Raw genomic sequence first — 112599 nt, 5'->3', positions numbered from 1 at the left:
GACCCGCGCAAGGCTTGCCCCTCCGGCCTGCTCAGCGCCAATGGCGCCGACCCGCAGAGTCGCTTCGCGGTGTACCGCAACAACGTGCTCAGCTCATTGATCAACGCCCTGGCCGACAATTACCCGGTGGTGGCGCAACTGGTGGGCGAGGAATTTTTCCGAGGCATGGCTGGGGTCTACGTCCAGTCGGCGCCACCGCGAAGCCCGGTGATGAACGACTACGGGGATGATTTCGCCGGCTTCATCGAACGCTTCGAACCCGCCGCCTGCGTACCGTACCTGGCGGATGTCGCCCGACTGGAGCGACTGCACGTGCAGGCCTGGCATGCCGCCGACGCCGAGCCCATGGCCGCAGAACGGATCGTCGAGGTGCTGTCATCCGCCACACAGACAAAGCACCTGAAGATCGGTCTGCACCCGTCACTGCGGCTGCTGCACTCGCCCTTCGCCGTGGTGACGATCTGGGCCGCCCATCAGCACGAGACACCCGTGCCGTTCGAGGCGTTTTCTGCGCAAAACGCCTTGGTGCTGCGCAACGGCCTCGAGGTGCAAGTGTTCGCGATCAATCACGCGGCCCACGGGTTCATCACCGCCCTGCAACAGGGGCTGTCCCTGGCCGCTGCCATTGAAGCCTCAATCGACCTCGACCTGGAACCGACCCTGGCGGGGCTCATTCGTCACAGCGCTATCACTCACCTCCTAGCTGAACAGGTATCCCCATGAACGCCCTGATTGCCGGTTTCATTCAATGGCTGGAGAAAATCCCCCACAGCCTGATCGCCTTCATCGCGCGATTCTCGATTGCCGCGGTGTTCTGGAAATCTGGCCAGACCAAAATCGAAGGATTGGCCATCGACCTGGTCGACGGCACCTTCCAGGTCGGTCTGCCGCGGCTGGCGGACTCGACCATTCCCCTGTTCAAAAGCGAATACGCCCTGCCGCTGCTGTCGCCGGAACTGGCTGCGCACTTGGCGGCCTCTGCCGAGCATGTATTTCCGGTGCTGATCCTGCTTGGCCTGGCGACGCGCTTTTCAGCGCTGGCCTTGCTGGGCATGACCTTGACCATCCAACTGTTCGTCTACCCGGACGCCTACCCGACCCATGGTACCTGGGCGGCGGTATTGCTCTACCTGATGGCCCGTGGGCCTGGGGTGTTGTCGATCGATCACTTGATAGCCAAGCGTTACACCCACGGCTGAACACAGATCCTCTTACAGATCCCACAGGGGATCTGGACAGGTCGAAACATCCAAGCCACCCACAGGGGTTGTCCAACGGATGGACTATCGCTGCAGCCGATCCAACGCCTCGCCACTGCGCTTGAACCAGTCGATCAAATAGTCGGCCAGCACCTGGGTGCGCTTGGGCAGGCCGCCCTGGTAGGGATGCACCAGGTACATTGGCATGCGCCGGGTCTGGTAATCGCGCAGCAGCCAATGCAGGCGTCCGTCAGCCAACTCTTCATGCAGCAGATACGACGGCAGACGGGCGATTCCGGCACCGGCCAGGGCGGCTTTTTTCAGCAGGCTGTAGTGATTACTGGCGAACGGCCCCGACACTCGGACCCGCAGCAGTTCGTGTTGCTGGTGATACAGCCATTCTTCCCGCCCGCTGTAATGGCTATTGAGCAGGCAACGGTGTTCGGCCAGGGCCTGGGGCGTCTCGGGTTCGCCATAGTGTTCGAGGTAGGCCGGGCTGGCGCAGGTCATTTCGTGCCACGCCAGCAGTGGCCGGGCCACCAATCGCTCATCGATGGCGGCGTCGGAACGGATCGCCAGGTCGAAGCCATCGCGGCTCAGGTCACGGTAACCGTTGTTGAGCTCCAGCTCGATCTGCACGTTGGGATACGTACGAGCGAACTCCATCAGCAAGCCTTCGAAGAACGTTTCGCCCAACGAAACCGGCACCGTCATACGCACCGGCCCGGAAATATCGTCCTTCAACCGAGCCAATGCCTGACGGGCCCTTTCCACCTGCACCAGCAACGCCTGAGCCTGGGGCAGCAACGCCGCCCCTGCCGCCGTCAGGCTCAAGCGCCGCGTGGTGCGTTGCAGCAACACCACCGAAAACCGCTTCTCCAGCAGGCTGATGCGCTTGGACAACTGGCCCTTGCTGCACCCCAACTGCTGGGCCGCCAGGGTGAAACTGCCGGCCTCCATCAATACGGCAAACGCCGCCAGGTCATCCATTTCGCTCATTGGATTGTTTCCAATTGAAAACCAAAGGTTGCCTATTAGCATGATTATCCATGGAAAGAACCCCTCTAGACTGAAAACTCATTCAACCCATTGAGGAACAGCTCATGAAAATCCTGTTGATCGGCGCCAACGGCACCATCGGCTCGGCCATCGATAACGAACTGTCGCCGCGCCACGAAATCATTCGGATCGGCCGCCACAGCGGTGAACTGCAGGTCGATATCAGCGACAGCACCTCGATTCGCGCCCTGTTCGAGAAGACTGGCCGTTTTGATGCCCTGGTCTGCGCCGCTGGCAACGTCACCTTTGCGCCCCTGGCTGACATGACCGAAGACAGTTTTGCCCTGGGCTTGAAAGACAAGCTGATGGGCCAGGTCAACCTGCTGCTGATCGGTCGTGAATTCGCCAACGACGGTGCCTCCTTCACTTTCACCACCGGCGTACTCAGCCACGACCCGATCAAGAGCGGTGCTTCGGCGGCCCTGGTCAACGGCGCCCTGGACAGTTTCGTGCGCGCCGCGGCCATCGAGTTGCCCCGGGGGCTGCGGGTCAATTCGGTCAGCCCGAACGTGCTGGTGGAGGCCATGGACAAGTACGCACCTTACTTCCGGGGCTACAAGCCGGTGCCGGCCGTCGATGTTGCATTGGCCTACGCCAAGAGCGTCGAAGGCCTGCAGACCGGCCAGACCTATCACGTGGGTTGAGAAACGGACGCCCGCAGGCGCGCCTGATTTCATCAGGGCGCCGACGGCTCGAGCAATGTGGGTATCAATGAAGAGGCGACCTCACGCGGCACGCCTATCACGACCTCGGGACTTTCAATCACCCCTTTGATTGTCGCGGTACTGACCAACACACCATTGATGTACAAGCGCAGGGGCTTGTTCATTTCCTCTCGAGTAACCCTTGCCATGCGGCGCTGGGCGTCGGGGGCAAGCGCCACCTTCAACGTCACGTTTCTCAGGTCGATGCCATCCGCACGCTTGAGATTCAAATCGATTTCCGTGAAATCCGAAGCGGACGAAAAATGGATATCAGCCGCCATGCATTGCAACGCCGCGGTCATCCCCAAGGTTATGAACATGAATCGCTGTGTCTTTTTCATATGCCACCCCTAGGCCAGGAACCCGCGAAGCCTACTGCATCCGCCCCCTGCCCAGGCCATCGGTATGATTCGCAATGTAACCGCGAAGACCTTGCTGGCCCGCCAGGTTTGCCTGATGGCTTGTGCTGTAGAATCAGTCTGAGTAACGTGGCGGCACTTGTCTGGAGACCCAATGATGCGTGCCGCCCGTTCCCTGTTGCTTGTCGCCCTCCTCTCCATCTTCACCGGCTGCCAATTGCTCGAAGCCCCACGGCAGAGCGCGTCCCATGCGGGCCAGACTCGCATGCAGGGTGAGCTCACCGCAGCTGATGGCAAACTGGTGTTCCAGCCATGCCAGGAACAGCGCCGCTACATCGTCAACGACAGCGGCGGCACCAGCGTGCTGCAGCAGGCCGCCAGCCTGGCCGATGACCAGGGCAAACTGTTTGCCGATGTGCGCGGTCGCATCGTCTCCAGCGCAGCGGCCGGCACCGACAGTCAGTTGGACGTTGAACAGCTGTATCGCCTGGAACGCTCGGGAACGGCTTGCGAAGACATTGACTTCAAACGAGTGATCCTGCGCGCCGCAGGACACAGCCCGGAATGGACCCTCAAGGCCAGTGGCAAGGGCCTGGTGCTGGACCGCGAAGGCCAGCCGCCGCTGGCGGTGCCTTACGTCGAGGAGCAATTGGGCGATGGCCGCTTCAACCTGGGCACCGAGGCCAACGGCCAGAAAGTCGAACTCTGGGTCACACCTGCGCGTTGTGTCGACAGTGTCAGCAACAGCGTGCAACACATGAGCGCCGAGTTGCGGGTCAACGGCCAGGTCCAACGCGGCTGCGCCTACTTCGGCGGCGCGCGCGACGACTGACTGCGTGGCGTCACCGCAGCTTCACGTCGTCCAGAAGCGGAACGCGGAGCGTCCCTGGCGACATTCCCATGCGGAGCGTGGGAATGATCGATCCGCGGCAGCATACCGTCCCCGCTCCCTCGCCACGAAAGCGTCACAGCCGCTTTAAGTGAACAGCGTTATAGGGGAACCGGCGATTGCGGCTTATAATCGCCCGCTTCAAACGCCTTGGCGCAGTTGTGCGCCCCGCGAACCGGACCCCGCCATGTTACGAATCACCGAACTCAAGCTGCCGATCGACCACCCCGAAGAAGACCTGCGTCCTGCCATCGTGCAGCGCCTGGGCATCGCCAGCGATGACCTGCTCGACTTCACCCTGTTCAAGCGCAGCTACGACGCACGTAAGAAATCTTCCGAACTGTGCTTCATCTACACCATCGACCTGACGGTGCGCGATGAAGCCAGCCTGCTGCGCAAGTTCGCCGATGACCGTAACGTCAACGAAGCGCCGGATATCAGTTACAAAGTGGTAGGCCAGGCACCGGCCGACCTGAGCGAGCGACCGATCGTGGTCGGCTTCGGCCCGTGCGGGATCTTCGCCGCCCTGTTGCTGGCGCAGATGGGCTTCAAACCGATCATCCTCGAACGCGGCCCGGAAGTGCGCCAGCGCACCAAGGACACCTGGGGCCTGTGGCGCAAAAGCGTGCTCAACCCCGAATCCAACGTGCAGTTCGGTGAAGGCGGCGCCGGGACGTTTTCCGACGGCAAGCTCTACAGTCAGATCAAGGACCCGAAATTCCTTGGCCGCAAGGTCCTGCACGAATTCGTCAAGGCCGGGGCTCCGGAAGAAATCCTCTATGTCAGCAAGCCGCACATCGGCACGTTCCGCCTGACAGGCGTGGTGGAAACCATGCGCGAGCAGATTCGTGCCCTGGGCGGCGAAGTACGTTTCCAGCAGCGGGTCACGGATGTGCTGATCGAGGACGGCCAACTGGTCGGCGTCGAACTGGCCAGCGGCGAACAGATTCATTCCAAACATGTGATCCTTGCCCTGGGCCACAGCGCCCGGGACACCTTCCGCATGCTCCACAGCCGCGGCGTGTACATGGAAGCCAAGCCGTTCTCGGTGGGTTTCCGTATCGAACACCCGCAGTCGCTGATCGACAGCGCGCGCCTGGGCAAGTACGCCGGTCACCCGAAACTTGGCGCCGCCGACTACAAACTTGTGCACCACGCCAAGAATGGTCGTTCGGTGTACAGTTTCTGCATGTGCCCGGGCGGCACCGTGGTAGCCGCGACGTCCGAGCCGAACCGCGTCGTGACCAACGGCATGAGCCAGTATTCACGCAACGAGCGCAACGCCAACTCCGGCATCGTCGTCGGGATCACTCCGGAAGTGGATTATCCGGGTGGCCCGCTTGCCGGCATCGAGTTGCAGGAACGCCTGGAATCTCACGCCTTCGTCCTCGGCGGCAGTAACTATGAAGCCCCGGCGCAGTTGGTGGGCGACTTCATTGCCGGCAAACCGTCTACGGCACTGGGCAGCGTCGAACCTTCCTACAAACCAGGGGTATCCCTGGGCGACTTGGCCCTGGCCCTGCCGGACTTTGCCATCGAAGCCATCCGCGAGGCCCTGCCAGCGTTCGAGAAACAGATTCGCGGTTACTCGCTGCACGACGCCGTGCTGACCGGCATCGAAACCCGCACCTCGTCGCCACTGCGCATTACCCGCAACGAATCGCTGCAGAGCCTGAACGTCAAGGGCCTGTTCCCGGCCGGTGAAGGCGCCGGTTATGCCGGGGGGATCCTGTCGGCGGGGGTGGACGGGATCCGGATTGCCGAGGCCGTAGCGCGGGATATCCTCGGTCTCGAGGCCTGAGGGGACAATGCTGTTCACTCAAGAGCCACAGGCCCAAGTAAACAGCATTACCCGGTGGGAGCGAGCTTGCTCGCGATGGCGGACTGGCATTCAACACAGATGTTGACTGATCCACCGTTATCGCGAGCAAGCTCGCTCCCACAAGGGGTCTCAGGTTTTTCACGTTTCAGATATTCGCTCGCAACACGCTCTCCGGCAGCGCCACCCCTCGCTCCACACTCGCCGCCACGGCGTCTATCAGCCCACTCAACTCATAGCCTTGGGCCTTGAGCCACGCCGGATCGTAATAGGTCGTGGCATAGCGTTCGCCGCCGTCACACAGAATCGCCACGATCGACCCTGACTCCCCCGCCTCAACCATCTGCCTCGCGGCGATCAGCGCGCCGATCAGGTTGGTACCGCTGGATCCGCCGACCCGTCGCCCCAAGCGCTGGGCCAGGTAGTGCATGGCCGCCAGTGACAAGGCGTCCGGGACCTTGACCATTGCATCGATGACTTTGGGCAAAAACGACGCCTCGACCCGTGGCCGGCCAATGCCCTCGATGCGTGAGCCGCAATCCAGACGCAGGCTGGCATCGCCGCTGCAGTAATAATCGAAGAACACCGAACGCTCGGCGTCGGCACACAGCACGCGAGTGCCGTGCTGGCGATAACGGACGTAGCGCCCCAGGGTGGCGGTGGTGCCCCCGGTGCCGGGGCTTGAAATCAACCAGCTCGGCTCCGGGTGCCGCTCAAAGCGCATCTGCTGGAAGATCGACTCGGCAATGTTGTTATTGGCCCGCCAGTCCGTGGCGCGCTCGGCGTAGGTGAACTGGTCGATGAAGTGCCCATCATGCTCACGGGCCAGGCGCTCGGATTCGGCGTAGATCTGCGTAGGGTCGTCCACCAGATGGCTCTGGCCACCGTAGAAAGCGATCTGTGCGATTTTTTCCCGGGAAGTGGTCGCCGGCATCACCGCGATAAAGGGCAGGCCGAGCAGCCTTGCAAAGTACGCTTCCGAAATGGCTGTCGAGCCGCTGGAAGCCTCTATCACCGGCGCACCGGGCTTGAGCCAGCCGTTACACAACGCGTAAAGAAACAGCGAACGAGCCAGCCGATGCTTGAGACTGCCGGTGGGATGACTGGACTCATCCTTGAAATACAGCTCGATTCCCGGCAGGCCTGGCAGCGGCAGGGGAATCAGATGTGTATCGGCACTGCGCTGGAAGTCAGCCTCAATGATGCGAATCGCTTCGCGCGCCCACTGGCGGTGGTCGTTCATGGTGTCCTCTCACTGGCTCGGTTCGACGCGGGGAAACCTGGCGGTCATGCAGGCGCGACGTGGTCTCGGAAAAACCAGGCGCAAGCTTAGGAAAAAACCGACATCACGCACAGGTACAGCTAAGGTCCAATATGCGCCGCAACTGCCCGACTGTGCGGCGCACGCGTCGTAACGACATATAACAAAAAAGAATATAACTTTTGTTTTAACAACTAACAGTACGGGTTAGGGTGTGCCATCTTTTTGATTCGATAGGGAGAGCGATCATGCCTCTACGTAATTCCTTGACGCGTTTCTTCCAACTGGAAGCGGCCAGCGGCCTGCTGTTGATCGCCGCCGCCGTGTTGGCCCTGGCCATCAATAATTCGCCGCTCTCCTGGTTGTACAACGGCTTGCTGGACACGCCGGTAGTGGCCCAGGTCGGGGCGCTAAAGATCGCCAAACCGCTGTTGTTGTGGATCAACGACGGCCTGATGGCGATGTTCTTTCTGCTCATCGGCCTCGAAGTCAAACGTGAGGTACTCGATGGGCAACTGTCCAAACCCTCGCAAATCGTCCTGCCGGGTGCGGCGGCGATTGGCGGCATGGTCGTGCCGGCGCTGATCTACTGGTTCCTCAACCGCGACAACCCGGCCGCCCTCGCCGGCTGGGCGATTCCGACGGCCACCGACATCGCGTTCGCCCTCGGCGTGCTGGCCTTGCTGGGCAAGCGGGTGCCGGTGTCGCTCAAGCTGTTCCTGATGACCCTGGCGATCATCGACGACCTGGGCGCCATTATCATCATCGCGATCTTTTACTCCGGCGCCCTGTCCAGCCTGTCGCTCATACTGGCGGCAACCTGCATCGCCGCCCTGGTGGCGATGAACCGGATGGGCGTGGTCAAGCTCGGACCCTACATGGTTGTCGGCCTGATTCTGTGGGTCTGCGTGCTCAAGAGCGGTGTCCATGCCACCCTGGCCGGGGTGACCCTGGCGTTCTGCATCCCGCTGCGCACGAAAAACGCCGAGACTTCGCCGCTGCTAACCCTGGAACATGCCCTGCATCCCTGGGTGGCCTATGGCATCCTGCCGCTGTTCGCCTTCGCCAACGCCGGCTTGTCCCTGAGCGGCGTCACCGTCGAAAGCTTCACCCATCATGTGCCAATGGGTATCGCCATTGGCCTGTTGCTGGGCAAGACCGTCGGCGTCTTCGGCCTGACCTGGCTGGCGGTGAAAATCGGCATCGCCAGCCTGCCCCTTGGCGCTAACTGGGGCCAGGTATTGGGGGTGGCGATCCTGTGCGGTATCGGGTTCACCATGAGCCTGTTCGTTGGCTCCCTCGCGTTTGAGCCGGGTGTCAGCGACTATGCGGGCATGGACCGGATGGGGATTCTCACTGGTTCGATACTGGCGGCGTTGTTGGGTTATGCGGTGACGGCGGCGGCCAGTCGTAAGCGCGCTGCGTTGTCTTCCTGAAACGTTCCAACACGTCTTCAAGTCGTTTCGGGTCCTCAATATCCGGCCCTAACAGTAACAATTGATGGACAAGTAGAAGTATGGTTGGTGTGAATATCCGTTTCTGCGGTAACGGCTACTTAGGGTTCCGCCCTTACGGCGGGTCACTTTTGGAAGAGAGCGCCAAAAGTAACCAAAAACGCTTTGCCCCACCACTCGGTGCCTCGCCTAGGCTCGGCATGCCCGAACGCAGGCATTGCTCCGTGGGCCGCCGCGAAGGGCCATCCATGGCCCAGCGCGGCTACCTCGGCATCCATGCCGAGGTGCCCACTGCGCAATACCTGCGTTCGGCCAGCGTGGTTTAACGGGGCGCCCCAGATCAAAAGCCGAAGCGAGGCGGCCTTATAGCCGGCCTGGCTTAGAGTGAACGCGTTTCTTCTGTGGGAGCGGGCTTGCTCGCGAAGGCGGCATCACAGTCGATGATGATGTGGATGTACCGGCCTCTTTGCGACCAAGCTCGCCCCCACAGGAGGTCTGTGTTGAATATGAATTTTGTGTCCGCTGAAGATTGAATGTGGGAGCGAGCCTGCTCGCGATGGCGGTGGTTTAGTCACATGGATGCTGGCCTTGCTGGCCTCATCGCGAGCAAGCTCGCTCCCACAGGAGAAACACGTTCACCCAAAACCAGGTCGGCTACTAGGCCGCCTCGCGGTGGACGTTGATCTCAGCGCCCCATTAACCACGCTGGCCGAACGCAGGTATTGCGCAGTGGGCATCCCGGCATGGATGCCGGGATAGCCGCGCTGGGCCATGGATGGCCCTTCGCGGCGGCCCACGGAGCAATGCCGGAGAGAGGGCATGCCGAGCCTAGGCGAGGCACCGAGTGGTGGGGCAAGAGCGTTTTGGTTACTTTTGCGCTTTTCAAAAGTGACCCGCTGTAAGAGCGGAACCCTAAGTAGCCGTTACCCCAACAACGGATATACACACAACTCTGGAATCCCGCCCGTAAACCCGTAAATTAGTGCGATACGCGACTCGTACCATCCACAGTAGAAATACGAACCCGCTCACCCACACGGAACACCTCATTCTCCTGAACCTGCTGCACATAGGCACGCATGCTGCCATCGTCCTCACGAACAGTGATTTCCACGCCTTGGGTACGAGTCAGGCCTTCTTCAGTAGCGGAGCCAATCAGGCCACCGGCCACCGCGCCGATCACAGCGGCGACAATGCTGCCACGGCCACCACCGATGGCACTGCCGCCTACACCACCGACCACAGCACCGGCCGCACCGCCGATCGGGGTCTTGGTGCCTTCGATCTTGACCGGACGCAAGGCTTCGATCGTACCCATGCGAATCGTCTGCACGCGACGCGCTTCGTCACGGGAATAGGAGTCACCGGTCAGGCTCGACTGACAGCCAGTGAGCAACATCGCCATCGTGGAAAAGGAAGCAACCAGCAAAACAGACTTACGCATAGCATCAAACTCCAAAAGACAGGGATTCATTAAACTCCGCAGCTTGACGCCTGTCACGGCCTCGCCGGGATAAAATTGTTTTCATTCAGGTGGGATACAGGCGCACCCGAAAAATTCACCAAACAGTAGCGCCAATTTCCGAAACCTGCGTCATCAACCCGGGGATTTTCATGGATTATTTCATCATCGTCGCGGTCACCGTGGCCGGTTTGTACTTCCACTGGTGGCTGTACGTACGAATCAAACGCTGGATGGACCGCGACTTGGCGCTGTCCCTGGCGGGGCAGGATGAGCAGAAAAAGACCTACATGCTGCAACAATTGGCCCGCGCCCGGGAGCAAGGGGTCAAACGCCGGGACTTGCCGCAATGGCTTGAAACCGCTGCGGCATATTACCCCGACGCTAAGGCGCCAGACGCTCGCGCGTCCAGTTCGCCCCTTGCAGGCGATAGTTGAGGCGATCGTGCAGGCGGCTCGGACGCCCCTGCCAGAACTCGATGCGCTCGGGCAGCAAACGATAACCGCCCCAATGCTCCGGGCAATGCGGTTGGCTGTCGCTGAAACGTTGTTCGGTGGCCTTGAGCAGGTCGTCCAGCTCACCACGCCCTGCAATTACCCGGCTCTGGGGTGAAGCCCAGGCGCCGAGACGGCTGCCCAGCGGGCGAACCTGGTAATAGGCGTCCGACTCCTGCGCGGTGACCTTTACCACTTTGCCCTCGATGCGCACCTGGCGCTCCAGGGCCGGCCAGAAAAACGTCATGGCCGCAAATGGATTCGCGGCCAGTTGCTGCCCCTTGGCGCTGTCGTAGTTGGTGAAGAACGTGAACCCCAGGGCATCCAGGCCCTTGAGCAGCAGGATCCGGCAGTGCGGGCGCCCTTCTGCATCCACCGTCGCCAGGGTCATGGCGTTGGCCTCCACCGGCGCCTGCTCGGTTTTCACCGCGTCGGCGAACCATTGGTGGAACAGTGCAAACGGCTCGGCCGGGGCTTGTGCCTCGGTCAAGCCATCGCGGGTGTAGTCGCGGCGCATATCAGCCAGCGGTTGGGTCATGGCGCGTTCCTTGTGGTTAGCCCATCACTGCTTGGGGGTATCGGCAGCCGCGACTTTCTTGGTATCGGTGGCGGCTTTGGCCGGTTGGGTTTTCTTCGCCGGGGTAGTGGCCTTGGCAGGGGCTTTCTTCGCAGGCGCCTTGGCCACGGCTTTTTTGGCCGGTGCTTTTTTGCTGGTCGGGGTCACGGCTTTTTTCGCCGCAGGCGCTGGGGCCGGGGCCACGGGCTTCACGTCCTGGGCCGCCACCAGCGTCACGGGTGCGGGAGCCGGCATGTTGTATTTGCTCAGCAGCGCAACCATGGTGTTGGCCGGCGTGACCAGCAGTTCCACGCGACGGTTCAAGGCACGCCCTTCCACACTGTCGTTGGCCGCACGTGGCGCCACTGCGCCCATGCCGCGCAGCATCAGGCGATCACGTTGCAGGCCGCTGAGACGGAAAATCGCCGCAACGGACTGGGCACGCTCCTGGCTGAGCTTCAGGTTCGCAGGTGCGGCGCCCGAGGTATCGGCGTGGCCGAGGATCAGCACGGCGGTCTTGGGGTCGGCTTCAAGGATCTTCGCCACGCGGGTGAACGGCCCGAGGGTCACGGGCAGCAGCATGGCCGGACGGTCCGGGTTGAAGGAGCCGTCCACCGGCGCGGTGACCACCAGCACGTTGTCGCGGCGCTCGAGTTGGAGCTTGCTGTCCTGGATGGCTGTGCGCAGCTTCGGCTCGTAGTCGTCGAGCCAGGCCTGGGTGACTTTAGGATCGGGCATCGGCACCGCCTTGGCGGTCTCCTGATCCTTGCCGCCAAACGGCCACCACCACTTGCCGTTGCTTTCGGCTTCGGCCTTGGCAAGGGCCGGTGCCTTGGCTTCAGGTTTGTCCTGGGGTTTGACGTCATCTTTCTTCGCAACGTCGGCAGCATCATCGGAAGCGAACGGCCACCACCAGTGGGTGGCGCTCTCGGCCTTGGCTTGCGGTGCGACGGCAGCCGGTTTCAGAGGCGCCGCTGGCGCCGTGTCCTTGGCCGCCACCTTGTCGGAAGAGCCGAACGGCCACCAGCCGCTGCTGCCCTCGGCATCATTTTGTGGGGTTTGTGCGCAACCAGTGATAGCGAAGCACAGCGCCAGAGCGAGGGTTTTATTCGATGACATTGGATATCCACAAAATGATGTAAATGGAAAATAAAGGCCATGTTTTGGCCGCATAAACAGTCGCTTGGAATCTGAAAAGGCCACGAGGTTCCGGTGCCCGCCGCCTTCAATGGCGTTTATAGACAAGTGGCAAGGACCCTCGCAAGGTTCTGCGCGCGCGGGTCCATCAATACGTAAGGCCCGAGCGTGTTGGTCACGAAGCCAAAAGCCACATCATGCTCCGGGTCGGCGAACCCCATGGAGCCACCGGCCCCCGGATGACCGAACGCCCGTGGGCCAAGGCCATAGGTCGCATTCGGTACATCCGGCTGGTCGAGCATGCAACCCAGGCCGAAACGGGTCTGGGTCAACAAAGTCTTGTCCTCGCCGAAGCTGTGCTGGCGAGTCAGTTCGTCGAGCATTTCACCTTCCAGCAGGCTGCCATCCAGCAGCCCCCCATAGAACCCGGCCAGGCTGCGGGCGTTACCGTGGCCGTTGGCCGCCGGTTGCTGCATGCGCCGCCACTCCGGTTTGTTGGTACTGGTCATGATCGACGGCGGATTGGTGAAGGCCCGGGTGGTCATGGCCGTGGGCTCGCGCATCGTCACCTGCAGCAGGCGTTGGGCCGCGGCATCGCCGACGTTGCCTTTGCCACGGGCGATGTGGGCCACGCGATGAAACTCCTCGTCGGCCAGGCCAACGTGAAAATCCAGGCCCAACGGCTTGGCCACACGGGCCACGATGGACTCCCCCGGGCCACGCCCATCGGCCCTGCGCAACAGCTCGCCAACCAGCCAGCCGTAGGTGATCGCGGCATAACCATGACCCTCGCCCGGCGTCCACCAAGGTGTTTCGGCGGCCAGGGCATCGATCATGGCTTGCCAGTCATAAAGCGCTTCGGGCGGCAGCAATTCACGTAGCGCCGGCAACCCGGCCTGATGGCAGAGCAACTGGCGCAGGGTAATGGATTGCTTGCCGGCGGCGGCAAACTCGGGCCAATAGCGGGCGACCGGGGCATCCAGCTGCAACTTGCCTTCGGCCACCAGTTGCAGGGCGGTGACGGCGGTGAACGTTTTGGTGCAGGAAAACAGGTTGGCGATGGTGTCGCTGTGCCAGGTCTCATGGCCATCCTTGTCGGCGGTACCGGCCCACAGATCGATCACCGTGCGACCACCCACCTGAATGCACAACGCCGCGCCGCGCTCCTGGGGATTATCGAACAACGCCGCGAACGCTTCACGCACCGCCTCGAACTGAAGTTCATAATGGCCTTGAATCTGCACCCGCAACTCCTTTGAAACAAAGACTTTTTAGAGTGGCTGGTATTGTTTCAGCCATTGGGGGTTTTGGGAACCGCCATGGGACGGCTGGTTAACCTGAAACCGGCCCCTGTGGCGAGGGAGCTTGCTCCCGCTGGGTTGCGCAGCAACCCCAAAACCCGCCGTTGCGGTGTGCCAGATTGATCGCGACCAGCCTTCTTGGGGCTGCTACGCAGCCCAGCGGGAGCAAGCTCCCTCGCCACAACAGCGTCCATCACCAGAAGAACCCGCTTTGTCAGGAAATCTCCCGCCGAAACGGCGGCAGCGCGTTGAGGATCGCCTTGCCATAGCGCTGGGTGACCAGCCTGCGGTCGAGCAAGGTGATGGTGCCGCGGTCTTCTTCGGTGCGCAGCAACCGACCACACGCCTGGACCAGCTTCAGCGAAGCGTCCGGCACGGAGATTTCCATGAACGGGTTGCCGCCACGGGCTTCGATCCACTCGGCCAGTGCGGCTTCCACCGGGTCGTCGGGAACCGAGAACGGGATCTTGGCGATCACCACGTGCTCGCAATAGGCACCCGGCAAGTCCACGCCTTCGGCAAAACTCGCCAGGCCGAACAGCACGCTGGAATCCCCGCCATCGACCCGGGCCTTGTGCTTGTTCAGGGTTTCCTGCTTCGACAGGTTGCCCTGGATGAACACCTGTTTGCGCCAGTCACGGTCAAGGCCGTCGAACACGTCCTGCATCTGTTTGCGCGAGGAAAACAGCACCAGGGTGCCCCGTGAGCCTTCCACCAGTTCCGGCAGGTCGCGGATGATCGCCGCGGTGTGGGCGGCGGCATCCCGTGGGTCGGCCTTGAGGTCCGGCACCCGCAGCACGCCGGCATCGGCGTGGTGGAAGGGGCTCGGGACCACGGCGGTCACGGCTTTCTTCGGCAGGCCGGCGCGCATGCGGAAGCGGTCGAACGTGCCCAGGGCGGTCAGCGTGGCGGACGTCACCAGCGCGCCATAGGCCACGTTCCACAAGTTGCGCCGCAGCATTTCCGCCGCCAGGATCGGGCTGGCATTGACCTCGATGTCGAACAGCGAACCGCTTTCGGCCAGGGTCAGCCAGCGCGCCATTGGCGGGTTGTCTTCCGGGTCTTCAGCGGTGAAGGCCGTCCACAGTTCCCAGTTGCCTTGTGAGCGGGACAACAGGCTGCCAAACAGCGGGTACCACTCCTCGGCCTGGTTGCTGGCGATTCCGATGTTGACCTCGCCGTCCATGCCTTCCTTGAGCAGGTCGGTCAGGCGCGTGAACAGGTCGGTCAGGCGTGCGAAACCTTTCTTGAGCTCGATGCCCATTTCGCGCATGTGTTCAGGAATCACTCCGCCGACGAAGCGATGGCGTGGCCGCTCCCGGCCCTCGACGTCTTCGCCTGGCTTGAAATCGGCCACTTGCTCGCACGCGGTGAACATGAACTGCTGGTTCGTCTTGATTTCCCGCGCCAACTCCGGCACTTGCTCGATGAACTTGCCCAGGTCACCCGGCAACGGGTGCTGGGCCAGCAGCTTGGTGAGGTTCTTGGCGGTGGTTTCCAGCCAGTCGGCGGTGGAACGCAGCCGGGTGTAATGGGCGAAATGACCGATGGCCTTGTCCGGCAGGTGATGGCCTTCGTCGAACACGTAGATCGTGTCGCGCGGGTCCGGCAGCACCGCACCACCGCCCAGGGCCAGGTCGGCCAGCACCATGTCGTGGTTGGTGACGATGACATCGACCTTGCCCATACCTTCGCGGGCCTTGTAGAAAGCGCACTGGCCGAAGTTCGGGCAATGGCGGTTGGTGCACTGGCTATGGTCGGTCGTCAGGCGGGACCAGTCGGCGTCTTCCAGGGCGGTGGACCAACTGTCGCGGTCGCCGTCCCATTTATTGCCGGCCAGCTTCTCGATCATGCTGGTGAACAGCTTCTGGCTGGCCTCATCGACTTCGATCTTGAAGCCTTCTTCTTCGAACAACTGGGCCGTGGCGGTCTGCGCGTGGCCTTCCTGGAGCAACATGTCGAGCTTGGACAGGCACATGTAGCGCCCACGGCCCTTGGCCAGCGCGAACGTGAAGTTCAGCCCGCTGTTGCGCATCAGGTCGGGCAGGTCCTTGTAGACGATCTGCTCCTGCAGGGCGACGGTGGCCGTGGCGATCACCAGGCGTTTGCCGGCGGCCTTGGCAGTGGGAATCGCCGCTAGGCTGTAGGCCACGGTCTTGCCGGTACCGGTGCCGGCCTCCACCGCCACGACGGCGGGCTCGCCACTGCGCCGGCCTTCGTCGTCGGTGTCGATGTCACCCAGGACTTTTGCCACTTCGGCAATCATCAGGCGCTGGCCATATCGCGGCTTGAGGCTCTTGGCTTCGAGAAAACGCGAATAGGCGCCCTGGATCGTGGTTTTGAGTTCGGTGCTGATCATGAATGGTCGGGCGCAAAAAACGCTGGATAAATTTTCAGTGGTTCGGATCGGCGGCTATCATACCCCGCGAATGAATCCTGCGCAGAACGGAGTAACCCAATGACATCCTTTGCCCTCGTCTACACCCTGCATTTACTGGCGGCCCTGGTCTGGGTCGGCGGCATGTTTTTCGCCTGGATGATCCTGCGCCCGGCCGCAATGACGGCGCTTGAGGGCCCTGCCCGGCTCAAGTTGTGGGTAGAAGTGTTTCAGCGTTTTTTTGTCTGGGTCTGGGTGGCGGTGGTGCTTTTACCGATCAGCGGTGTAGGCCTGATCCATGTGCGCTTCGCCGGTTTCGAAACCGCGCCTCGGTATGTGCAGGTGATGATGGGATTGTATGTGGTGATGGCTGCGCTGTTCATCCGCATCCAGGGCCTGCAACTGCCGGCATTGCGTAGCGCCGTGACGGCGCAGGACTGGCCGGCCGGTGCGGCGGTGCTGGGGAAGATCCGGCGGTTGGTGGGGATCAATTTGTTGATCGGGTTGCTGGTGGTGGCGATTGGCGCGGCGCGGCCAATGTTCTGAACATCACATAAAACCCTGTGGGAGCGACCTTGCTCGCGATGACGGTGTATCAGCACTACTTCATCGACTGACACAACGCCATCGCGAGCAAGCTCGCTCCCACAGGTTCAGATCAGATTTTCTTCAGAACCGCTGCACCGTCACCGTCCCCGCCGCTCCGGCAGGCCCTGGCTGGCCATCGGCGCCAGGACGACCGCTTTTGCCGCCATCGGCGGTATAGACCAAGCACCCCTTGGCCTTGCCTCCCGCCCCGGGTTTGCCGCCGTGTCCCGCCGCGCCACCGGCCCCGCCGTCCACCGTCACCTTGATCTGCTCGGCAGGGTAGGCCAGGGGCAGCTCGAGGCGTACCTGCGCGCCAGCGGCTCCCGGCTGGCCATCGCTGCCATTGCTGCCGTCGGCCCCGCGACCGGCCGAACCCCAGGTGCAACCCGGCGCCTGGCCATTGGCACCGTCAAGACCGACGAAACCCGGCGCACCGGTTCCACCGCGGGCATCCACCGACAACAGCGGCGCATTCAAGGCATTGAAACGCAGGTTGAGATCGCGCCCCGACCGCGCGGCCTTGGTGTAGGTACCCGGTGCGCCGCGTGAAGTGATCTGGCTGCCCTCGGCCAGCTCAGCCCGGGCCACTTTCATTTCCAATGCCTGCTGCGCCGGCACGATGGCGATCCGTGCTTCACGCCCCAGGTGCAATTGGTCGATAGTCAGTTCAGTGACATTGGAAGGCACCAGCAGCGTGCCGTAGTCGGCCACGTCCAGTCGCTCGAGGACCAGAGTGCTGGTGGTGTTTGGCAGGCGCATCAACGAATGGCTTTCTACCTGGACCACCTGGGCCGAAGCCCACGGGCATACGAGTGCGGCGAGCAGACACAATTTACGCATGGGAAGCCTCTGGCGCGGTCGGGAGGGTTTGCAAATGGAAGATACCGAACAACAGCACTCTGAGGCGATCACGACCAGGCGCGGGGCGGCCACGGAAACTGGCCCGGAACAACAGCAGTTCCAGCAAATGGAGCACCAGTAAAAACGCGCCGGCGACATTGACCAGCAGATGCAGCGGATGGACGAACGGCACGACCAGATTGACCAGCACCACCAGCCAGAACAGCAGGGTCAGCAAGCGCCCCAGCCCCCAAAACACCTTCATACGCCCCCCTGATCGGGAATTATTCTTTGCGCGCACAGTAACGGCTTGCGCGCAGGATAAGCCAGAGGGCCAGGCAAATTTAATCTGACCCGAGCCCCGGATCGCCTTCCCGACGACCCGGCAGCCCTGGTCCGAGCTTCAACGCTGGATATGCAGCTCAACCCGACGGTTCTGTGCCCGCCCTTCGTCAGTCTCATTGTCAGCCACCGGCTCGCTTTCGCCCTTGCCTTCGCTGGTGAGTTTGTCGGGGGCCAGCCCCTGGGTCAGCAAATACTCCACGACGCTGCTGGCCCGACGTTCGGACAGCCCTTGGTTATAGGCATCAGTGCCGACACTGTCGGTGTGACCCACCACCCGGATGCTGGCGACATTGGCATGGCTGAGTTTGCCCATCAGCCCATCGAGTTGGCTTCGAGCGTCTGCCGTGAGGTCGGATTTGTCGAAATCGAACAGTACCTTGCCGGCGTCGTTGAGGGTGATGACCTCGCTCGCCGGCGCTTGCGGTTCGACCGGCGGGGCGCTGGCCGGGTATTGCGGCAGCGGGCAACCGTGATGCTCGACGGGGGTATTGGCCGGCGTATCGGGACAACGGTCGCGGCGGTCGAACACCCCGTCGTCGTCTTCATCGCCATCCTGGGCGTAGCAGATCAGACCACCGCCCAGCAATCCCAGTGCGGCGCCACCGGCGGCCCAGCCACTGCTTTCAATGGCCCCCAACCCGCCGCCAACCAAGCCGCCGATCAGGCTACAGATTGGCCAGGTGCGTTGATTGAGAGGTGCGCTGCCATCGCTGTGAGTGGCGCAACCGGACAACAGACTGCTCGCCAGCAGTACCGGTAAGGCGGCCCTGATTAGAACGTTCATGGTGAAGGCTCCTGTGTCACCGGCCCATACCGGTCACACAGGAGTAAAGACCCGCATCCGCAACTCTACAAGCCGCGATTCGCAAGGGTTTCAGCGGCTTATCTTGATTTCCGTGCGACGGTTCATCGCGCGGCCGTCGGCGGTCTTGTTATCGGCCACCGGCTGACTCTCACCGGCGCCGGACACCGAGACGAAACTGGCACGCGGTACGCCGTTTTCGACCAGGTATTGCACCACCGAGTTGGCCCGTTTCTCCGACAACCGTTGGTTATAGGCATCGCTGCCGACACTGTCCGTATGGCCGGTGACCCGCAGTTGCGCGGTGGACGTTTCCTGTTTCAGTCGGGTGGCGACCGTGCTCAGCACATCCTTGTCGGCTGGGGTCAGCGTGGCTTTGTTGAACTCAAAGTGCACGTCGCGGATCACGATGGTTTCTTCCTTGACCACTGGAGGCTCTTCAGCCATTGGCGGTGGTGCAGGTGGTGGGCAACCGTCGGCATCGACCTGCACACCCTTCGGTGTGCCCGGGCACTTGTCGCGGCTGTCCGGCACGCCATCGCCATCTTCGTCGCCGTCGCCGTGCACCCAGCAATAAGCTGCCGCCATGCCGCCAACGTACAGCGCGCCGCCGCCAGCCCAGGAAGTGCTTTCTATGGCGCCTAATCCCGCACCGATCGCACCGCCGACGGCCGCACAGGTCGGCCAGTCGGTTTTCTGCAAACCTGCGCAACCAGTCAACACACTGGTTAGCAGAACCAGGGGTAACGCTGTCCGAACTATGCTCATCGGGTTTCTCCTTGAGGGATCGGCTTGTCGCCGATTCAGGGGAGTAAAGACCCGTCTTCGAATCTGCGCCAGCCTGAGCAATCGCGGGTTTTCGCCCCGTGTTTACGAAGATTCCGCACGTCCAGGGACAAACCGCTCTAGGCCACGATGTCCGGGCAGGCTATCGTGATGGTTCTGACTGAGGAGCTTCGATGACTGTTGCCATTTCTGCGCGTACGCCCCAGCAAGCCCTGGCGGCCGTGCTTGACCGTTATGCCCCGCAAAAACTGCTGCTGATCGGTGCCAGCGGCTTTCCAGCGCTTGAAGCATTCCAGCAGGCCCATCCCGGCACCGAAGTGGTCCACGCCGGCCCCGGCGCGCTGCCGGCGGACGTGGCGGCGCGGCGTTTTGACCTGGCCCTGGCGCTCGATTGCCTGGAGCATTTGCCCAAGCGCGAAGGTCTGAACCTGTTGGGTGGCATCCGCAATCTCAATGCCAGTCGCATTGCCGTGCTGGCAGATCTCAACGCCTGCGGCTGGCAAGAGACGGACTTTTTTTCACTGGCCCTGCAAGCCAGCGAGCGATTCCAGCGCGAAGATCAGGTGCTGACCCTGTTTACCTACGATCTGCTTGAATACAAACAAGTCCCCGACTGGCTCAACTCGCGCTTTTGGGCCAACCCGGAAAATTTTGGAAAATATTGGTGGTAACCGTGAACACAAGCCCACACACGCCCATCTGCCCCTGCGGCAGTGGCAATCCACTGGACGCCTGCTGCGGCCATTACCACGACGGTCACCCGGCGCCCTGCGCCGAAGCCTTGATGCGCTCGCGCTATAGCGCCTATGTATTGGGCCTGGTGGATTATCTGGTCGCCACCACCCTGCCCGCCCAGCAGCCAGGCCTCGATCGCCAGTCGATCAGCGAGTGGAGCGCCAACAGCACCTGGTTGGGGCTGGAGGTGGAAAGCAGCGAAGTGCTAGGTGGTCAACCGGAACATGCCTTTGTCACGTTCACGACACGCTGGCACGACGGCCAGGGCGAGCATAGCCACCGTGAGCAATCCTCGTTCGTGCAGAACGACGGGCGCTGGTATTTCATCGATCCGACCGTGCCGGTCAAGACAGGACGCAACGACAGCTGTCCGTGTGGCAGCGGGCACAAATTCAAGAAGTGCTGCGCCGGCTACTTCAATCGCTGAATTTAGGAAACGTCCGACGCTCGTCCATCGGCCCATAGGGCTAGACTGGGGATAAACCAGAGGCACGGACATGACCCCTCCATCATTCTTGCTGCGCATCACCTGCCTGCTGCTGTTCGTTGGATTCGGCGGCTGTGCATCCTGGCGAGGTGAAGAAGCTCCGGAACCACAGGTACATCTGGTCAAAGTCGAGGTGGTGCGGGCCCGGCTGGTGGAACAGAGGTTCACGCTGCACTTTCGCGTCGACAACCCCGGCGACAGCGACCTCACCGTTCGCGGCCTGACCTACCGCATCCACCTGGGCGACCTGTTGCTGACCGAAGGCGAGCATGAGCACTGGTTCACCGTGCGTCCCAAGCACAGCGCCTACTTCAAGGTGCCGGTGCGCACCAACCTGTGGCCACAGGTGCGGGAAGTGGTGAAGCTGCTGGAGAAACCCCGGGAACAGATCCCCTATCGTCTGGAAGGTGAGCTGGAAACCGGATTATTCATCGCTCACTACGTGCACCTGGAACGTAATGGCGTGATAATCGCCGCCGATTTTATTGCGGAGTAACCCCGATGACCCAACAACCCCACGTCCATGGCCCTGATTGCAACCACGATCACGACCATCATCACGATCATGACCACGGCCATGTCCACGGTCCGAACTGCGGCCACGCCCACCAGGAACCGGTGCGCAACGCCCTGAAGGATGTCGGCCGCAACGACCCTTGCCCGTGCGGTAATGGCAAGAAATTCAAGAAGTGCCACGGGGCTTGAGGGTCCGGGCGAAAAGCTTTTTCGCCTGTTAGAGCGTCATCGCGAGCAAGCTCGCTCCCACAGAGTTTGCCATTAACCAATCCAGGGTGTGATGGCTTGGAAGCTTTTTGTGGCGAGGGAGCTTGCTCCCGCTTGAGTGCGAAGCGCTCATCGCTTTTTTGGGGCCGCTGCGCGCCCCAGCGGGAGCAAGCTCCCTCGCCACGGGACCGTGCCGCTTTCAACACCCTGTGGGAGCTTGCTCCGGGCGGCGATCCAACAATGAGGCCGGCACTGTCAACACCGATCTATCAGCCCGCCTGCAGAATCCGCTTCACACCGACCACCGTCGCATACTCACCATGCAAATTGCCCAAGGACATGGCATGCACCTCGGCAGCCGTACGGGCGTTGCCGAAGTAATCGCTCTTGTCGAAGGTAAAGCAGGCATCTTCGACCACCCACGTGTCGAATCCCAGGTTGCCGGCCGTACGCGCCGTGGACTCCACCGAGTTGTGCGTTGCCACCCCGACGATCACCAATTGCCTGATTCCGGCGTTGCGCAGGTCTTGTTCCAGGTGGGTGCCACTGAACGCATCCGGCACCTGCTTTTGCACCAACCGTTCCCCTGCCTGCGGCTCGAACCGTGGCTGGACTTCCACCCCCGACTGCCCCGGCCAGAACACCGAGTCCGGCGAGCGGGAGAGGTGGTGGACGTGAATCACCGGACGCGCCGTCCGTCGCCATAAAGCCAGTAGCTCCAGCATGCGCAGCTCTGCCTCGGGGTTGTTGCGAGGGCCGAGCCTGGGGTGAAGGATGCCTTTTTGTTGATCGATGAGAATCAGCGCCGCGTCGTTCTGTAGCTCCATGCCAGTTTCTCTTGCTTGGTCTTTGAATGTTCCACACTTGATCATCACCTTTTCCTATAGGCAAGCCTTCGAGCAAAGCGATGACCCGGCCCCGGAGTTTTATCGCCAAACCAACAAATAACCCTCGCCCCCGCTTGCGCGGCCCCCTCCTGCTCACTAACGTAGCGCCTTTATTGGTGCCACCCCCTCCCGCAGGAGCTTTGCCATGGCCTCGCCAGCCTCTATTTCCCTTATCCCCCGGCTCGGCGTTGCCGCCGCAATGGCCAGTGTGCTCGGTTTGAGCGGATGCCAGACCTGGAACGCCCAGGACACTGTCCCGCCGACTTCCGGTGTGCAACCGCTCAAGGGGCTGGCGCAGAACGTCTCGGTCCGGCGCAATGCCACCGGCATGCCGCTGATCGAAAGCAACAGCTTCCATGACGCCCTGTTCACCCTCGGCTACGTCCACGCCAGCGATCGCATCACCCAAATGGTCACCCTGCGCCTGCTGGCCCAAGGACGATTGGCAGAAATGTCCGGCGCCGAACGGCTGGACGTCGACCGCTACATGCGCGCCGTCAACCTGAAGAAAAACGCCGACGAGCTGTACAAGGCGTCTTCGCCAAGGCTCAAGCGTTTCTTCGAAGTCTATGCCCGCGGCGTCAACGCCTACCTGTTCCGCTACCGCGACAAGTTGCCGTCGGACCTGGCCGCCACTGGCTACAAACCCGAGTACTGGAAACCGGAAGACTCGGCGCTGATGTTCTGCCTGCTGAATTTCAGCCAGTCAGCCAACCTCCCGGAAGAAATCGCCAGCCTGGTGCTGGCCCAGACCGTCACCAACGACAAGCTCGCCTGGCTGAGCCCGTCCTATCCGGACGAGCAACTGCCCGTGGCCGAGGCCGACAAGCTCCAGGGCTTGCGACTCAATGGCCAGATCCCGGGCCTGAGCGAAATCAGCAAGGCCACCCAGCAATTGGCCGGGTTGAACCTGTTGGGTGCTGCGTCTTCAAGCAACTGGGCCATCGCGCCACAACGCAGCCGCAGCGGCAAGAGTCTGCTGGCCAGCGACAGCCACGGGCCGCTGGGCATGCCGGGGCTGTGGAGCCCGGTACAGATCCGTGCGCCCAAGTACCAGGCGGCCGGGGTTTCCGTGGCGGGCATCCCGATGATCCTGGCCGGGTTCAACGGCAAAGTGGCCTGGAGCATGACCAGCGTGCTGGGGGACAACCAGGACCTGTTCCTGGAAAAAATCCGCCGTCAGGGCAATGGCCTGTCCTACGAGGTCAACGGCAAATGGCAACCGGCGATCGTGCGCAACGAAACCTACTTCATCAAAGGCCAGCGGCCGATTCGTGAAGCGGTGTTCGAAACCCGCCACGGCCCGTTGCTCAACAGCGCCCAGGGCCCGGCCATGGCCAACGGCTTTGGCCTGGCCTTGCAGACGCCGAGCTTCAGCGACGACAAGACCCTGGATGCCTTCTTCGACCTGTCCCGGGCGCAGAACGTCGAGAAAGCCTCCGACGCCAGCCGGGAAATCCGCGCCATGGCGGTGAACCTGGTCTTTGCCGACGCCAGCCATGTCGGCTGGCAAGTCACCGGTCGCTACCCGAACCGCCGTGAAGGCGAGGGTCTGTTGCCGTCGCCGGGCTGGGACGGTCGCTACGATTGGGACGGTTACGCCGACCCGATGCTGCACCCCTACGATCAGGACCCGCCCCAGGGCTGGCTTGGCACGGCCAACCAACGGGTCATCCCCCATGGCTACGGCATGCAACTGTCCAACTCGTGGGCCGCACCGGAGCGTGGCGAACGCATGGCCGAACTGGCCGGCGCGGGCAAGCACGACACCCGCAGCCTGACCGCCATGCAATACGACCAGGGCACAACGTTCGCCGCCAAGCTCAAGCAAGTCTTCGAAGCACCGGGCATGACCCAGCCGCTCAAACAGGCGATCGAAGCCCTGCCGGTGGCTGACCGGGCCAAGGCCCGCGAGGCCTACACTCGCTTGATGGCATTCGATGGCCGGCTCAACCCGACCTCCGCCGACGCGGCGATCTATGAGCTGTTCCTGCAGGAAAGCATGAAGCAGATTTTCCTCGACGAACTGGGCCCGGACAGCAGCCCGGCGTGGAAGGCGCTGGTCGCCAACGGCCAATTGTCCTACTCGGCCCAGGCCGATCATCTGCTGGGACGTGAAGACAGCCCGTTCTGGGACGATGTACGCACCCCTCAGAAAGAAGACAAGGCCGTCATCCTCGCCCGCAGCCTGGTCGCCACCATCAACGCCGGTGACAGCCAGTTGGGCGGTGACCACAAGGCTTGGCAGTGGGGCCAGTTGCATCGCTACGCGTGGAAGAACAGCAACGGCCAGATCGTACGCGGCCCGCTACCGGCTGGTGGCGACGCCAGCACGCTCAACTCGGCGGCGTTCGCCTGGGGCCAGGATTTCACCACCACCCTGGCGCCGGCCATGCGCTTTATCGTTGACTTCGGCCAGCCTGAACCGTTGATGATCCAGGACGGCGCCGGCCAGTCTGGCAACCCGGTCAGCCCGAACTATGCCAATGGCATCGATCCGTGGATCAAGGGGCAGTACCAGAGCCTGCCGCTGCAGTCACAGAACTTCGATCGGGCGTATGGCAAGACGCGGTTGACCCTGGTGCCTGGCAAATAGACTGCCCTGTGGCGAGGGGATTTATCCCCGTTGGGCTGCGAAGCAGCCCTGAAACCAGGCAACTAGGTGTGTCAGGCAAATCGAGTTGGCTGCTTTGGGGCTGCTTCGCAGCCCAACGGGGATAAATCCCCTCGCCACATTTGTCCATTCAGCCACCTGATCCTGCGCCATCAAAACCCGATAGAACTTCCCCCCTCGCCTGCGCCTCTACCTGACAAGCCCATCGCTCCGGTGACCGCATGGATCTTGTCATTGCCCGCCCCGAAGGCTTGTACTGCCCGCCCGGGGATTTCTACATCGACCCGTGGCGGGCGGTGGAACGCTCGGTCATCACCCACGCCCACGGCGACCATGCCCGCAGTGGCAACCAACACTACCTGGCAGCGGCACCCGGCGAAGGCATCCTGCGATCACGCCTGGGCCAGGACATCAACCTGCAAACGCTGCCTTACGGCGAACGCCTGTCGCACCATGGCGTGACCTTGAGCTTTCACCCCGCCGGCCATGTGCTGGGCTCGGCCCAGGTGCGGCTGGAATATCAAGGCGAGGTCTGGGTGGCGTCGGGGGATTACAAAGTCGATCCTGACGGCACCTGCACCCCATTCGAGCCGGTGAAATGCCATACCTTCATCACGGAATCCACCTTCGGCCTGCCGATCTACCGCTGGCAGCCCCAGGCGCAGATTTTCGACGAGATCAACCAGTGGTGGCACGGGAACATCGCCGCCGGCCGGGCCAGCGTGTTGTTCTGCTATTCCTTCGGCAAGGCTCAGCGAATTCTCCACGGCATCGACGAAAGCCTCGGCCCGATCCTGGCCCATGGCGCGGTGGAACCGCTGAATCGGGTCTACCGCGAGGCCGGGGTCCATCTCCCGCCAACGATCTACGCCGGCGATGTCAAGAAGAACGACCCGATCATGGGCCAGGCGCTGGTCATCGCCCCGCCCTCTGCCGGAGGCAGCAGCTGGATGCGCCGCTTTGGCGACTACAGCGACGCCTTCGCCAGCGGCTGGATGCGCCTGCGCGGTACGCGTCGGCGGCGTGGCGTGGACCGGGGTTTTGTGCTGTCCGACCACGCCGACTGGCCCGGCCTGCTCTGGGCCATCGAACAGACCGGCGCCGAACGGGTGATGGTCACGCACGGTTCGGTAAGCGTGCTGGTGCGCCATCTCTGCGAGCAAGGCCTCGACGCCCAAGCGTTCAGCACCGAATACGGTGACGATGAAGAAGACCTCGCCATGGCCACCAACAGCGGGGAGGAGGCGCCATGAAAGCCTTCGCCGAGTTGTACGCCGAACTGGACGCCACCACCTCCAGCAATGCCAAGCTCGCCGCCATGCAGGACTATTTCAGCAAAGCCCCACCCCAGGACGCGGCGTGGGCCGTGTATTTCCTTTCCGGCGGGCGCCCACGGCAACTGGTGCCGGTAAAAATCCTGCGGGAGTTGGCGGTCCAGATATCCGGGTTGTCGCTCTGGCTGTTCGAAGAAAGTTATCAGGCCGTGGGCGACCTGGCCGAAACCATTTCGCTGGTATTACCCGAATCGCCCCACAGCTCCGACGAAGGCCTGGCGCTGTGGATCGAGGAGAAACTGCTGCCCTTGCGCGGTGAGTCGCCCGAGGTATTGGCGCAACGCTTACCGGCGTTGTGGGCGCAACTCGACCGGCCCAGCCTGATGCTCTGCATCAAGCTCATCACCGGCAGTTTCCGCGTCGGCGTATCCAAACTGCTGGTGACCCGGGCCCTGGCGGGCATGGCCGGGCTGGACAGCAAACGGGTGGCCCAGCGCCTGGTGGGCTACACCGACCTGTCCCATCGGCCGACGGCGGCCAGTTACCTCAAGCTGATCGCGGCCGAATCCGACGATGAACATGCCCAGCGCGGCGGCCAGCCTTATCCGTTTTTCCTGGCCCATGCGCTGTCTGCACCCGTGGAGCAATTCGACACGCTGCTGGGGCCCGCCAGCGACTGGCAGGTGGAATGGAAATGGGATGGGATCCGCGCCCAGGTGATCAAGCGCGACGGCCATTTGTGGGTCTGGTCGCGAGGCGAGGACTTGGTCACTGAGCGATTTCCGGAACTGCATTCACTGGCCCAGGCGCTGCCCGACGGCACGGTGATCGACGGTGAAATTGTGGTCTGGAAAGCCCCCCAGTCGGTTACCGAAGACGCCTTCGACCCGGACGCACCGTTGCAGCCTGCGGTGCAACCCTTCGCTCTGCTGCAACAGCGCATCGGTCGCAAGACCCTTGGCAAGAAAATCCTCGACGATGCCCCGGTGGTGGTGATGGCCTACGACCTGCTGGAATGGCAAGGCGAGGACTGGCGCAGCCGTCCCCAGGCCGAGCGCCGCGAACAGCTGGAGGCGCTGATCGCCCGTGTTCGCAGTCCGGTATTGTTGCCGTCGCCAACGGTCACCGGCCAAGACTGGTTCGACCTCGCCCGGCAACGCGAAAGCTCTCGCCGCCTCGGTGTCGAAGGCATGATGCTCAAGGCCCGCAACGCACTGTACGGCGTCGGCCGCACCAAGGACATGGGCGTGTGGTGGAAATGGAAGATCGACCCCTTCAGCGTCGACGCGGTGCTGATCTATGCCCAGCGCGGCCATGGCCGGCGCGCCAGCCTGTACAGCGACTACACCTTCGCCGTATGGGATAACCCGCCGGACAGTCGCGAGCGCACACTGGTGCCATTTGCCAAGGCTTATTCAGGGCTGACCGATGCGGAAATGCGCCAGGTCGACAACATCGTGCGCAAGACCACCGTGGAAAAGTTCGGCCCGGTGAGCAGCGTCACGCCCACCCTGGTGTTCGAACTGGGTTTCGAAGGCATCGCCCTGTCCAATCGCCACAAGAGTGGGATCGCGGTGCGCTTTCCACGGATGTTGCGTTGGCGCCAGGACAAAACCGTCGAAGAGGCAGATACCTTGGCAACGCTTCAGGACCTGCTGAAATAGCCCCCTCTGCATGTCCGGGGTCGTCAAGTTTGCACAAACACATGTGGCGAGGGAGCTTGCTCCCGCTGGGCTGCGAAGCGGCCCCCTGGTTCTGACTGACACACCGCAGGGGGCCGCTTCGCGCCCCAGCGGGAGCAAGCTCCCTCGCCACCGAAGAGCGCTCCATCCCGGTGCACTTTTTGATGTACGCTCATCCCCGCGCACCATCGCATTCCGTCACCCGTCGCCGAAGCTTTTAAAACACTTGTTCGGCACTCTGGTTCGGAAATTGCTACCTTTATGCCGTCATACCGTTCTCGCCTTCACCGGTAACAATACTTACGCGCCACAAGCGCTCATATTGGTTTTAGGGATTGAATAATGAAAAAAGCACTGCTGACCCTTTCTGCACTGGCGTTGTGCATGGCTGCTGGCGTCGCCACGGCCAAGGAATACAAGGAACTGCGTTTTGGTGTCGACCCTTCCTACGCCCCGTTTGAGTCCAAAGCCGCCGACGGCAGCCTGGTCGGTTTCGACATCGATCTGGGCAACGCGATCTGCGCAGAGCTGAAGGTCAAATGCAAATGGGTCGAAAGTGATTTCGACGGCATGATCCCGGGCCTCAAGGCTAATAAATTCGACGGCGTGATCTCCTCCATGACCGTTACCCCGGCCCGCGAAAAAGCCATCGACTTTTCCAGCGAGCTGTTCTCCGGCCCAACGGCCTATGTCTTCAAGAAAGGCTCGGGCCTGAGCGAAGACGTTGCCTCGCTCAAAGGCAAGACCGTCGGCTACGAGCAAGGCACCATCCAGGAAGCCTACGCCAAGGCCGTGCTGGACAAGGCCGGCGTCAAGACCCAGGCCTACCAGAACCAGGACCAGGTCTACGCCGACCTGACCTCGGGTCGCCTCGACGCGGCGATCCAGGACATGCTCCAGGCCGAGCTGGGCTTCCTGAAGTCGCCAAAAGGCGAAGGTTATGAAGTCAGCAAGCCAGTGGACAGCGAATTGCTGCCCTCCAAGACCGCGATTGGTATCAAGAAAGGTAACAGTGAGCTGAAGGCACTTTTGGATAAAGGTATCAAAGCGTTACACGACGACGGCAAATACGCCGAGATCCAGAAAAAACACTTTGGCGATCTGAATCTGTACAGCGGCAAATAATGCGCTGCGCCCATCCGGTCTCGGATGGGCGCTTTTCTCCTGCCAAAGGCTTTCTTCCATGTTCGAACAACTCCTACAAAATCTGGGGCTCTCCGCCTTCAGCCTGCAGGGCTTTGGCCCGCTGCTGATGCAAGGCACCTGGATGACCATCAAGCTATCGGCCCTGTCTTTGTTGTTGAGCGTCTTGCTCGGCCTGCTGGGCGCCAGTGCCAAGCTGTCCAGCGTCAAACTGCTGCGAATCCCTGCCCAGCTCTACACCACGCTGATCCGCGGCGTGCCGGACCTGGTGCTGATGCTGCTGATCTTCTACAGCCTGCAAACCTGGCTGACCTCGCTTACCGACTTCATGGAATGGGAATACATCGAGATCGACCCATTCGGCGCCGGGGTGATCACCCTGGGCTTCATCTATGGCGCGTACTTCACCGAAACCTTTCGCGGTGCGATCCTCTCGGTCCCCCGAGGCCAGGTCGAAGCCGCCACTGCGTATGGCCTCAAGCGTGGCCAGCGCTTTCGCTACGTGGTGTTTCCACAAATGATGCGCTTTGCCCTGCCGGGTATCGGCAACAACTGGATGGTGATGCTCAAGGCTACCGCGCTGGTGTCGATCATCGGCCTGGCCGACCTGGTCAAGGCGGCCCAGGATGCGGGCAAGAGCACCTACCAGTTGTTCTACTTCCTGGTGCTGGCGGCGCTGATTTATCTGCTGATCACCAGCGCGTCCAATTTCATCCTGCGCTGGCTTGAACGCCGCTACGCCGCTGGAGCCCGGGAGGCGGTGCGATGATCGAACTTCTGCAAGAGTACTGGCGGCCATTCCTTTACAGCGATGGTGTCAACGTCACGGGCCTGGCCATGACCCTGTGGCTGCTCAGCGCCTCGCTGCTGATCGGTTTCCTGGTATCGATCCCGCTGTCCATCGCCCGGGTTTCACCCAAGTTCTACGTCCGCTGGCCGGTGCAGTTCTACACCTACCTGTTCCGTGGCACACCGCTCTATATCCAACTGCTGATCTGCTATACCGGCATCTACAGCATCGCGGCGGTGCGCGCCCAGCCGCTGCTCGACAGTTTCTTTCGCGATGCGATGAACTGCACGATCCTGGCCTTCGCCTTGAACACCTGCGCCTACACCACGGAAATTTTCGCCGGGGCGATTCGCAGCATGAACCATGGCGAAGTCGAGGCGGCCAAGGCCTACGGCCTGACCGGTTGGAAGCTGTACACCTACGTGATCATGCCGTCGGCGCTGCGGCGCTCGCTGCCGTATTACAGCAACGAAGTCATCTTGATGCTGCACTCGACGACCGTGGCGTTCACCGCTACCGTTCCAGACGTGCTGAAAGTGGCCCGGGACGCCAACTCGGCGACGTTCCTGACGTTCCAGTCGTTCGGGATCGCCGCGTTGATCTACCTGACCGTCACCTTTGCACTGGTGGGCCTCTTCCGCCTCGCCGAACGCCGCTGGTTGGCCTTTCTCGGGCCGACTCACTAGGGCTTCCGTTCCAGGACACACACGCAAATGCGCCACCAGATCCATGACCTGCTGGCCCCGGTACCGGGGACCGCACGCAAGATCCACAGCTTCCACTTCGGCCCGGAAAAAGCCGTCGGCAAAATCTATATCCAGTCGTCCCTGCACGCCGATGAACTGCCGGGCATGCTGGTCGCCTGGCACCTCAAGCAGCGCCTGGCCGAACTCGAAGCGTCGGGCCACCTGCGCCACGAGATCGTGCTGGTGCCCGTCGCCAACCCCATCGGCCTCGAACAAGTGCTGATGGACGTGCCCCTGGGCCGCTACGAAACCGAGAGCGGGCAGAACTTCAACCGCCGCTTCGTCGACCTGAGCGAAGAGATCGGCAACGAAATCCAGGACCTGCTCACCGACGATCCGCAGCACAACCTGATGCTGATCCGCACCCGCCTGCGCGACGCCCTCGCCCGGCAGTCCCCAGGCACGCAATTGCAATCCCTGCGCCTGGCCCTGCAACGGCTGGCCTGCGACGCCGACATGGTGCTGGACCTGCATTGCGACTTCGAAGCCGTGGCCCACCTCTACACCACACCCGAAGCCTGGCCACAAGTCGAACCGCTGGCCCGCTACATCGGCGCCGAAGCCTGCCTGCTGGCGACCGATTCGGGCGGCCAGTCGTTCGATGAATGCTTCACCCTGCTCTGGTGGCAACTCAAAGAACGCTTCGGCGAACGCTTCGAGATTCCCCTGGGCAGTTTTTCGGTCACCGTGGAGTTGCGTGGCCAGGGTGACGTCAACCACGGGCTGGCGAGCCTGGACTGCCAGGCCTTGATCGAATACCTGATCCGTTTCGGCGCCATCGACGGCGAACCGATGCCCATGCCCGAGCTGCCCTACCCGGCCACGCCGCTGGCCGCTGTCGAGCCGGTGGCGACGCCCGTGGGTGGGTTGCTGGTCTACAGCGCCCTGCCCGGCGAATACCTGGAGGCAGGGCAGTTGATCGCGGAAGTCATCGATCCGGTCAACGACACCGTCACCCCCGTTCATTGCCGTAACGCCGGGCTGCTCTACGCCCGTTCGCTGCGCCGCATGGCCACGGCCGGCATGGTGATCGCCCATGTCGCCGGCACCGAAGCCTATCGCAGCGGCTACCTACTTTCGCCTTGAGGATGCATGCTCCATGTACAAACTGACCATCGAAGGCCTGCATAAAAGCTATGGCGAACATGAAGTGCTCAAGGGCGTTTCGCTCAAGGCCAAGACCGGCGACGTCATCAGCCTCATTGGCGCCAGCGGCTCAGGCAAAAGTACCTTTTTGCGCTGCATCAACTTCCTGGAACAACCCAACGACGGCGCCATGAGCCTGGACGGCCAGCCGATCCAGATGATCAAGGACCGCCACGGCATGCACGTGGCCGACGCCGACGAACTGCAACGTATCCGCACGCGCCTGGCCATGGTGTTCCAACACTTCAACCTGTGGAGCCACATGACCGTGCTGGAAAACATCACCATGGCGCCGCGCCGGGTGTTGGGCGTGAGCAAGCAGGAAGCCGACGACCGTGCGCGTCGTTATCTCGACAAGGTCGGCCTGCCGGCGCGGGTTGCCGAGCAGTACCCGGCTTTCCTCTCCGGCGGCCAGCAACAGCGCGTGGCCATTGCCCGTGCCCTGGCGATGGAACCGGAGGTGATGCTGTTCGACGAACCCACTTCGGCCTTGGACCCGGAGCTGGTGGGCGAAGTGCTGAAGGTGATCCAGGGCCTGGCCGAAGAGGGCCGGACCATGATCATGGTGACCCACGAAATGAGCTTCGCCCGCAAGGTCTCGAACCAGGTGCTGTTCCTGCACCAGGGCCTGGTGGAAGAAGAAGGCGCACCGGAAGACGTGCTGGGCAATCCCACCAGTGAACGGCTCAAGCAGTTCCTCAGTGGCAACCTGAAATAAAGCTCGGCACACCTGAATTGAGGGGCCAGGTACTGCTCTTGTGGCGAGGGGATTTATCTGTGGCGAGGGGATTTATCCCCGTTGGGCTGAAGCAGCCCCTCAGTTGATCGCCTCGGTGCGTCTGGCAAATTATTCTTGAGCTTTTTGGGGCTGCTTCGCAGCCCAGCGGGGATAAATCCCCTCGCCACAGGTTTTTTAAAACCTTTCACCTCCCACCGTGGTCACTGAAGAAGGACTTTCAGGGCGCACGCGGCAGGCATGGCGACATCCAATAATTTCGCGAAACAGTGGTTCGATGCCCGCGGCTGGAAGCCGTTCGTCTTTCAGAAGCAGGTCTGGGCCGCGGTCAAGCGGGGGGAGTCCGGGCTGCTGCATGCCAGTACCGGTGCCGGCAAAACCTATGCCGTGTGGTTAGCCGCCCTCAACCGTTTCGCTCGACCGGCACCGCCGCTGGATAAACCGCGCAAACGCAAACCGCCGGCCGAACCGCTGACCGTCCTGTGGATCACGCCGATGCGCGCATTGGCGGCCGACACCGGCAAAGCCCTCGAAGCGCCCCTGGCAGACCTGCAAGTGCCTTGGAGTGTCGGCCTGCGCACCGGCGATACCAGCGCCAACGAACGCGCCCGCCAGGGCCGGCGCCTGCCCACCGCGCTGATCACCACCCCCGAAAGCCTGACCCTGATCCTCGCCCGGGCCGATGCGCATACCGCCGTCTCGACCCTGCGCATGGTCGTGGTGGATGAATGGCACGAGTTGCTCGGCAACAAACGTGGCGTGCAATTGCAACTGGCCCTGGCGCGCTTGCGGCACTGGCATCCCGAACTCATCGTCTGGGGCGTGTCCGCGACCCTGGGCAACCAGGCCCACGCCGGACAGGTATTGATCCCGCAAGGCAACGGAATCAGCGTGCAGGGAGTCGATGGCAAGGCGCTGCGGGTCGACACACTGTTACCCCCGACCCTCGAACGTTTCCCCTGGGCCGGGCACATCGGCCTGAAAATGCTGCCCCGGGTCGTGGCCGAAATCGACGCCAGCAGCAGCTGCCTGGTCTTCACCAACACCCGGGCACAGTCGGAAATCTGGTATCAGGCGCTGCTTGAGACGCGGCCCGATTGGGCCGGGTTGATCGCCCTGCACCATAGCTCGCTGTCGCGTGACACCCGGGATTGGGTGGAACAGGCATTGAAGAACGGCCAGCTCAAAGCGGTGGTCTGCACGTCCAGCCTGGACCTGGGGGTGGACTTCCTGCCAGTGGAACGGGTGCTGCAGATTGGCTCGGCCAAGGGCGTAGCCCGGCTGATGCAACGGGCCGGGCGCTCCGGCCACGCACCGGGCCGGACCTCGCGGGTGACGCTGGTGCCGACCCACAGCCTGGAATTGATCGAGGCCGCCGCCGCGCAGGACGCCGTGGCCCAACGGCGCATCGAACCGCGCGAATCGCCCCGCAAGCCGCTGGATGTGCTGGTGCAGCACTTGGTGAGCATGGCCCTGGGTGGTGGCTTCGTTCCCGCCGAATTGTTCGAGGAAGTGCGAGGTGCCTGGGCCTACCGCGACCTCAACCCGGCCGAATGGGCCTGGGCCCTGGCGTTTGTGCGCCATGGCGGCCTGTCATTGACCGCCTACCCCGATTATCGACGCGTCGAACCGGACGAACACGGGATCTGGCGAGTGCCTGACGCACGCCTGGCCCGGCGTCACCGCATGAGCATCGGCACCATCGTCAGCGATGCCAGCCTGCAATTGAAGTTCTGGAGCAAAGGCGGGGGCGGCAAGACCCTGGGCAGCGTAGAGGAAGGCTTCATCGCCCGCCTGCGCCCCGGTGACGGTTTCCTGTTCGCCGGGCGTTTGCTGGAATTGGTCCGGGTCGAGGACATGACCGCCTACGTGCGACGCAGCCAGGCCAAGAAGGCCGCTGTGCCGCGCTGGAACGGCGGGCGCATGCCGCTCTCCAGCGAATTGGCCGCCGCCGTCGTGGCCCGTTTGAGCGAAGCCGCCTCGGGCCGCTTCGAGGGCCCAGAGATGCACGCCGTGCAGCCCCTGCTCTTGACTCAACAACGCTGGTCCGGTTTGCCCACGCAGAGCACATTGCTGGCCGAAGCTCTCAAGTCCCGGGAGGGCTGGCACCTGTTCCTCTACCCGTTTGCCGGTCGCCAGGTTCATCTGGGCCTGGCCAGCCTGCTGGCCTGGCGTGTCAGCCAGCAACAGCCACTGACGTTTTCCATTGCGGTCAACGATTACGGCCTGGAACTGCTCAGCGCCACGGCAGTGGATTGGTCGCAATACCTGACCCCCGGCCTGCTGAGCGTCGATCACCTGCTGACCGACGTACTTGCGAGCCTGAACGCCGGGGAATTGGCCCTGAGGCGTTTTCGCGAAATCGCCCGGATCGCCGGACTGGTCTTTGCCGGCTATCCCGGCGCACCGAAAAGCACCCGGCAAGTCCAGGCGTCCAGCGGATTGTTCTTCCAGGTGTTCAAGCAATACGACGCCGACAATCTCTTGCTGGCCCAGGCCGGGGAGGAAGTCTTGCGCGAAGAATTGGATATCCGTCGACTGGAGCAGACCTTGCAACGCCTCAATACCTTGAAGCTGGACCTGCACGTGATCAAGCGCCCCACCCCGCTCGGGTTTCCGCTGCTGGTGGAGCGATTCCGGGAAAGCATGAGTTCGGAAAAGCTCGCCGACCGCATCCGGCGGATGGTCAGCGAACTGGAAAAGACTGCCGATCGCGGTGACACCTGATGCCAGCGCCTTACCCCGTCAGCCTGGCCGGCGAAGAACTCTGGTTGCTCCCGGAAAAAGCCGTGTACTGGCCCGCCCAGGAAACCCTGATGGTGGCCGATGTTCATTTCGGCAAGGCCGCCGCCTATCGCAGCCTCGGGCAACCGGTGCCCCACGGCACCACCGCCAGCAACATCGCCGTGCTGGATGCGTTGCTGGCCAGCCTGCCATGCCGACAGTTGATTTTTCTCGGGGATTTTCTCCACGGTCCCGGCTCTCATGCGCCCGGCACCTTGAAGGCACTTTCCGATTGGCGTGTGCGACATCCGCACCTGGCCATGACGCTGATTCGTGGCAACCACGACAAACGCGCCGGTGACCCACCGCCAGCGCTGAACATTCGCGTCGTACCGGAGCCGTTGCTTCTGGGCCCTTTCGCCGTGCAACACGAGCCTGCCCCACATCCCAGCCGCCATGTGCTGGCCGGTCACGTGCACCCGGTCTACCACCTGAGCGGCAAGGGCCGGCAACGCCTTCGCCTGGCCTGCTTTCGGCTGGGCAGCGAGATCAGCCTGCTGCCGGCCTTCGGTGCGTTCACGGGCGGTTACCGGGTCGAGCAGGGCAGCGATTGCAGGATTTTTGTCATCGGCGATAACGAAATATGGCCTGTCAGTTGAAAGCTTCAAGCTTCAAGCCAAGGCTAGGTGTCTCAACTTGCAGCTTGCAGCTCGCAACTTGCAGCTGATGTCATGCCACAGGCGCAGGAGGCGGCTCATCCGGCAGCGTAGGCTCGCCGGGTTCGGTAGGTTGTTCGTTGGGGGTGTCGGGATCAGGCTGGCCAGGGATGCCGCCCGCCGCTTCGACAGGATGGGCCAGCAATGACCAGGCCATGACGCCGATCTGATTGGGCTCAAGCCTTGCCAGTTCGGCACTGATTCGCGGATCGATCTTCATAGAGCAACTCCTGAGCGAAGGCCCGCTGCGCTGACACACAAAAACGGGCAGTACACGCAATAGAGTGTCTGCCCGCCCAGGAATTCCAACAGCTCGTCAGATTCAGGTACGCGGCAGGGTCACACCGCGCTGGCCCTGGTATTTGCCGCCACGATCCTTGTAGGACACTTCGCACTCTTCATCGGATTCCAGGAACAGCATCTGCGCCACACCTTCGTTGGCGTAGATTTTCGCCGGCAAGGTCGTGGTGTTGGAGAACTCCAGGGTCACGTGACCTTCCCACTCGGGTTCCAGCGGCGTGACGTTGACGATGATGCCGCAACGGGCGTAGGTGCTCTTGCCCAGGCAGATGGTCAGCACGTTGCGCGGGATGCGGAAGTACTCGACGGTACGGGCCAGGGCGAAGGAGTTCGGCGGGATGATGCAAACGTCGCTTTTAACGTCGACGAAGCTCTTTTCGTCGAAGTTCTTCGGGTCGACGGTGGCCGAGTTGATATTGGTGAACACCTTGAATTCGTCGGCGCAGCGCACGTCGTAGCCGTAGCTGGAGACACCGAAGGAGATCAGCCGGTCGGCGCCTTCGCCACGCATCTGGCGTTCGACGAAGGGCTCGATCATGCCGTGCTCTTGCGCCATGCGGCGAATCCACTTGTCCGATTTGATGCTCATGGCGGTTTCCTGAAATAGCGAGGTGGAAAAAATACGTCCGGCATCTTACTGGGGCACGGGTCCGAGTTCAAAGCGCGGCACGCAAATCTCGCCGATCCGCCTTGATTTCCGGGTCCTGCCGGCCATCGCCCGCGCCGTCAGTCACCAAATAAGAGAAACCTTCGCAAAGACCATTGGCACATTCTGGAAAAAGGGTTAAGGTGGCGCCACTGTGCTGCTTGTGTCACTGAGAATCTCTACACGATATGTTGAATTTCGATCCAACCATCTACAAGAATTTTTCCTGCTCTTTGCACTCAGTCTCGGCCAGGGTTCTTCCTGAGTCGCAGTTATCTTTGTTCAAGGAGTTACACCATGTCTAATCGCCAAACCGGTACCGTTAAGTGGTTCAACGATGAAAAAGGCTTCGGCTTCATCACCCCACAATCCGGTGACGATCTGTTCGTTCACTTCAAAGCTATCCAATCCGACGGCTTCAAAAGCCTGAAAGAAGGCCAACAGGTTTCTTTCATCGCTACCCGCGGTCAGAAAGGCATGCAAGCTGAAGAAGTTCAAGTTATCTAACTTGTCCTTGCTTTAGTAAAAGGCCCCGCCCTCAAAAGCGGGGCTTTTTTGTGCCTGGGTGTTTTTCCCAGGGCACAAAAAAACTGTGGGAGCAAGCTCGCTCCCACAGGTGTGTGTGGGTGAGCCCGAATTACCAGGTCACGCCAAACCCTGCCGTGTACCGCGTCTTGCTCAAGTCACTGTCTTCAGTGCCCTCGATGACATCCTTCTCAGCCTTGAGGTTGAGCGACGCCCAATCGGTGACCTTGTAGCGCAGCCCCACCTCGGCGTCGTAGGCATAATCCGCCACGTCGGACAGCGGCTTGCCCACTTCGCCATTGGTGAAGAACTCGACGCGCTTGCCAATCAGGTAGCGGTTGTAGTCCCATTTCATGGCGACGGAATAGAAGTTGTCCTTACCGCCGTCGCGGTATTCATAGTCGGTGCGGTTCAACAGCGAACCCAGCGAGAACGCGCCCAGCTCGTCATCCCAGAACTGATAACCCGGACCGGTACCCACCACGCGCTGGCGCGCCAGGTCTTCGACTTTGTCACGCTTGTAGTTCAGGCGGCCTTGCCAGAACCATTTGTCCGTCAGGAACCGGTCGAGGGAATATTCCAGGCGCCAGTTATCGGCGGAAACCACATCGTCCTGGAACTCACGGTTGTATTCACCCTCGGCGGTGTGCCGCCATCTGCCGTGGCGAGCCGAGGTCTTGAAGTCGATGTCGTAATCGTCGGTATCGTTTTCCGCACGCTGGTAATCCAGCGCGGCATCGATGTTGCCTTTCCACACCAGGTCCTCGACCACCGGCTTGGGCTTGAGGATCTGCTGGATGCTGGCCAGATCAACGGTCTTGGGCGCATCACCGTTGGCCAAGGTGACCTTGCCATCCTCGGCGGCCTGCAGCGCCTTGGCTTTCTCGCCAGTGTAGGCATCCTGCTTGACCAGCAATTGCTGGTCGCTTTCGAGGGTTTTGACCTGTTTCCAGTCGATGGGAATCGCGCCAGCGTAATCAGTCTGGATCAGCAACTTGCCGCCATCGAAAACGGTGATTTTACCGGTCAGCTTGTCACCGTTCTTCAACCAGACGGTATCGGCAAGCAAGGGCATGGAGGCGCTGGTAACAGCTAGGCACAACAGGGTTCTAGACAACATAAGCGATAATGGGCTCAAGTTTTCAGTGAAAAGGCGGCATTATCCCCCAGGATGACACCTCAGCAAGGACTGACCCATGTAGGGCGGATGAGTTCATTTCTCAACCCGCCTCGTAGGAATTAATCTACAGACGGACACCTCATTCAGGAACCTTTACGTGACTGACACCCCAACGGACACCGAGAACGCCGCCCAGATCCGCCGCACGACCCTTTACCTGACCCTGGCACAAGTGCCGGCGGGCAAGGTCGTCACCTATGGCCAACTGGCTGAAATGGCCGGCCTGGGCCGCGCGGCGCGCTGGGTCGGGCGGACTCTCAGCCAGTTGCCGAACGACACGAAGCTGCCCTGGCATCGGGTATTGGGTGCCGGCGGTCGGATCAGCCTACCGGCGGGCAGCGCCTCAGGGGATGAACAGCGCGCACGCCTGCGCATGGAAGGCATCAGTGTCCTGAACAATCGTGTTGATATTCAGCGCCATGGCTGGCGCCCGGTAGAGCACAGCGGTTAGAGTGCGCGCTTTGTTTTCGCAATTTTTGAGGCAGACTCCAGCCCATGCCCCGTAAAACCTGGCGCGCCGCCCTCGCCGCCTATGCCAGTCCCTCGACGCTCGTGCTGTTGCTGCTTGGCTTCGCCGCCGGCTTGCCGTACATGCTAGTGTTTTCCACACTTTCGGTCTGGTTGCGCGAAGCCGGTGTGGCCCGCGAAACCATCGGCTACGCGAGCCTGATCGGCCTGGCGTATGCCTTTAAATGGGTCTGGTCGCCGCTGCTCGACCAATGGCGCCTGCCGTTGCTGGGTAAACTCGGGCGTCGGCGTTCATGGCTGGTGCTCTCCCAAGGCCTAGTAATCCTCGGCCTGATCGGCATGGGGTTCTGCGACCCACAGAAACACCTGTCATGGTTGATCGCCATCGCCGTCATCGTGGCCTTCGCCTCTGCAACGCAGGACATCGCCGTCGACGCCTATCGCCTGGAGATCGCCGACGACACCCGCCAGGCCGCCCTCGCCGCCAGCTACATGTCCGGCTACCGCATCGCGGCACTGCTGGCCACTGCTGGCGCGCTGTTTTTCGCCGAAGGGTTTGGCTCCACTGGCTTCAGCTACAAACACTCGGCCTGGGCCGGCACTTACCTGCTGTTCGGCGTATTGATGGTCCCGGCGTTGCTTACCTCGCTGTTCATGCGCGAACCGCCGGTGCCTCTGCGCACCCAACTGCAGGCCGGACGCTACTCGTTCGCCCATCAACTGGCGTCGGTGTTCGTACTGATCGTGCTGCTGGTGTCTGTCCCGGCGATGTTCACCCAGCTCTACAACACCGACTTCGCCAGCGTGCTGTTCGAGGGCGTCAGCCTGCTTGACCTGCTGCTCGAAGACCGCGCGTTCCTGCGGGCCATCCTCTATATCATCCTGACCGCCCTGTGCCTGTCGGCCGTGGGCCGCCGCGGATTAGCGCCGGTGCTGACGCCGGTAAACGATTTCATCCTGCGTTACCGCTGGCAGGCGCTGCTGCTGCTCGGACTGATCGCAACCTATCGCATGTCTGACACCGTCATGGGTGTCATGGCCAACGTGTTCTACATCGACCAAGGGTTCACCAAGGACCAGATCGCCAGCGTCAGCAAGATTTTCGGGCTGATCATGACCCTCGTCGGCGCCGGCATGGGCGGCCTGCTGATCGTACGTTTCGGCATCCTGCCCATCCTGTTCATCGGCGGTGTCGCCTCGGCGGGCACCAACATCCTCTTCCTGATGCTCACCGACATGGGCGCCAACCTGAAGATGCTGATTGTCACTATCTCCCTGGACAACTTCAGCTCCGGCCTGGCCACTTCGGCGTTCGTCGCCTACCTGTCGAGCCTGACCAACCTGAAATTCTCCGCCACCCAATACGCCCTGCTCAGCTCGATCATGCTGTTGCTGCCGCGCCTGATCGGTGGTTATTCAGGGGTGATGGTGGAGAAGTTCGGCTATCACAATTTCTTCCTGATCACCGCGTTGCTGGGCGTTCCGACCCTGCTGCTGATCGCCTTGCACTGGTTCCAGGAGAACCGTCGCCAGGGCTCGACGCCCACCGCCGAACCGACGCCCACCCGACCTGCGGAAGAGTCGTAGGAAACGTCAGAAAACGCCGGGGAAACCGGCGTTCGCATCGGGCGACCGGCCACGCGCCTGTACGCCAGGGCATCTCGCCCGTACAATGCCCCGTCACTTCTCGTCATCAGCAACCGACAACGGCCAACCATGCGCACCAGTCAATATTTGCTCGCCACACAGAAAGAAACGCCTTCCGACGCCGTCGTGATCAGCCATCAGTTGATGCTGCGTGCCGGCATGATCCGCAAACTCGCCTCGGGCCTGTACACCTGGCTGCCAATGGGCCTGCGGGTCATGCGCAAGGTTGAAGCCATCGTTCGCGAAGAGATGGACGCTGCCGGCTCCCTGGAAGTGTTGATGCCGGGCACCCAACCGGCCGAGCTGTGGCAGGAATCGGGGCGCTGGGAAGAATACGGCCCTGAGCTGCTGCGCATCAAAGACCGTCACGGTCGCGACTTCTGTGCAGGCCCGACTCACGAAGAAGTGATCACCGACCTGATGCGCAACGAGTTGAGCAGCTACAAGCAGCTGCCGATCAACCTGTATCAGATCCAGACCAAATTCCGTGACGAAATCCGTCCACGCTTCGGCCTGATGCGCGGTCGCGAATTCATCATGAAGGACGCCTACTCGTTCCACACCGACCTGGCCTCGCTGCAAGTCACCTACGACCGCATGCACCAGGCATATTGCAACGTATTCACCCGTCTGGGCCTGAAATTCCGTCCGGTTGAAGCCGACAACGGCTCCATCGGCGGTGCCGGCTCCCACGAGTTCCACGTACTGGCCGAGTCCGGCGAAGACGACATCGTCTTCAGCAATGGCTCCGACTACGCCGCCAACATCGAGAAAGCCGAAGCCGTGCCACGGGAAACCTCCCGCGCCGCGCCGACCGAAGAGCTGCGCCTGGTGGACACGCCGAACGCCAAGACCATTGCCCAACTGGTGGAAGGCTACGACCTGCCAATTGAACGCACCATCAAGACCCTGATCGTGCGGGCCGAAGAGGAAGGCAAGCTGATTGCCCTGATCGTCCGTGGCGACCACGAGCTGAACGAAATCAAGGCCGCCAACCAGCCAGGCGTCGCCAGCCCGCTGGTCATGGCTACCGAAGCCGAACTGCGCGACGCCATCGGCGCCGGTGCCGGTTCCCTCGGCCCGCTGAACCTGCCGCTGCCGATCATCATCGACCGTTCGGTGGCATTGATGAGCGACTTCGCCATCGGCGCCAACATCGACGACAAACACTACTTCGGCGTGAACTGGGAACGCGACCTGCCGGTTCCTACCATCGCGGACCTGCGCAACGTCGTGGCCGGCGACCCGAGCCCGGACGGCAAGGGCACCCTGGAAATCAAGCGCGGTATCGAAGTCGGGCACATCTTCCAGCTGGGCAACAAGTACAGCAAGGCGATGAAGTGCGAAGTACTGGGCGAGAACGGCAAGCCGGTCACCCTGGAAATGGGCTGCTACGGCATCGGTGTTTCTCGCGTGGTAGCTGCCGCCATCGAGCAGAACAACGACGAGAAAGGCATCATCTGGAGCGACACGCTGGCGCCTTTCCAGATTGCCCTGGTTCCGCTGCGCTATGAAACCGACCTGGTGCGCGAAGCCACCGACAAGCTCTACGCCGAACTGACGGCCGCCGGCTTCGAAGTGCTGCTGGACGACCGCGACAAGAAAACCAGCCCCGGCATCAAGTTCGCGGACATGGAACTGATCGGCATCCCGCATCGGATCGTCGTCAGTGACCGTGGCCTGGCCGAAGGCAACCTGGAATACAAGAGCCGCACCGAAGCCGAGCCGCAAGCGCTGCCGGTCGCCGACGTGCTGTCGTTCCTCCAGGCCCGTATCCGCCGCTGACACCAGATAGAGACGTCATGTTCAAGCGAAACACCTTAGGCCTCGGTGGCGCCGCCCTGTGCGGCGCCCTGCTGGTCAGCGGCTGTGCCAACCAAATGTCGCAACGCAGCGAGCACGAAGAGCGGATCGAGCGCAAATTGCTCGACCACAGCCTGCTAATCGACGTGGGCGAACCCAAGGTGCTCGACCTGCCGCAGCGTCGGGTGCGCATCAATGAGCAGAAGACCTTCGAAGTCACCGAGTTCGAGGTCACTCGTCATTACGATCGCTACACGCCGTACCAACCCTGGCGGGAGATCTACGAGATTCCCCTGGGCGCGGTGGCCGTGGTGGCCGGCGTCGGTGCGAACGTGGTCAATGTGTTCGCCCTTGGCAACCTGCCGGACTCGGCGACCCGTGACTGGATCAGCTATGGCTTCGCCGGGCTCAACCCGTTCATGAACGTCCCCTCCCATGGCCGCGCCCAGCAGAACCTGGCGGGCATCGACGAAGTCCAGCGCGACAAGCGTACGGAACACTCGAGCCTGCCTTGGAGCGAACGCCCGGTGGAGGTCAAGGCCGCCCGGCAAACCTTCGAGCTGAGCACCGACCGTAACGGCGTGCTGCGCCTGAACCTGCTGGAAAGCCCGTTCGCCGAGCAGGACCTGAGCCAATTCGGCAAATTGCAGATCAGCGTGACGGATGCCCAGGACGAAGTGCACACCGATTCATCCCTGAGCATCAGCAGCACCCTGCGCAGCAAGCTGCTGGAAGCCCACGCGTTGATCTACGACGACCTGGAAGATGACGAGGTGAGCCAATGGGTGCATCGAGTCAAGCGCCTGTCGGAGCTGGGGCTTGAAGAAGAGGCCAGCGAACTGGAACAGAGCCTGATCGAACTGACCCGCAATGATCCGGAGTTGCAAACCGAGTTTTTGAAAGCACTGACCAAGGATGGTGGACGGTTGGTGGCGGATCCTGGCGCCAACTGAGTCCAGCTTGGATTGGTCAACCTCTCTTGTGGCGAGGGAGCTTGCTCCCGCTGGGCTGCGCAGCAGACCCAATAGCGGTTGACTCAATGAACCTGACACACCGAGGCGGCAGATTCAAGGGCCGCTTCGCAGCCCAGCGGGAGCAAGCTCCCTCGCCACAAGAGCAAGGCAAGGCAAGGCAAGGAATTCAGCCAACCGACAGCCTCACCGCTCAAACAACTCCAACTGCTCAAACCCACCGCGCAAATCCTCCAGCCGCACCCCGATCCCCAATAACCGCACCGGCTTGCCGCCCCGGTTGAACGCCTGGGTCAACAGCAACTGGTAGCTGCCCAGGTCCCGCCCTGCCCCGGCCTGTTCCAGTGTGGTCTGGGTGAAGTCGTGGAATTTCACTTTGACGAACGGCTTGCCCGGTCGATAACTGCTGTCGATCCGCGCCATGCGTCCGCTGAGGGTTTCCATCAGTTCCGGCAGCTTGTCGAGGCAACTCACCAGGTCAGGCAGGTCGACATCGTAAGTGTTTTCCACACTGATGGACTGCCGTCGGCTGTCGTTGTGCACCAGCCGCTCATCGATCCCACGAGCCAGGCTCCAGAGCCGCTCACCGAAACTGCCGAATTCGCGCACCAGCGCCAACTTGTCCCATTGGCGCAACTGCAGGCAATCGACGATGCCAAGCCGGTTCAGCTTATCGGCGGTGACCTTTCCAACACCGTGAAGCTTGCTGACCGGCAGGGCCGAGACAAAATCCTCGACTTGGTCGGGGGTGATGACGAACAACCCGTTGGGCTTCTTCCAGTCGCTGGCGATCTTGGCCAGGAACTTGTTCGGCGCGACGCCTGCCGACACCGTGATGTGCAACTGGTTGGAAACCCGCCGGCGAATGTCCTGGGCGATGCGCGTGGCGCTGCCACCGAAATGGGCGCTGGCGGAGACGTCCAGGTAGGCCTCGTCCAGCGACAGCGGCTCGATCAGGTCAGTGTAATCGCTGAAAATCGTATGAATTTCCTTCGACGCTTCCCGATAGGCATCCATTCGTGGCTTGACGATGGTGAGGTCCGGGCAAAGCTTCAAGGCGTGGCCGGAGGACATGGCCGAGCGCACCCCATAGGCCCGCGCTTCGTAGTTACAGGTGGCAATCACGCCCCGCCGATCCGCCGAGCCTCCCACCGCCAAGGGCTTGCCGGCCAGCCGCGGGTCATCGCGCATTTCGATAGCGGCATAGAAACAGTCACAGTCGACATGAATGATCTTACGTTGCGTCATAAATAAAGAAGCAGGGTATGCGACGAATCGGGCCACCAGTATCGCACCGACACCTGTACATAGCACCAGTAGTTTGAAAGATCCTTCGTTGGGAGCCGAAAGTGCCCACACAAATTTACTTCATCAATCGCAACGAAGCCGCCAATAGAGCTCAGCCCTTGCCGGGCCTGCGTCACAGCGCTGTCACAATGCCTTTCTCCAAGGCTAACCGCTTGAAGCGGAACAGTTTTTTGTGAGGCCAGGGTTGACAGCAGCGCGATCCTCTGTAGAATGCCGCCACACAGACGCGGGATGGAGCAGTCTGGTAGCTCGTCGGGCTCATAACCCGAAGGTCGTCGGTTCAAATCCGGCTCCCGCAACCAAACATCAAGAAAGGCTACTCGAAAGAGTGGCCTTTTTTGTGCGTGTCCATTTTTGACTGCCTGGTCAGAGAGTCGCCGCCTGCATGCAACAGTTGTAGGACAATTTCCTTTAAATTCCGAGTATTTAGGAAGACAAGGGCGGATCGAGCGTTTATTTGAGCCCATTACCTTTTAACGGTTGACACTCGGGCGTTCGCCTGTAGAATGCCGCCACACAGACGCGGGATGGAGCAGTCTGGTAGCTCGTCGGGCTCATAACCCGAAGGTCGTCGGTTCAAATCCGGCTCCCGCAACCAAATATCAAGAAAGGCTGCTCGAAAGAGTGGCCTTTTTTGTGCCTGGCAGAAAAAGCTCTACATTACAAATATTTTGTAATTATTTTCCTTCGCGGGGATTGGTAACTTGGCTGGATACCCCCATCCTGTCGCGCATAGCTCAAGAGGTGATTGATGCGCGCCCACTCGTCTGACCCGCAAGACCCTGTTACTGCGACACAACCGATCAAAGCCGAACGATTGCGCTGGCTGGATCGGATCAGTCAATACCGTCAGCCTATTGGTCTCGCGGTCACGTTGCTACTGTTTGCGATTGCCTTGATTGCCTGTCGCCACTTGCTGAGCGAGCTCGATCTTTACGCCCTGCACGATTCAATTCTGGAAGTGCCACGACCGGCCCTGCTGGGCGCGATCGCCGCCACGGTAGCCGGCTTCATCATTCTTTTGGGCTACGAATGGTCCGCCAGCCGTTATGCCGGGGTGACACTGCCGCCACAAACCATGGTCCTGGGTGGGTTCACCGCGTTCGCCATCGGCAATGCCATTGGCCTGTCACTGCTGTCGGGCGGCTCTGTTCGCTACCGTCTGTACGCGCGTCATGGCCTGGGGGCCTCAGATGTCGCCCACATGACGCTGTTCGCCAGCCTGTCCCTGGGCTGCGCGTTGCCGCCGTTGGCAGCCCTGGCGACGCTCAGCAACCTGCCCGCCGCGTCCGCCGCGCTGCACCTGCCTGCGACTTTGCTGGGGGCCATTTCCGTGGCGGTGCTGCTGCTCACCAGCGTGTTGGCCATCGGCATTTACCGCAGACGCCTGCCGGAACAGCCTCATCGTGACAGCCTGCTGGTAAAAGCCGGGCGCCGCACACTGCGCCTGCCGGGCCGACGCCTGACCTTCCTGCAACTGGTGATCACCGCGCTGGATGTCGCCGCCGCCGCCACCGTGTTGTATCTGTTGCTGCCCGAAGCGCCGCCGTTTGGCGCCTTCCTGCTGGTGTACCTGCTGGCGTTGGCTGCCGGGGTGCTCAGCCATGTACCGGGCGGTGTCGGCGTGTTCGAAGCGATCCTGCTGGCCGCGTTCGCCGACAAACTCGGGGCCGCGCCACTGGCCGCCGCGCTGTTGCTGTATCGCTTGATCTATGTGCTGTTGCCGATGCTGGTGGCCTGCGTACTGTTGCTGATCAATGAAGCGCAACGGCTGTTCCAGACGCGCCAGAGCCTGCGGGCGGCATCGGGTTTCGCTGCGCCGATCCTGGCGGTGCTGGTGTTTCTTTCGGGCGTGGTGCTGCTGTTTTCCGGGGTGACACCGGAAATCGACACCCGCCTGGAGCACATCGGCTTCCTGATCCCTCATCGACTGGTCGACGCTTCGCACTTCGGCGCCAGCCTGGTGGGCGTGTTGTGCCTGTTGCTCGCCCAAGGCTTGCGCCGTCGCCTGTCAGCCGCCTGGATGCTGACCACGGTCTTGCTCCTGGTGGGCGCCCTGCTCTCGCTGCTCAAGGGCTTCGACTGGGAAGAAGCCACGTTACTGACCCTGACGGCCGCCCTGCTGGCGGTGTTCCGGCGTTCCTTTTATCGTCCCAGCCGCCTGACTGAACTGCCCTTTTCCCCACTGTTCCTGATCGCCAGTATCTGCGTGCTGGGCGCGTCGATCTGGCTGCTGCTGTTTGCTTACCAGGATGTGCCCTACAGCCATCAACTCTGGTGGCAGTTCACGCTTGATGCCGACGCCCCTCGCGGCCTGCGCTCCCTGCTGGGGGCCGCGGTGTTGCTGGTGGTGGTGTCCCTGACCTGGTTGCTGCGCACCGCACGACCGGTGATCCATTTGCCGACGACAGAAGAACTGGAGCGGGCCAAGACGATTCTCATGACGTCTTCGCAACCCGACGGTGGACTGGCCCTGACCGGCGACAAGGCCTTGCTGTTTCACCCCAACGACGAAGCGTTCCTGATGTACGCCCGCCGTGGTCGCAGCCTGGTGGCGTTGTACGATCCGATCGGTCCTACCCAGCAACGGGCTGAAATGATCTGGCAGTTCCGCGACCTGTGTGACATCCACCACGCCCGCCCCGTGTTCTATCAGGTACGTGCCGAGAACCTGCCGTACTACATGGACATCGGCCTGACAGCCATCAAGCTGGGCGAGGAAGCACGGGTCGACCTCAAGCGTTTCGATCTCGAAGCCAAGGGCAAAGAGATGAAGGATTTGCGCTACACCTGGAACCGCGGCACCCGTGACGGCCTGTCGCTGGAGATCCACGAACCGGGCCAGGCGCCGATGGATGAGCTCAAGGTCATTTCCGATGCCTGGCTGACCGGCAAGAACGTGCGTGAGAAAGGTTTCTCCCTGGGTCGTTTCAGTGATGACTACCTCAAGCATTTCCGCATCGCCGTGATTCGTTTCGAGGGCCGGCCGGTGGCGTTCGCCAACCTGCTCGAAACCCACAGCCACGAACTGGCCAGCCTCGACCTGATGCGCGCCCACCCCGAGGCCCCGAAACTGACCATGGAATTCATGATGGTCGGTCTCATCCAGCATTATAAAAATCATGACTACGCCCGCTTCAGCCTCGGCATGGTCCCGCTGTCAGGCCTGCAACCGCGTCGCGGCGCACCATTGACCCAACGCCTGGGTTCGATGGTGTTCCGCCGTGGCGAGCAGCTCTATAACTTCCAGGGGCTGCGCCGCTTCAAAGACAAATTCCAGCCTGACTGGGAACCTCGCTACATGGCCGTGCCCGCCGGACTCGATCCGCTGGTGGCGCTGGCTGATACCGCCGCCCTGATTGCAGGCGGCCTGACTGGATTGGTGAAACGCTGATGATGCAACGCTCCTGGCGATACGTAGTGGCCGCCCTGCTGGTGCTGGCGGTGATTCTCGGTGGTGGTTACTGGTACTGGAACCGCCCGGCCCCGCAACCGACCCTGGAACACCTGGCGCCCACCGATGGCGTCGCGATGACTCGGGTCATCCCCGGCACCAAGCCGCGCGCCCAGGTGCTGGTGGCGGTCAATGAAGACCAGAAGCTCAGCGACACGCAGTTGACGACCCTCAGCCGCAGCGGCTCGGCGCAGATCGTTCAGGTGATCCTGCCCAAGGACTGCCTGTTGCAAGGTCGCGCCCTGCAGACGGGTCTGCGGCAGCTCCAAGGGCCAGCCACGCTGGTCAGCGGCATCGGCCCTGGCGCTGTGCTGGCCTGGCGCTGGCTGGCCGAGCAGAAGGATGACAAGGCCAAGGCCGTGTCGGTGGACCTGGCCCTGGAAAAACCCGGCTGCACACACTTGCTGCCCAAAAGCGCAGCCCACGGCCACTGGCTGGTGGCCTGGAACGATAACCCCGACGACACCAGCGCCGGCTTCGTACGCGATCAGTCGAATGCCGAGACCAGCATCAGCGACTACGACATCAATCTGCCACAAGTCCTGAACAACGAGCTGCGCAAGATCCTGGTCGGCACCGACAAGGCCAAGGGAGGCCTGAGCATCCCGGTGGTGGAAGTCCCAGCCAGCCAGACGCGGGATACCGTGACCCTGTTTCTCTCCGGAGACGGCGGCTGGCGTGACCTGGACCGCGACGTGGCCGATGAAATGGCCAAGATTGGCTACCCAGTGGTCGGTATCGACACCCTGCGCTACTACTGGCAGCACAAGAGCCCGGAGCAAAGCGCGGCGGATCTGACCGAACTGATGCAGCACTACCGTCAGGTCTGGGGCACCAAGCGCTTCATCCTGACCGGCTACTCCTTCGGTGCCGACGTGTTGCCAGCCATCTACAATCGCCTGCCAGCCACCGAACAACAGCGGGTCGATGCGATCATCCTGCTGGCTTTCGCCCGCACCGGCAGCTTCGAGATCGAAGTCGAAGGCTGGCTCGGCAACGCCGGCACCGAAGCCGCCACCGGCCCGGAAATGGCCAAGCTGCCAGCCGAGAAAGTGGTGTGCATCTACGGCGGTGAAGAAGCCGACGAAAGCGGCTGCACCGACAAGACTGCCGTGGGTGAAGCCATCAAGCTGCCCGGCGGCCATCACTTCGACGAAAACTACCCGGCCCTGGCCAAGCGCTTGATCGATGAGATCAACGAGCGGCAGAACAAGGTCGCCGAACAGTAAGTCGACACACGCCTGACAAAAAGCCCCGGCAGCCTCAAGGTTGCCGGGGCTTTTTTGTGCTCGACTGCCCCATCTCTATGGGAGCTATTACCGTTCATTCAAGAAAAATGATGGACCCGTGGCGAGGGAGCTTGCTCCCGCTCGACTGCGAAGCAGTCGCAAACCGGCGGGTGCGGTGTGCCTGACTCCCCGCATTTGGCAGGTTTTGGCGCCGCTTCGCGGCCCAGCGGGAGCAAGCTCCCTCGCCACGGGCTTGTCGATTGCCTTAAGTGGACAGCATTACCTTGGCATCAGCTTTTGTGTCGCCTACAAAAAAGCCCCCGCCGCCGCAAGGCAACGAGGGCTTTTGTTTTCCTGATGCTACATCTCCACCTGCGTCCCCAGTTCAATCACCCGGTTCAACGGCAGATTGAAGAAGCGCAGATTGCCGTTGGCGTTCTTCAACATGAAGGCGAACAACGCCTCGCGCCAGCGGGCCATGCCTTCGAGTTTCGACGCGATGACCGTTTCGCGGCTGAGGAAGTAAGTGGTACGCATCGGGCTGAAGTCCAGGTCATCCAAATGGCAGAGCTTGAGCGCCAGCGGGACGTCCGGCTCGTCGGTAAAACCAAAGTGCAGGATCACCCGGAAGAACCCTTCGCCATAGGCATCGACCTCGAAACGCCGCTGCGGCGGCACCCGGGGAATGTCTTCGTACACCACTGTCAGCAGCACCACCTGCTCATGCAGCACCTGGTTGTGCAATAGATTGTGCAATAGGGCGTGAGGCACAGCGTCCGAACGCGCGGTCAGGAATACCGCGGTGCCCTGGACGCGATGAGGGGGTTGTACGCGGATGCTGCTGATGAAGATCGGCAGAGGCAGCGCCCCTTCATCCAGGCGCTCCACCAGCAATTGTTTGCCGCGCTTCCACGTGGTCATCAGCACGAACAAGGCAATACCGGCGATGACCGGGAACGCACCGCCCTGGATGATTTTCGGCACGTTGGCGGCGAAGTACAGGCCGTCCACCAAAAGGAAACCGAGGAGCAACGGAACAGCCAGCAGCGGCGGCCACTTCCACAACAGCAGTATCACGGCGGACACCAGGATCGTGGTCATCAGCATGGTACCGGTCACCGCCACGCCATAGGCCGAAGCCAACGCGCCGGAAGATTCGAACCCCAGCACCAGCAGTACCACGCCGACCATCAGCGACCAGTTCACCGCACCGATATAGATCTGGCCCTGCTCGGCGCTGGAGGTGTGCTGGATGTACATGCGCGGGATGTAACCGAGCTGGATCGCCTGGCGCGTCAGGGAGAACGCCCCGGAAATCACCGCTTGCGAAGCGATCACCGTGGCCAGGGTCGACAGGCCCACCAGCGGGATCAGCGCCCAGCTCGGTGCCAGCAGATAGAACGGGTTGCGCGCCGCCTCCGGGTCGCCCAGCAACAACGCACCCTGACCGAAATAGTTGAGCACCAGCGCCGGCAACACCAGGATGAACCAGGCGCGAGCGATCGGCTTGCGGCCAAAGTGGCCCATGTCGGCGTACAACGCTTCGGCACCGGTCAGCGCCAGCACCACGGCGCCGAGGATCGCCACGCCCATGCCCGAATGGACGACGAAGAAACGCACGGCCCAGACAGGGTTCAACGCCTGCAACACTTCCGGGTGTTGGCTGATGCCGTAGACACCGAGGGCGCCGAGCACCAGGAACCAGGTGACCATGATCGGGCCGAACAGGATGCCGATCCGTGCAGTACCGTGGCGCTGGATGATAAAGAGCCCTACCAGCACGACCAAGGACAGTGGCACGACCCAATGATCGATGCCCTCGAACGCCAGGCCAACACCTTCGATCGCCGAAAGCACGGAAATCGCTGGCGTGATCATGCTGTCGCCGTAGAACAACGCCGCCCCGATCAAGCCGCAGACCACCAGCAATTTGCGCAACCTCGCCCGTCCCGCCGCTGCCCGCCGCGCCAGGGCGGTAAGCGCCATGATCCCGCCCTCGCCCTGGTTGTCGGCGCGCAGGACGAACATCATGTACTTGATCGACACGACCCAGATCAGCGACCAGAAAATCAGCGAGAGAATCCCCAGTACACCATCATGATTGACAGGTACGCCGTAGGCACCGGAAAACACTTCCTTGAGGGTGTACAACGGGCTCGTGCCGATGTCGCCATAAACCACTCCGACCGCCGCGACCAGCATGCTCAGCGGTTTCGCTGCCGAATGCTCGGCACTTGCCGCCTGACTACTTGCATGACCCATCCAACACTCCTGATTCCAGACCTGGCTTCTTGAACGAAGCACTATGCTTTGTTGAGGCAGCATGCGTTGTTTTACGTATTGTTACAGACGTTTTGTTGACTGTAGCAATCGTCAGAACGCAAAGGCGCGAAGCATAGCGCAGCACTCGTCGCATTTCCCGGTATAAAGCTGGTCAAGCAGCCCGGCCACAGATAGAATTGCGCACTTTTTGATCAGAGGCGCGCCAGGCGCCCTGTCTCGGCAAGAGACGATCCCCCTACACCGAGGTTAGACATGTCCACCACTACCGCGCCCGCCAATCCGAAGGTTGGCTTCGTATCCCTGGGTTGCCCGAAGGCTCTGGTCGACTCCGAGCGCATCCTGACCCAGTTGCGCATGGAAGGCTATGACGTTGTATCCACCTATCAGGACGCCGACGTGGTGGTGGTCAACACCTGCGGCTTCATCGACTCGGCCAAGGCCGAGTCCCTGGAAGTGATCGGCGAAGCCATCAAGGAAAACGGCAAGGTTATCGTCACCGGCTGCATGGGCGTGGAAGAAGGCAACATCCGCAACGTGCACCCGAGCGTGTTGTCCGTGACCGGTCCGCAGCAGTACGAGCAGGTGGTCAACGCCGTGCACGACGTCGTGCCGCCACGCCAGGACCATAACCCGCTGATCGACCTGGTGCCGCCGCAAGGCATCAAGCTGACCCCGCGCCACTACGCCTACCTGAAGATTTCCGAAGGCTGCAACCACAGCTGCAGCTTCTGCATCATCCCGTCGATGCGCGGCAAGCTGGTGAGCCGCCCGGTGGGCGATGTGCTTGACGAGGCCCAGCGCCTGGTCAAGGCCGGCGTCAAGGAACTGCTGGTGATCTCCCAGGACACCAGCGCCTACGGCGTCGACGTGAAATACCGCACCGGCTTCTGGAACGGCGCGCCGGTAAAAACCCGCATGACCGAACTGTGCGAAGCCCTCAGCACCCTCGGCGTCTGGGTTCGCCTGCATTACGTCTATCCATACCCGCACGTCGACGAACTGATCCCGCTGATGGCCGCCGGCAAGATCCTGCCGTACCTGGACATCCCGTTCCAGCACGCCAGCCCGAAAGTCCTCAAGGCCATGAAGCGCCCGGCGTTCGAAGACAAGACCCTGGCCCGCATCAAGAACTGGCGCGAAATCTGCCCGGACCTGATCATCCGCTCGACCTTCATCGTCGGCTTCCCCGGTGAAACCGAAGAAGACTTCCAGTACCTGCTGGATTGGCTGACCGAAGCCCAGCTCGACCGCGTCGGCTGCTTCCAATATTCCCCTGTCGAAGGCGCACCGGCCAACGACCTGGACCTGGACGTGGTGCCGGACGACGTCAAGCAGGACCGTTGGGAACGCTTCATGGCGCACCAACAGGCCATCAGCTCGGCGCGCCTGCAAATGCGCATCGGCCGTGAAATCGAAGTGCTGGTAGATGAAGTGGACGAACAAGGCGCCGTGGGCCGCTGCTTCTTCGACGCCCCGGAAATCGACGGCAACGTCTTCATCGACAATGGCAGCAACCTCAAGCCGGGCGACAAAGTCTGGTGCAAGGTGACTGATGCCGACGAGTACGATTTGTGGGCTGAGCAGATCGGTTGATCCAGGCTTCTTGGGCTCAAGCCGAGCCGGCTTTTGTGGCGAGGGAGCTTGCTCCCGCTCGATTGCGCAGCAATCGCAAAAAACCGGGGGCCGCTGCGCTGCCCAGCGGGAGCAAGCTCCCTCGCCACAGGTTCTGTGCCTCCAGCCATTGCTCGGCCACCTCGAAAAAACTGAAAAGCCCTGCCCTTGCGACAAGATGCGGGGCTTTTTTACGGCTATCGTATGGAGAAACACCGAACATCCAGCACAAGGAACAGGCGGGCATGCGTCAGCATTCGGTCATCCACACACCGAAACCGAGCGACTACCAGGAACTGACCCAGGTGTGGGAGGCATCGGTACGAGCCACCCACGACTTCCTGCCGGACAGCTACATCGAGCTGCTGAAAAACCTGGTGCTCACCCGTTACCTGGATGCGGTGATGCTCATTTGCACCCGGGACTCGCGCCAGCGGATCACCGGTTTCGCCGGCGTCGCGGCCGGCAAGATCGAGATGCTCTTCATCGACCCGCAACACCGTGGCCAGGGCCTGGGCAAGCAACTGCTGCACTACGCCATGGAACAGCTGAACGCCGATCAACTGGACGTCAACGAGCAGAACCCGCAAGCCCTGGGCTTTTACCTCAAGCAAGGCTTCGAAGTGGTCGGGCGCTCGGCGAAAGATGGCATGAACCAACCCTACCCGCTGTTGCACATGCGCTACAAGCAGCCCGACCTGAAGGCTGGACGCGGCTAAAAACGGCATGAGGCAAATGGACCCGCGATTAACCGGCGCCAGGCAGGTACAATGCCCACCCTCTTTTTGTTACGGCCCCCGTCATGACTGACCCGATTCGTCTCTCCAAACGCCTCATAGAACTCGTCGGCTGTTCCCGTCGGGAGGCTGAGTTGTTCATCGAGGGCGGCTGGGTCACCGTGGATGGCGAAGTGATCGATGAACCGCAGTTCAAGGTCACCAACCAGAAGGTCGAACTCGACCCCGAGGCCAAGGCCACCGCGCCGGAGCCGGTGACGCTCCTGCTGAACGTCCCGGCGGGCATGGATGTAGACACCGCGATGGCCTCCCTTGGACCGCAGACCCTGAGCGAAGAACATCGCTTCGGCAAACGCCCACTCAAGGGCCATTTCCTGCGCCTGAGCGCCAGCGCCGACCTGCAAGCCAACGCCAGCGGGCTGCTGGTGTTCACCCAGGATTGGAAGATCTTGCGCAAGCTCACCGCCGACGCCGCCAAGATCGAGCAGGAATACGTGGTGGAAGTCGAAGGCGAGATGGTCGCCCATGGCCTCAATCGCCTGAACCATGGCTTGACCTACAAGGGCAAGGAGCTGCCGGCGGTCAAGGCCAGTTGGCAGAACGAGAACCGCCTGCGCTTTGCCATGAAAAACCCGCAGCCCGGCGTGATCGCCCTGTTTTGCCAGGCGGTCGGGCTCAAGGTCGTCGCCATTCGCCGCATTCGCATCGGCGGCGTGTCCATCGGCAAGGTGCCGCTGGGCCAGTGGCGCTACCTGTCTGCCAAAGAGAAATTCTAATTTTCCGGCGCCGCACCGAACCGGGGCGCCCACTGCCGATCGATCAGGACTGCACACATGATTCACAACGACGTACTGCGCAGCGTGCGCTACATGCTCGACATCAGCGACAAGAAAGTCATCGAGATCATCAAGCTGGGCGGCCTGGAAGTCTCCCTGGCCGACCTGGCGGGCTATCTCAAGAAAGACGAGGAAGAAGGCTTCGTGTTCTGCCCTGACGAGGTCATGGCGCATTTTCTCGATGGCCTGGTGATCTTCAAGCGTGGCAAGGACGAAAGCCGCCCGCCGCAGCCGATCGAAGTGCCGGTGACCAACAACATCATTCTCAAGAAACTGCGAGTGGCGTTCGAGCTGAAGGAGGACGACATGCACGCCATCCTCAAGGCCGCCGAGTTCCCGGTGTCCAAGCCGGAACTGAGCGCGCTGTTCCGCAAGTTCGGCCACACCAACTATCGCCCGTGTGGCGACCAGTTGCTGCGCAATTTCCTCAAGGGCCTGACGCTGCGCGTGCGCGGCTGACGTTGAAGGACAGCTGAATCCTGGGGGCTTTTGTGGCGAGGGAGCTTGCTCCCGCTGGACGCGCAGCGGCCCCTCGCGGTGCGTCAGACAGCACCAGGGGCCGCTTCGCAGCCCAGCGGGAGCAAGCTCCCTCGCCACAGAGGACCGTGTCGATTTCAGCTCTCGCGTTATCATGCCCTCTCCATCTCGCCTCGATTTCAACCCATGACCTACAGCGTCTCCCCCATCGGCTTCGTCCGCTCCTGTTTCAAGGAGAAGTTCGCCATTCCCCGCCAACCGCAACTGGCCCCCGCCGCGCGCGGAGTGCTGGAGCTGGTGGCGCCGTTCGATCAAGGCGAGGCGGTACAGGGGTTGGAGCAGGTCAGCCATGTCTGGCTGTTGTTCCTGTTCCACCAGGCCCTGGAAGACAAGCCGCGGTTGAAAGTAAGGCCGCCGCGCCTGGGTGGTAACAAGTCCATGGGCGTGTTCGCCACCCGCGCCACCCACCGTCCCAATGGCATCGGCCAATCGGTGGTGAAGCTGGAGCGGGTCGAAGCCGGGCGCCTGTGGATCTCGGGTATCGACTTGCTGGACGGCACGCCGGTGCTGGACATCAAGCCCTACGTGCCTTACGCCGACATCATAGGCGCGGCGTCCAACAACATCGCCAGTGCAGCACCTGAGCTCATCCCCGTGCAATGGGCGGACACAGCCCTGCTACAAGCCCAGGATCACGCCACGCGCCTGGCAGAGCCCTTGGTGGCGCTGATCGAACAATGTCTGGCCCAAGACCCACGCCCGGCATACCAGGTTCCTACAGCGGAACGGGAATATGGTGCGCAGTTCTGGGATGTGGACGTTCGCTGGCATTACCCGCAGCCGGGGTTGATCCGGGTGTTGGAAGTGATTCCAGCTAAGCAGTGATCGCCAGGAACGAAAAAGCCCGCGCGGCCTTATTCAGGCGGCGCGGGCTTTTTTTTGTGGACAACTGTTGGACCGGGTCACGGTCATCAGCCACTCCACAGACTGCAGCTTACTTCTCTACAAACGCCCGCTCGATCAGGTAATCACCCGGCTCGCGCATACGCGGCGAAACGGTCAGGCCGAAGCTGTTGAGCACTTCGCTGGTCTCGTCGAGCATGCTCGGGCTGCCGCACAACATGGCGCGGTCGTCCTGCGGGTTGATCGGTGGCAGGCCGATGTCGCGGAACAGCTTGCCGCTGCGCATCAGGTCGGTCAGGCGGCCTTCGTTCTCGAACGGCTCGCGCGTCACGGTCGGGTAGTAGATCAGCTTTTCACGCAGCGCTTCGCCGAAGAACTCGTTCTGCGGCAAGTGTTCGGTGATGAACTCGCGGTAAGCGACTTCATTGACGTAACGCACGCCGTGGCACAGGATCACTTTTTCGAAACGCTCATAGGTTTCCGGATCCTGGATGACGCTCATGAACGGCGCCAGCCCAGTACCGGTGCTGAGCAGGTACAAATGCTTGCCAGGCTTGAGATCGTCCAGCACGAGGGTGCCGGTGGGTTTCTTGCTGATGATGATCTCGTCGCCTTCCTTCAGGTGCTGCAACTGGGAGGTCAGCGGACCATCAGGCACCTTGATGCTGAAGAATTCGAGATGCTCTTCCCAGTTCGGGCTGGCAATCGAGTAAGCGCGCATAAGCGGGCGGCCATTGGGCTGTTGCAGGCCGATCATCACGAACTGACCGTTCTCGAAGCGCAGGCCCGGATCGCGGGTGCACTTGAAGCTGAACAGAGTGTCGTTCCAGTGATGAACACTGAGGACACGCTCGTGGTTCATGTTGCTCATGTACGGGGACTCCTGGGAATAATGCCTGCGCCGATAATCTGCGCAATTGCATCGCATTCTAATGGCGGCGACAATATCTGTTAAATGGATTATTAAGATAAGGGTTATCGGTTATATCGATATGCGATTTACTCTCCGTCAACTTCAAGTCTTCGTCGCCGTGGCCCAGCAGGAAAGCGTGTCTCGCGCTGCAGGCCAACTCAATCTGTCGCAGTCGGCGGCCAGCACCTCCATCACCGAACTGGAGCGGCAATCGAGCTGCCAATTGTTCGACCGTGCCGGCAAGCGCCTGAGCCTCAATGCCCTGGGCAAACAACTGCTGCCCCAGGCAGTGGCGCTGCTGGACCAGGCCAAGGAAATCGAAGACCTGCTCAACGGCAAGTCCGGTTTCGGCTCACTGGCGGTCGGCGCAACGCTGACCATCGGCAATTACCTGGCGACCTTGTTGATCGGCGGTTTCATGCAGCGCCATCCAGAAAGCCAGGTGAAGCTGCACGTGCAGAACACTGCCAATATCGTGCACCAGGTTGCTCACTATGAAATTGATCTGGGTCTAATCGAAGGTGACTGCAGCCATCCGGACATTGAGGTGCAGAGCTGGGTCGAGGACGAACTGGTGGTGTTCTGCGCCCCTCAACACCCGCTGGCCAAGCGCGGCCAGGCGACGATGGAGGAACTGACCCATGAGGCGTGGATTCTACGGGAACAGGGTTCCGGCACACGCCTGACCTTCGACCAGGCCATGCGTCATCACCGTAGCGCGCTGAATATCCGCCTGGAGCTGGAACACACCGAAGCCATCAAGCGCGCCGTGGAATCCGGCCTGGGCATTGGCTGCATCTCACGCCTGGCCCTGCGCGACGCCTTCCGCCGGGGCAGCCTTGTCGCAGTGGAAACCCCGGACATGGACCTGGCGCGGCAGTTTTATTTCATCTGGCATAAACAGAAGTACCAGACCTCGGCCATGCGCGAATTCCTCGAGCTGTGCCGGGCCTTCACCGCCGGGGCCCAGCGCAGCGACGAAATCGTGCTGCCGACCATTGCCTGAACCGTTACAACAGCACCACGCCCCACACCAACGCGATCATCGTCAGGGCGACTAACTGGGCCGCGCTGCCCATGTCCTTGGCATTTTTTGACAATGGGTGCAGTTCCAGGGAGATGCGGTCGATGGCCGCCTCCACCGCCGAGTTGAGCAATTCCACGATCAATGCCAACAGGCACACGGCAATCAGCAGCGCCTGCTCGACACGACTGACGTTCAGGAAGAATGACAACGGAATCAACACGACATTGAGCAACACCAACTGGCGGAAAGCCGCTTCGCCGACAAAAGCTGCACGCAGCCCGTCCAAGGAATAGCCGGAGGCGTTGAGGATGCGTTTCAGGCCGGTCTGGCCTTTAAAAGGTGACATAGAGTGGGCAACTGATCGAAAAGGAGTGGAGAAGCTAATTCAAACCCGGTCAAAAAAGCGTGAACCGGAACACTAGGCCGGCGGTGAAATTGACTCAAGTTGTTGCAGCAGCAAGGCCGCCTGGGTCCGGGTGCGCACGTTCAGTTTACGAAAGATCGCCGTGACGTGAGCCTTGATGGTGGCCTCCGAAACGTTCAGTTCGTAGGCAATCTGTTTGTTCAGTAAGCCTTCGCAGACCATGGTCAACACCCGGAACTGCTGCGGCGTGAGACTGGCCAGCCCCTCGCTGGCGGCCTTGGCTTCCTCGGACACGCTCACCGCCTCGAACGCCTGGGGCGGCCAACAGACATCGCCGTCCAGGACCGCCTTCACGGCCTTCTGAATCATCTCAAGGGAACTGGACTTGGGTATGAATCCGCTGGCGCCGAACTCCCGGGCCTTGACCATCACCGAGGCTTCTTCCTGGGCCGAGACCATGACCACGGGGATCTGCGGGTATTGGCCCCGCAACAGCACCAGCCCTGAAAAACCATAGGCACCGGGCATGTTCAGGTCTAGCAGCACCAGGTCCCAATCGGCCTTCGCCGTCAACTGGACCTCCAGTTCCGCGATACTGGCCACCTCCGTCAACCGGACAGCCGGGCCGAGGCCCAGGGTCACAGCCTGATGCAACGCGCTGCGAAAGAGCGGATGGTCATCGGCAATCAGGATTTCGTATGTGGCCATTTTTCAAATGATCCTGTTTTAATGGCAGGCCCGATGCATTCGCGCCTCGCCAAGACAACTCAAGACACCGCCATGCAGCGGCATCCACAGGGGCACATTCAACGCCAAACACGGCGTTTCAAACATTGGCGGCGCCCCGGTCGGCGCCAAGCATGCCCAGCGAAGCCGGGGTGGTCAAGCAGCACAGCCATCACAGTGTCGAGTATGCGCCACTATTGGTCCAATACTGCTTGCGGCGTACGGATAAAGGGTTGCAACTCGGCGTGGGCCGGGGTCGAGACGTTCACCTCCTGCTGGCCCTTGGCGCCCAGGTAATGCTGGCTGAACACATCGAAATAGGCGTCCAGGGCCGAAGCAGCATCGCTGTCCCCCGCCAGTTCCAGACACAATGCCGCCACTTCGGCGGTGCACAGGTGCTCGCTGCGGGTCGAACGGCGCAGGCGGTAACGCGACAGTCTGTCAGGCAGCAGGCTCAGGATCGGCAGTCGGTCGAAATACGGGCTTTTACGAAAAATCTTCCGCGCCTCGGTCCAGGTCGCATCCAGCAGAATGAACAGCGGGCGCTTGGAATGATCAAGATCAACCGCATGGGTCACCCGTGATGGCTCGACGTATTCGCCCGGAAACACCAGGTACGGTTGCCATTGCGGATCGTTCAGCAGCGCCAGCAGTTGCTCGTCGACGTCGGTGCGCGACCAGATGAACGCGTGATTGTCGCGCACGACGTCGGCAATCAGCCAACCAGTGTTGCTCGGTTTGAACACTTCCTTGTTGGTCATGATCAGGCAGACCCCGGAGCGGGTCTCGACACTCGGACGCCAAGCGCACAGGCAATGGCTCTCGATCACTCGGCAGGCGCTGCAACGGGGCGCGCGCCAGCCACGGGCCTGGATCGGCCTGATCCCTTCATCGATGCGTTGGTCGCGCAGGCGGGCTACGGCGTTAGGGGCGTGATTCATCATGGGCAACGCCGGCAGAAAGGAGAACTCGACACGAACAACACTCGGCAGGGCAATAAAGGCCGGCAGTCTACCAGAGCGCACGAGCCTGTACCGTCCACCCTGGCTCCCCTATAATTCCCGGCCACTGAACGCACAGTCATGTGATCGGTCGAACCACCAGTCACTGAACCAGGAGAGTTTCATGCTGCGCCTTATCGTCCCTACCGTTGCCGTTCTGCTGGCGACGTCCTTCAGCGCTCAGGCTGCTTCGCTGAAAGAACTCGAACTGAACAAGATGCTGCAGAACGTCGCCAAGGAAAGTAGCGTCGGTACGCCGCGGGCGATCAACGAAGACATTCTCGACCAGGGTTATACCGTCGAAGGCACCGAGCTGATCAACCATCTCAGTGTGCAAAGCAGCCACGCCCAGAAAATGCGCGCAGACCCCAAGGCTGTGTATTTCCAGTTGGGCTCTACGGTGTGCACCAATCCAGGTTTCCGCAAGTTGATGGCCAAGGGCGCAACCATGCGCTACGAGTTCACCGAGGTTAAGACCAACCGCCCGGTCGCGACCGAGCGCTTCCAGGAATCGGATTGCCCGAAACCGGCCAAGACGAAGAAGTAGTCAACCTGAACTTGCGCGCCGCTGCTCATCGTCGGCGCGCAACTCCGCCACCAGCGCCTGCAAGTAACGCGAGCGCCATGCTCGCCCTCCCAGCCGACGACAGCATTCGTCCTCAAGACTCACCCGATTGGCCTGTGCCGACTCCAACAACATCAAGTACAACTGCCTGTCGAGCTCCAGAGTGACCCTGGTCATTTCTCCCGCCTCCCTGCCCCGATTCGCTTCAATCCATCACGTGGCACCCAACCCTGGGCGTCAAATTGCATTGGCACGCTTGTTATCAGTAAATCAGAGCGACACGCACCCGGCCGGCGATCTGACGAGCGGTGCAATCGTTCACGGCATGTATCAGCGGTTGCCAACGGTCACTTTTGCGCGCCATGATCAGGGCAGCAAAGATCGGCATGACGGTCTAGATTCAAAGTATCCATAGTATTTTCATCGGGCAGAAAGAGGCTGCCTGGCCAACACCTTGGTGTGTGATTGTTTTTTATCAAAGGGAAAAGCAGAACCCGCTGGATGGCTTGGTCGCCTTGCTGCAGACCGCGTCAAGCCAGGTCACCCTCCAGGCCGATGCTTGGGCTGACAACGACACATGGAGTGTCGTGGCCTCGATGAATCTCTCGTCCGGGCCGGGGTCCTGTTAAGAAGGAGAAGCTGAATGCCTTACAAACCGAATGACCTGCTCAGTCGTCATTTTGAGAACCATGGCCACGACCTCACCCGCAAGGTCGAAGAGCAACTCAACCTGGTCTCCCCCAACAGCCCCAACCTCCCCATTTACCGAGACATGATCCTGACCGTGCTGCGCATGGCCCAGGAAGATCACAACCGCTGGAATGCCAAGATCACACTACAAGCCCTGAGGGAACTGGAACACGCCTTCCGTACCCTCGAGCAGTTCAAGGGCCGACGCAAGGTCACGGTCTTCGGCTCGGCCCGAACACCCATCGAACATCCGCTGTATGGCCTGGCCCGAGAGCTGGGGGCGGCGCTGGCCCGCTCGGACATGATGGTCATCACCGGCGCCGGCGGTGGCATCATGGCCGCCGCCCATGAAGGCGCAGGGCGCGACCACAGCCTGGGATTCAACATCACCCTGCCTTTCGAGCAACACGCAAACCCGACCGTCGAGGGCACGCCGAACCTGCTGCCGTTCCACTTCTTCTTCACCCGTAAACTGTTTTTCGTCAAAGAGGCCGACGCACTGGTGCTCTGCCCCGGCGGTTTCGGCACGCTTGATGAAGCGCTGGAAGTCCTGACGCTGGTACAGACAGGCAAGAGCCCTTTGGTACCGGTGGTCCTGCTGGATGTGCCAGGGGGCAAGTTCTGGCAAGGAGCCCTGAACTTTATCCGCGAGCAATTGGAGGAAAACCGCTACATCCTGCCCACCGACATGAAGCTGATGCGCCTGGTGTACAACGCCGAAGAGGCCGTGGAAGAAATCAACCAGTTCTACCGCAACTTTCACTCCAGTCGCTGGCTCAAGCATCAGTTCGTGATCCGCATGAATCACAAGCTAAACGAACAGGCGTTGCAGCAGATGCAGGGAGAATTCGCCGATTTGTGCCTAAACGACTGTTTTCATCAACATGACTACAGCGGTGAAGAGCACGACGAAGCCCAGTTCAGTCATCTGACCCGACTGGCGTTTGCCTTCAACGCCCGGGATCACGGTCGCTTGAGGGAACTGGTGGATTACATCAACCTGCCGCAAAACTGGGCCCAGCCCGCCTCAAAACCCCACCCCCTCACATGGGAGCCGATCAAGGTAACCTGAGCCCATAAAAAAACGGCCTGCTATCGAAATAGCAGGCCGTTTTTGTTTAGTCATCCATACCGCGACCGCTGAACAAGCGGTTGATCATTTCCATGGAGTAACCTCGATACGCCAGGAAACGCCCTTGTTTGGCTCGTTCCCGCGCATCGATGGGTAAATGTCCTGAGAACTTGCGGCGCCAGGTGTCCGTCAGTTGCTCCTGCCAATCGATACCGCTTTCGCGCAAGGCAAGTTCGATATCCGGGCGTTGCAAACCACGCTGGCCCAGTTCCTCACGAATTCGCAAAGGACCATAACCGGAGCGAGCGCGATAAGAGACAAAGCTTTCCAGGTAACGGGACTCCGACAGCAAGCCCTCTTCGGTCAAACGGTCGAGGGCTGTGTCGATCAACTCATCGGGAGCGCCGCGCTGACGCAGCTTACGCGTCAGCTCGACTCGACCATGCTCGCGCCTGGCGAGCAGGTCCATCGCGGTTCGTCGCACCGCGACGAGGGTATCGAGGACGACGGTCATCGATTCGATCAGATGTCAGCGTCAGCCAGGTCGTCAGCGGTCTCGCGATTAGCCACGGACTTGACGTCTGCCACCGGGCTCAACAGCTTGTCACGCAATTGCTTCTCGAGAGCAGCGGCGACTTCCGGGTTATCCGCCAGGAACTTGGCCGAGTTGGCCTTGCCCTGACCGATCTTGGTGCCGTTGTAGGCATACCAGGCGCCCGACTTCTCGACGAAACCGTGCAGCACACCCAGGTCGATCATCTCGCCATTGAGGTAGATGCCCTTGCCGTAAAGAATCTGGAACTCGGCCTGACGGAACGGCGAAGCCACCTTGTTCTTCACGACCTTGACGCGGGTTTCGCTGCCGACCACCTCGTCACCTTCCTTCACCGCGCCAGTACGGCGGATATCGAGGCGAACCGAGGCGTAGAACTTCAGCGCGTTACCACCGGTGGTGGTTTCCGGACTGCCGAACATCACGCCGATCTTCATACGGATCTGGTTGATGAAGATCACCAGGCAGTTGGCGTTCTTGATGTTACCGGTGATCTTGCGCAGGGCCTGGGACATCAGGCGAGCCTGGAGGCCCACGTGCATGTCGCCCATTTCACCTTCGATTTCAGCTTTGGGTACCAGTGCCGCCACGGAGTCGACGATGATCACGTCAACCGCGTTGGAACGTACCAGCATGTCGGTGATTTCCAGGGCCTGTTCGCCGGTATCCGGCTGGGAAACCAGCAGGTCGTCGACGTTGACACCCAGTTTGCCGGCGTATTCCGGGTCCAGGGCGTGTTCGGCGTCGACGAAGGCGCAGGTTGCACCGGCTTTTTGGGCCTGGGCGATCACCGACAGCGTCAGGGTGGTTTTACCGGACGACTCAGGACCGTAGATTTCAACGATTCGGCCTTTTGGCAGGCCGCCGATGCCAAGCGCGATGTCCAGGCCCAGGGAGCCGGTGGAGATGGAAGGAATAGCCTGACGGTCCTGATCGCCCATACGCATTACGGCACCCTTGCCGAATTGACGTTCGATCTGACCCAAGGCCGCAGCCAAGGCTTTCTTCTTGTTGTCGTCCATTAAAGTCCTCACGTAATCAATAAGGCCTGACGGCCAACACCTGTATAAGTAGCCAGTATTATTCCACAGCGATTGAGGATCGCCTACCCCTGATTTGAGATTTCTACAGCGGCATGTTGCAGCAGCCCCTCTAGCGCGGCCTTCACCGTTTGTCGGCGGACCTCGTCGCGGTTGCCCGGAAAGAATCGCTGCTCGCTGATCACCGCTTCGCCAACGCCCCAGGCCAGCCACACCGTGCCCACCGGCTTGTTCGGCGAACCACCATCCGGCCCTGCTACACCGCTGACCGCCACGGCAAAACGCGCCAGGCTTTTATGCTGGGCGCCTCGCACCATGGCCTCGACCACCTCGCGGCTGACCGCCCCTACCGTGCCGAACAACTCGGCCGGTACGTCCAACTGCTGGGTCTTCTGGCGATTGGAATAGGTGACGTAACCCGCCTCGAACCAGGCCGAACTCCCGGGAATCCGGGTAATCGCCTCGGCAATCCCGCCGCCCGTGCAGGACTCAGCCGTGGTGACGTGGGCATTGAGCAACTGCAGGCGCCTGCCCAGCTCAGCGGCCAGTTCGGTGATGTCGTCCATGGTGCTCTCCTGATTCCACACAATTGAGGCCTACCGTACACGAGCAATGGAAGCTTGCAAGGCTTGGCGGATTACCGATCCAGCGCTCTGATATAGGCCTGACAGGCCTGCAAGGCAATCAATCCGCGATCACCGGCGTCGGTGATGGCGATAATTCGTTGAGCATGCGCCGGGTCAAGTCGGGCGCGTGGGGCGCCATGATCCAGGCCGCCGGCGCCGGTGGCGGCAGGCACTGCACAACCGGCGGCAACATCGTTGGCGTCGAGGAGGACTGACAGCCGGACATCGGCAGTAGCAAGGCGATCGCGCAGGCGATCCTGGTCACGTTGGGCATCGCTCAAGGCTCGGTAATGGGTTTGTTCGCTGGCGGACAGCTGCTGCTCAAGGGCCAGACGTTTGTCTTGCTCGGTCTTTTGCTGCGTCGCGGCCGCTTGGGTTATCTGATTCAACGTCTCGCTCTGGGCTTGGGCCAACTGCGCCAACTGCTGGCCATAACGCCAATCCTGGATTCGCCACGCCAGCATCGCCGGGCCACCCGCCAACAATGCCAGTAAAACGATGATACCCAGGGTACGAGTAGAGAAAGGCATCAGGCCAAAGGCTGGCATAACACCGCCCTCGCCCGCGCCCAGAGTTGCAGGCGATCCTCCAAGCCGTTCAAACCGCCATTGATGCGTCGGGTGATGCTGTTGAACTGATCACGATCGGCCAGCTCGTTCAAGCCGCTCTGCTCCCAGAACCAAGCGGAGGATTCGGATGCCCATTGCGGCTGCTCAAGAAGCTCAGGCAGCGCCAGCAGCCGTTCATCACCGAACAAGCCAAGACTACAGCGACGATAATTGTCATGGCCGGTAATCTGGATCAGTCCTCGGCCGCGATACTTCTGGCCGTCGCCGTCAGCCTGGGGCGAGTTGCCCAGGCGAACGGCCAACGCGCCGGTGTCGTATTTGCTTAGATAGGCTTCGCTGCCCAGCTCGCGCACATACCGTAGCTGCCCCGACTCGTGGCCGATTTGCGCCAGGAACGCAGCGATGCGTTTAGGCGTGACGATACGGTGGCGGGACATGGCGATGTTAAGGGCTGAAACAAAAACGCCCGCTTGGGAGCGGGCGTTGGGCATGATGCTGATAAGTTGTGCTTGGGTGACGTCCATAGACCGTCCCTCGAAAAAACATTACTGAAGTTGCGTTGCCAGCCAGGGCGGCGCGACGATGCCCGGCCGCGGGGAACCACTCATCCTACGGCCACGCTCCCAGGGCTTGTCGAGAGAAAAGTGCAGTCACCAGCCCCACAGGAATGGCGTCAGGCCTTGGCATCCAGGCAAGTCGCATTGATCAAGCAGCGATAGCTTTTTTCCCGGTCGCCACTGGCGGTGACCTTGTCGATCGACCAGCGACCGCGCATGAAATCCGGCCAGGTGGCGTCCAGCAGTACGATGCCCTCGGCGGACAGCCCCGGGTTGCCAGGGCACTCGATCGCCACCTTGAGGGCTTCGCGCATCATCCTGCGCACCTCGCCTTCACCGGCAGCGCGGGCGTCATCTGCGCTCTGGAAGCGCTGGCGCAGGGTCTTGAACGGCGCGAGGCCGCTCTCCTCGACCTGCAACTTGCCGGCCGTCGCGTCCCACCAACGGGTCTTGCAGCCTTGGTATTTCGCCCGGGCGGTTTCATCCAGCTTGGCGGAAATAAAAGCCTGGTCGCCAGGACGATTGTTGGTCGTCACCGACAGTATTATCTCGGGCAGGACCTTGCCCGACAGCGACTTCGCCTGGCCGCGCCGAGCCAGCACATACAGCTCGTTGATCGGCTTGGCGACGGCGTCATAACGATGGGCCAGGCGCGTCAGGAACCCCATGTCGGTTTCGTTGGACTGGTCGATGTGCTCGATCTTGATCAGCGCCAGGTCTGGCGCCACCCGGGGAGAAAAACCGTGCCTGGACGTCAGTTGACGAAACAGCGCCCCCAGGGTCGTCGGTCCATGGCTGACGGATCGGCGCTGCTTGAACCCGGTCTGGTCCGCCGCACTGAACGGCGCGGCCATGGCCACCAAGGTCAGGCGCAACGGGAACAGCGTCGGCGTGCGCCGGGTAATGACGAACTCGCCCTTGTCCACCAGCCCCGACTCCAGGTAGCCGACCCGCAAACCGATTTTCCCACCCAGGCTGGGCAACCCTTCCAGCCCGTCCAGGCTGATGGTGAGGGTCAATTGATCCGACTCGATTCCTGCCGCGTCGACGTGTGTCCAACTGAGCAATCGTGCGTTGAGCAGCGCGGCGTTCGCGCCGTACACTTCCACCGCAGGCGTGAAACCCAATGACATGTAGCCTCCTTAATCCCAGGCCGAAACCGGTGGGGTTGCCACGGGCTTGAGGTCCACTTCCGGCAAGACCACCCATACGCCCGCCGGCAATACAGGCCCCCATTCAGCCAACCCCGGATTGAGCCGCCAGAGCGCCTCTTCGACGATGTCGTCACAGCGCTCAAGCTCGCGGTACAGCAACAGATTCACCGAATCACCGGCGATACTTCGAACCCTACGCATTGGCGAACTCCGTCAATTCAACCACCCAACCGACCACCATCGCCGTGCCGTCATCAATGATCTCGGTCTGGGTTTCCGTCACCTTGTTGATCTGCCACAGGCCCCAATTGCGACCGATGCCATCGACCAACGGCACGGGGACTCGCTGCGCCTGCAAGGCGCGCAACTCATCGAGGCGATCCATGGCGGTGGCGTACATCGACTTGCCGGTGATCGTCAGCCCTTGCAGGCCTTGGCCGACCTGGCTGGACTTGGGTTTGCTGGTGAGGATGTCGATGCTCTTCCAGCCACCGTCCGAGGTGCGTACCAGGCTGTGGTACGCAAAGTTTCTCGACAAACCGAAAATGAAACTGCCGAGTGCCATTTGCTGACGCATCACGTACCTCCGTCGGTCAGGGCCGCGTCACTGCGCATGGCGAGTGAGTTGGGCATGGTCATCAAGCCGAATTGGCCCGAGAGCTGCTGCACGACCAGGTTGGCCAACTGACTCGCGCTGGCCTGGTCCTGGCCGTTGATGTAGATGTTTGCGGTCATGGTGTTTTGTTGCGTGGTTGTCTGGGTGCTAGCCAGGTCTTTGCTGACCTGGTCTGGAGCGGCGAGTCTGTCGGCGGGGGCGACGAGCTTCTCCCCCAAGGACGCGCCCGCATCGCTCCCCAACCAGCCGCCCAGCAGTCCGCCAACCAGACCACCAATGGCAGTGCCGATCACCGGAACGACGCTCCCCAAAGCGGCACCGGCCGCAGACCCCGCAGCAGCGCCTGCCCAGCCGCCACCTGCCGCTCCCAGGCCTGCACTCATCATTCGTTTGTCGCCGGTCAGTACACCCTCGGCCACATCAGCGACGGCACCGACTACTTTTAATGGGCCGGGCGCCCTGCGGGTCATCGAGCGTAATGAGGCCGTTGGCCCGGGTGAAAAACGCCCTGCGCCTCCCAGTGAGCCTCGTGTACTGACGCGTATTTTCGTCCTGCTCGTGGATTCGGGACGCTGGTTGGCATTGCGTGTATCCAGCTTGTCCCCACGAGGATTTCTGAAATCTTCGGAGATCACTTCCCCCAATCGGCCGGGAAGGTGCGGAGCGACCTTGCCCAACACCCGCTTGGCCACCTGATTGGACATCTCATCCCCTACAGCCTTGAGCAGCGCGCCCACCAGCGGTTTGATCGCCGCGCCAATCAACACAATGGCCGCAGCGGCTTTAGGTGAGGACTCCGCCAACTCACTCATGCCATCGGCCAGCGACCCCAACCACTGGAACGAGGTATCCGTCGAGGGCATCAGGGCATTGCCCGTGGCCAGCGACAAACGCTCGCTGCGGGCGTTGAGGACGTTCAGTTGGCCCTGCCGGGTGTTCGACAGCGCCAACGCGTCCTGCCGCACCGAACCGTTGTTGTCCAATTGTGAAGTGGCATATTGGCCTGGGTCTTTGACCTGCCAGAACGCGGCGTTCACATCGTCGAGTTTCTGCGACATGCGCAACACCGCGGCATCCCCAGAGCCAAACAACGAAGAGGCCAGGGACGAGCGTTTTTCGGCCGGCTGCGCGTTCAAGGCCGCCAGCACCGACATCACTGTCCCCGGCGCGGCGTCCTTGTCACGCAAGCCGCTCGCCACCTCTTTGGGATCAAGTCCCAGTTGCTTCCAAGCCGCTTGCTCGGTCGCGGAGGCCTGATCGCCCTTGCCTAGAGCAGTCGTGAAGTGATCGAGCGCCACACCCGCTTCAGCTTGTTGCGCGCCGGTATTGAGAAGTGCCGCCGTCAGCGCCGCAGCTTGGGCAGGCTGCAGGCCCGCCGAGGTCGCGGCCGCACCGTCACGCTGCAACACTGTGCCGATCTCATTCGCTTTCGCACCACCGGGAATCTTGCTCAGATGGTTGGTAGCGTCCGCCAGATCAAACGCTTTCTCTGCGCTGAGCTTCATGGAAGTGCGCCAGCCGAGCAGCATCTCGGCGGCTTCCATGGCTGGCATTTTGAACGTCGATGCTGTGACACCCGCATCACTGGCGAAGCGCAACAGCGCCAATTGCCGGTCCGAGGCATTGGGCAGATCGCTGCCGACTCCTGCCCTGGCCGCCAGGCTTTGCATCCTCACCACCTCAACCGCCGTGGTCCCGCCGGCCGCCACCAACGGCGCACTGGCGATACGCTGGGTTGGCTCCGCCATTTCTGCAATCTGGCGAGGCGTGAAGTGGCCGGCCTGCTTCAGATCGGCCATGGCCGCATCCATCGCTATCGCCGGTTTGAGCAGCGCCGGTGGTTCGATACCGCCACCCGACTTACCCTTTGGCTCATTGGCCGACTCACCCTTGGTGCCGGCCCCCATCGTTTGGGAAAACAATCGTTGCGCCGATAGCTTCACGGTCAACGACTCGATCGCCGTGGTCAGCAACCCGAGCTTGAGCCCAAGTTTCTCCAGCGCCAGGTCGAGGCCCGACAGCTGATCCCTGGCGAACGTGCCTTGTGCTGACACACCGTTCGTAGGGCTGGTATTACCGAACGCCAACCCACTCTCATTGAAGGCTGCGTATTTGAGCGAATATCTATCGTCCGCCATCCCGCTCTACTCCTGTTTCACGCCAAGGCGAGTGATCGCAATGTCGTAGCGGCGCAAGGCCTTGCCGGCGTCCCACTCCAGGATTTCCGCCTCACTTACCGAGTAAATGAGCGGCACCACATCGAGGATCACTTCGATGTCGCGCTCCGAAAGAAGTCCGCCGGTTTGTTTAAAAAATCGTCGATGCGCACCTGCAGTTGCGTCCAGTCGGGCACGGTCAGCCGGTCCAGGTCGGGAATCATCAGGCCGGTGCAGTGGGCGGTGATGAACTCGGCGCGCTCCTTGGCCGTCTTCAGTTTTTTCATCGCCTTGGTCGCACGCAGCACCGGCATTTCCAGGGTCAGCGACGTCAGGCTGCGACCCGCGACGTCGAGCGGTTGCAGCAGTTGCACCTGGTCGGGATCGCCCTGTGGCTCATCCAGAAAGTGCGACGCCGGGCGCGTCGACATGTCGTGCACGTACTGGGCAATGCTCACGTAGTCCGGGCGCTTGAGCTGGTCGAGTTCCTTGACCGACAACCCGGTGGCCAGTTTGGCCAGTTCGAAGAACTGATCGTCTTCATCATCGCCGACGCGGGCCAGGGCGTCTTTTTGCGCGGCGTAGTACAGCGGTTTGAGGGGGAGCTGCTCGATCCGCGCATCGTCGTCACCGATGATCGGCGACAGCAAGACGTGAACGGGAGGTGTCCAGGGCATGGAATCAGTTCCTTGGTAAATCAGAGGACAACCTGTGGGAGCGAGCTCGCTCGCGATGACGTCGGATCAGTCAGCATCGATGTTGGCTGACACACCGCTATCGCGAGCAAGCTCGCTCTCACAAGGATTGGGTTCAACTGACGGGCATTCGTTTACGGCAACAACACCGCACGGCGAGCATCGCCGAGGATGTCGACGCCGTTGAGCACGAACTTCTGGGTGCGCACGTCAATGTCGATCACCGGGACGCCGTTTTCCAGGCGGTTGTAGGTGCGGCAGGACAGCTCCAGGTTGGTCTTGGGTTTCTCGCCCATTTTCAGCAGGGTTTCCTCGAGGGACTTCAACTTGCCACCCACCGTGTGGTAGGTAAACCAGGTGTTGCCGTCCTGATCCTGGCCGGCTTCACGCACGTTCAGCAGAATGTCGTCGCCCACGCTCACGCCCAGCGCCAGCATGACTTCCGGACCAAGGCCTTGCAGCGTCAGCTTGGCTGTCAGCACTTTGCCGCTCTTGGCCATTTCCTCGCCAATGAAACGGCCGCCACGCATCTCTTCCATGTCGAATTCGATCTTCGGCGGGGTGAACTCTTCCACGGTCGCCGACAACGGCAAGCCTTGCAGGGTGGCCGCGATGGCCTGTCTTACGCGGTTGGTAAACATTAGAGAACGTCCTCCAGGAACTGCTCGATGATTTCATCGCGGGCATTGAGTTGATAAATCATGTGTTCGTTCGGCGCGTAGCGGCCGTAGTCGATGACCACGTACCAAGTGCCGTTCTTGTACTTCTCGACGCTGTTCAATTCAGGGTGCAGGTACACGCTGCCGCCGGGAATGGTTTCGTCGGCAACCAGGGTTTGCAGCCAGTCGTTGATGCGCTTCACTTCCTGGTCCATGAACGACTTGGTCAGATTCTTCGCCATGGCCTTCTGCCCGGCCTTGACCAGCTTGCGGCTGATGGCGTCTTCCAGGCCGACGTAGCTGATGAACTTGCCGGTGATGGAGCGGTTGCCCAGCAAGGAGAAGCCGCCAAGGATGGTCCGGGCGTAGTAACTGACGCCGTAGCGGTTGAGCAGATCGCCTTCGGTGGAGGTGTCGAGGATGTTGTATTCCACGGTGCGGGAAACGTCTTCGGCGTAGGTGACCTGGTTGCCCGGGCTCTCCCATTGCTTGACCTTGGCGAGGGCGGCGATGGCCAGGCTCGACGGCGCCAGGAAGACGTTTTTCTTCGCGGCCTTGGAGTACACCGCCGGCATGTTGTGCACCACCAGGCAACGGTCGAAACCGAGGTCCGCGCCGCCCAGCTCCTGGCTGTAAGTCACCTGGTCGGCGACCGAGGCATCCTTGCCATCGAGCACCACACGGGCCTTGATGCGCTTGCCGAACGAGGCGAACTCACTGGCGACGGCCTTGGTGCCGGTAAAGCCTGGCGCGCCGATGATGGTCAGGTCTTCAGCGACCCCACTCAACGCCGCCAAGCCCAACTTGCGACCGGTCTGCGCTTCGATGCCGCCGATCACATTGTTCTGCGTGTCGGCCAGCGTGGCGCCCTCTTCGACGATCACCACGTACACCGGCACCTTGACCACCTTGAGGATCTGGTAGACGGCGTGGAACAACGTCCCCGCTTCGGCACCGGTCGGGTCCAGCTGGGCCTGGGTGGTGAAGCTGTTGATGCGGAACGGGGTGTTTTTCGGAATCAGCGGGTTGGCATTCGGCGCGGTGCCGACCAGCCCGATGACGTTGTCACCCAGGCCACCCATGGCCTCGGGAGATTCAGTGGCATTGACGGTAATGCCGTTGTGCTCGAAGTTCAAAACCTCAGCCATGGTTATTCAGCCTTTTTGGTGGCGGCCTTTTTGGCCGGGGTGGATACAGAGGCCGATTCGCCGGCCTCGGTTTTTTTCAGCTCCAGGCGACCGGCGCTGCGCAAGGCATTGGCCTCGACGTCGAGCAGGTCGAGTTCCTGGCCGGTGGTCGACCAGTGACCACCGCCGGTGGGGAATGGGAGGAGCACGGTGTAGGTTTGGCGTGGTGCCATTTTTGGTTCTCCAGATATGGAAAAGCCCCTTGGGAAGGGGCTTTTATGAGTTTTTTGTGATGTGCTGCGGAAAGAAAAACGCCCCGCTGGTGCGGGGAATGCGCTTCACTTAAGGCTTGTCGAGTCATTGTGGCGAGGAGATTTACCCCCCTTGGGCTGCGCAGCGGCCACTTTTGTGAGCGCACTCAAGCGGGATCAAGCTCCCTCGCGACGGATTGGTGAATGGCATTGCCGGTGCGGGTCGCTTATTGGGATTGCTCGGCGATCCAGCGTGGTGCAATCGGCCGCAACTCCGCGTTTGGAAAAGTACTTGTTTGCGGCCAATCCCGAAGCCTCTGACGGTAGCCAAGCAATTCAGAATATTGAGCAGCCGTAAGCGTAGTGCCTTGCCCAATGTCTTGTTCATCGCGGTGTCGTGTCGCAAGCCATTCAGTGCTTTGCAATTCAATGTTGCGCCATACCCGCTCAGTATCGTCCTGCTCGGAAGGGGAAACTGCCAATGGTTGAGAAAACTCGCTATCCATTAATATCCAGTCTGGCCGCACATCCTTGGAGCAAGCCCTCCACATTAGATCCGGGTGGAAGCGTTCCGTTGGATCAACGTCGGTAATTTCAACTACCGTCCCGTTTTCGATTCTTGCCCACATGCTAATCACCACTGAATAATTACGTTGCCAGCAGCCCCTGCGCCACCGTTGTAACCGAAGTACGCGCCCGAGCCACCACCTCCTGGGCCTACGCCGGTGTTACCTGGATACAACCCTTGGGTGCATCGAGCTCCCGGCCCACCACCTGAGCCGCCAACAGGCCCGTAGCTGACATGCCCAACTCCAAGAGAAGTATTGAAGTCCCCTCCTGTACCGAGACCACCACTACCAGGCCCATTTGCATGGCCGGACGGCGCGCTGCCCATGCCCCCGAATCCTCCGGTTGCGGATAGATAGCTACCAAAGGACGATGTCGCACCGGTATCGCCCGATGCTCCTTCCAAGGTAGCGCCAGCACCTCCAGCGCCTATAGTCACCGTAACGCTGGTTACGCTCGAGAGATCAACAAGCTTTTGCGCCCAACCACCGCCACCACCGCCACCTGATCCTGCCCCGGAGACGCCTGCACGACCGCCGCCGCCCCCACCGCCAATGACCGTAACCCAGACCTTCTTAACCCCGGCGGGTACCGTCCAGGTAAACACCCCGGCCGACTTGTAAGTCTGAGTCGCCTTGAAAGGACCATGTCGACTGGTTGTGACCTCTTCCCAGTCTGTCCACGTTCCATTTTCTTGGCAGACCCGGATCGCCATCCCTACCGCATCGCCCGACATGCCGGACATCAAGGTTTGGGTCAGCCGACTGCCCACACCGGCAAGCCCCACCGTCAAGTTGTACCGGCGGGTGGCGGACCAACCGGGTGGGATGTTGACCAAGCCAGACTCAGGGACCAGATAGATGCCCGATACGGTGTAGTTGTTCAGATTGGTTTCGGTACCGACGATGGACTTACCAATGCCGAATGAACCGGGGGCGAGCATTGCGCCCGCAGTCAAATCAAGCGGGTTAGCCTGTTTGGGCGTGTTGAGTTCGTCCCACAACTGCGCCCACGCAGTCCATACGCCGTTGCTCAAGCGAGAGCGTTTAAACGTCAGAGCAACACCGGCATTGACCGACTCCCAAATCTGTAGCGCCGAGAGCGTGTTATCTCGCTCCATGTGAAAAAACACACCCCTCGGGATATCAGCCCCGGTTGTAGGATTCTTCGGTCGCATTCCAGATGAACCGTCGCTGAAGGTGTAAACCCCCGTTTCGTTAATCAGGTCGATGTTGCCGTTCCACACATACCCATAACTGGCTATGCCGTAGCGGGCCAGAACGTTTCGAACAAATGCAGTCGTCGCAATGGATGTATCGTTATCCGTAGCGACCGGCGTCGGGGCCGTAGGGTTTCCCTGAAAGGCCGGGGAGCTGAGCGGCGCAAACCCTTGAGTGATGTTCTGAAACACCAACCCCGTAGCGCCCAACACAATCGCCCCATCGGTTACCAACTGCCAGATCGTGTTGGTAAGCGTCGCGCCCTCCTCCACCGAGACAATCAACCCCGAAGTCACTTCGGCGCTCGCATCGGCATCCTTTGCCCGAACCCAAGCGTCGTTCGCGGCCACGTAAATGCCGTTGTCTTTCGCCAAAGTCTGAGACTTGACCAACACCCGATTCCCGGCGACCACCGCAACACCATCGATCGCCTGCGCGCCACTCAAGACAATATTGCCCGTCGTCGCTACCCGCACCGACTGTTTCCGGTCGAGCTTGGCAAGTTCATCAGCGACATAACTCGCCACCCAAGCCCGCGTCGCCTTGACCACCGTATCGTCGATCAGCAACGTCACCAACTCAGCATTGCTGGTCTCGAAAATCGACCGAATGTAGAACTCTTTGCCCGAGCCGGACGTCGCCAACACCGGTTTAAACGACTCCGGATATTTGACAATCGCATACAGGATCCCGGTATCGGTCCAGATCCCGGCCTCTCGCACATACCAGCCGCCCACTTCCGGCGGGATGGTCACTTCGGCCAGCAACCAACTCGGGTTTTTCTCATCCTGGAACAGCGCATTGAGCGGCCCGCGCCACACTTCGCGTTTGAGCGCCGTGGCGGTGGCGGCCGGGTTGTAAACCTCGCCGCCGCCATCACCGACGGAAATCTGCGACAGCTTGATGGGTGTGCCCGCCGCCTTGCAGGCGGTTTCGTAGGCGATCCCCGCATCGGTGAGCAGGGTGTAGTAGTCGGCCATTTAGGACCCCTGTGGATAAATAGTGGAGGTTTCGACGGTGTAGAGTCCGGCGGCCATGAAGGCCTGGCCCGAGGCTTCCAGTCCTTCGATGACGATCGGATAAACCGTGGTCAGTTCGCCGCACAGCGTCGCGGCGCCGATGACGTGACGGCCGAATGCACTCAAGCCGACAGACACCTTCAAGGTGTCGCGTTCGCTTTTGGCATCCGCCAGGCGACGGTCGAGACGGGCGTCGATTTCTTCGCTGTAGGGCTGCTCGGTAAATGCCCTGACGGAAAAACTGTAGGGCGGGCCAGCGGGTGTTTGCTCATACCAGGCGCGCACTTCAGGCATCAGCTGCAAACCCTTGGCAGCATTTTCCAGCGCTTTTCGCGTCCCGGCCTGCCGGGCGGTTGGCCAGGCGAGTTCAACGGTCAGGCGCTTTTCAGCTTCGGGCGCCGTGGAGCTCCACTCGTTGACCCCACGATCCGCCGCGAGATACGGCAGGAACGCCAAGGGCGTGGTGGCCGGGTTCATCAGCTCGGGAAACGGCGGATCGATGCGTTCGAGCAGCCGAGCGAACCCCAGATCCAGTGCCCTTTCCAACGGTGAACTGTTGGCCGGCAGCAGACTCGGGCGAGGTGTGTCGTCACTCATAACGTGTCCACCTCAACCTCGACGCCCGTGCAGTACGGGGCTTGGAAAGCCGTGGTCACAATCGGCACCAGCGGTTCGAGAATCTCAAGCTGGACCGCGCCAGCGCTGTGCAGCGTGTAGTCGATCCAGCTCGGGTCCACCCGCCCTTCCAAGCGATGGCAGGCCTGGGCATACGCCTGCAACTGCTGCTCGGCGGCAACCTGGGTCAAGCCTGAATCCGGGCCGGCATTGATCTTCGCCACGACGCGGATTTTGTAAGGTTTGATTTGTGCGGCCTGCACGATGACCAGGTCGGTTTCCGGTCGCACATCAGGCCGGGCGAAGTGCTGGCGAACACCGTTGAGCAGCGCTTCGGACGGTGTGCCGTCGCCCTCGCGGGAAAGCACTGTGACCGTGACCTCCCCCGGCGCCGTCCGGCGTCCGTTGCCGTCCTTGACCTGCGCGGCGAGACCGTCCGGATCGAATGTGTAGGTCACGTTCACGACACCGCCAGCGGCACTGTCCACCTTCACCACAGGCCTTTCGCCCAAGGTGAAGATCTCTCGCCGGTACTGCATGCGCGAGCCCGCCGCCGGAGCATGGGGCGCCAGGTAGTAGCGCAAGCGGGCATCATCGTCACTCTCGTAGACCGGAGCGATGGGCGGGAAAGCCGCCGGGTCGCCCGGGTCGAGCAACTGACGCTCAAGGCCCATGTCCGCGAGACGAGCGTCGAGGTTGGTCCCGGTGGCCCACCACGCCAACATCTGCTTGATGCGGGCGTTGTATTTGCGTTCGTGGGTTTGCAGCCGTACGCAGAAGGCTTCAAGCGCCAGGGTCAGCAGTTCACTTTCGTTTTCAAGACTGTCCACCAGCTTCGCCGCACTTGCTGGCGAGCGCGCGCCGACGTACTCGACCACGAAGGTCTTGAACTCTGCGAGCAAGTCCTCGAACGCTTCGACAGTGACGATGGCCGGTTCGGCCAGTTGGTTCTGGCCGGGTATCAGCATGCTCATGTCACCACCTCGAACGTCTGTTTGCGGTTTTTCCAGGTGCCGGCGAAACGCAACAGCAAGCCGGCGCCGTGTCGACTGGCGACAATGACCTGCGGCTCGAAATCACCGATGCCGTTTTGTGGGTTGTAGAACGCTTGGGCCGCGTGGTTCTGGGCGAGGATCAGCAAGTCGTCACCAAGGTTCTGCCCCAGCAACTGCGTGAGTGCGCAGCCATACAACGGGCGCTTCTGGCGAGTGCCCAACGGCGTCGTCAACGCCCGGGTGGCGCGCTGTACGAACTGCAGCCAGTCGTCGACCGTGGCGCCGGTATTTCGATCGATTCCAATCATGAGGAAATCTCTTATGCGGTACTGATGACGCGTCCCTGGTGATCCACCACCGGGCCGCTCAGGTGCACGCCGGAGGCGTCGAGCCGAATGCCGACGGCGCCCAGCTGCCATTCGATGGCGTCGGCGGTCATCGCCAACCGCGACGGGCCGATGCTCAGTTGGAGCGCTTCACGGGAACCGCTGAACGTCGCCGGGCCGTTCTGCCAGTGCAGGACATGGCTGGCATGGTCGTAGCCGTTTTCCGTACCGTCCTGATAGAGGCGCCGCGTCAGCGAGGCCCGGGTCGAGACGGGCGGAAACTGACCGCCGTTGAGGCCGAACAACGCCACTGCCTGCCCGCCGCTCTCGCCGCCGCCATGGTTGAGCAACAGGCACTGCTCGCCCACGGACGGAATCCGCGACTCGCTCTGGGCGCCGGCGCTCGGGTTGAAAAAGCGGATCGCCGGGGTCAGCAGGCCACCATGGCTGACCTTGCAGGTGTTGCTGGCCGCATCGACTTCCTGGCAAACGCCAATGCGGCAGAAACTCTCCGCACGCCGATGCAAATCTTCCAGCTCGGTTTCCATCTGAGCCAGACGCTCGACGATCGGCCCCAGGTGCATCCGTAACAGCCCATCGAACATGGCTCAGCCCTCGAGTGCGGTGTATTGATCCGGGTCGTCGATGTTCGACACTTCCCAGGTACGGGCAAATTTCGGGATGCCCAACGGGTCCTCCAGCAGCGTCGGGCCGAGGTACAGGGTTTGGTTGAAGGAAAGAGTCCAGGCGCTGTACGCCCGTGCTTCGTGGATGAACGTGGATGCGATGCCATCGATTTCCGTGGGCAGGTCGCATTGATCACCCGACAGGCCCCAGCGGTTATCCATGACCAGGTGTTTCAATTCACCGGCCAGATCACAGGCCTCCCATCCTGGAACGGCCATGACCACTTGCAAGGACACCGTCAGGACATGGGCGATACGCCCGTCATTGGCGCGGTTACCGGGCGCATCGCGCTCAAGCGCAATCAGCACCCAGGGTTGGTCGTCGGCGCCATCGAACGCCTGGGGGCTGCCGACTTTCAAGGCGGGATAAATGGCGCGCAGCGTCTGGGCAATGGCCGAGAACAACTGCGACGGTTTTTCGATAAGGGCAGGCATTGATCGCCTCCTTGTGTATGGATCAGCGCTGTCGATTCACTGCTGGTCGGGCGGTAGGTCCCGCGGAGGGACTTCGCAAACGCCGAGCCGCTTGGCGACCCAGCGCTCGTAAAGACCGATCGCCACATCGGCACCGGCCATGGCGGTCAGGCAACCCAGTGCGCAAGCACTCCAGATCGACATGCCCAGGGCATACAACAGCATGGTTGCCGACACGCCGCAGACCACGCAGGCACCGGAGCGCAGCACCACGCGGCGCAGCAACGGCCAACCACGGGCGCCCTCCTTGTCAGCGCGCCACATCTCGCCGGACACCCCGCCCACCAGGGCGAGCACGATGACCAGCCAGATCGGCATGTCCAGCAACGCTTGTTGCTCGTTTGTCATGTCTCGTTTCCTGGGGGTGATTAAGATTGGGCGGGGAAGTTGTTTGAAGTTGAAAGAGATGTGGGTCGATGAAACCCATTAAGTCGCTAGAAACGGCGTTCAAACGTTTGTCAGGCAATTGGGGGCTGACATCACTTTGGCGCAGCGCAGGTCGCGCCTTTGTAAGTCATGGTGTAGGTGTAGTGCCTGTCCCAAGACAGCGGTAGCGCACTGGGTGCGGCCCATTCCGCGTAGTTACCCGACATCGAACCAGCGACAGCTAACTTACCCATGGCAATGGTCGCGAGATTGTTGGCACTCCCTGCACCCGGCATGGGCACACTCCCGTTCCATTGGAGATCGTCCCCGTTCTGGAACCATGCGCCCTTCCAGCCGGCCTGGGAACTCGAGTACCAGGTGTTGTCTTCTTTGAAACAGATAGTTTGGTTGGCATAAAAACCGCCGCCCGGAACGTGGTAATAAGCGAATTGCCAGGAACCGACAGGTGAGGTTTCGGCAAACGCGTGGAGGGCCTGGGTCGCCAGGACGGCTGCGATCAATACGCTGAGCAATTTTTTCATTAATTGATTTCCTTTGGATAAATTAAGCTTGACGGGATCGTGCGTAAGGCCGGCGACGTTTACAGTCGCTCGACAATGACGTTGTCAATAAAGGCGAAGTGAGCATTCGGATCCTGCTCATTCCAGAAGCTCAACGTAGTTTGATCGCTCACGGCGGTGAAATCGTAGGTTCTGGTTTCCCATACGGTCGCATCACTAGTGGCGACAGGGGTGTCGAAACGGGTGGTCTGGCCTGCCACCTTGACGTTGATGATGCCGGTCCCCGTGCGGTTCACGTACCTGGAACTGCCGGCACTGAACGTCAGGCGATAACGTGCGCCTACTACCGTGTTGATGTTCTGCTGGATGCCACCACCGTTTTGATAGGTGTAGTTGGCGAGGTCGACGCTCATTACACCTTCGGCGGCGACCGAACTGCCAATGGCAGCTCTGACATTGATGTACTCCACGCCTGACAGAAACGTGGTCCAACCGGTCACGAAGTCGGCTTGGGCCGGGGTATTCAGTACGCAGTCATTGCCACAACCGGGGGTTTCAAAGCTGCCGTTCACAACCAGGTTGGCTGCGAAGGCAGCACCGCTGGCCGCCAACAGCGCCATGGACAGAACGAACGAGCCGATAAGACGTTTGATTTTTTTCATGCGTTCACCTTAAGAGTCGATGTTTTTGCGCGGAGCATTCCGCATCCATGTCGCTCAAAGGCGATAACTCGAGGCTCAGGGCCTTCACATGATTCAACGCCCCACACCGGGAACATTTGATCTGGAGTTCGATGTTCTCGCCCACGCGGGCCAGAAGTCGTTTGCAGTGACCGCATCTGAAATCCTTCAGCATCGGAAGCCCTCCATTGGCGGCGGTGATGTGGTTGAACGCACCTCACGGTGCAGGCATTCCAAAAAGCCCGGTTGCCCAGGCTTTTCAGTAATGCGCTTGATCTTTCGGCGCGACTGGCGCGGTACGGATCCATTCAAATTGTTCCTCCGGCCGCGGTCCCTGCCCGCCGGATAACTGCTTCTGGTGCTTTACGCTGCACACCCGGGTCAGTTGCCAACCCTCTGAACCGTTAAGGCCGGTTCATCGCTGCCTGTTGGTGGAACTAAAGAGCTGTGTTGCCAGCCGCTTTGTCGAGCGGCTTGGACACAGAATATGCATAGATGCATATACAGTCAATGCGTAAATGCATTTATTTATGCAGATCGAATGCGCAAATGCATGGAGCCCTTGCAAATACGGGGTTGCGGGTTTTCGAGAGGCGAAAAAAAACCCGCACGGCGGCGGGTTTTATCTGACAGCGGAGGGGTTAACGGGCGTACATGCCCCACCAGAAGACGTGACCGAGGATGACGATTTGCTCGTCCTGCATTTCCTGGAAGGTGTAGTCCTCGTCCGGATGCTCATCGCGGTTGAAGCTGCGCAGGCGGATGCCGGTGGGCAGGCGATAAAGCTGCTTCACCCGCAGTTGGCCGTTGTGATTGATGGCGTAGAGGTCACCGTCGACGATGTCGCCAATCCCGCATTTGCCTGCGTTCACCCCGACCGTGGCACCGTCGCGCAGCACCGGCAACATACTATTGCCGCGCACCGTCACGCACTTGGCCTGGTCGAACTGCACGCCGTTATGGCGCAGGCTGCGCTTGCCAAAGCGCAGGCTGGAGCGCTCGCTTTCCTCGATGACGAATCTTCCTGATCCAGCAGCCAATTCAACCTCGCGCAGAAAAGGGACCGACACTTCGTCTTCTTCGACGGGTGTTTCGTCGTCCCACAGGCTTATGTCCTTGAGTTCGGAATGCGGCTCATCGCGGCGGCTATTGCCAGCGGGCGCAACATCCGCGCGCCCGCGCAACTGGTCGGTGCTCACGGCGAAGTACTCGGCGATCTTCGAGATGTGTTTATCCGAAGGATCGACAATCTTGCCGCTGAGGATCCGCGAGAGGGTGGACTGAGGCACGCCGGTACGCCGGTGAAGCTCCGTGGGGGAGATCCCGTGCTGATCGAGCAATGCTCTTAATACGGTAGAAACGTTGCGTTTTTGCATAACGCGCATAGTGCTTGTTCTTTTCGCAGAAGACAAATGCTGTTTTGCATAAACATGCATATCGATGAAGAAACCATTCACTCAAGGTCGGCCCGATCCACCGTGGCGAGGGAGCTTGCTCCCGCTGGGCTGCGCAGCAGCCCCAAAAAACCTCCAATCACTGAGCATTCGGCGAATTGAGCTCAGTCCTTTTGGGCGCGCTACGCACGCCAGCGGGAGCAAGCTCCCTCGCCACGGGTTCAGTCCAATCCTTATATTGGGGAATTTCCCCTACAACTTCTTGGGAAATCCCTCAATCCGCGTCCTTCAAATATGCGACACCAGGCTACATCGCCTTGCGCCTATGCCTACCACTGCGCCAGAATCCGCCGGCTTGTCCACCTTGGATCCCATCGGTACTTTGGTTCTCGTCACTGCCCATCAGTGATCGGGTTTAGTCGCTCGGTATTCCAAGGTGTTCATTGCTCCATTCAGTCAGGTATTCCTTATTCCTGCACTTGATGGTAGCTGTGCGCAGGGCGCCCTCGGGCGCGCCGGTTCCTTGGATCCCCGGTCGACTAACCTGCGTACAGCCGCCGCCCTCGTTTAGTCGCGAGTGAGCGCTTCGCGCTGGAGCGCCAATGAACCGCCATCGGGAGCGCACTATGATTTCGATCAAGCAAGGCTTGTCCAAAGGAGCCAAACGCCCCTTTGCTGATTTCATTCGTAACGCAAAATCGAAGGAAAAGAAACGTGTTTACCGCAAGGTATTGGCCGAGGCTACCAAGCAGCAGAATCTGGTGATGATGCAAGCCGAGGTAAAACGAGCCTGATCTCCAGATTCAAGAGAGCTCGATCAAGTGTCGTAATGCCGTCCAACATTTTCATCGACTGTGGTGCCGCCTTCACGAGTTCAAGCCCGCTCCCACAGGGGGAAACGCGGTCCCGCCAAGAATCAGGTCGGCTATCAGGCCGCCTCGCGGTGGACGTTGATCTCCGCGCCCCATTAACCACGCTGGATTTTCGAAAGTGAGCCCGCCGTCGGGGCGGAACCCTAAGCAGCCGTTACCGCAGCAACGGATATGCACACAATCCCAAACGCTGGGTAGCACCAGACCGCCCATGTTAACCTTGCGCCCATCGCGGAAAAGCCGGGCCAATGCCCCTCCTTTTGCCCCACACCTTTCAACGAGCTTGCCTGACACCCATGAATACCGCCGTGAACGACCTCTCCAGCCACACGCCGATGATGCAACAATACTGGCGCCTGAAGAACCAACACCCCGATCAGCTGATGTTCTACCGCATGGGCGACTTCTACGAGATCTTCTACGAGGATGCGAAGAAAGCCGCCAAGTTGCTAGACATCACCCTGACGGCACGTGGGCAATCGGCAGGCATGGCGATTCCGATGTGTGGGATTCCTTACCACGCGGCGGAAGGTTACCTGGCGAAGCTGGTCAAGCTCGGCGAATCCGTGGTGATTTGCGAGCAAGTCGGCGACCCTGCCACCAGCAAGGGCCCCGTGGAACGCCAAGTCGTGCGGATCATCACCCCGGGTACAGTCAGTGACGAGGCCTTGCTGGACGAACGCCGGGACAACCTGATCGCCGCAGTGCTTGGGGATGAACGCCTGTTCGGCCTGGCGGTGCTGGACATCACCAGTGGCAATTTCTCGGTACTGGAAATCAAGGGCTGGGAAAACCTGCTGGCCGAACTGGAGCGGGTCAACCCGGTGGAACTGCTGATCCCGGACGACTGGCCCAAAGACCTGCCGGCAGAAAAACGCCGTGGCGTGCGGCGTCGGGCGCCGTGGGATTTCGAGCGTGATTCGGCGCTGAAAAGTCTCTGCCAACAGTTTTCCACCCAGGACCTCAAGGGCTTCGGCTGCGAAAACCTGACCCTGGCCATCGGCGCGGCCGGTTGCCTGCTGGCCTACGCCAAGGAAACCCAGCGCACCGCCCTGCCCCATTTGCGCAGCCTGCGTCATGAGCGCCTGGATGACACCGTGGTGCTGGACGGCGCGAGCCGACGCAACCTGGAGCTGGACACCAACCTGGCCGGCGGGCGCGACAACACCTTGCAATCGGTGGTCGATCGCTGCCAGACCGCCATGGGCAGCCGCCTGCTGACTCGCTGGTTGAATCGGCCGCTGCGGGACCTGACCGTGCTGTTGGCGCGCCAGTCCTCCATTACCTGCCTGCTGGATCGCTATCGCTTCGAGCAGTTGCAACCGCAACTCAAGGAAATCGGTGACATCGAGCGAATCCTCGCCCGAATCGGCCTGCGCAACGCCCGTCCCCGTGACCTGGCGCGCTTGCGCGATGCCCTCGGTGCGTTGCCTGAACTGCAGGTGGCGATGACCGACCTCGAAGCGCCGCACCTGCAACAACTGGCACGCACCACCAGCACCTACCCGGAACTGGCCGCGCTGCTGGAAAAAGCCATCATCGATAACCCACCGGCGGTGATCCGTGACGGTGGTGTGTTGAAAACCGGCTACGACGCCGAACTCGACGAGCTGCAAGCGCTGAGCGAGAACGCCGGCCAGTTCCTGATCGACCTCGAGGCCCGGGAAAAAGCCCGCACCGGCCTGGCCAACCTCAAGGTCGGCTACAACCGCATCCACGGTTATTTCATCGAGTTGCCGAGCAAGCAGGCCGAACAGGCCCCGGCCGATTATGTTCGCCGCCAGACCCTCAAGGGCGCCGAGCGGTTCATTACCCCGGAACTCAAGGCGTTCGAAGACAAGGCGCTGTCCGCCAAGAGCCGCGCCCTGGCCCGGGAAAAGATGCTCTATGAAGCATTGCTCGAGGACCTGATCAGCCAACTGCCGCCGTTGCAGGACACCGCCGGCGCCTTGGCGGAACTGGACGTGCTGAGCAACCTGGCCGAGCGCGCGCTGAACCTGGACCTCAACTGCCCACGCTTCGTCAGCGAGCCGTGCATGCGCATCAGCCAAGGTCGCCACCCAGTGGTCGAGCAAGTACTGACCACGCCGTTCGTGGCCAACGACCTGAGCCTGGACGACAACACCCGCATGCTGGTGATCACCGGTCCGAACATGGGTGGTAAATCCACCTACATGCGCCAAACCGCGTTGATCGTGCTGCTGGCCCACATCGGCAGTTTCGTCCCGGCGGCCAGTTGCGAATTATCCCTGGTGGACCGGATCTTCACCCGGATCGGTTCCAGTGACGATCTGGCCGGTGGACGCTCGACGTTCATGGTGGAAATGAGCGAAACCGCAAACATCCTGCACAACGCCACCGAACGCAGCCTGGTGCTGATGGACGAAGTCGGACGCGGCACCAGCACCTTCGACGGCTTGTCCCTGGCCTGGGCCGCGGCCGAGCGCCTCGCGCACCTGCGGGCCTACACGCTGTTCGCCACCCATTACTTCGAACTCACCGTGTTGCCGGAAAGCCAGCCGCTGGTGGCCAACGTTCACCTCAATGCCACCGAGCACAACGAGCGTATCGTCTTCCTGCACCACGTGCTGCCCGGCCCGGCCAGCCAGAGCTACGGCTTGGCGGTGGCGCAACTGGCCGGCGTGCCAAGTGAAGTCATTACCCGTGCCCGCGAGCATCTGAGCCGCCTGGAAACCACCAGCCTGCCCCACGAAGCGCCGCGCCCGACCAAAGGCAAACCGGCCGCACCGCAGCAAAGCGACCTGTTCGCCAGCCTGCCGCATCCGGTACTCGATGAACTGGCCAAGCTCGACCTGGACGACCTGACACCTCGTCGGGCACTGGATTTACTCTATACATTGAAGACACGGATCTAACATACAGGCTTTCAAGCTGTTAGAATCGCGCGCGGTTTGGGATGCTGCGGGCTATTAGCCTGGTTCGCAGACTATCGCTCCCAAACCTGGCGACCCTACCGTGAAGGGGCTTCGCTGCCGCCGCCTGAGGAGAGAATTAGAAATGACCTTCGTCGTCACCGACAACTGCATCAAGTGCAAGTACACCGATTGTGTAGAAGTCTGTCCGGTGGACTGCTTCTACGAAGGCCCGAACTTCCTGGTCATTCACCCGGATGAGTGCATCGACTGCGCCCTGTGTGAGCCGGAATGCCCTGCCGTGGCCATCTTCTCCGAAGATGAAGTGCCCGCTGGCATGGAGAATTTCATCGAGCTGAACGCCGAACTGGCGGAAATCTGGCCGAACATCACCGAGAAGAAAGATCCTCTGCCGGACGCCGCTGAGTGGGATGGCAAGGACGATAAGCTCAAGGAGCTCGAACGCTGATCATCCCTGCGTTCGTCGAAAAGGCCCCTTGCGGGCCTTTTTGCTTTTCCGGATTCAAGAAATCGCAGGCAAAAAAAGGGGCGGTTTGACCCGCCCACATTTTTTCCCTAATCCCTTTAATCCTTTTCATCATCCTGATGAATCGCGTCCTGCGATGTCCTTCCTTCCCATCATCCTTGACGGGTGTGTCTGTCCGTCGACACAGGACTGATATTAGTATTTTCCCAGGCGAGTGCAACGCGGCTGATACAGGTGGCTTGCTTTGTAACGTTTCGTTCACCAACAACTTTTCCTTATAAATCATATAAATAAGAAAATATCACGGCGTTTATAGCGGTCTGTCCCGCCAATGAGAAACCGATCACTTACGCAACACTAGGCAAAGGCTTACACGCTGAATCTATAAATAGAGAAGGCGTAGAAACGCACTCTGGTGGCGAGGGGATTTAGCGAAACGTCGCACCGCCCCGTGGGACTGCGTAGAGTCTCAAATTATTGAATTGAACGCCGCGGTTTCTGTTTCAGGGCCGCTTCGCGCCCCAACGGGGATAAATCCCCTCGCCACAAGAGTGCATCGCATAGCGTAGTGCTCAATACATCTGCCCAAACACGGAAAAGCCCCGAACCAGTCGGGGCTTTTCTTGCTGCGCTGCACTCGGGTTATTGGAACAGCGACTCACTCGACAGGCCATTCTTCTCCAGGATCTCCCGGAGGCGCTTGAGGCCCTCCACCTGGATCTGCCTGACCCGCTCACGGGTCAAACCAATCTCCAGGCCTACATCTTCAAGCGTGCTGCTTTCGTGACCGCGCAAGCCGAAGCGGCGAATCACCACCTCCCGTTGCTTGTCCGTAAGTTCCGAAAGCCACTGGTCAATGCTCTGGGACAAGTCATCGTCCTGGAGCAACTCGCACGGATCGGTCGGACGATCGTCGGTCAGGGTATCCAGCAGGGTCTTATCCGAGTCCGGCCCCAGCGAGACATCTACCGAAGAGACACGCTCGTTGAGCCCAAGCATGCGCTTGACCTCACCTACCGGTTTTTCCAGCAAGTTGGCGATTTCTTCGGGTGAAGGCTCATGGTCGAGTTTCTGGGTCAACTCGCGGGCGGCCCGCAGATAGACGTTCAGTTCCTTGACCACATGAATCGGCAACCGGATCGTCCGGGTCTGGTTCATGATCGCCCGTTCGATGGTCTGGCGGATCCACCAGGTGGCGTAGGTCGAGAAGCGGAAGCCGCGCTCGGGGTCGAATTTCTCGACGGCGCGAATCAGGCCCAGGTTGCCCTCTTCGATCAGGTCCAGCAGCGAAAGCCCACGATTGACGTAGCGTCGGGCGATTTTCACCACCAGGCGCAGGTTGCTTTCAATCATGCGTTTTCGACCGGCCGGGTCGCCACTTTGCGACAGCCGCGCAAAATGAACTTCTTCCTCGGGGGAGAGCAGTGGCGAAAAACCGATTTCGTTGAGGTACAGCTGAGTGGCGTCCAGCGCCCGGGTGTAATCGATGTACTTATGTTGTTTAAGCGAAGCGGAGTGTTTGGATTTGGCACGAACGGAAGGTGGAGTCGCCCCTTCATCATTCGACATCGAATCCATAGCGATGCCGGTCTCCATAAGGAGAACCTCATCGTCGATGTCAAACTCCGGCACTTCTTTACTGAGAGCCATTGTTATAGTCCTTTGGTGAGTTCGACCTCAAGCCCAAGCGACGCCTTTATCCTTGGCAACGCTGGAGCCTGTTCCCTCTACGTGACGGAACAGGCTGACAATCAAATCAACGCCGAGGCAGGAATTGCAGCGGATCGACTGGTTTACCTTGCCGGCGAATCTCAAAATGCAGTTTCACCCGGTCTGTTCCCGTTGATCCCATTTCGGCAATTGTCTGTCCGACTTTGACCTGCTGCCCCTCCCGAACCAACAGCCTGCGGTTGTGACCGTAGGCACTGACGTAGGTATCGCTGTGTTTGATGATCACGAGTTCGCCGTAGCCCCTTAAACCACTCCCGGCGTACACAACCGTGCCATCAGACGCGGCTAAAACAGGCTGTCCCAAATCCCCGGCGATATCAATTCCTTTATTCAAACTACCGTTTGAAGAGAATTTTCCAATGAGAACGCCATTAGAAGGCCATCCCCAGCCGGTCGGGGCGGGGCCTGCGGGAGGCATCGGAGCAGGGGCCGGTTTGCTCGCGACGGACGGTACTGCCGCCGTCCCAGCCCCCGTCGGCCGGCGAATGACCGTGGTCTTACTCGACGAAGAAGGCGTCGAACCCGACTGCGTAACCACCGCGGTAGGCGTTGAACCGCTACGGCCATCGAAGCGAATCGTCTGACCGGGGTGAATCGTATAAGGCGCAGGAATGTTGTTGCGCGCCGCGAGGGCTTTGTAGTCCCAGCCGTAGCGGAAAGCGATGGAAAACAGCGTATCGCCGCGACGGACTACATATTGACCGGTCGTTACTGTAGGACGTTGCGGTGTTGCACTGTTGCGATCGACAACCCGGACATTGCTCGACGGCGTACTGGAACATCCGACCAGCAAAGTGCTCAAGACGAGGCCAGTCACCAGGCGCTGAAAGCTCGTGATACCCATACGCTGCGCAATGACTGTGAGACTCACCCGCCGCTCCCTTTGTGGTGGCAGAAAAATTGGAAACTGCCTGTCCAGGCAGAACTCATACAAATATAGCTGGCAACGACTACGCCTCTATTAATGAAGCGCAACGTGTGGCCGCACACGTTTGCTCGACGCCGTTGGACTCTGTTCAGCAAATCGGTGCCGCTGTAAGACACAGGCCAGGCCACGGAATTCAGCGTGTGTTTATAAATGCTCAGGCCAACGGCCCATTGAGTAACGGCACGAACCGCACCGCCCCCAGGACGTGTCGTGAAAAACCATGTTCTTCACGTACGATCAGCATCAACTGCTGGACTTCACCTGCGCCCACCGGAATGACCAGTCGCCCGCCGGGAGCAAGCTGATCCAGCAGGGCCTGGGGTACATCGGTGGCCACCGCGGTCACGATGATGCCGTTGTACGGCGCCAGGGCCGGCCACCCCTCCCAGCCATCTCCCCAGCGAAACACCACGTTGCGCAGGTTCAACTCCACCAGGCGTTCCTTGGCGCGATCCTGCAGTACCTTGATCCGCTCTACGGAAAACACCCGCTCGACCAGTTGCGACAACACCGCCGTCTGGTAACCCGAGCCGGTACCGATCTCCATCACCTTGTCCAGCGGCCCGGCCTCGAGCAGCAACTCGCTCATGCGGGCCACCATGTATGGCTGGGAAATGGTCTGGTTATGGCCGATCGGCAACGCCGTGTCTTCATAGGCGCGATGGGCCAGGGCTTCATCGACGAATAGATGGCGCGGCGTACGGCGAATCACCTCCAACACCTGGGCGTTGGAGAGACCTTCTTCGTAGAGACGCTGGATCAGTCGTTCACGGGTGCGCTGGGAGGTCATGCCGATTCCGCGGCGCAGCATATCGTCTTGCTCACGAGCCATCAGCGCAGCCCCTCCAGCCAGCCATCGAGATTTCGAAAGGCGTCGTTGAAGGTACGGTCCAACTGCAACGGCGTGATCGAGATATAACCTTGCATCACCGCATGGAAATCAGTGCCCGGCCCGCCGTCTTCGGCATCACCGGCGGCGGCGATCCAGTAACCGGCCTTGCCGCGCGGGTCGACGACATGCATAGGTTTGGCGGCCCGGGCACGGTGGCCCAGGCGAGTGAGCTGGATGCCACGGATATGATCGAGCGGCAGGTTGGGGATATTCACGTTCAGCACCGTGCGTGGCGGCAGCTCCAACTCGCCGTGGGCTTCGACCAGTTTACGAGCGAAATAGGCAGCGGTCGGCAAGTTATCGACCTGCCGCGAAACAAACGAAAAGGCAAACGATGGCTTGTCCAGGAAACGACCTTCCAGGGCGGCGGCAACCGTGCCGGAATAAAGCACGTCGTCCCCCAGGTTGGCGCCCAGGTTGATACCTGACACCACCATGTCCGGCTCACGCTCCAGCAAGCCGTTGAGGCCCAGGTGCACGCAATCGGTCGGAGTACCGTTGAGGCTGATGAAACCGTTATCCAGATAGCAGGGGTGCAACGGACGGTCGAGCGTCAGCGAGCTGCTGGCGCCGCTTTTGTCCTGGTCCGGGGCGATGACCACGCACTCGGCAAAATCCGCCAGCGCAGCATAAAGCGCGGCAAGACCGGGTGCTGTCACCCCGTCGTCGTTAGAAATCAGAATACGCATGGGCTGTCCGTCTGCCCCACCGGCACCAAATCGACGAGTTCGCGCACCAAGACAGTGGCGAAACATCCGGCCGGCAGGACGAATTCCAGTTGCAGAATGTCAGGCTGGGGATAATGCCACGACAGGCCGCCAATGGGCAGTCGCAGGATGCGACGTTCGTGACTCATTCCCGCGTTTATCAACCAGTCCCGCAGGTCGGCTTCGCCCGCGGCGATGGCTTGTTCCAACTCGAACGTCGCGCCAGCGGCAGGCGAAGGTCCCTCGCCCCACTGCGGCCCGGTCGGGTGCAAGTCGAGAATGGCCAGGCGCGGGTCGCTGCACTCAGCCTCGCCGGCGGGGAAAAAACTGCGGCTGTCGGTGAAGGCGAGCAAATCGCCCACCTGCGCTTGCTGCCAGGTACCGTCGGCGACCCGCGCCGCCAACACCCGGTTGAACAGAAAGCTGCGGGCGGTGGACAACAACCGCGAGCGTACATTGCGCTGTTCCGGCAACGCCTTGCGCGCCGCCCAGGCCCGGGCATCGACGACATTGCCGCCGTCATGGCCGAAGCGCTGGGCGCCAAAATAGTTGGGGATGCCCTGGCGGACGATCTGTTGCAGCCGCGTATCGATCGCCGTCGTGTCGCCGTTGAATTGAGTCAGGCGCAAGGTAAAGCCATTGGCCGAGTGCGCGCCGCGTTGCAGCTTGCGCCTGTGGCGTGCGGTCTTGAGGATTTTCAGCGTGTCGTTCTCTGCCGCCGACAGGTCCGGATCGGCCTTGCCCGGCAATTGGATGCTGAACCACTGGCGGGTCAGGGCCTGGCGGTCCTTGAGCCCGGCGTAGCTGACAGTGCGCAACGGCACGCCGGCAGCCTTGGCGATTCGCCGGGCGGCTTCTTCGGTGTTCAAACCACGTTTTTCAACCCAGATCCACAAGTGCTCGCCATCACCGGTCAACGGGATGTCGAGCACTTCATCGACCTGGAAATCTTCAGCGGTGGCCTTGAGTACCGCACTGCCCAGCGGTTCGCCGTAGGCACGCGGGCCCAACAGTTCCAGTTCAGTCATGGGCGCAGCAACAAGGCGACGGAGTGGACGGCAATGCCTTCTTCGCGACCGACGAAACCAAGCTTCTCGGTGGTGGTGGCTTTCACGTTCACTTGGTCCAACTCAACTTGAAGATCCTCGGCAATCAGCTGGCGCATCGCTTCGATGTGCGGCGCCATCTTGGGGGCCTGGGCAACGATGGTGTTATCGACATTGCCGACTTTCCAGCCCTTGGCGTGGATCAGCGAAACCACATGACGCAGCAGCACGCGGCTGTCGGCGCCCTTGAATTGCGGGTCGGTGTCGGGGAAGTGCTGGCCGATGTCACCCAGGGCCGCGGCGCCGAGCAGTGCATCGCTCAAGGCATGCAGCAGGACATCACCGTCAGAATGCGCGAGCAGCCCGAAGCCGTGTGCGATCCGCACGCCGCCCAGAGTAATGAAGTCGCCTTCAGCGAAACGGTGAACATCGTAGCCGTGGCCAATACGCATAAAAAAACGCCCCGATTTTTGTCAGGGCGTGATTCTACCTGCATTAGAGGTTTAGAGCGCGCGCATGATGCTGCAAGTGGTCGTCGATGAAGCTGGCGATGAAGAAGTAGCTGTGGTCGTAGCCCGGTTGCAGGCGCAATTCCAACGGATGATCGGCCGCCTTGGCCGCCTGTTGCAGGGCTTCGGGCTTGAGCTGGTTGGCCAGGAAATCATCACGATCGCCCTGGTCCACCAGCAATGGCAGCTTCTCCTGCGCCTCGGCAATCAACGCACAGGCATCCCATTCACGCCATTTCGAGCGGTCTTCCCCCAGGTAACGAGAGAAAGCCTTCTGGCCCCATGGGCAATCCATCGGATTGTTGATCGGCGAAAAGGCCGACACCGAACGGTAACGCCCCGGGTTGCGCAAGGCGCAGACCAGCGCGCCATGGCCGCCCATGGAATGACCACTGATGCCACGTTTGTCCGAGGCCGGGAAATGCGCTTCGACGAGTGTCGGCAACTCCTGCACCACGTAGTCATGCATCCGATAGTGCCGCGCCCACGGATCCTGCGTGGCGTTCAGATAAAAACCCGCCCCCAGGCCGAAGTCCCAGGCGCCGTCCGGATCGCCCGGCACGTCGGCGCCACGGGGGCTGGTGTCCGGCGCAACGATGATCAGGCCCAACTCGGCGGCCATGCGCTGGGCACCGGCCTTTTGCATGAAGTTCTCGTCGGTGCAGGTCAACCCGGACAACCAGTACAGAACAGGCAACTTGCCGCCCTGCTCCGCTTGCGGCGGCAGGTACACGGCAAACACCATGTCACAACCGAGCACGTCGGAACGGTGCCGGTAACGTTTGTGCCAGCCGTCGAAGCTTTTCTGGCAAGAAATGTTTTCCAGGCTCATGACCGACCTCAGAAATGAATAACGGTGCGGATGCTCTTGCCTTCATGCATCAGGTCGAATGCCTTGTTGATATCTTCCAGGCCCATGGTGTGGGTAATGAAAGTATCCAGCGGGATTTCGCCCTTCTCGGCCATGTCCACGTAGCTTGGCAATTCGCTGCGACCGCGCACGCCACCAAAGGCCGAACCGCGCCAGACGCGCCCGGTCACCAACTGGAAGGGACGGGTGGCGATTTCCTGGCCGGCGCCGGCCACGCCGATGATCACCGACTCGCCCCACCCTTTGTGGCAGCACTCCAGCGCGGCACGCATCAACTGGACATTGCCGATGCACTCGAAGGAAAAGTCCACGCCGCCGTCGGTCATATCCACGATGACCTCCTGGATCGGACGATCGAAGTCTTTCGGGTTGACGCAATCGGTAGCGCCCAGTTGCTTGGCGATTTCGAACTTGGCCGGGTTGATGTCAATGGCAATGATGCGCGAGGCCTTGGCCTTCACGGCACCAATCACGGCCGAAAGGCCGATGCCGCCCAGGCCGAAGATCGCCACGGTATCACCTGGCTTGACCTTGGCAGTGTTGAGGACCGCGCCGATGCCAGTGGTGACACCACAACCCAGCAGGCAGACTTTTTCCAGCGGCGCTTCTTTTGGAATCTTCGCGACGGAGATTTCCGGCAGCACGGTGTACTCGGAGAACGTCGAGGTGCCCATGTAGTGGAAAATCGTCTCGCCCTTGTAGGAAAAGCGCGAAGTGCCGTCCGGCATCAGGCCTTTGCCCTGGGTGGCGCGAATCGCTTGGCAGAGGTTGGTCTTGCCCGACTTACAGAATTTGCACTGGCCGCACTCCGGGGTGTACAGCGGGATCACATGGTCCCCCACCGCGACCGAGGTCACGCCTTCGCCGACGGCTTCGACAATAGCGCCGCCTTCGTGGCCGAGGATCGACGGGAAGATCCCTTCCGGGTCGGCGCCCGACAAGGTGTAGGCATCGGTGTGGCAGACACCGGAAGCCACCACGCGCAACAGCACTTCGCCCGCCTTGGGCATGGCGACGTCGACTTCAACGATTTCCAGGGGTTTCTTGGCCTCGAAGGCAACGGCAGCGCGCGACTTGATCATCCGGTCTCTCCAGCAAATAAAAACAAGACCGGGAGTGTAATCCTCCGCCGGACGATGAATAATCCAACCAAAAGCAAAACATTATTGCCGTACAGGGATAATCCTTCATGTCCGAAAACCGCTGGGAGGGGATCGACGAATTTGTGGCCGTGGCCGAATGCAGTCAATTCACCGCCGCCGCCGAACGCCTCGGGGTGTCGTCTTCCCATATCAGTCGACAAATCGTACGGCTCGAAGAACGTCTACAAACACGTTTGCTGTACCGCAGTACCCGCCGGGTGACACTGACCGAAGCGGGACAAACCTTTTTGCAGCATTGCCAGCGCCTGCAGGACGGACGCGAGGAAGCACTGCGGGCCGTCGGCGACCTGGCCAGCGAACCCAAGGGCATGCTGCGCATGACCTGCGCCGTGGCCTACGGCGAGCGATTTATCGTGCCGCTGGTGACGCGCTTCATGGGGCTCTACCCGCAGTTGCGGGTCGACATCGAGCTGAGCAATCGCCCATTGGACCTGGTACATGAGAGCCTGGACCTGGCGATTCGCCTGGGTCGCTTGCAGGACTCCCGCCTGGTCGCTACGCGCCTGGCACCGCGACGCATGTACCTGTGCGCTTCCCCCTCATACCTGGAACGCTACGGGCGACCCCACAGTCTGTCGGAACTGAGCCGCCACAACTGCCTGATCGGCAGCTCCGACATCTGGCAACTGGAGCAGAATGGGCGGGAATTTTCCCAGCGGGTACAGGGAAACTGGCGCTGCAACAGCGGGCAAGCGGTGCTCGATGCGGCGTTGCAAGGTGTGGGGTTGTGCCAACTGCCGGATTATTACGTGCTGGAGCATTTGCACAGCGGTGCATTGATCTCGCTGTTGGAAGCCCATCAGCCGCCGAATACGGCAGTGTGGGCGTTGTATCCACAGCAGCGGCATCTGTCGCCGAAGGTGCGCAAGTTGGTGGAATATTTGAAGGAAGGGTTGGCTGGGCGGCCGGAGTATCGGGGGTGACCGGGGGTCTTTGTTGCCTGGGCTGACGATCTAACGAGGGAACAGATCCCGTTTAATGCCGATTCGCCCAGCGCTGGCGCAACCACTCCAAATCTTCCGGCCGGGTGACCTTGATGTTATCGGCCCGCCCTTCGATCAGCCGTGGCGCCTGCCCCGCCCACTCCATGGCGGACGCTTCATCGGTAATCACCGCATCCGCCACCAGGCTGTCAGCCAGGGCCCGATGCAAGGCGCCGAGGCGGAACATCTGTGGCGTGTAGGCTTGCCAGATCACGCTGCGATCAACGGTCTCCAGCACGCGGCCGTGTTTGTCGACGCGCTTGAGGGTGTCGCGCGCCGGAACGGCCAGCAGGCCACCGACCGGGTCGTTCGCCAACTCGCTGAGCAGTGTGTCCAGGTCGGCCCGGGCCAGGTTGGGCCGGGCAGCGTCGTGCACCAGCACCCAGTCGTGATCGTCGGCGCCCTGCTCGTGCAGGTGCAGCAAGGCATTGAGCACTGAATCCGAACGTTGCTCGCCACCGTCGACACGCTGGATGCGTGTGTCGTTGGCACAGGCCAGGGTCGGCCAGTAGGGATCATCGTGTGCAAGGCTGACCACCACGCCCTTGACGGTGGGATGGTCGAGAAAACAGCCGAGGCTGTGTTCAAGAATTGTGCGCCCGCCCAATTGCAGGTATTGCTTGGGACGGTCCGCAGCCATACGAGCGCCAACGCCCGCGGCAGGAATTACGGCCCAGAAGGCCGGCAAACGAATACTCATTGGGCCAACTGGTAGAGGGTTTCGCCCTCCTTGACCATGCCCAGTTCATGTCGAGCCCGCTCTTCAACGGTCTCCATGCCTTTTTTCAGCTCTGTCACTTCGGCGTCCATCACCCGATTACGCTCCAGCAGCGCCTCGTTTTCGGCGTGTTGGTCGGCAATTTGCTGAGTCAGGTCGGCCACTTGCGCCAAGCTGCCATTGCCCACCCACAGGCGGTACTGCAGGCCGGCCAGCAACAGGAGCAAGACAAGAAACAACCAATTGGGACTGCGCATCGAATATCAGGTATCCAGTGAAAAAAGACCGCCATGCCAAACTTTGAAGCGTCTGATAGCACGAAGCCTGGAAGAACCAGGCTTGTGCTTGATAAGGCATCAGATTAGAGACAAAACCGCCGCCATGGCGACTTTTGCGACCTAAACCGCTGTCTTTTTACCATTTACCGCTTAACCGCGAAACTCGGCGCGACCGTTGTACTTGGCCTTGCCATTCAATTGCTCTTCGATACGCAGCAGTTGGTTGTACTTGGAAACGCGGTCGGAACGGCACAGCGAACCGGTCTTGATCTGGCCTGCCGCAGTGCCCACGGCCAGGTCGGCAATGGTCGAGTCTTCGGTTTCACCGGAACGGTGGGAGATCACGGCGGTGTAGCCGGCAGCCTTGGCCATCTGGATGGCTTCCAGGGTTTCGGTCAGGGTGCCGATCTGGTTGAACTTGATCAGGATCGAGTTGGCGATCTTCTTGTCGATGCCTTCTTTCAGGATCTTGGTGTTGGTCACGAACAGGTCGTCACCCACCAGCTGGGTTTTCTCGCCGATCTTGTCGGTGAGGATTTTCCAGCCAGCCCAGTCGGACTCGTCCAGGCCGTCCTCGATGGAGATGATCGGATAACGCTCGGTCAGGCCCTTGAGGTAGTCGGCGAAACCTTCGGCAGTGAACACCTGGCCTTCGCCGGACAGGTTGTACTTGCCGTCTTCGAAGAACTCGCTGGCGGCGCAGTCCAGGGCCAGGGTCACGTCGGTGCCCAGCTTGTAGCCAGCGTTGGCCACGGCTTCGGAGATCACTTTCAGCGCGTCTTCGTTGGACGCCAGGTTCGGTGCGAAACCGCCTTCGTCGCCAACGGCAGTGCTCAGGCCACGGGCCTTCAGCACGGCCTTGAGGTGATGGAAAATCTCGGTGCCCATGCGCAGGCCTTCGGAGAAGGTCTTGGCGCCAACCGGCTGCACCATGAACTCCTGGATGTCGACGTTGTTATCGGCATGCTCGCCGCCGTTGATGATGTTCATCATCGGCACCGGCATCGAGTAGACACCCGGGGTACCGTTGAGGTTGGCGATGTGGGCGTACAGCGGCAGGTCCTGGTCCTGGGCAGCGGCCTTGGCGGCGGCCAGGGACACGGCGAGGATCGCGTTGGCGCCCAGGGAGGCTTTGTTCTCGGTACCGTCGAGCTTGATCATCGCGTGATCGAGGGCTTTCTGGTCGGCAGGGTCCTTGCCCAGCAACAGGTCGCGGATCGGACCGTTGATGTTGGCGACGGCTTTGAGCACGCCCTTGCCCAGGTAACGGCTCTTGTCGCCATCACGCAGCTCCAGCGCTTCGCGCGAGCCAGTGGAAGCACCGGACGGCGCGCAGGCGCTGCCGATGATACCGTTGTCGAGAAGCACGTCCGCTTCAACAGTGGGGTTGCCACGGGAGTCGAGAACTTCACGACCTTTGATGTCGACGATTTTTGCCATTGTTGTAAACACTCCAAAGTTGACTAGAACGTTGCAGGAAGCTTGCTCCCACTCGGCTGCGACACGACTTGAACTCAACGGGAGCGCTTCGCACTCCAGCGGGAGCAAGCTCCCTCGCCACAGGGTACAAGGCGTGCCCTCAAGAACGGTGCAGCCCGCAGGCCAGAGCGATAATCGAGCGGTACTTTACCGGAGAAAACCGCGTTACGCGGTTTCTATCGTCGGAAAACTCTTGACCAACTCGTCCAACGCCTTGAGCTGAGACAGGAAGGGTTCCAGCTTGTTCAAACGCAAGGCACAAGGACCATCGCACTTGGCGTTGTCTGGATCGGGGTGGGCTTCGAGGAACAGACCGGCCAGGGACTGGCTCATGCCCGCCTTGGCCAGATCAGTGACCTGGGCGCGCCGACCGCCAGCGGAGTCGGAACGACCGCCAGGCATCTGCAAGGCATGCGTCACGTCGAAGAGCACCGGGTACTCAAACTGCTTCATGATGCCGAAGCCGAGCATGTCCACCACCAGGTTGTTGTAGCCGAAGCTCGAACCACGCTCGCAGAGGATCAACTGGTCATTGCCGGCCTCTTCGCACTTGCTCAGGATGTGTTTCATTTCCTGGGGCGCGAGGAACTGGGCTTTCTTGATATTGATCACCGCGCCGGTCTTGGCCATCGCGACCACCAGGTCGGTCTGGCGCGACAGGAAGGCCGGCAACTGGATGACGTCGCAGACCTCGGCGGCGACGGCGGCCTGGACCGGCTCGTGGACGTCGGTGATGATCGGCACGCCAAAGGCTTGCTTGATGTCCTGGAAGATCCGCATGCCTTCTTCCAGGCCTGGGCCACGGTATGACGTCACGGACGAACGGTTGGCCTTGTCGAAACTGGCCTTGAAGACATAAGGAATCCCCAGTTTCTGGGTGACCTTCACGTACTCTTCGCAGACCTGCATCGCCATGTCGCGGCTTTCCAGCACGTTCATGCCGCCAAACAGCACCATGGGCTTGTCGTTGGCAACCTCAATGTCGCCGACGCGGATTATCTTCTGAGCCATCGTCTTATGCCTTTTTCTGGTGTTGAGCCAAAGCGGCTTTCACGAAACCGCTGAACAACGGATGACCGTCCCGTGGTGTCGAGGTGAACTCGGGGTGGAACTGGCAGGCGACGAACCATGGGTGATCCGGAGCCTCGACCACTTCGACCAGCGCGCCGTCACCGGAACGACCGGAGATCTTCAGGCCGGCTTCGATCAACTGTGGCAACAGGTTGTTGTTCACTTCGTAGCGATGACGGTGACGCTCGACGATCACATCCTTGGCGTAGCAATCGTGCACCTTGGAGCCGGCTTCCAGCAGGCATTCCTGGGCACCGAGACGCATGGTGCCGCCCAGGTCCGAACTTTCGGTACGCACTTCCACGGCACCGGTAGCATCTTCCCACTCGGTGATCAGGCCCACGACCGGATGGCCGCTGGCACGATCGAACTCGGTGGAGTTGGCATCTTTCCAGCCCAACACGTTACGGGCGAACTCGATGACCGCCACTTGCATGCCCAGGCAGATACCCAGGTAGGGCACCTTGTTTTCGCGAGCGTATTGCACGGCAGTGATCTTGCCTTCCACGCCCCGCAGGCCGAAGCCGCCCGGCACGAGGATCGCATCGGCGCCTTCGAGCAGGCCGGTGCCCTGGTTCTCGATGTCTTCGGAATCGATGTAGCGCAGGTTGACCTTGGTACGGTTGCTGATGCCGGCGTGACTCATCGCCTCGATCAGCGACTTGTAGGCGTCCAGCAGTTCCATGTACTTGCCGACCATGGCGATGGTGACTTCGTGCTCCGGGTTGAGCTTGGCATCGACCACGGCTTCCCACTCGGACAGATCGGCACTGGCGCATTGCAGGCCGAAGCGCTCGACGACGAAGTCGTCCAGGCCCTGGGAGTGCAGGATGCCCGGAATCTTGTAGATGGTGTCGGCGTCTTCCAGACCGATGACCGCACGCTCTTCAACGTTGGTGAACTGGGCGATCTTGCGACGCGAAGAGATGTCGATCGGGTGATCGGAGCGGCAGATCAGCACGTCCGGCTGCAGGCCGATGGAACGCAGTTCCTTGACCGAGTGCTGGGTCGGCTTGGTCTTGGTTTCGCCAGCGGTGGCGATGTACGGGACCAGGGTCAGGTGCATCAGCATCGCGCGCTTGGCGCCGATTTCAAAACGCAACTGGCGGATGGCTTCGAGGAACGGCTGGGACTCGATGTCGCCCACGGTACCACCGATCTCGACCATCGCCACGTCGGCATCGCCGGCACCCTTGATGATGCGGCGCTTGATTTCGTCGGTGATGTGCGGGATGACCTGGATGGTCGCGCCCAGGTAGTCACCACGACGCTCCTTGCGCAGCACATGCTCGTAGACACGGCCGGTGGTGAAGTTGTTGTTCTGGGTCATGGTGGTGCGGATGAACCGCTCGTAGTGGCCCAGGTCCAGGTCGGTCTCGGCGCCGTCGTGGGTGACGAACACTTCACCGTGCTGGAACGGGCTCATGGTGCCCGGGTCGACGTTGATGTACGGGTCCAGCTTGAGCATGGTGACCTTAAGTCCCCGCGCCTCCAGGATGGCCGCCAATGAAGCCGAGGCAATGCCTTTCCCCAATGAAGAAACAACACCGCCCGTGACGAATATGTAGCGCGTCATGAAAAACCCTAGAAGTCTGCGTTAAAGCGGTCCGAGCCGCCGGGGAAAGCGAAGGAAGGCCGAAGCCCCCGATCACCTGCATTAATCACAGTGCACCTTTCAAAAAAACCGCCGCGTTGGGACAGACCGGAAGTGAAATCACCGGTACGTTGCTCGCTACACATTTTTTGGAATCGCCCAGCAAAGACTGCTTGGTAATCGGCAACTCCTGCAATTCAGGCGAATCCACAGAAGTTGTATCAAGAAGGGAGCGTAGTCTACCGGAAAGCCCCTTTCAGCTCAAACCCAGATCTTGGCTTCCTGGCGTCCAGATCAATTGCCAACTGCCATCAGCCTGTGCATCGAGCCCGGTCAGGTTGGCCACCGCCAGCAATTGCTCGCCCTGATAGAGCAGCGGCAATCGGCCGCGAACGAACACCGGCACGGCCTTTTCATTGAGCAAACGCTTGAGGTCACGATGACCACGACCCGCTAACACCATCACCTCGCCGCCTTGACGATAGCGCACGCTAAGCGGTCCCGCAGGCGGCGTGCCGTCGAGCACTACCCGACCATTGCCCGGCAAGCGCAGCGCAACCGCCGGATCGGCCCAGTCGACGGTGCCTGGCAGCGAACATAGCCAGTGGTCGGATAACCACCAGACCCGCCCGGCGGCGCGATGCAGCTCGCCACCGGCCAGGCGCCAGATCGGCCGGGCATCGTCGGCAGCATCGCGCAACGAGTCCCAGCCCGACCAGTGATCGGTGTCGGGCAGCAGGGTCATCGGTGCCAGCCAGTGGCTCAAGGCGTTGCGCTGACGGGCCGGCGACAACGCCCGCAAAGGCGCCAGCGCCAGGGATTGCAGCCCGAGCCAGTCGAACGCGCCCGGGGTCGCGGCCTGGGCCAGGTCGATTTGCGCCAGATCGTCCAGCAACCCCTGGGCTTCGCCCATGTGCGCAGCGCTACGAGCCAGGGTCGTCGAAGCTTGGGGCCATTGCTTGGCCAACACTGGAAAAACTCGCTGGCGCAGGTAATTGCGCGCGTACCGATGGTCGTCGTTGGATGGGTCTTCGATCCAGCTCAAGCCACGCTGCCTCGCATAGGCTTCCAGCTCCGCCCGGGGCACATCGAGCAAGGGCCGCAGCAAATGCCCTTGGCCCAAAGGACGCTGCGCCGGCATCGCCGCCAGGCCCTTCACCCCCGCTCCCCTGAGCAGGCGAAACAGCAGGGTTTCGGCCTGGTCATCGCGATGCTGGGCGGTAAGCAGCACTTCATTGCTGTGGATCGCCGCGACAAAGGCCGCGTAACGCGCTTCCCGCGCGGCGCGCTCGACACTGGGACCAGGGCGCACTTGCACAGCCACCACATCCAGCGGCACGCCCAGGGCCGCACAGACCGAACGGCAATGGTCCGGCCACGCCTCGGCCACCGCCTGGAGGCCGTGATGCACATGGATAGCGCTCAGCGGGGGCAAGGGTTGGCGTTGAGAAAGGGTTACGAGCAGGTGCAGCAGGACGGTGGAGTCGAGGCCGCCGGAGAAGGCGATGCGCCAGGTGGCGGCGTTGCGCCAGGAGGATAGCTGTGTGAGGAGCCGGGTTGGCAGGTCCGTGCTGTGGTTCATAAGGGTTTGCCTTGGCACAAACAAATGTGGGAGCGGGCTTGCTCGCGAAAGCGGTGTACCAGTCAACGCATCTGTTGAATGTTAAACCGCTTTCGCGAGCAAGCCCGCTCCCACATGGGTGTTGCAGTCAGATCAGAGGCCGTAGCTCATCAACCGCTCGTAGCGACGAGCCAGCAGCGCTTCGTTGTCGAACTTCTTGAGCATCGACAGTTGCGAGCTCAGCTCGGCGCGGATCAGTGCCGCCGCTGCAGCCGGATCGCGGTGAGCGCCGCCGACTGGCTCGCTGATCACTTTATCGACGATACCCAGGCCTTTGAGACGCTCGGCGGTAATGCCCATGGCCTCGGCGGCATCCGGCGCCTTCTCGGCGGTTTTCCACAGGATCGAGGCGCAACCTTCCGGCGAGATCACCGCATAAGTGGAATATTGCAGCATGTTCAACTGGTCGCAGACGCCGATGGCCAACGCACCGCCGGAACCGCCTTCGCCAATCACGGTGGCGATGATCGGGGTTTTCAGGCGCGCCATGACGCGCAGGTTCCAGGCAATTGCTTCGCTCTGGTTGCGCTCTTCGGCGTCGATGCCCGGGTAGGCACCCGGCGTGTCGATGAAGGTCAGGATCGGCATCTTGAAGCGCTCGGCCATTTCCATCAGGCGGCAAGCCTTGCGGTAGCCTTCCGGACGCGGCATGCCGAAGTTGCGACGTACTTTCTCGCGCACTTCGCGGCCTTTCTGATGGCCGATCACCATCACTGGCTGGTCTTCCAGACGGGCGACACCGCCGACGATCGCGGCGTCGTCGGAGAAGTGACGGTCGCCATGCAGCTCATCGAACTCGGTGAAGATGTGCTCGATGTAGTCCAGGGTATAGGGACGACGCGGGTGACGCGCCAGGCGAGCGATCTGCCAGCTGGTCAGCTTGCCGAAGATGTCTTCGGTCAGCGTGCGGCTTTTGTCCTGCAGACGAGAGATTTCATCGCCGATATTCAGCGAATTGTCATTACCGACCAAGCGCAACTCTTCGATCTTGGCTTGCAGGTCGGCGATCGGCTGTTCGAAATCTAGAAAATTCGGGTTCATAGGCGTCCGTCTTGGGTCGACGTCCAAGAGAGCTTGGGCCGGCCGGTTGTCTATTCGCGCCTACCTTAAGGGAGAGGCGCGTTCAGGTCGAGATTAAAAATTCGGGTCGAGATCAGGGGTATTCCGGTTTCAAGAATGGCCCCTGGCCGTCAACGGTATTGGAGGAAGACGTTGTCTTTGCCGAACTGGTCACGCAAGGCTTGAATCAACGCATCCGCCGGATCGATCCGCCAGCCTTCGCCGAACTGCAACACAGCCTTGGCATCGGGGCGTACGTACTCCATGGTGATCGGACAAGCACCGCGATGGCGCTTGAACAATTCGCCCAACCAGCGTAGCTGATCGCCCTTGAGATCCTGGGTCTGCAACTTCAGGCGCAGGCTTTCAGCCAGGTTGGTACGGGCGTCTTCCATGCTCATCACCCGCTTGACCCGCAGCCGCAGGCCACCGGAAAAGTCATCGTTGCTGACCTCGCCTTCCACCACCACCATCGCGTCGGTCTGCAACAGCGACTGCGCCGAATGGAACGCATCGGCGAAAAGTGACGCCTCGATGCGCCCGGAGCGGTCGTCGAGGGTGATGAAACCCATCTTGTCGCCCTTTTTGTTCTTCATCACCCGCAGGGCGATGATCATGCCGGCGACGGTTTGCGTATCGCGCGCCGGCTTGAGGTCGATGATGCGCTGACGGGCGAAGCGGCGGATCTCGCCTTCGTATTCGTCGATCGGGTGCCCGGTGAGGTACAGGCCCAGGGTGTCTTTCTCACCCTTGAGGCGTTCCTTGAGGGTCAGCTCCTTGGCCTTGCGATGATTGCCGTAGACATCGGCGTCTTCTTCGACGAACAGCCCGCCAAACAGGTCGGCATGGCCGCTGTCATGGGTGCGGGCAGTCTGTTCGGCGGCCTTGATCGCCTCCTCCATTGCCGCCAGCAACACCGCGCGGTTGCGGTCGATGTTGGCCTGGTAGGCCTTGGGCTCATCCTGGAAATAAGGCCCCAGGCGGTCCAGGGCGCCACTGCGGATCAAGCCGTCGAGGGTGCGCTTGTTGATGCGCTTGAGGTCAACCCGGGCGCAGAAATCGAACAGGTCCTTGAACGGCCCGTCCTGGCGCGCTTCGGTGATGGCTTCCACCGGCCCCTCGCCCACGCCCTTGATCGCGCCCAGGCCGTAAATGATGCGGCCTTCGTCGTTCACCGTGAACTTGAACTCCGAAGCGTTCACGTCCGGTGCGTCGAGGCGCAGTTTCATGGTCCGCACTTCTTCGATCAAGGTCACGACCTTGTCGGTGTTGTGCATATCCGCCGACAGCACCGCGGCCATGAATGGCGCCGGGTAGTGCGCCTTCAGCCACGCGGTCTGGTACGACACCAGGCCATAGGCGGCGGAGTGGGATTTGTTGAAGCCGTAGCCGGCGAACTTTTCCACCAGGTCGAAAATGTTACCGGCCAGGTCAGGGTCGATACCGTTGGTGGCGCACCCGTCAATGAAACCGCCGCGTTGCTTGGCCATTTCCTCGGGCTTTTTCTTACCCATCGCCCGACGCAGCATGTCCGCGCCGCCAAGGGTATAACCGGCCATGACCTGGGCAATCTGCATCACCTGTTCCTGATACAGGATGATGCCGTAGGTCGGCGCCAGCACCGGTTTCAAGCCTTCGTACTGATAGTCCGAGTGTGGGTACGCCAGCTCGGCGCGACCGTGCTTACGGTTGATGAAGTCATCCACCATGCCCGATTGCAGCGGGCCCGGACGGAACAGGGCCACCAGTGCGATCAGGTCTTCCAGGCAGTCGGGCTTGAGCTTTTTGATCAGCTCTTTCATGCCCCGGGATTCAAGTTGGAACACCGCTGTGGTTTCGGCTTTTTGCAGCAGGTTGTAGGTCGGCTTGTCATCGAGCGGGATGAAGGCAATGTCCAGCGGTTCTTCGCCGACCTTGGCCCGGTCACGGTTGATGGTTTTCAGCGCCCAGTCGATGATGGTCAGGGTGCGCAGGCCGAGGAAGTCGAACTTCACCAGGCCAGCCGCCTCGACGTCGTCCTTGTCGAACTGGGTCACCAGGCCGTCGCCTTCTTCATCGCAATAAATCGGCGAGAAGTCGGTCAGTTTGGTCGGCGCGATGACCACGCCACCGGCGTGCTTGCCAACGTTACGCACCACGCCTTCGAGCTTGCGGGCCATCTCCCAGATTTCCGCGGCTTCTTCATCGACCTTGATGAAGTCCCGCAGGATTTCTTCCTGCTCGTAGGCTTTTTCCAGCGTCATGCCGACTTCGAACGGAATCATCTTCGACAGACGATCCGCCAGGCCGTAGGACTTGCCCTGTACCCGCGCCACATCGCGCACCACGGCCTTGGCGGCCATGGAACCGAAGGTGATGATCTGGCTCACGGCGTTGCGACCGTACTTCTCGGCCACGTAGTCGATCACCCGGTCACGACCGTCCATGCAGAAGTCGACGTCGAAGTCGGGCATGGAGACCCGTTCCGGGTTGAGGAAACGTTCGAACAGCAGGTCATATTCCAGCGGATCGAGGTCGGTGATCTTCTGCACATAGGCCACCAGCGACCCGGCACCCGATCCACGGCCAGGACCCACCGGCACGCCGTTGTTCTTGGCCCACTGGATAAAGTCCATCACGATCAGGAAGTAACCGGGAAAGCCCATCTGGATGATGATATCCAGCTCGAAATTCAACCGATCGACATAGACCTGGCGCTTGGCTTCGTAATCTTCGGTGGTGTCCTTGGGCAGCAGGACGCTGAGGCGCTCCTCAAGACCATCGAAGGACACCTTGCGGAAATACTCGTCGATGGTCATGCCATCGGGGATCGGGAAGTTGGGAAGGAAGTGCTTGCCCAGCTTCACTTCGATGTTGCAGCGCTTGGCGATCTCGACGGTGTTTTCCAGCGCCTCCGGCAGGTCGCTGAACAACTCGGCCATTTCCTCGGCGCTTTTGAGGTATTGCTGGTCGCTGTAGTTCTTCGGACGGCGCGGATCATCAAGGGCGCGGCCCTCACCAATGCAGACACGGGTTTCGTGGGCCTCGAAATCTTCCTGCTTGATGAAGCGCACGTCGTTGGTCGCCACCAGTGGCGCGCCTATCTTGTCGGCCAGGGCCACGGCGGCGTGCAGGTGTTCTTCGTCGTTGGGGCGATTGGTGCGCTGCACTTCGATGTAGAAGCGATCGGGAAACACCGCCATCCAGTCGCGCGCCAGGACTTCAGCCTCTTCGGCGTTGCCACTGAGCAGGGCCAGGCCGATTTCACCCTCCTTGGCCGCCGACAGCATGATCAGCCCTTCGCTGGCTTCAGCCACCCACTCGCGCTCGATGATGATCGAGCCATTGCGCTGGCCGTCGATAAAGCCGCGAGAAATCAGCTCGGTCAGGTTGCGGTAACCCACGGCATTCATCACCAGCAGGCTGATGCGACTCAACGGCGCGTCCGGGTCCTTGTTCGACAGCCACAGGTCGGCACCGCAGATCGGCTTGATCCCGGCGCCCATGGCGGCCTTGTAGAACTTGACCAGCGAACACATGTTGTTCTGGTCGGTGACCGCCACGGCAGGCATGTTCATGCCCACCAGGGTCTTGACCAATGGCTTGATCCGCACCAGGCCGTCGACCAGGGAGTATTCAGTGTGCAGGCGTAGATGAACGAATGAAGCCGGCATAGTGATCCTGCGTTAAGTCATGAAAACAACAAGGCCCGGATTGTACCGGGCCTTGGGTAAAACATCAGCCTGCAACCCATACCGCTCATTGAAGTGATTGAATCCGTGGCGAGGGAGCTTGCTCCCGCTGGGCTGCGCAGCAGCCCCCCCTTCTTATGGGCGCTTCGCACCCAAGCGGGAGCAAGCTCCCTCGCCACAATGATCAGGCGAATCTCTCGATTTCGATCACCCCTTCACGGGCTTCATAAGCCAGCCGCACCGGGGCGAACGAACGCCGATGGATGGGCGTCGGCCCAAGGCGCGCCAGGGCTTCCAGATGAACGGGGGTCGGGTAACCCTTGTGACCGCCGATGCCATAGCCCGGGTAAACCAATTCGAAAGCGGCCATTTCCCGGTCGCGACTGACCTTCGCCAGAATCGAGGCCGCCGCGATGGCCGGCACCTTGGCGTCGCCCTGGATCACCGCTTCGGCGCGCATCGACAGTTTCGGGCAGCGATTACCATCGATCATCGCCAGTTTCGGCGTGATGTGCAGGCCCTGCACGGCACGCTGCATGGCAAGCATGGTGGCGTGCAGGATATTGAGTTCATCGATTTCTTCCACTTCGGCCCGGGCGATGCACCAGCTCAGGGCTTTCTCGCAGATCTCGTCGTAGAGCTTTTCGCGACGGGCTTCAGTGAGTTTCTTCGAATCGTTGAGGCCCAGGATCGGCCGCTTCGGGTCGAGAATCACCGCCGCCGTCACCACCGCGCCGCACAACGGGCCACGCCCCACTTCATCGACACCAGCCACCAGTTCTTCCACTTCGGCGACCAGGTTGAAGTCCAGGCCCATCTGTAGCTTTGAGTTGCTCATGGTTTTGCGCCAATCAGGGTCAGTACCGCGTCAGCCGCCTGGTTGGAAGCATCACGACGCAAGGTACGGTGGATTTCGTCAAAGCCTCGGGTCTGCTCCTCGCCGCCGTCGATCAAGGGCGACAGCGTGGTGGCCAGCGCCTCGGCGGTCGCCTCGTCCTGCAACAGCTCCGGCACCAACAAGCGCTGGGCCAACAGGTTCGGCAAGGACACGTAAGGGCTCTTGACCATGCGCTTGAGAATCCAGAACGTCAGCGGCGCCAGGCGATAGGCGACCACCATCGGGCGTTTATACAGCAGCGCTTCAAGGGTAGCAGTGCCGGAGGCAATCAACACGGCATCGCAGGCCGCCAACGCTTCGTGGGAACGACCGTCGAGCAGCGTCACCGGCAAATCGCGACCAACCAGCAACGCCTCCAACTGCGCGCGACGCTGCGCACTGGCACACGGCAGGACAAAACGTACACCGGGACGCAGCGCCCGAAGGCGCTCGGCGGCGTCGAAAAACAGCCCACCCAGGCGACTCACTTCGCCGCCCCGGCTGCCGGGCATCAAGGCCACCAGGGGGCCCTCGGGCAGGCCCAACGCCTGGCGGGCCGCATCGCGGTCGGCTTGCAGGGGAATGGTATCGGCCAGGGTGTGCCCGACAAATCGAACCGGCACGCCCTTCTCTTCATAGAACCGGGCTTCGAACGGCAGCAGCGTCAGCATCAGGTCGCAACCTTCGCGAATCTTCAGCACCCGCTTCTGCCGCCAGGCCCAGACCGATGGACTGACGTAATGCACGGTCTTGACACCGGCCTGACGTAGCTTGAGTTCGATATTGAGGGTGAAATCCGGCGCATCGATGCCGATGAACACATCCGGTTTTTCATCGATCAGGGTCTGGATCAGCTTCTTGCGCCGGGCCAGCAGCTCACGCAGGCGACCGAGTACTTCCACCAGGCCCATCACCGACAGGCGTTCCATCGGGAAATAGGACGTCAGCCCCTCGGCCTCCATCAACGGCCCACCAACACCAATGAATTCGACAGCGGGGTGCTGCGCCTTGAGCGCGCGCATCAGACCGGCGCCCAGAATGTCACCGGAAGCCTCTCCCGCCACCAGTGCAATACGCAAATTAGCCATGGTCAGCGAGTGATGCCGCGGGTCGAAGACTGTATGGAATCGCGGAAGATCGCCACTTCCGGGTGTTGCGCTGAAGCCTCGGCCAGTTCGGCGAGTGCCTGTTCGACCGTCAGGCCCTGGCGATACACGACCTTGTAGGCGCGACGCAGTGCCGTGATCGCCTCTTCGCTGAAACCACGCCGACGCATGCCTTCGAAGTTCATGCTGCGGGCTTCGGCCGGGTTGCCGAACACCGTGACATAGGCCGGGACGTCCTTGCCGATGGCAGTGCCCATGCCAGAGAAACTGTGGGCGCCGATATGGCAATACTGGTGCACCAGGGTGAACCCGGACAGGATCGCCCAATCGTCCACGTGCACATGGCCGGCCAGGGCGGTGTTGTTGACCAGGATGCAATGGTTGCCAATCACGCTGTCATGGCCGATGTGCGCATAGGCCATGATCAGGTTATGGTCGCCCAGGGTCGTTTCGGAACGATCCTGAACGGTGCCACGGTGAATCGTCACACCTTCGCGGATCACGTTGTGATCGCCGATGACCAGACGGGTTTCTTCACCTTTGTACTTGAGATCGGGCGTGTCCTCGCCTACCGAAGAAAACTGGTAGATGCGATTGTGCCGACCAATCCGGGTCGGTCCCTTGAGAATTACGTGGGGACCGATCACCGTACCCTCGCCAATTTCCACACCTGCGCCGACAATCGACCACGGGCCGACCTCGACATCGGCGGCCAAAACGGCCGTCGGATCGATGATTGCGCGAGGGTCAATCAAACTCATAGCTTGCGTTCCGCACAGATGATTTCAGCGGAGCAGACTGGCTTGCCGTCGACCGAAGCCTGGCATTCGAATTTCCAGATCTGGCGCTTGCAACTGATGAACTTGGCTTCGAGGATCAACTGATCGCCCGGGGTGACCGGCTGGCGGAAGCGCAGCTTGTCGGAGCCGACGAAGTAATAGAGCGTGCCGTCGGCAGGCTTTACGTCGAGCATTTTGAAACCAAGGATCCCGGCAGCCTGGGCCATCGCCTCGATGATCAATACGCCCGGCATGATTGGATGCGCGGGGAAGTGACCATTGAAGAACGGCTCGTTGATGCTGACATTCTTATAGGCGCGAATGCGCTTGCCTTCAACGTCCAGGTCCACCACCCGATCCACCAGCAGGAACGGGTAACGGTGAGGCAGGTATTCGCGAATCTCGTTGATGTCCATCATTTCGGGGGGAAGCCTATGTAAAGATTGGGAGCGCACGAGTGACGCGCACTCCGCTAGCAAATCAAGATGCCCTAACGGCTGTGCACACTTGATATGGAAATGGTATCAGCCATCTGATGAAGCATTACCGCCAGGGGTCACGTCCCCTACACGCTTTTCCACCTGCTTGAGGCGCCGCGCGATGTCGTCGAGCTGGCGGATACGCGCCGCGCTCTTGCGCCATTCGGCTGCCGGCTGCATGGCCGTACCGGAAGAATAGGCACCCGGTTCGGTAATCGAGTGGGTCACCATGGTCATCCCGGTCAGGAACACGTTGTCACAGATATCGATATGGCCCACCAGCCCCACGCCACCGGCGAGCATGCAATGCTTGCCGATCTTGGTGCTGCCGGAGATGCCCACGCAGGCGGCCATGGCGGTGTGATCACCGACCTGGACGTTGTGGGCGATCTGGATCTGGTTGTCGAGCTTGACGCCATTGCCGATGACCGTGTCGGCCAGGGCGCCGCGGTCGATCGCGGTGTTGACGCCGATCTCCACGTCATCGCCAATGGTGACGCCACCGATCTGGGCGATCTTCTGCCAGATGCCTTTCTCGTTGGCGAAACCGAAGCCTTCGCCGCCCAACACCGCGCCGGATTGAATCACCACGCGCTTGCCGATGCGGACATCGTGGTACAGGGTGACCCGTGGGGCCAGCCAGCCACCTTCACCGATCTCGCTGCGTGCGCCAATGACACAATGGGCACCCAGCGTGACACCCGCACCAATGCGGGCCGCGCTTTCGATGACCACGAACGGACCGACGCTGGCCGTGGGATCGACCACGGCATCCGCCGCGATCACCGCGCTGGGATGAATACCAGCAGCCGACTTGGGCTTGGGATCGAACAGATGGGAAATTCGCGCATACGCCAGGTACGGATCGGGCACGATCAGGGCATCGCCGGCAAACCCTTCGGCATCAGCGGCCTTGAGCAACAGCGCGGCGGCCCGGCTATCGGCCAGATACTTGCGATACTGAGGATTTGCCAGAAAGCTCAACTGAGCTGGGCCAGCCTCTTGCAAAGTGGCTAGCCCAGTAATTGCCTTCTCCGGGTCGCCACGCAGGGTGGCGCCGAGGAACTCGGCCAACTGGCCGAGCTTGATAGTCGCTGTCATGGATTACTTCAGCTGATTCATGCGCTCGATTACCTGGCGCGTGATGTCGTATTGAGGCTTGACATCGATCACTGCGCCACGCTCGAACACCAGGTCAAAACCACCTTTCTTGATGACTTCTTCCACGGCGCTGTCGAGTTTCGGCTTGAGTTGCTTGAGCATTTCGCGGTCGGCAACAGCTTTCGCTTCGTTCAGCTCCTTGGACTGGAACTGGAAGTCACGGGCCTTTTGCTTGAATTCAAGCTCCAGACGCTCACGCTCGCCCTGGGCCATCTTGTCGCCACCGGCTACCAGACGATCCTGAATGCCCTTGGCGCTGCTTTCCAGGCCCTTGAGCTTGGTCAGTTGCGGACCGAATTTCTTCTCCGCATCCACGGCGTATTTCTTCGCTGCGTCGGATTCCAGCAGGGCCATCTGATAATTCAGCACGGCAATCTTCATGTCGGCAAAAGCCGGACCGGCGACCAGCACGGTGGCCAGGAGAACCAATTGAGTCAACTTACGCACGATGTACTCCTACAAAATCCATTGTCGTTATCTTGGGTCAGGCGCTTAGAACGTCTGGCCGAGGGAGAATTGGAACACTTGGGTTTCAGCGTCATCCGGTTTCTTGATCGGCATCGCCAATGCGAAGCTCAAGGGGCCCAGCGCGGTGACCCAGGTCACGCCCACGCCGACGGAACTGGCCAGGTTGCTCAGGCTGATGTCGTTGCACTCCGTATTGGAGTTGCCCCCGTTAGAAGTAGTGGTGTCTTCGCATGTGGAGTCGAATACGTTACCGACGTCCCAGAATACCGAAGTGCGCAGCGAGCGCTGATCCTTGACGAACGGCATTGGGAAAAGCAACTCCACGCCACCCTGGAGGAGGACGTTACCGCCGAATGGCAGCGGATCCTGGTCCGGATCACGGATTGTACCAGTGTTACCCGTGACACTCGCTCCCCGGCTCGGCGTACTGCGCGGCCCGAGCGTACTGTCCTTGAAGCCACGCACCGAGTTGAAACCACCGGCGTAGTAGTTCTCGTAGAACGGCAGGCCATCGGTCGAACCGTAGCCGTCGCCATAACCCAGTTCGGTGTGCAGGCGCATGGTGTAGTTGTCGGTCAACGGCTGGAACAGTTGGCCACGATAGTCGAGCTTGAAGAATGACAGGTCACTACCCGGCACAGTCGTTTCCAGGACCAGGCTCTGGGAATGACCACGGGTCGCCAGCACGCCCTTGTTCAGGGTCGACTCGGACCAACCGGCAGACGCCTTGAAGTTCAGGTACTTGTCGCCTTCTTTCTCGACGAAATCGAAGATCTCGTCAACGGTATAGCGGCCAGTGCTGATCTCGTCCTGCTGGGCGGTGAGACCGAATGTAAGCCGCGAAGTCTCGCTGATTGGATAACCCACGTTGACGCCGGCACCCAAGCTGTCTACTGCATAGCTGGAGACATCGGAATCGAGCTCGTCATAGTCGGTGGTACGGTAGAAGGCGTTATAGCCCAGGCTCACGCCGTCAGCGGTCCAGTAGGGGTCCACGTAACCGAAGTTGTAGCGGGTCTGGTACTCACTGCGAGTCAAACCGATGCTGACCTTGTTACCGGTACCCAGGAAGTTGTTCTGGGTGATCGAGCCACCGAGGATCAGACCGGCACTCTGGGCAAAACCGACGCTGGCAGTGATCGAGCCGGAAGCCTGCTCTTCGACGCTGTAGTTCACATCCACCTGGTCATCGACACCGGGCACTGCCGGGGTCTCGACGTTGACTTCCTTGAAGAAACCCAGGCGCTCCAGGCGGGTCTTGGACTGGTCGATCAGGTAGGTCGAGGCCCAGCCGCCTTCCATCTGGCGCATTTCACGGCGCAGCACTTCGTCCTCGGACTTGGTGTTGCCACGGAAGTTGATGCGGTTGACGTAGGCGCGCTTGCCCGGGTCCACGGCGAAGGTGATGTCGACGGTATGGTCTTCATCATGCGGCTGTGGCACGCCGTTGACGTTGGCGAAGGTGTAACCCTCGTTACCCAGGCGGCGGGTGATCAGCTCGGAGGTGGTGGTCATCAGCTTGCGCGAGAACACCTGGCCCTTCTGCACCAGCAGCAGCGACTTGACCTGGTCTTCAGGCACTTTCAGGTCGCCGCTGAGCTTGACGTCACGAACGGTGTATTTCTCGCCTTCGTTGACGTTGACGGTAATGTAGACGTGCTTCTTGTCCGGGGTGATGGACACCTGGGTCGAGGCGATGTCCATGTTGATGTAGCCGCGGTCCAGGTAGTAGGAACGCA

At 61.1% G+C, this 112599-nt stretch carries 113 protein-coding genes and 2 tRNA genes (1 of these 115 only partly in view); 44 read left to right on the top strand and 71 right to left on the bottom strand.

What is annotated here, in order from left to right:
- Together BLO97_RS15965 and BLO97_RS15960 are read left to right on the top strand one after the other, a co-directional pair.
- A protein-coding gene (locus BLO97_RS15965) for an HvfC/BufC N-terminal domain-containing protein (protein WP_092223180.1) crosses the window boundary here: on the top strand, positions 1-723 show its 3' portion. It extends 36 nt beyond the left edge of the window; 723 of the gene's 759 nt are visible here — the last part of the coding sequence; its start codon lies off the left edge, out of view; its stop codon occupies positions 721-723.
- Positions 720-1199, top strand: coding sequence for a DoxX family protein (locus BLO97_RS15960; RefSeq protein ID WP_092223182.1), 480 nt, complete (start codon positions 720-722; stop codon positions 1197-1199). Before BLO97_RS15965 ends, BLO97_RS15960 begins: the two co-directional genes overlap by 4 nt.
- An 84-nt stretch (positions 1200-1283) precedes the next feature.
- Here the strand turns inward: BLO97_RS15960 and BLO97_RS15955 are convergent, their stop codons facing one another.
- Entirely contained in the window at positions 1284-2198 is a 915-nt protein-coding gene (locus BLO97_RS15955; RefSeq protein WP_063322668.1) for a LysR family transcriptional regulator, read from the bottom strand.
- Between the two features lie 104 nt (positions 2199-2302).
- Here BLO97_RS15955 and BLO97_RS15950 point away from each other — a divergent pair, with 104 nt between their 5' ends.
- Positions 2303-2902 (top strand): short chain dehydrogenase, encoded by a 600-nt coding sequence (locus tag BLO97_RS15950; RefSeq protein ID WP_092223184.1) that lies wholly within the window; start codon positions 2303-2305, stop codon positions 2900-2902.
- A 32-nt stretch (positions 2903-2934) separates the two neighbouring features.
- Here BLO97_RS15950 and BLO97_RS15945 read toward each other — a convergent pair whose 3' ends face one another.
- A complete protein-coding gene (locus BLO97_RS15945) occupies positions 2935-3303 on the bottom strand; it encodes a hypothetical protein (RefSeq protein ID WP_092144195.1) in 369 nt (122 codons plus the stop codon).
- A 175-nt stretch (positions 3304-3478) separates the two neighbouring features.
- Here BLO97_RS15945 and BLO97_RS15940 point away from each other — a divergent pair, with 175 nt between their 5' ends.
- On the top strand, positions 3479-4153 hold the full coding sequence (locus BLO97_RS15940; protein WP_092144308.1) for a COG3650 family protein: 675 nt from the start codon (positions 3479-3481) through the stop codon (positions 4151-4153).
- A 244-nt stretch (positions 4154-4397) separates the two neighbouring features.
- Positions 4398-6011, top strand: a complete 1614-nt coding sequence (locus BLO97_RS15935) for an NAD(P)/FAD-dependent oxidoreductase (RefSeq protein WP_092223186.1) — start codon at positions 4398-4400, stop codon at positions 6009-6011.
- A 166-nt stretch (positions 6012-6177) separates the two neighbouring features.
- Here the strand turns inward: BLO97_RS15935 and BLO97_RS15930 are convergent, their stop codons facing one another.
- The gene (locus BLO97_RS15930; protein WP_092223188.1) at positions 6178-7272 is read right to left on the bottom strand and encodes a PLP-dependent cysteine synthase family protein; all 1095 of its coding nucleotides are present in this window, start codon (positions 7270-7272) and stop codon (positions 6178-6180) included.
- 266 nt (positions 7273-7538) lie between these two features.
- Between BLO97_RS15930 and nhaA the strand changes: the two genes are divergently transcribed.
- Together nhaA and BLO97_RS31960 are read left to right on the top strand one after the other, a co-directional pair.
- Entirely contained in the window at positions 7539-8726 is a 1188-nt protein-coding gene (nhaA, locus tag BLO97_RS15925) for a Na+/H+ antiporter NhaA (protein ID WP_092223190.1), read from the top strand.
- A gap of 218 nt (positions 8727-8944) precedes the next feature.
- Entirely contained in the window at positions 8945-9070 is a 126-nt protein-coding gene (locus BLO97_RS31960; protein ID WP_256571968.1) for a hypothetical protein, read from the top strand.
- A gap of 653 nt (positions 9071-9723) precedes the next feature.
- Here BLO97_RS31960 and BLO97_RS15920 read toward each other — a convergent pair.
- Entirely contained in the window at positions 9724-10188 is a 465-nt protein-coding gene (locus tag BLO97_RS15920) for an outer membrane lipoprotein (protein WP_047228399.1), read from the bottom strand.
- A gap of 170 nt (positions 10189-10358) precedes the next feature.
- Here BLO97_RS15920 and BLO97_RS15915 point away from each other — a divergent pair, with 170 nt between their 5' ends.
- Complete coding sequence (locus BLO97_RS15915; protein ID WP_092144187.1) at positions 10359-10643, top strand: hypothetical protein; 285 nt, start codon at positions 10359-10361, stop codon at positions 10641-10643.
- Here BLO97_RS15915 and pdxH read toward each other — a convergent pair.
- The 4 genes from pdxH to dinG all read right to left on the bottom strand — a co-directional run bounded on the left by pdxH (position 10591) and on the right by dinG (position 16053).
- Positions 10591-11238: a pyridoxamine 5'-phosphate oxidase gene (gene pdxH / locus BLO97_RS15910; protein ID WP_072343206.1), complete on the bottom strand. Its 648-nt coding sequence runs from the start codon at positions 11236-11238 to the stop codon at positions 10591-10593. The two genes, BLO97_RS15915 and pdxH, sit on opposite strands and share 53 nt — an antisense overlap.
- Before the next feature lie 24 nt (positions 11239-11262).
- A complete protein-coding gene (locus BLO97_RS15905; protein ID WP_092144185.1) occupies positions 11263-12375 on the bottom strand; it encodes an OmpA family protein in 1113 nt (370 codons plus the stop codon).
- Positions 12376-12491: 116 nt separating this feature from the next.
- The gene (locus BLO97_RS15900) at positions 12492-13637 is read right to left on the bottom strand and encodes a serine hydrolase domain-containing protein (RefSeq protein ID WP_072343212.1); all 1146 of its coding nucleotides are present in this window, start codon (positions 13635-13637) and stop codon (positions 12492-12494) included.
- A gap of 271 nt (positions 13638-13908) precedes the next feature.
- Positions 13909-16053 carry an ATP-dependent DNA helicase DinG gene (gene dinG / locus BLO97_RS15895; protein ID WP_063322679.1) on the bottom strand — a complete coding sequence of 715 codons (2145 nt, stop codon included), beginning with the start codon at positions 16051-16053 and terminating at the stop codon, positions 13909-13911.
- 99 nt (positions 16054-16152) lie between these two features.
- On the opposite strand from dinG, the gene BLO97_RS15890 reads away from it, so the two are divergent.
- The gene (locus BLO97_RS15890) at positions 16153-16617 is read left to right on the top strand and encodes a CopD family protein (protein ID WP_092223192.1); all 465 of its coding nucleotides are present in this window, start codon (positions 16153-16155) and stop codon (positions 16615-16617) included.
- A gap of 123 nt (positions 16618-16740) precedes the next feature.
- Here the strand turns inward: BLO97_RS15890 and BLO97_RS15885 are convergent, their stop codons facing one another.
- The 4 genes from BLO97_RS15885 to BLO97_RS15870 form a co-directional block, all read right to left on the bottom strand.
- Entirely contained in the window at positions 16741-17499 is a 759-nt protein-coding gene (locus BLO97_RS15885; RefSeq protein ID WP_092223194.1) for a collagen-like triple helix repeat-containing protein, read from the bottom strand.
- Complete coding sequence (locus tag BLO97_RS15880; protein WP_063322681.1) at positions 17492-17764, bottom strand: DUF1145 domain-containing protein; 273 nt, start codon at positions 17762-17764, stop codon at positions 17492-17494. Before BLO97_RS15880 ends, BLO97_RS15885 begins: the two co-directional genes overlap by 8 nt.
- 138 nt (positions 17765-17902) lie before the next feature.
- Positions 17903-18628: a PA1041 family peptidoglycan-binding anchor lipoprotein gene (locus tag BLO97_RS15875; RefSeq protein ID WP_063322682.1), complete on the bottom strand. Its 726-nt coding sequence runs from the start codon at positions 18626-18628 to the stop codon at positions 17903-17905.
- 90 nt (positions 18629-18718) lie between these two features.
- Positions 18719-19414, bottom strand: a complete 696-nt coding sequence (locus tag BLO97_RS15870) for a PA1041 family peptidoglycan-binding anchor lipoprotein (RefSeq protein WP_063322683.1) — start codon at positions 19412-19414, stop codon at positions 18719-18721.
- 191 nt (positions 19415-19605) lie between these two features.
- Here BLO97_RS15870 and BLO97_RS15865 point away from each other — a divergent pair, with 191 nt between their 5' ends.
- The 4 genes from BLO97_RS15865 (at position 19606) to BLO97_RS15850 (ending at position 21359) form a co-directional block, all read left to right on the top strand.
- The gene (locus BLO97_RS15865; protein WP_063322684.1) at positions 19606-20103 is read left to right on the top strand and encodes a DUF6231 family protein; all 498 of its coding nucleotides are present in this window, start codon (positions 19606-19608) and stop codon (positions 20101-20103) included.
- Positions 20104-20105: 2 nt separating this feature from the next.
- Positions 20106-20594, top strand: coding sequence for a YchJ family protein (locus BLO97_RS15860; protein ID WP_092223364.1), 489 nt, complete (start codon positions 20106-20108; stop codon positions 20592-20594).
- A 70-nt stretch (positions 20595-20664) separates the two neighbouring features.
- The gene (locus BLO97_RS15855) at positions 20665-21150 is read left to right on the top strand and encodes an LEA/WHy family protein (RefSeq protein WP_063322685.1); all 486 of its coding nucleotides are present in this window, start codon (positions 20665-20667) and stop codon (positions 21148-21150) included.
- A gap of 5 nt (positions 21151-21155) precedes the next feature.
- Positions 21156-21359 (top strand): SEC-C metal-binding domain-containing protein, encoded by a 204-nt coding sequence (locus BLO97_RS15850; protein WP_003198420.1) that lies wholly within the window; start codon positions 21156-21158, stop codon positions 21357-21359.
- Between the two features lie 287 nt (positions 21360-21646).
- Here the strand turns inward: BLO97_RS15850 and BLO97_RS15845 are convergent, their stop codons facing one another.
- On the bottom strand, positions 21647-22204 hold the full coding sequence (locus tag BLO97_RS15845; RefSeq protein ID WP_063322686.1) for a cysteine hydrolase family protein: 558 nt from the start codon (positions 22202-22204) through the stop codon (positions 21647-21649).
- Between the two features lie 205 nt (positions 22205-22409).
- On the opposite strand from BLO97_RS15845, the gene BLO97_RS15840 reads away from it, so the two are divergent.
- From BLO97_RS15840 to pdeM, 10 genes are all read left to right on the top strand, one after another.
- A complete protein-coding gene (locus BLO97_RS15840; RefSeq protein WP_092223198.1) occupies positions 22410-24860 on the top strand; it encodes a penicillin acylase family protein in 2451 nt (816 codons plus the stop codon).
- Positions 24861-25099: 239 nt separating this feature from the next.
- Positions 25100-26131 (top strand): ligase-associated DNA damage response exonuclease, encoded by a 1032-nt coding sequence (locus BLO97_RS15835; protein ID WP_092223200.1) that lies wholly within the window; start codon positions 25100-25102, stop codon positions 26129-26131.
- Complete coding sequence (locus BLO97_RS15830) at positions 26128-27816, top strand: ATP-dependent DNA ligase (RefSeq protein ID WP_092346738.1); 1689 nt, start codon at positions 26128-26130, stop codon at positions 27814-27816. Before BLO97_RS15835 ends, BLO97_RS15830 begins: the two co-directional genes overlap by 4 nt.
- Positions 27817-28176: 360 nt before the next feature.
- On the top strand, positions 28177-28959 hold the full coding sequence (locus tag BLO97_RS15820) for a transporter substrate-binding domain-containing protein (protein WP_092144170.1): 783 nt from the start codon (positions 28177-28179) through the stop codon (positions 28957-28959).
- Between the two features lie 58 nt (positions 28960-29017).
- Entirely contained in the window at positions 29018-29746 is a 729-nt protein-coding gene (locus tag BLO97_RS15815; protein ID WP_092346735.1) for an ABC transporter permease, read from the top strand.
- Entirely contained in the window at positions 29743-30453 is a 711-nt protein-coding gene (locus BLO97_RS15810; RefSeq protein ID WP_092144168.1) for an ABC transporter permease, read from the top strand. The genes BLO97_RS15815 and BLO97_RS15810 overlap by 4 nt, the downstream gene beginning before the upstream one ends.
- A gap of 27 nt (positions 30454-30480) precedes the next feature.
- A complete protein-coding gene (locus BLO97_RS15805) occupies positions 30481-31599 on the top strand; it encodes a succinylglutamate desuccinylase/aspartoacylase family protein (protein WP_092144166.1) in 1119 nt (372 codons plus the stop codon).
- Between the two features lie 13 nt (positions 31600-31612).
- Complete coding sequence (locus tag BLO97_RS15800; protein ID WP_053118987.1) at positions 31613-32377, top strand: ABC transporter ATP-binding protein; 765 nt, start codon at positions 31613-31615, stop codon at positions 32375-32377.
- A gap of 258 nt (positions 32378-32635) precedes the next feature.
- On the top strand, positions 32636-35122 hold the full coding sequence (locus tag BLO97_RS15795; protein WP_092223204.1) for a ligase-associated DNA damage response DEXH box helicase: 2487 nt from the start codon (positions 32636-32638) through the stop codon (positions 35120-35122).
- Positions 35122-35778, top strand: coding sequence for a ligase-associated DNA damage response endonuclease PdeM (gene pdeM / locus BLO97_RS15790; RefSeq protein WP_063322694.1), 657 nt, complete (start codon positions 35122-35124; stop codon positions 35776-35778). The genes BLO97_RS15795 and pdeM overlap by 1 nt, the downstream gene beginning before the upstream one ends.
- 70 nt (positions 35779-35848) lie before the next feature.
- On the opposite strand, the gene BLO97_RS15785 is transcribed toward pdeM, so the two are convergent.
- Together BLO97_RS15785 and dcd are read right to left on the bottom strand one after the other, a co-directional pair.
- The gene (locus BLO97_RS15785) at positions 35849-36055 is read right to left on the bottom strand and encodes a hypothetical protein (protein ID WP_003184748.1); all 207 of its coding nucleotides are present in this window, start codon (positions 36053-36055) and stop codon (positions 35849-35851) included.
- A gap of 102 nt (positions 36056-36157) precedes the next feature.
- The gene (dcd, locus tag BLO97_RS15780; RefSeq protein WP_003184751.1) at positions 36158-36724 is read right to left on the bottom strand and encodes a dCTP deaminase; all 567 of its coding nucleotides are present in this window, start codon (positions 36722-36724) and stop codon (positions 36158-36160) included.
- A 354-nt stretch (positions 36725-37078) separates the two neighbouring features.
- Between dcd and BLO97_RS15775 the strand changes: the two genes are divergently transcribed.
- A complete protein-coding gene (locus BLO97_RS15775; protein WP_002554837.1) occupies positions 37079-37288 on the top strand; it encodes a cold-shock protein in 210 nt (69 codons plus the stop codon).
- A 130-nt stretch (positions 37289-37418) separates the two neighbouring features.
- On the opposite strand, the gene BLO97_RS15770 is transcribed toward BLO97_RS15775, so the two are convergent.
- The gene (locus BLO97_RS15770; protein ID WP_092144162.1) at positions 37419-38426 is read right to left on the bottom strand and encodes a DUF481 domain-containing protein; all 1008 of its coding nucleotides are present in this window, start codon (positions 38424-38426) and stop codon (positions 37419-37421) included.
- A gap of 157 nt (positions 38427-38583) precedes the next feature.
- Between BLO97_RS15770 and BLO97_RS15765 the strand changes: the two genes are divergently transcribed.
- From BLO97_RS15765 to BLO97_RS15750, 4 genes are all read left to right on the top strand, one after another.
- Entirely contained in the window at positions 38584-38937 is a 354-nt protein-coding gene (locus tag BLO97_RS15765; RefSeq protein WP_063322696.1) for an MGMT family protein, read from the top strand.
- Between the two features lie 44 nt (positions 38938-38981).
- A complete protein-coding gene (locus BLO97_RS15760; protein ID WP_092144160.1) occupies positions 38982-40541 on the top strand; it encodes an AmpG family muropeptide MFS transporter in 1560 nt (519 codons plus the stop codon).
- Between the two features lie 129 nt (positions 40542-40670).
- Positions 40671-42386 carry a proline--tRNA ligase gene (locus BLO97_RS15755; RefSeq protein WP_092223206.1) on the top strand — a complete coding sequence of 572 codons (1716 nt, stop codon included), beginning with the start codon at positions 40671-40673 and terminating at the stop codon, positions 42384-42386.
- 17 nt (positions 42387-42403) lie between these two features.
- Positions 42404-43357 (top strand): hypothetical protein, encoded by a 954-nt coding sequence (locus BLO97_RS15750; RefSeq protein WP_092144156.1) that lies wholly within the window; start codon positions 42404-42406, stop codon positions 43355-43357.
- A 204-nt stretch (positions 43358-43561) separates the two neighbouring features.
- Here BLO97_RS15750 and dinB read toward each other — a convergent pair whose 3' ends face one another.
- The gene (gene dinB / locus BLO97_RS15745; RefSeq protein WP_063322700.1) at positions 43562-44623 is read right to left on the bottom strand and encodes a DNA polymerase IV; all 1062 of its coding nucleotides are present in this window, start codon (positions 44621-44623) and stop codon (positions 43562-43564) included.
- A 285-nt stretch (positions 44624-44908) separates the two neighbouring features.
- Here dinB and BLO97_RS15740 point away from each other — a divergent pair.
- The 4 genes from BLO97_RS15740 (at position 44909) to BLO97_RS15725 (ending at position 49366) form a co-directional block, all read left to right on the top strand.
- A tRNA-Met gene (locus tag BLO97_RS15740) sits at positions 44909-44985 on the top strand.
- Between the two features lie 219 nt (positions 44986-45204).
- Positions 45205-45281 (top strand) — tRNA-Met (locus tag BLO97_RS15735).
- Between the two features lie 153 nt (positions 45282-45434).
- Entirely contained in the window at positions 45435-48077 is a 2643-nt protein-coding gene (gene mprF, locus BLO97_RS15730; protein ID WP_092144151.1) for a bifunctional lysylphosphatidylglycerol flippase/synthetase MprF, read from the top strand.
- The gene (locus BLO97_RS15725) at positions 48077-49366 is read left to right on the top strand and encodes a virulence factor family protein (protein ID WP_092346732.1); all 1290 of its coding nucleotides are present in this window, start codon (positions 48077-48079) and stop codon (positions 49364-49366) included. The genes mprF and BLO97_RS15725 overlap by 1 nt, the downstream gene beginning before the upstream one ends.
- 360 nt (positions 49367-49726) lie before the next feature.
- Here BLO97_RS15725 and BLO97_RS15720 read toward each other — a convergent pair whose 3' ends face one another.
- On the bottom strand, positions 49727-51568 hold the full coding sequence (locus BLO97_RS15720; RefSeq protein ID WP_371914901.1) for a potassium transporter Kup: 1842 nt from the start codon (positions 51566-51568) through the stop codon (positions 49727-49729).
- A gap of 333 nt (positions 51569-51901) precedes the next feature.
- Between BLO97_RS15720 and rimO the strand changes: the two genes are divergently transcribed.
- The 5 genes from rimO to tsaA all read left to right on the top strand — a co-directional run bounded on the left by rimO (position 51902) and on the right by tsaA (position 56195).
- Entirely contained in the window at positions 51902-53242 is a 1341-nt protein-coding gene (rimO, locus tag BLO97_RS15715; RefSeq protein ID WP_003198379.1) for a 30S ribosomal protein S12 methylthiotransferase RimO, read from the top strand.
- Positions 53243-53505: 263 nt separating this feature from the next.
- Positions 53506-53979 carry a GNAT family N-acetyltransferase gene (locus tag BLO97_RS15705; protein WP_063322705.1) on the top strand — a complete coding sequence of 158 codons (474 nt, stop codon included), beginning with the start codon at positions 53506-53508 and terminating at the stop codon, positions 53977-53979.
- 83 nt (positions 53980-54062) lie between these two features.
- Positions 54063-54773 (top strand): rRNA pseudouridine synthase, encoded by a 711-nt coding sequence (locus BLO97_RS15700; RefSeq protein WP_092346729.1) that lies wholly within the window; start codon positions 54063-54065, stop codon positions 54771-54773.
- A gap of 57 nt (positions 54774-54830) precedes the next feature.
- Positions 54831-55292, top strand: a complete 462-nt coding sequence (locus BLO97_RS15695; protein ID WP_063322707.1) for a YehS family protein — start codon at positions 54831-54833, stop codon at positions 55290-55292.
- A gap of 204 nt (positions 55293-55496) precedes the next feature.
- Positions 55497-56195, top strand: a complete 699-nt coding sequence (tsaA, locus tag BLO97_RS15690) for a tRNA (N6-threonylcarbamoyladenosine(37)-N6)-methyltransferase TrmO (RefSeq protein ID WP_092144137.1) — start codon at positions 55497-55499, stop codon at positions 56193-56195.
- Between the two features lie 109 nt (positions 56196-56304).
- On the opposite strand, the gene fpr is transcribed toward tsaA, so the two are convergent.
- The gene (fpr, locus tag BLO97_RS15685) at positions 56305-57084 is read right to left on the bottom strand and encodes a ferredoxin-NADP reductase (RefSeq protein ID WP_003198368.1); all 780 of its coding nucleotides are present in this window, start codon (positions 57082-57084) and stop codon (positions 56305-56307) included.
- Positions 57085-57205: 121 nt separating this feature from the next.
- On the opposite strand from fpr, the gene BLO97_RS15680 reads away from it, so the two are divergent.
- A complete protein-coding gene (locus BLO97_RS15680) occupies positions 57206-58132 on the top strand; it encodes a LysR family transcriptional regulator (RefSeq protein WP_063322709.1) in 927 nt (308 codons plus the stop codon).
- A gap of 4 nt (positions 58133-58136) precedes the next feature.
- Here BLO97_RS15680 and BLO97_RS15675 read toward each other — a convergent pair whose 3' ends face one another.
- The 3 genes from BLO97_RS15675 to BLO97_RS15665 form a co-directional block, all read right to left on the bottom strand.
- The gene (locus BLO97_RS15675; RefSeq protein WP_063322710.1) at positions 58137-58499 is read right to left on the bottom strand and encodes a diacylglycerol kinase; all 363 of its coding nucleotides are present in this window, start codon (positions 58497-58499) and stop codon (positions 58137-58139) included.
- 72 nt (positions 58500-58571) lie between these two features.
- On the bottom strand, positions 58572-59225 hold the full coding sequence (gene erdR / locus BLO97_RS15670) for a response regulator transcription factor ErdR (protein WP_092223216.1): 654 nt from the start codon (positions 59223-59225) through the stop codon (positions 58572-58574).
- Positions 59226-59437: 212 nt separating this feature from the next.
- A complete protein-coding gene (locus tag BLO97_RS15665; RefSeq protein ID WP_092144306.1) occupies positions 59438-60184 on the bottom strand; it encodes a tRNA-uridine aminocarboxypropyltransferase in 747 nt (248 codons plus the stop codon).
- A gap of 184 nt (positions 60185-60368) precedes the next feature.
- Between BLO97_RS15665 and BLO97_RS15660 the strand changes: the two genes are divergently transcribed.
- Entirely contained in the window at positions 60369-60791 is a 423-nt protein-coding gene (locus BLO97_RS15660; RefSeq protein WP_003198359.1) for a quorum-sensing-regulated virulence factor family protein, read from the top strand.
- Here the strand turns inward: BLO97_RS15660 and BLO97_RS15655 are convergent, their stop codons facing one another.
- On the bottom strand, positions 60792-60986 hold the full coding sequence (locus BLO97_RS15655; RefSeq protein ID WP_063322711.1) for a hypothetical protein: 195 nt from the start codon (positions 60984-60986) through the stop codon (positions 60792-60794).
- A gap of 466 nt (positions 60987-61452) precedes the next feature.
- Between BLO97_RS15655 and BLO97_RS15650 the strand changes: the two genes are divergently transcribed.
- Positions 61453-62571: an LOG family protein gene (locus BLO97_RS15650; RefSeq protein WP_063322712.1), complete on the top strand. Its 1119-nt coding sequence runs from the start codon at positions 61453-61455 to the stop codon at positions 62569-62571.
- Positions 62572-62617: 46 nt separating this feature from the next.
- Here the strand turns inward: BLO97_RS15650 and recX are convergent, their stop codons facing one another.
- From recX to BLO97_RS15525, 25 genes are all read right to left on the bottom strand, one after another.
- Positions 62618-63085: a recombination regulator RecX gene (gene recX / locus BLO97_RS15645; protein ID WP_003198353.1), complete on the bottom strand. Its 468-nt coding sequence runs from the start codon at positions 63083-63085 to the stop codon at positions 62618-62620.
- 8 nt (positions 63086-63093) lie between these two features.
- Positions 63094-64146: a recombinase RecA gene (recA, locus tag BLO97_RS15640; protein ID WP_003198351.1), complete on the bottom strand. Its 1053-nt coding sequence runs from the start codon at positions 64144-64146 to the stop codon at positions 63094-63096.
- Between the two features lie 83 nt (positions 64147-64229).
- Complete coding sequence (locus tag BLO97_RS15635; RefSeq protein ID WP_092144135.1) at positions 64230-64730, bottom strand: CinA family protein; 501 nt, start codon at positions 64728-64730, stop codon at positions 64230-64232.
- Between the two features lie 71 nt (positions 64731-64801).
- Positions 64802-65338, bottom strand: a complete 537-nt coding sequence (locus tag BLO97_RS15630; RefSeq protein WP_092144133.1) for a lysis system i-spanin subunit Rz — start codon at positions 65336-65338, stop codon at positions 64802-64804.
- A complete protein-coding gene (locus tag BLO97_RS15625; protein ID WP_092223218.1) occupies positions 65320-65883 on the bottom strand; it encodes a glycoside hydrolase family 19 protein in 564 nt (187 codons plus the stop codon). The genes BLO97_RS15630 and BLO97_RS15625 overlap by 19 nt, the downstream gene beginning before the upstream one ends.
- A 149-nt stretch (positions 65884-66032) precedes the next feature.
- Positions 66033-67049 (bottom strand): contractile injection system protein, VgrG/Pvc8 family, encoded by a 1017-nt coding sequence (locus BLO97_RS15620; protein WP_092223220.1) that lies wholly within the window; start codon positions 67047-67049, stop codon positions 66033-66035.
- 9 nt (positions 67050-67058) lie between these two features.
- Positions 67059-67271, bottom strand: coding sequence for a tail protein X (locus BLO97_RS15615; protein WP_063322730.1), 213 nt, complete (start codon positions 67269-67271; stop codon positions 67059-67061).
- Positions 67264-67647 carry a phage tail protein gene (locus tag BLO97_RS15610; RefSeq protein WP_038857206.1) on the bottom strand — a complete coding sequence of 128 codons (384 nt, stop codon included), beginning with the start codon at positions 67645-67647 and terminating at the stop codon, positions 67264-67266. The genes BLO97_RS15615 and BLO97_RS15610 overlap by 8 nt, the downstream gene beginning before the upstream one ends.
- Complete coding sequence (locus tag BLO97_RS15605) at positions 67647-69824, bottom strand: phage tail tape measure protein (protein WP_092346726.1); 2178 nt, start codon at positions 69822-69824, stop codon at positions 67647-67649. Before BLO97_RS15605 ends, BLO97_RS15610 begins: the two co-directional genes overlap by 1 nt.
- Before the next feature lie 128 nt (positions 69825-69952).
- A complete protein-coding gene (locus tag BLO97_RS15600; RefSeq protein ID WP_092346723.1) occupies positions 69953-70519 on the bottom strand; it encodes a phage tail assembly protein in 567 nt (188 codons plus the stop codon).
- A 152-nt stretch (positions 70520-70671) separates the two neighbouring features.
- On the bottom strand, positions 70672-71178 hold the full coding sequence (locus BLO97_RS15595; protein ID WP_092223226.1) for a phage major tail tube protein: 507 nt from the start codon (positions 71176-71178) through the stop codon (positions 70672-70674).
- Positions 71178-72344 carry a phage tail sheath protein gene (locus tag BLO97_RS15590; protein ID WP_063322735.1) on the bottom strand — a complete coding sequence of 389 codons (1167 nt, stop codon included), beginning with the start codon at positions 72342-72344 and terminating at the stop codon, positions 71178-71180. The genes BLO97_RS15595 and BLO97_RS15590 overlap by 1 nt, the downstream gene beginning before the upstream one ends.
- A gap of 2 nt (positions 72345-72346) precedes the next feature.
- Positions 72347-72556, bottom strand: a complete 210-nt coding sequence (locus BLO97_RS15585; protein ID WP_092346720.1) for a hypothetical protein — start codon at positions 72554-72556, stop codon at positions 72347-72349.
- Between the two features lie 245 nt (positions 72557-72801).
- On the bottom strand, positions 72802-73203 hold the full coding sequence (locus BLO97_RS15580) for a phage tail assembly chaperone (protein ID WP_092346717.1): 402 nt from the start codon (positions 73201-73203) through the stop codon (positions 72802-72804).
- A 5-nt stretch (positions 73204-73208) separates the two neighbouring features.
- On the bottom strand, positions 73209-75341 hold the full coding sequence (locus BLO97_RS31955) for a phage tail protein (RefSeq protein ID WP_256571955.1): 2133 nt from the start codon (positions 75339-75341) through the stop codon (positions 73209-73211).
- The gene (locus BLO97_RS15570) at positions 75342-75977 is read right to left on the bottom strand and encodes a phage tail protein I (RefSeq protein WP_092346714.1); all 636 of its coding nucleotides are present in this window, start codon (positions 75975-75977) and stop codon (positions 75342-75344) included.
- A complete protein-coding gene (locus BLO97_RS15565) occupies positions 75974-76969 on the bottom strand; it encodes a baseplate J/gp47 family protein (RefSeq protein ID WP_092346711.1) in 996 nt (331 codons plus the stop codon). Before BLO97_RS15565 ends, BLO97_RS15570 begins: the two co-directional genes overlap by 4 nt.
- Positions 76966-77298, bottom strand: coding sequence for a phage baseplate protein (locus tag BLO97_RS15560; RefSeq protein WP_092346708.1), 333 nt, complete (start codon positions 77296-77298; stop codon positions 76966-76968). The genes BLO97_RS15565 and BLO97_RS15560 overlap by 4 nt, the downstream gene beginning before the upstream one ends.
- A gap of 11 nt (positions 77299-77309) precedes the next feature.
- Positions 77310-77921 (bottom strand): phage baseplate assembly protein V, encoded by a 612-nt coding sequence (locus BLO97_RS15555; protein WP_092144107.1) that lies wholly within the window; start codon positions 77919-77921, stop codon positions 77310-77312.
- A gap of 3 nt (positions 77922-77924) precedes the next feature.
- On the bottom strand, positions 77925-78437 hold the full coding sequence (locus BLO97_RS15550; RefSeq protein WP_092144105.1) for a hypothetical protein: 513 nt from the start codon (positions 78435-78437) through the stop codon (positions 77925-77927).
- 36 nt (positions 78438-78473) lie between these two features.
- Complete coding sequence (locus BLO97_RS15545) at positions 78474-78824, bottom strand: phage holin family protein (RefSeq protein WP_092144103.1); 351 nt, start codon at positions 78822-78824, stop codon at positions 78474-78476.
- 131 nt (positions 78825-78955) lie between these two features.
- Complete coding sequence (locus BLO97_RS15540; RefSeq protein WP_092144101.1) at positions 78956-79384, bottom strand: hypothetical protein; 429 nt, start codon at positions 79382-79384, stop codon at positions 78956-78958.
- Positions 79385-79443: 59 nt separating this feature from the next.
- Positions 79444-80025 carry a DUF642 domain-containing protein gene (locus BLO97_RS15535; RefSeq protein ID WP_092144098.1) on the bottom strand — a complete coding sequence of 194 codons (582 nt, stop codon included), beginning with the start codon at positions 80023-80025 and terminating at the stop codon, positions 79444-79446.
- A gap of 4 nt (positions 80026-80029) precedes the next feature.
- Positions 80030-80218, bottom strand: a complete 189-nt coding sequence (locus BLO97_RS15530) for a Com family DNA-binding transcriptional regulator (protein WP_092144095.1) — start codon at positions 80216-80218, stop codon at positions 80030-80032.
- Positions 80219-80684: 466 nt separating this feature from the next.
- The gene (locus BLO97_RS15525) at positions 80685-81419 is read right to left on the bottom strand and encodes a LexA family transcriptional regulator (RefSeq protein ID WP_092223366.1); all 735 of its coding nucleotides are present in this window, start codon (positions 81417-81419) and stop codon (positions 80685-80687) included.
- A gap of 644 nt (positions 81420-82063) precedes the next feature.
- On the opposite strand from BLO97_RS15525, the gene BLO97_RS15520 reads away from it, so the two are divergent.
- From BLO97_RS15520 to fdxA, 3 genes are all read left to right on the top strand, one after another.
- On the top strand, positions 82064-82231 hold the full coding sequence (locus tag BLO97_RS15520; protein ID WP_170862083.1) for a hypothetical protein: 168 nt from the start codon (positions 82064-82066) through the stop codon (positions 82229-82231).
- 386 nt (positions 82232-82617) lie between these two features.
- On the top strand, positions 82618-85185 hold the full coding sequence (gene mutS / locus BLO97_RS15515) for a DNA mismatch repair protein MutS (protein WP_167331288.1): 2568 nt from the start codon (positions 82618-82620) through the stop codon (positions 85183-85185).
- Positions 85186-85327: 142 nt separating this feature from the next.
- Positions 85328-85651 (top strand): ferredoxin FdxA, encoded by a 324-nt coding sequence (gene fdxA, locus BLO97_RS15510; RefSeq protein WP_092223237.1) that lies wholly within the window; start codon positions 85328-85330, stop codon positions 85649-85651.
- 660 nt (positions 85652-86311) lie between these two features.
- Here the strand turns inward: fdxA and rpoS are convergent.
- The 8 genes from rpoS to BLO97_RS15470 all read right to left on the bottom strand — a co-directional run bounded on the left by rpoS (position 86312) and on the right by BLO97_RS15470 (position 93435).
- Positions 86312-87319: an RNA polymerase sigma factor RpoS gene (rpoS, locus tag BLO97_RS15505; RefSeq protein ID WP_003198289.1), complete on the bottom strand. Its 1008-nt coding sequence runs from the start codon at positions 87317-87319 to the stop codon at positions 86312-86314.
- 106 nt (positions 87320-87425) lie between these two features.
- On the bottom strand, positions 87426-88271 hold the full coding sequence (locus tag BLO97_RS15500) for a peptidoglycan DD-metalloendopeptidase family protein (RefSeq protein WP_092346705.1): 846 nt from the start codon (positions 88269-88271) through the stop codon (positions 87426-87428).
- Positions 88272-88482: 211 nt separating this feature from the next.
- Positions 88483-89118, bottom strand: coding sequence for a protein-L-isoaspartate(D-aspartate) O-methyltransferase (locus tag BLO97_RS15495; RefSeq protein ID WP_170862085.1), 636 nt, complete (start codon positions 89116-89118; stop codon positions 88483-88485).
- Between the two features lie 41 nt (positions 89119-89159).
- Positions 89160-89909 carry a 5'/3'-nucleotidase SurE gene (gene surE, locus BLO97_RS15490; RefSeq protein WP_092346702.1) on the bottom strand — a complete coding sequence of 250 codons (750 nt, stop codon included), beginning with the start codon at positions 89907-89909 and terminating at the stop codon, positions 89160-89162.
- Positions 89897-90955 carry a tRNA pseudouridine(13) synthase TruD gene (truD, locus tag BLO97_RS15485; protein WP_092223241.1) on the bottom strand — a complete coding sequence of 353 codons (1059 nt, stop codon included), beginning with the start codon at positions 90953-90955 and terminating at the stop codon, positions 89897-89899. The genes surE and truD overlap by 13 nt, the downstream gene beginning before the upstream one ends.
- Positions 90952-91425: a 2-C-methyl-D-erythritol 2,4-cyclodiphosphate synthase gene (ispF, locus tag BLO97_RS15480; RefSeq protein WP_072343388.1), complete on the bottom strand. Its 474-nt coding sequence runs from the start codon at positions 91423-91425 to the stop codon at positions 90952-90954. Before ispF ends, truD begins: the two co-directional genes overlap by 4 nt.
- A gap of 43 nt (positions 91426-91468) precedes the next feature.
- The gene (fghA, locus tag BLO97_RS15475; RefSeq protein WP_092346699.1) at positions 91469-92314 is read right to left on the bottom strand and encodes an S-formylglutathione hydrolase; all 846 of its coding nucleotides are present in this window, start codon (positions 92312-92314) and stop codon (positions 91469-91471) included.
- 8 nt (positions 92315-92322) lie between these two features.
- Positions 92323-93435, bottom strand: coding sequence for an S-(hydroxymethyl)glutathione dehydrogenase/class III alcohol dehydrogenase (locus BLO97_RS15470; protein ID WP_063322750.1), 1113 nt, complete (start codon positions 93433-93435; stop codon positions 92323-92325).
- 107 nt (positions 93436-93542) lie between these two features.
- Here BLO97_RS15470 and BLO97_RS15465 point away from each other — a divergent pair, with 107 nt between their 5' ends.
- Positions 93543-94439, top strand: coding sequence for a LysR family transcriptional regulator (locus BLO97_RS15465; protein ID WP_072343395.1), 897 nt, complete (start codon positions 93543-93545; stop codon positions 94437-94439).
- 52 nt (positions 94440-94491) lie between these two features.
- Here BLO97_RS15465 and ispD read toward each other — a convergent pair whose 3' ends face one another.
- The 15 genes from ispD to bamA form a co-directional block, all read right to left on the bottom strand.
- A complete protein-coding gene (gene ispD, locus BLO97_RS15460; RefSeq protein WP_092144074.1) occupies positions 94492-95199 on the bottom strand; it encodes a 2-C-methyl-D-erythritol 4-phosphate cytidylyltransferase in 708 nt (235 codons plus the stop codon).
- Positions 95196-95474: a cell division protein FtsB gene (ftsB, locus tag BLO97_RS15455; RefSeq protein ID WP_003184873.1), complete on the bottom strand. Its 279-nt coding sequence runs from the start codon at positions 95472-95474 to the stop codon at positions 95196-95198. Before ftsB ends, ispD begins: the two co-directional genes overlap by 4 nt.
- Positions 95475-95645: 171 nt before the next feature.
- On the bottom strand, positions 95646-96935 hold the full coding sequence (gene eno / locus BLO97_RS15450; protein WP_063322753.1) for a phosphopyruvate hydratase: 1290 nt from the start codon (positions 96933-96935) through the stop codon (positions 95646-95648).
- Between the two features lie 204 nt (positions 96936-97139).
- Positions 97140-97985 carry a 3-deoxy-8-phosphooctulonate synthase gene (gene kdsA, locus BLO97_RS15445; RefSeq protein WP_063322754.1) on the bottom strand — a complete coding sequence of 282 codons (846 nt, stop codon included), beginning with the start codon at positions 97983-97985 and terminating at the stop codon, positions 97140-97142.
- A 4-nt stretch (positions 97986-97989) separates the two neighbouring features.
- On the bottom strand, positions 97990-99621 hold the full coding sequence (locus BLO97_RS15440; protein WP_003198266.1) for a CTP synthase: 1632 nt from the start codon (positions 99619-99621) through the stop codon (positions 97990-97992).
- A gap of 274 nt (positions 99622-99895) precedes the next feature.
- Entirely contained in the window at positions 99896-101221 is a 1326-nt protein-coding gene (gene tilS / locus BLO97_RS15435; RefSeq protein WP_092346696.1) for a tRNA lysidine(34) synthetase TilS, read from the bottom strand.
- Positions 101222-101353: 132 nt separating this feature from the next.
- The gene (locus BLO97_RS15430; protein WP_063322756.1) at positions 101354-102301 is read right to left on the bottom strand and encodes an acetyl-CoA carboxylase carboxyltransferase subunit alpha; all 948 of its coding nucleotides are present in this window, start codon (positions 102299-102301) and stop codon (positions 101354-101356) included.
- A gap of 149 nt (positions 102302-102450) precedes the next feature.
- Positions 102451-105972 (bottom strand): DNA polymerase III subunit alpha, encoded by a 3522-nt coding sequence (gene dnaE / locus BLO97_RS15425; RefSeq protein ID WP_092346693.1) that lies wholly within the window; start codon positions 105970-105972, stop codon positions 102451-102453.
- Between the two features lie 202 nt (positions 105973-106174).
- A complete protein-coding gene (rnhB, locus tag BLO97_RS15420) occupies positions 106175-106828 on the bottom strand; it encodes a ribonuclease HII (protein ID WP_092346690.1) in 654 nt (217 codons plus the stop codon).
- Entirely contained in the window at positions 106825-107955 is a 1131-nt protein-coding gene (gene lpxB, locus BLO97_RS15415) for a lipid-A-disaccharide synthase (RefSeq protein ID WP_092346687.1), read from the bottom strand. The genes rnhB and lpxB overlap by 4 nt, the downstream gene beginning before the upstream one ends.
- Positions 107956-107957: 2 nt before the next feature.
- The gene (gene lpxA / locus BLO97_RS15410) at positions 107958-108734 is read right to left on the bottom strand and encodes an acyl-ACP--UDP-N-acetylglucosamine O-acyltransferase (RefSeq protein ID WP_003198252.1); all 777 of its coding nucleotides are present in this window, start codon (positions 108732-108734) and stop codon (positions 107958-107960) included.
- On the bottom strand, positions 108731-109171 hold the full coding sequence (fabZ, locus tag BLO97_RS15405) for a 3-hydroxyacyl-ACP dehydratase FabZ (RefSeq protein ID WP_003184897.1): 441 nt from the start codon (positions 109169-109171) through the stop codon (positions 108731-108733). The genes lpxA and fabZ overlap by 4 nt, the downstream gene beginning before the upstream one ends.
- Before the next feature lie 105 nt (positions 109172-109276).
- Positions 109277-110332, bottom strand: a complete 1056-nt coding sequence (lpxD, locus tag BLO97_RS15400) for a UDP-3-O-(3-hydroxymyristoyl)glucosamine N-acyltransferase (RefSeq protein ID WP_060738995.1) — start codon at positions 110330-110332, stop codon at positions 109277-109279.
- A gap of 3 nt (positions 110333-110335) precedes the next feature.
- A complete protein-coding gene (locus tag BLO97_RS15395) occupies positions 110336-110839 on the bottom strand; it encodes an OmpH/Skp family outer membrane protein (protein WP_003184901.1) in 504 nt (167 codons plus the stop codon).
- Between the two features lie 45 nt (positions 110840-110884).
- The coding region (gene bamA, locus BLO97_RS15390; RefSeq protein ID WP_092346684.1) for an outer membrane protein assembly factor BamA at positions 110885-112599 on the bottom strand (1715 nt) is incomplete at its 5' end.

Source organism: Pseudomonas sp. NFACC05-1 (assembly GCF_900100135.1).
GTDB classification, from domain to species: Bacteria; Pseudomonadota; Gammaproteobacteria; order Pseudomonadales; family Pseudomonadaceae; genus Aquipseudomonas; species Aquipseudomonas fluorescens_Q.
This window is presented reverse-complemented; position numbering and strand designations above follow the sequence as displayed.

Excerpts from the sequence above, each read along its gene's own strand:
- BLO97_RS15960 (WP_092223182.1), top strand. The coding sequence starts at position 720 with ATGAACGCCCTGATTGCCGGTTTCATTCAATGGCTGGAGAAAATCCCC.
- BLO97_RS15955 (WP_063322668.1), bottom strand. The coding sequence starts at position 2,198 with ATGAGCGAAATGGATGACCTGGCGGCGTTTGCCGTATTGATGGAGGCC.
- BLO97_RS15950 (WP_092223184.1), top strand. The coding sequence starts at position 2,303 with ATGAAAATCCTGTTGATCGGCGCCAACGGCACCATCGGCTCGGCCATC.
- BLO97_RS15945 (WP_092144195.1), bottom strand. The coding sequence starts at position 3,303 with ATGAAAAAGACACAGCGATTCATGTTCATAACCTTGGGGATGACCGCG.
- BLO97_RS15940 (WP_092144308.1), top strand. The coding sequence starts at position 3,479 with ATGCGTGCCGCCCGTTCCCTGTTGCTTGTCGCCCTCCTCTCCATCTTC.
- BLO97_RS15935 (WP_092223186.1), top strand. The coding sequence starts at position 4,398 with ATGTTACGAATCACCGAACTCAAGCTGCCGATCGACCACCCCGAAGAA.
- BLO97_RS15930 (WP_092223188.1), bottom strand. The coding sequence starts at position 7,272 with ATGAACGACCACCGCCAGTGGGCGCGCGAAGCGATTCGCATCATTGAG.
- nhaA (WP_092223190.1), top strand. The coding sequence starts at position 7,539 with ATGCCTCTACGTAATTCCTTGACGCGTTTCTTCCAACTGGAAGCGGCC.
- BLO97_RS31960 (WP_256571968.1), top strand. The coding sequence starts at position 8,945 with ATGCCCGAACGCAGGCATTGCTCCGTGGGCCGCCGCGAAGGGCCATCC.
- BLO97_RS15920 (WP_047228399.1), bottom strand. The coding sequence starts at position 10,188 with ATGCGTAAGTCTGTTTTGCTGGTTGCTTCCTTTTCCACGATGGCGATG.
- BLO97_RS15915 (WP_092144187.1), top strand. The coding sequence starts at position 10,359 with ATGGATTATTTCATCATCGTCGCGGTCACCGTGGCCGGTTTGTACTTC.
- pdxH (WP_072343206.1), bottom strand. The coding sequence starts at position 11,238 with ATGACCCAACCGCTGGCTGATATGCGCCGCGACTACACCCGCGATGGC.
- BLO97_RS15905 (WP_092144185.1), bottom strand. The coding sequence starts at position 12,375 with ATGTCATCGAATAAAACCCTCGCTCTGGCGCTGTGCTTCGCTATCACT.
- dinG (WP_063322679.1), bottom strand. The coding sequence starts at position 16,053 with ATGATCAGCACCGAACTCAAAACCACGATCCAGGGCGCCTATTCGCGT.
- BLO97_RS15890 (WP_092223192.1), top strand. The coding sequence starts at position 16,153 with ATGACATCCTTTGCCCTCGTCTACACCCTGCATTTACTGGCGGCCCTG.
- BLO97_RS15885 (WP_092223194.1), bottom strand. The coding sequence starts at position 17,499 with ATGCGTAAATTGTGTCTGCTCGCCGCACTCGTATGCCCGTGGGCTTCG.
- BLO97_RS15880 (WP_063322681.1), bottom strand. The coding sequence starts at position 17,764 with ATGAAGGTGTTTTGGGGGCTGGGGCGCTTGCTGACCCTGCTGTTCTGG.
- BLO97_RS15875 (WP_063322682.1), bottom strand. The coding sequence starts at position 18,628 with ATGAACGTTCTAATCAGGGCCGCCTTACCGGTACTGCTGGCGAGCAGT.
- BLO97_RS15870 (WP_063322683.1), bottom strand. The coding sequence starts at position 19,414 with ATGAGCATAGTTCGGACAGCGTTACCCCTGGTTCTGCTAACCAGTGTG.
- BLO97_RS15865 (WP_063322684.1), top strand. The coding sequence starts at position 19,606 with ATGACTGTTGCCATTTCTGCGCGTACGCCCCAGCAAGCCCTGGCGGCC.
- BLO97_RS15855 (WP_063322685.1), top strand. The coding sequence starts at position 20,665 with ATGACCCCTCCATCATTCTTGCTGCGCATCACCTGCCTGCTGCTGTTC.
- BLO97_RS15850 (WP_003198420.1), top strand. The coding sequence starts at position 21,156 with ATGACCCAACAACCCCACGTCCATGGCCCTGATTGCAACCACGATCAC.
- BLO97_RS15845 (WP_063322686.1), bottom strand. The coding sequence starts at position 22,204 with ATGGAGCTACAGAACGACGCGGCGCTGATTCTCATCGATCAACAAAAA.
- BLO97_RS15840 (WP_092223198.1), top strand. The coding sequence starts at position 22,410 with ATGGCCTCGCCAGCCTCTATTTCCCTTATCCCCCGGCTCGGCGTTGCC.
- BLO97_RS15835 (WP_092223200.1), top strand. The coding sequence starts at position 25,100 with ATGGATCTTGTCATTGCCCGCCCCGAAGGCTTGTACTGCCCGCCCGGG.
- BLO97_RS15830 (WP_092346738.1), top strand. The coding sequence starts at position 26,128 with ATGAAAGCCTTCGCCGAGTTGTACGCCGAACTGGACGCCACCACCTCC.
- BLO97_RS15820 (WP_092144170.1), top strand. The coding sequence starts at position 28,177 with ATGAAAAAAGCACTGCTGACCCTTTCTGCACTGGCGTTGTGCATGGCT.
- BLO97_RS15815 (WP_092346735.1), top strand. The coding sequence starts at position 29,018 with ATGTTCGAACAACTCCTACAAAATCTGGGGCTCTCCGCCTTCAGCCTG.
- BLO97_RS15810 (WP_092144168.1), top strand. The coding sequence starts at position 29,743 with ATGATCGAACTTCTGCAAGAGTACTGGCGGCCATTCCTTTACAGCGAT.
- BLO97_RS15805 (WP_092144166.1), top strand. The coding sequence starts at position 30,481 with ATGCGCCACCAGATCCATGACCTGCTGGCCCCGGTACCGGGGACCGCA.
- BLO97_RS15800 (WP_053118987.1), top strand. The coding sequence starts at position 31,613 with ATGTACAAACTGACCATCGAAGGCCTGCATAAAAGCTATGGCGAACAT.
- BLO97_RS15795 (WP_092223204.1), top strand. The coding sequence starts at position 32,636 with ATGGCGACATCCAATAATTTCGCGAAACAGTGGTTCGATGCCCGCGGC.
- pdeM (WP_063322694.1), top strand. The coding sequence starts at position 35,122 with ATGCCAGCGCCTTACCCCGTCAGCCTGGCCGGCGAAGAACTCTGGTTG.
- BLO97_RS15785 (WP_003184748.1), bottom strand. The coding sequence starts at position 36,055 with ATGAAGATCGATCCGCGAATCAGTGCCGAACTGGCAAGGCTTGAGCCC.
- dcd (WP_003184751.1), bottom strand. The coding sequence starts at position 36,724 with ATGAGCATCAAATCGGACAAGTGGATTCGCCGCATGGCGCAAGAGCAC.
- BLO97_RS15775 (WP_002554837.1), top strand. The coding sequence starts at position 37,079 with ATGTCTAATCGCCAAACCGGTACCGTTAAGTGGTTCAACGATGAAAAA.
- BLO97_RS15770 (WP_092144162.1), bottom strand. The coding sequence starts at position 38,426 with ATGTTGTCTAGAACCCTGTTGTGCCTAGCTGTTACCAGCGCCTCCATG.
- BLO97_RS15760 (WP_092144160.1), top strand. The coding sequence starts at position 38,982 with ATGCCCCGTAAAACCTGGCGCGCCGCCCTCGCCGCCTATGCCAGTCCC.
- BLO97_RS15755 (WP_092223206.1), top strand. The coding sequence starts at position 40,671 with ATGCGCACCAGTCAATATTTGCTCGCCACACAGAAAGAAACGCCTTCC.
- BLO97_RS15750 (WP_092144156.1), top strand. The coding sequence starts at position 42,404 with ATGTTCAAGCGAAACACCTTAGGCCTCGGTGGCGCCGCCCTGTGCGGC.
- dinB (WP_063322700.1), bottom strand. The coding sequence starts at position 44,623 with ATGACGCAACGTAAGATCATTCATGTCGACTGTGACTGTTTCTATGCC.
- mprF (WP_092144151.1), top strand. The coding sequence starts at position 45,435 with ATGCGCGCCCACTCGTCTGACCCGCAAGACCCTGTTACTGCGACACAA.
- BLO97_RS15725 (WP_092346732.1), top strand. The coding sequence starts at position 48,077 with ATGATGCAACGCTCCTGGCGATACGTAGTGGCCGCCCTGCTGGTGCTG.
- BLO97_RS15720 (WP_371914901.1), bottom strand. The coding sequence starts at position 51,568 with ATGCTGGTCGCGGCGGTCGGAGTGGTTTATGGCGACATCGGCACGAGC.
- rimO (WP_003198379.1), top strand. The coding sequence starts at position 51,902 with ATGTCCACCACTACCGCGCCCGCCAATCCGAAGGTTGGCTTCGTATCC.
- BLO97_RS15705 (WP_063322705.1), top strand. The coding sequence starts at position 53,506 with ATGCGTCAGCATTCGGTCATCCACACACCGAAACCGAGCGACTACCAG.
- BLO97_RS15700 (WP_092346729.1), top strand. The coding sequence starts at position 54,063 with ATGACTGACCCGATTCGTCTCTCCAAACGCCTCATAGAACTCGTCGGC.
- BLO97_RS15695 (WP_063322707.1), top strand. The coding sequence starts at position 54,831 with ATGATTCACAACGACGTACTGCGCAGCGTGCGCTACATGCTCGACATC.
- tsaA (WP_092144137.1), top strand. The coding sequence starts at position 55,497 with ATGACCTACAGCGTCTCCCCCATCGGCTTCGTCCGCTCCTGTTTCAAG.
- fpr (WP_003198368.1), bottom strand. The coding sequence starts at position 57,084 with ATGAGCAACATGAACCACGAGCGTGTCCTCAGTGTTCATCACTGGAAC.
- BLO97_RS15680 (WP_063322709.1), top strand. The coding sequence starts at position 57,206 with ATGCGATTTACTCTCCGTCAACTTCAAGTCTTCGTCGCCGTGGCCCAG.
- BLO97_RS15675 (WP_063322710.1), bottom strand. The coding sequence starts at position 58,499 with ATGTCACCTTTTAAAGGCCAGACCGGCCTGAAACGCATCCTCAACGCC.
- erdR (WP_092223216.1), bottom strand. The coding sequence starts at position 59,225 with ATGGCCACATACGAAATCCTGATTGCCGATGACCATCCGCTCTTTCGC.
- BLO97_RS15665 (WP_092144306.1), bottom strand. The coding sequence starts at position 60,184 with ATGAATCACGCCCCTAACGCCGTAGCCCGCCTGCGCGACCAACGCATC.
- BLO97_RS15660 (WP_003198359.1), top strand. The coding sequence starts at position 60,369 with ATGCTGCGCCTTATCGTCCCTACCGTTGCCGTTCTGCTGGCGACGTCC.
- BLO97_RS15655 (WP_063322711.1), bottom strand. The coding sequence starts at position 60,986 with ATGACCAGGGTCACTCTGGAGCTCGACAGGCAGTTGTACTTGATGTTG.
- BLO97_RS15650 (WP_063322712.1), top strand. The coding sequence starts at position 61,453 with ATGCCTTACAAACCGAATGACCTGCTCAGTCGTCATTTTGAGAACCAT.
- recX (WP_003198353.1), bottom strand. The coding sequence starts at position 63,085 with ATGACCGTCGTCCTCGATACCCTCGTCGCGGTGCGACGAACCGCGATG.
- recA (WP_003198351.1), bottom strand. The coding sequence starts at position 64,146 with ATGGACGACAACAAGAAGAAAGCCTTGGCTGCGGCCTTGGGTCAGATC.
- BLO97_RS15635 (WP_092144135.1), bottom strand. The coding sequence starts at position 64,730 with ATGGACGACATCACCGAACTGGCCGCTGAGCTGGGCAGGCGCCTGCAG.
- BLO97_RS15630 (WP_092144133.1), bottom strand. The coding sequence starts at position 65,338 with ATGCCAGCCTTTGGCCTGATGCCTTTCTCTACTCGTACCCTGGGTATC.
- BLO97_RS15625 (WP_092223218.1), bottom strand. The coding sequence starts at position 65,883 with ATGGACGTCACCCAAGCACAACTTATCAGCATCATGCCCAACGCCCGC.
- BLO97_RS15620 (WP_092223220.1), bottom strand. The coding sequence starts at position 67,049 with ATGTCATTGGGTTTCACGCCTGCGGTGGAAGTGTACGGCGCGAACGCC.
- BLO97_RS15615 (WP_063322730.1), bottom strand. The coding sequence starts at position 67,271 with ATGCGTAGGGTTCGAAGTATCGCCGGTGATTCGGTGAATCTGTTGCTG.
- BLO97_RS15610 (WP_038857206.1), bottom strand. The coding sequence starts at position 67,647 with ATGCGTCAGCAAATGGCACTCGGCAGTTTCATTTTCGGTTTGTCGAGA.
- BLO97_RS15605 (WP_092346726.1), bottom strand. The coding sequence starts at position 69,824 with ATGGCGGACGATAGATATTCGCTCAAATACGCAGCCTTCAATGAGAGT.
- BLO97_RS15600 (WP_092346723.1), bottom strand. The coding sequence starts at position 70,519 with ATGCCCTGGACACCTCCCGTTCACGTCTTGCTGTCGCCGATCATCGGT.
- BLO97_RS15595 (WP_092223226.1), bottom strand. The coding sequence starts at position 71,178 with ATGTTTACCAACCGCGTAAGACAGGCCATCGCGGCCACCCTGCAAGGC.
- BLO97_RS15590 (WP_063322735.1), bottom strand. The coding sequence starts at position 72,344 with ATGGCTGAGGTTTTGAACTTCGAGCACAACGGCATTACCGTCAATGCC.
- BLO97_RS15585 (WP_092346720.1), bottom strand. The coding sequence starts at position 72,556 with ATGGCACCACGCCAAACCTACACCGTGCTCCTCCCATTCCCCACCGGC.
- BLO97_RS15580 (WP_092346717.1), bottom strand. The coding sequence starts at position 73,203 with ATGTGGGCAAGAATCGAAAACGGGACGGTAGTTGAAATTACCGACGTT.
- BLO97_RS31955 (WP_256571955.1), bottom strand. The coding sequence starts at position 75,341 with ATGGCCGACTACTACACCCTGCTCACCGATGCGGGGATCGCCTACGAA.
- BLO97_RS15570 (WP_092346714.1), bottom strand. The coding sequence starts at position 75,977 with ATGAGTGACGACACACCTCGCCCGAGTCTGCTGCCGGCCAACAGTTCA.
- BLO97_RS15565 (WP_092346711.1), bottom strand. The coding sequence starts at position 76,969 with ATGAGCATGCTGATACCCGGCCAGAACCAACTGGCCGAACCGGCCATC.
- BLO97_RS15560 (WP_092346708.1), bottom strand. The coding sequence starts at position 77,298 with ATGATTGGAATCGATCGAAATACCGGCGCCACGGTCGACGACTGGCTG.
- BLO97_RS15555 (WP_092144107.1), bottom strand. The coding sequence starts at position 77,921 with ATGTTCGATGGGCTGTTACGGATGCACCTGGGGCCGATCGTCGAGCGT.
- BLO97_RS15550 (WP_092144105.1), bottom strand. The coding sequence starts at position 78,437 with ATGCCTGCCCTTATCGAAAAACCGTCGCAGTTGTTCTCGGCCATTGCC.
- BLO97_RS15545 (WP_092144103.1), bottom strand. The coding sequence starts at position 78,824 with ATGACAAACGAGCAACAAGCGTTGCTGGACATGCCGATCTGGCTGGTC.
- BLO97_RS15540 (WP_092144101.1), bottom strand. The coding sequence starts at position 79,384 with ATGAAAAAATTGCTCAGCGTATTGATCGCAGCCGTCCTGGCGACCCAG.
- BLO97_RS15535 (WP_092144098.1), bottom strand. The coding sequence starts at position 80,025 with ATGAAAAAAATCAAACGTCTTATCGGCTCGTTCGTTCTGTCCATGGCG.
- BLO97_RS15530 (WP_092144095.1), bottom strand. The coding sequence starts at position 80,218 with ATGCTGAAGGATTTCAGATGCGGTCACTGCAAACGACTTCTGGCCCGC.
- BLO97_RS15525 (WP_092223366.1), bottom strand. The coding sequence starts at position 81,419 with ATGCAAAAACGCAACGTTTCTACCGTATTAAGAGCATTGCTCGATCAG.
- BLO97_RS15520 (WP_170862083.1), top strand. The coding sequence starts at position 82,064 with ATGATTTCGATCAAGCAAGGCTTGTCCAAAGGAGCCAAACGCCCCTTT.
- fdxA (WP_092223237.1), top strand. The coding sequence starts at position 85,328 with ATGACCTTCGTCGTCACCGACAACTGCATCAAGTGCAAGTACACCGAT.
- rpoS (WP_003198289.1), bottom strand. The coding sequence starts at position 87,319 with ATGGCTCTCAGTAAAGAAGTGCCGGAGTTTGACATCGACGATGAGGTT.
- BLO97_RS15495 (WP_170862085.1), bottom strand. The coding sequence starts at position 89,118 with ATGACCTCCCAGCGCACCCGTGAACGACTGATCCAGCGTCTCTACGAA.
- surE (WP_092346702.1), bottom strand. The coding sequence starts at position 89,909 with ATGCGTATTCTGATTTCTAACGACGACGGGGTGACAGCACCCGGTCTT.
- truD (WP_092223241.1), bottom strand. The coding sequence starts at position 90,955 with ATGACTGAACTGGAACTGTTGGGCCCGCGTGCCTACGGCGAACCGCTG.
- ispF (WP_072343388.1), bottom strand. The coding sequence starts at position 91,425 with ATGCGTATTGGCCACGGCTACGATGTTCACCGTTTCGCTGAAGGCGAC.
- fghA (WP_092346699.1), bottom strand. The coding sequence starts at position 92,314 with ATGAGCCTGGAAAACATTTCTTGCCAGAAAAGCTTCGACGGCTGGCAC.
- BLO97_RS15470 (WP_063322750.1), bottom strand. The coding sequence starts at position 93,435 with ATGATCAAGTCGCGCGCTGCCGTTGCCTTCGAGGCCAAGAAACCCCTG.
- BLO97_RS15465 (WP_072343395.1), top strand. The coding sequence starts at position 93,543 with ATGTCCGAAAACCGCTGGGAGGGGATCGACGAATTTGTGGCCGTGGCC.
- ispD (WP_092144074.1), bottom strand. The coding sequence starts at position 95,199 with ATGAGTATTCGTTTGCCGGCCTTCTGGGCCGTAATTCCTGCCGCGGGC.
- ftsB (WP_003184873.1), bottom strand. The coding sequence starts at position 95,474 with ATGCGCAGTCCCAATTGGTTGTTTCTTGTCTTGCTCCTGTTGCTGGCC.
- eno (WP_063322753.1), bottom strand. The coding sequence starts at position 96,935 with ATGGCAAAAATCGTCGACATCAAAGGTCGTGAAGTTCTCGACTCCCGT.
- kdsA (WP_063322754.1), bottom strand. The coding sequence starts at position 97,985 with ATGGCTCAGAAGATAATCCGCGTCGGCGACATTGAGGTTGCCAACGAC.
- BLO97_RS15440 (WP_003198266.1), bottom strand. The coding sequence starts at position 99,621 with ATGACGCGCTACATATTCGTCACGGGCGGTGTTGTTTCTTCATTGGGG.
- tilS (WP_092346696.1), bottom strand. The coding sequence starts at position 101,221 with ATGAACCACAGCACGGACCTGCCAACCCGGCTCCTCACACAGCTATCC.
- BLO97_RS15430 (WP_063322756.1), bottom strand. The coding sequence starts at position 102,301 with ATGAACCCGAATTTTCTAGATTTCGAACAGCCGATCGCCGACCTGCAA.
- dnaE (WP_092346693.1), bottom strand. The coding sequence starts at position 105,972 with ATGCCGGCTTCATTCGTTCATCTACGCCTGCACACTGAATACTCCCTG.
- rnhB (WP_092346690.1), bottom strand. The coding sequence starts at position 106,828 with ATGAGCAACTCAAAGCTACAGATGGGCCTGGACTTCAACCTGGTCGCC.
- lpxB (WP_092346687.1), bottom strand. The coding sequence starts at position 107,955 with ATGGCTAATTTGCGTATTGCACTGGTGGCGGGAGAGGCTTCCGGTGAC.
- lpxA (WP_003198252.1), bottom strand. The coding sequence starts at position 108,734 with ATGAGTTTGATTGACCCTCGCGCAATCATCGATCCGACGGCCGTTTTG.
- fabZ (WP_003184897.1), bottom strand. The coding sequence starts at position 109,171 with ATGATGGACATCAACGAGATTCGCGAATACCTGCCTCACCGTTACCCG.
- lpxD (WP_060738995.1), bottom strand. The coding sequence starts at position 110,332 with ATGACAGCGACTATCAAGCTCGGCCAGTTGGCCGAGTTCCTCGGCGCC.